This is a genomic window from Pseudogemmobacter blasticus (genome assembly GCF_003071405.1).
GTDB lineage: Bacteria > Pseudomonadota > Alphaproteobacteria > Rhodobacterales > Rhodobacteraceae > Pseudogemmobacter > Pseudogemmobacter blasticus.
The window spans coordinates 1,728,222-1,837,100 of sequence record NZ_CP020470.1 but is presented as its reverse complement, the minus strand read 5'-3'; the positions used below and the strand labels follow the sequence as shown (position 1 = coordinate 1,837,100).

The 108,879-nt window shown below is 67.8% G+C and carries 114 protein-coding genes and 1 pseudogene (2 of these 115 running past the window's edge); 52 read left to right on the top strand and 63 right to left on the bottom strand.

Annotated elements, in window-relative coordinates; genetic code table 11:
- Positions 1 to 299, bottom strand: partial view of a Fic family protein gene (locus B6K69_RS08990; RefSeq protein WP_108644859.1) — the start only. 835 nt of this gene lie to the left of the window's left edge; only the first 299 of its 1,134 coding nucleotides appear in the window; it begins with the start codon at positions 297 to 299; its stop codon lies beyond the left edge, outside the window.
- A 229-nt stretch (positions 300 to 528) separates the two neighbouring features.
- On the bottom strand, positions 529 to 2,670 hold the full coding sequence (pnp, locus tag B6K69_RS08985; RefSeq protein WP_107673224.1) for a polyribonucleotide nucleotidyltransferase: 2,142 nt from the start codon (positions 2,668 to 2,670) through the stop codon (positions 529 to 531).
- 302 nt (positions 2,671 to 2,972) lie between these two features.
- Between pnp and B6K69_RS08980 the strand changes: the two genes are divergently transcribed.
- Positions 2,973 to 3,359: a pore-forming ESAT-6 family protein gene (locus B6K69_RS08980; RefSeq protein ID WP_228156702.1), complete on the top strand. Its 387-nt coding sequence runs from the start codon at positions 2,973 to 2,975 to the stop codon at positions 3,357 to 3,359.
- 95 nt (positions 3,360 to 3,454) lie between these two features.
- On the opposite strand, the gene B6K69_RS08975 is transcribed toward B6K69_RS08980, so the two are convergent.
- Together B6K69_RS08975 and rpsO are read right to left on the bottom strand one after the other, a co-directional pair.
- Positions 3,455 to 4,183, bottom strand: a complete 729-nt coding sequence (locus B6K69_RS08975) for a sterol desaturase family protein (RefSeq protein ID WP_108643534.1) — start codon at positions 4,181 to 4,183, stop codon at positions 3,455 to 3,457.
- A gap of 134 nt (positions 4,184 to 4,317) precedes the next feature.
- Positions 4,318 to 4,587, bottom strand: a complete 270-nt coding sequence (gene rpsO, locus B6K69_RS08970; protein WP_107673227.1) for a 30S ribosomal protein S15 — start codon at positions 4,585 to 4,587, stop codon at positions 4,318 to 4,320.
- A 322-nt stretch (positions 4,588 to 4,909) separates the two neighbouring features.
- Here rpsO and B6K69_RS08965 point away from each other — a divergent pair, with 322 nt between their 5' ends.
- Complete coding sequence (locus tag B6K69_RS08965; RefSeq protein WP_108643533.1) at positions 4,910 to 5,971, top strand: calcium-binding protein; 1,062 nt, start codon at positions 4,910 to 4,912, stop codon at positions 5,969 to 5,971.
- 25 nt (positions 5,972 to 5,996) lie between these two features.
- On the opposite strand, the gene truB is transcribed toward B6K69_RS08965, so the two are convergent.
- The 3 genes from truB to rbfA are packed head-to-tail and all read right to left on the bottom strand — an operon-like array spanning position 5,997 to position 8,062.
- Complete coding sequence (truB, locus tag B6K69_RS08960) at positions 5,997 to 6,899, bottom strand: tRNA pseudouridine(55) synthase TruB (protein WP_107673229.1); 903 nt, start codon at positions 6,897 to 6,899, stop codon at positions 5,997 to 5,999.
- 3 nt (positions 6,900 to 6,902) lie between these two features.
- Positions 6,903 to 7,589 (bottom strand): phosphodiester glycosidase family protein, encoded by a 687-nt coding sequence (locus B6K69_RS08955; RefSeq protein ID WP_108644858.1) that lies wholly within the window; start codon positions 7,587 to 7,589, stop codon positions 6,903 to 6,905.
- Positions 7,590 to 7,645: 56 nt separating this feature from the next.
- Positions 7,646 to 8,062, bottom strand: coding sequence for a 30S ribosome-binding factor RbfA (gene rbfA, locus B6K69_RS08950; protein WP_107673230.1), 417 nt, complete (start codon positions 8,060 to 8,062; stop codon positions 7,646 to 7,648).
- Between the two features lie 100 nt (positions 8,063 to 8,162).
- Here rbfA and dapB point away from each other — a divergent pair, with 100 nt between their 5' ends.
- Positions 8,163 to 8,972 carry a 4-hydroxy-tetrahydrodipicolinate reductase gene (gene dapB, locus B6K69_RS08945; RefSeq protein ID WP_108643532.1) on the top strand — a complete coding sequence of 270 codons (810 nt, stop codon included), beginning with the start codon at positions 8,163 to 8,165 and terminating at the stop codon, positions 8,970 to 8,972.
- Positions 8,973 to 9,063: 91 nt separating this feature from the next.
- Entirely contained in the window at positions 9,064 to 9,426 is a 363-nt protein-coding gene (locus B6K69_RS08940) for a dihydrodipicolinate reductase (RefSeq protein ID WP_108643531.1), read from the top strand.
- Positions 9,427 to 9,432: 6 nt separating this feature from the next.
- Here B6K69_RS08940 and B6K69_RS08935 read toward each other — a convergent pair whose 3' ends face one another.
- A complete protein-coding gene (locus B6K69_RS08935; protein ID WP_108643530.1) occupies positions 9,433 to 9,609 on the bottom strand; it encodes a DUF1674 domain-containing protein in 177 nt (58 codons plus the stop codon).
- 71 nt (positions 9,610 to 9,680) lie between these two features.
- On the opposite strand from B6K69_RS08935, the gene B6K69_RS08930 reads away from it, so the two are divergent.
- On the top strand, positions 9,681 to 10,913 hold the full coding sequence (locus B6K69_RS08930; RefSeq protein WP_108643529.1) for an RsmB/NOP family class I SAM-dependent RNA methyltransferase: 1,233 nt from the start codon (positions 9,681 to 9,683) through the stop codon (positions 10,911 to 10,913).
- A 348-nt stretch (positions 10,914 to 11,261) separates the two neighbouring features.
- Here the strand turns inward: B6K69_RS08930 and B6K69_RS08925 are convergent, their stop codons facing one another.
- From B6K69_RS08925 to B6K69_RS08900, 6 genes are all read right to left on the bottom strand, one after another.
- Positions 11,262 to 12,002, bottom strand: coding sequence for an SDR family NAD(P)-dependent oxidoreductase (locus B6K69_RS08925; protein WP_108643528.1), 741 nt, complete (start codon positions 12,000 to 12,002; stop codon positions 11,262 to 11,264).
- Positions 11,999 to 12,583, bottom strand: a complete 585-nt coding sequence (locus B6K69_RS08920) for a DUF3833 domain-containing protein (protein WP_108643527.1) — start codon at positions 12,581 to 12,583, stop codon at positions 11,999 to 12,001. The genes B6K69_RS08925 and B6K69_RS08920 overlap by 4 nt, the downstream gene beginning before the upstream one ends.
- 1 nt (position 12,584) lies before the next feature.
- Positions 12,585 to 13,817 carry an MFS transporter gene (locus tag B6K69_RS08915; RefSeq protein ID WP_108643526.1) on the bottom strand — a complete coding sequence of 411 codons (1,233 nt, stop codon included), beginning with the start codon at positions 13,815 to 13,817 and terminating at the stop codon, positions 12,585 to 12,587.
- A complete protein-coding gene (locus B6K69_RS08910; protein WP_108643525.1) occupies positions 13,817 to 14,569 on the bottom strand; it encodes a DUF1365 domain-containing protein in 753 nt (250 codons plus the stop codon). Before B6K69_RS08910 ends, B6K69_RS08915 begins: the two co-directional genes overlap by 1 nt.
- Positions 14,566 to 15,861, bottom strand: a complete 1,296-nt coding sequence (locus tag B6K69_RS08905; RefSeq protein WP_108643524.1) for an NAD(P)/FAD-dependent oxidoreductase — start codon at positions 15,859 to 15,861, stop codon at positions 14,566 to 14,568. The genes B6K69_RS08910 and B6K69_RS08905 overlap by 4 nt, the downstream gene beginning before the upstream one ends.
- Positions 15,862 to 15,994: 133 nt before the next feature.
- Positions 15,995 to 16,735, bottom strand: coding sequence for a sulfite exporter TauE/SafE family protein (locus tag B6K69_RS08900; protein WP_228156701.1), 741 nt, complete (start codon positions 16,733 to 16,735; stop codon positions 15,995 to 15,997).
- Positions 16,736 to 16,971: 236 nt separating this feature from the next.
- Here B6K69_RS08900 and B6K69_RS08895 point away from each other — a divergent pair, with 236 nt between their 5' ends.
- The 3 genes from B6K69_RS08895 (at position 16,972) to B6K69_RS08885 (ending at position 18,868) form a co-directional block, all read left to right on the top strand.
- The gene (locus B6K69_RS08895) at positions 16,972 to 17,520 is read left to right on the top strand and encodes a sigma-70 family RNA polymerase sigma factor (RefSeq protein WP_228156700.1); all 549 of its coding nucleotides are present in this window, start codon (positions 16,972 to 16,974) and stop codon (positions 17,518 to 17,520) included.
- Between the two features lie 7 nt (positions 17,521 to 17,527).
- Positions 17,528 to 18,175, top strand: a complete 648-nt coding sequence (locus tag B6K69_RS08890) for a ChrR family anti-sigma-E factor (RefSeq protein ID WP_107673241.1) — start codon at positions 17,528 to 17,530, stop codon at positions 18,173 to 18,175.
- A 105-nt stretch (positions 18,176 to 18,280) separates the two neighbouring features.
- The gene (locus B6K69_RS08885; RefSeq protein WP_108643522.1) at positions 18,281 to 18,868 is read left to right on the top strand and encodes a biliverdin-producing heme oxygenase; all 588 of its coding nucleotides are present in this window, start codon (positions 18,281 to 18,283) and stop codon (positions 18,866 to 18,868) included.
- On the opposite strand, the gene B6K69_RS08880 is transcribed toward B6K69_RS08885, so the two are convergent.
- Genes B6K69_RS08880 through mutL form a run of 4 tightly spaced genes read right to left on the bottom strand, consistent with a single transcriptional unit; the run spans position 18,865 to position 23,328 of the window.
- Positions 18,865 to 19,395, bottom strand: coding sequence for a HutD/Ves family protein (locus B6K69_RS08880; RefSeq protein WP_108643521.1), 531 nt, complete (start codon positions 19,393 to 19,395; stop codon positions 18,865 to 18,867). The two genes, B6K69_RS08885 and B6K69_RS08880, sit on opposite strands and share 4 nt — an antisense overlap.
- Positions 19,392 to 20,339, bottom strand: coding sequence for an alpha/beta hydrolase (locus tag B6K69_RS08875; protein ID WP_108643520.1), 948 nt, complete (start codon positions 20,337 to 20,339; stop codon positions 19,392 to 19,394). The genes B6K69_RS08880 and B6K69_RS08875 overlap by 4 nt, the downstream gene beginning before the upstream one ends.
- Positions 20,336 to 21,496: a DNA recombination protein RmuC gene (locus B6K69_RS08870; RefSeq protein WP_108643519.1), complete on the bottom strand. Its 1,161-nt coding sequence runs from the start codon at positions 21,494 to 21,496 to the stop codon at positions 20,336 to 20,338. The genes B6K69_RS08875 and B6K69_RS08870 overlap by 4 nt, the downstream gene beginning before the upstream one ends.
- Positions 21,493 to 23,328, bottom strand: a complete 1,836-nt coding sequence (gene mutL, locus B6K69_RS08865) for a DNA mismatch repair endonuclease MutL (protein ID WP_108643518.1) — start codon at positions 23,326 to 23,328, stop codon at positions 21,493 to 21,495. The genes B6K69_RS08870 and mutL overlap by 4 nt, the downstream gene beginning before the upstream one ends.
- Positions 23,329 to 23,540: 212 nt before the next feature.
- On the opposite strand from mutL, the gene B6K69_RS08860 reads away from it, so the two are divergent.
- Positions 23,541 to 24,461, top strand: coding sequence for a glycosyltransferase family 2 protein (locus tag B6K69_RS08860; protein ID WP_108643517.1), 921 nt, complete (start codon positions 23,541 to 23,543; stop codon positions 24,459 to 24,461).
- Here the strand turns inward: B6K69_RS08860 and B6K69_RS08855 are convergent.
- From B6K69_RS08855 to B6K69_RS08815, 9 genes are all read right to left on the bottom strand, one after another.
- A complete protein-coding gene (locus B6K69_RS08855) occupies positions 24,448 to 25,302 on the bottom strand; it encodes a glycosyltransferase family 32 protein (protein WP_164681918.1) in 855 nt (284 codons plus the stop codon). The two genes, B6K69_RS08860 and B6K69_RS08855, sit on opposite strands and share 14 nt — an antisense overlap.
- 131 nt (positions 25,303 to 25,433) lie before the next feature.
- Positions 25,434 to 26,753 carry a M16 family metallopeptidase gene (locus B6K69_RS08850; protein WP_108643515.1) on the bottom strand — a complete coding sequence of 440 codons (1,320 nt, stop codon included), beginning with the start codon at positions 26,751 to 26,753 and terminating at the stop codon, positions 25,434 to 25,436.
- The gene (locus tag B6K69_RS08845; RefSeq protein ID WP_108643514.1) at positions 26,750 to 28,162 is read right to left on the bottom strand and encodes a M16 family metallopeptidase; all 1,413 of its coding nucleotides are present in this window, start codon (positions 28,160 to 28,162) and stop codon (positions 26,750 to 26,752) included. The genes B6K69_RS08850 and B6K69_RS08845 overlap by 4 nt, the downstream gene beginning before the upstream one ends.
- Positions 28,163 to 28,254: 92 nt before the next feature.
- Positions 28,255 to 28,782: a DUF3035 domain-containing protein gene (locus B6K69_RS08840; protein WP_107673251.1), complete on the bottom strand. Its 528-nt coding sequence runs from the start codon at positions 28,780 to 28,782 to the stop codon at positions 28,255 to 28,257.
- Between the two features lie 53 nt (positions 28,783 to 28,835).
- Positions 28,836 to 29,345 (bottom strand): signal peptidase II, encoded by a 510-nt coding sequence (lspA, locus tag B6K69_RS08835; RefSeq protein ID WP_108643513.1) that lies wholly within the window; start codon positions 29,343 to 29,345, stop codon positions 28,836 to 28,838.
- A 4-nt stretch (positions 29,346 to 29,349) separates the two neighbouring features.
- Complete coding sequence (gene purH, locus B6K69_RS08830) at positions 29,350 to 30,933, bottom strand: bifunctional phosphoribosylaminoimidazolecarboxamide formyltransferase/IMP cyclohydrolase (protein ID WP_107673253.1); 1,584 nt, start codon at positions 30,931 to 30,933, stop codon at positions 29,350 to 29,352.
- 17 nt (positions 30,934 to 30,950) lie between these two features.
- A complete protein-coding gene (locus tag B6K69_RS08825; protein WP_108643512.1) occupies positions 30,951 to 32,678 on the bottom strand; it encodes a heparinase II/III family protein in 1,728 nt (575 codons plus the stop codon).
- A gap of 113 nt (positions 32,679 to 32,791) precedes the next feature.
- Positions 32,792 to 33,943, bottom strand: coding sequence for a saccharopine dehydrogenase C-terminal domain-containing protein (locus B6K69_RS08820; RefSeq protein WP_108643511.1), 1,152 nt, complete (start codon positions 33,941 to 33,943; stop codon positions 32,792 to 32,794).
- Positions 33,944 to 34,022: 79 nt separating this feature from the next.
- Positions 34,023 to 35,075 (bottom strand): saccharopine dehydrogenase, encoded by a 1,053-nt coding sequence (locus tag B6K69_RS08815; protein ID WP_108643510.1) that lies wholly within the window; start codon positions 35,073 to 35,075, stop codon positions 34,023 to 34,025.
- A gap of 218 nt (positions 35,076 to 35,293) precedes the next feature.
- Between B6K69_RS08815 and B6K69_RS08810 the strand changes: the two genes are divergently transcribed.
- Positions 35,294 to 35,515, top strand: coding sequence for a hypothetical protein (locus tag B6K69_RS08810; protein WP_108643509.1), 222 nt, complete (start codon positions 35,294 to 35,296; stop codon positions 35,513 to 35,515).
- A gap of 16 nt (positions 35,516 to 35,531) precedes the next feature.
- Here B6K69_RS08810 and B6K69_RS08805 read toward each other — a convergent pair whose 3' ends face one another.
- Complete coding sequence (locus B6K69_RS08805; protein WP_107673257.1) at positions 35,532 to 36,428, bottom strand: LysR family transcriptional regulator; 897 nt, start codon at positions 36,426 to 36,428, stop codon at positions 35,532 to 35,534.
- Between the two features lie 107 nt (positions 36,429 to 36,535).
- On the opposite strand from B6K69_RS08805, the gene B6K69_RS08800 reads away from it, so the two are divergent.
- The 8 genes from B6K69_RS08800 to B6K69_RS08770 all read left to right on the top strand — a co-directional run bounded on the left by B6K69_RS08800 (position 36,536) and on the right by B6K69_RS08770 (position 43,209).
- Positions 36,536 to 37,330 carry a S49 family peptidase gene (locus B6K69_RS08800; protein WP_108643508.1) on the top strand — a complete coding sequence of 265 codons (795 nt, stop codon included), beginning with the start codon at positions 36,536 to 36,538 and terminating at the stop codon, positions 37,328 to 37,330.
- Position 37,331: 1 nt separating this feature from the next.
- The gene (locus tag B6K69_RS18165; protein ID WP_164681917.1) at positions 37,332 to 37,508 is read left to right on the top strand and encodes a hypothetical protein; all 177 of its coding nucleotides are present in this window, start codon (positions 37,332 to 37,334) and stop codon (positions 37,506 to 37,508) included.
- Positions 37,505 to 38,278 (top strand): SDR family oxidoreductase, encoded by a 774-nt coding sequence (locus B6K69_RS08795; protein ID WP_108643507.1) that lies wholly within the window; start codon positions 37,505 to 37,507, stop codon positions 38,276 to 38,278. Before B6K69_RS18165 ends, B6K69_RS08795 begins: the two co-directional genes overlap by 4 nt.
- Before the next feature lie 298 nt (positions 38,279 to 38,576).
- Positions 38,577 to 40,430 (top strand): excinuclease ABC subunit UvrC, encoded by a 1,854-nt coding sequence (gene uvrC, locus B6K69_RS08790; RefSeq protein ID WP_107673260.1) that lies wholly within the window; start codon positions 38,577 to 38,579, stop codon positions 40,428 to 40,430.
- 76 nt (positions 40,431 to 40,506) lie between these two features.
- Positions 40,507 to 41,766: a PAS domain-containing protein gene (locus tag B6K69_RS08785; RefSeq protein ID WP_108643506.1), complete on the top strand. Its 1,260-nt coding sequence runs from the start codon at positions 40,507 to 40,509 to the stop codon at positions 41,764 to 41,766.
- Between the two features lie 90 nt (positions 41,767 to 41,856).
- Positions 41,857 to 42,522, top strand: coding sequence for a CDP-diacylglycerol--glycerol-3-phosphate 3-phosphatidyltransferase (gene pgsA / locus B6K69_RS08780; RefSeq protein WP_108643505.1), 666 nt, complete (start codon positions 41,857 to 41,859; stop codon positions 42,520 to 42,522).
- Positions 42,519 to 42,767, top strand: coding sequence for a molybdopterin converting factor subunit 1 (gene moaD / locus B6K69_RS08775; RefSeq protein WP_108643504.1), 249 nt, complete (start codon positions 42,519 to 42,521; stop codon positions 42,765 to 42,767). The genes pgsA and moaD overlap by 4 nt, the downstream gene beginning before the upstream one ends.
- A gap of 1 nt (position 42,768) precedes the next feature.
- Positions 42,769 to 43,209, top strand: coding sequence for a molybdenum cofactor biosynthesis protein MoaE (locus B6K69_RS08770; RefSeq protein WP_108643503.1), 441 nt, complete (start codon positions 42,769 to 42,771; stop codon positions 43,207 to 43,209).
- Between the two features lie 13 nt (positions 43,210 to 43,222).
- Here B6K69_RS08770 and B6K69_RS08765 read toward each other — a convergent pair whose 3' ends face one another.
- Positions 43,223 to 44,227 carry a P1 family peptidase gene (locus tag B6K69_RS08765; protein WP_108643502.1) on the bottom strand — a complete coding sequence of 335 codons (1,005 nt, stop codon included), beginning with the start codon at positions 44,225 to 44,227 and terminating at the stop codon, positions 43,223 to 43,225.
- Positions 44,228 to 44,468: 241 nt separating this feature from the next.
- Here B6K69_RS08765 and B6K69_RS08760 point away from each other — a divergent pair, with 241 nt between their 5' ends.
- The 3 genes and pseudogenes from B6K69_RS08760 to B6K69_RS08750 all read left to right on the top strand — a co-directional run.
- A complete protein-coding gene (locus B6K69_RS08760; RefSeq protein ID WP_108644857.1) occupies positions 44,469 to 45,677 on the top strand; it encodes a M24 family metallopeptidase in 1,209 nt (402 codons plus the stop codon).
- 96 nt (positions 45,678 to 45,773) lie between these two features.
- The gene (locus B6K69_RS08755; RefSeq protein WP_108643501.1) at positions 45,774 to 47,939 is read left to right on the top strand and encodes an esterase-like activity of phytase family protein; all 2,166 of its coding nucleotides are present in this window, start codon (positions 45,774 to 45,776) and stop codon (positions 47,937 to 47,939) included.
- Between the two features lie 142 nt (positions 47,940 to 48,081).
- Positions 48,082 to 48,807: pseudogene (locus tag B6K69_RS08750) on the top strand (L,D-transpeptidase); the annotation flags it as partial.
- A 228-nt stretch (positions 48,808 to 49,035) separates the two neighbouring features.
- Here the strand turns inward: B6K69_RS08750 and B6K69_RS08745 are convergent.
- Positions 49,036 to 49,377, bottom strand: a complete 342-nt coding sequence (locus B6K69_RS08745; RefSeq protein ID WP_107673268.1) for a cupin domain-containing protein — start codon at positions 49,375 to 49,377, stop codon at positions 49,036 to 49,038.
- A 147-nt stretch (positions 49,378 to 49,524) separates the two neighbouring features.
- Between B6K69_RS08745 and panB the strand changes: the two genes are divergently transcribed.
- The 11 genes from panB (at position 49,525) to B6K69_RS08690 (ending at position 59,578) form a co-directional block, all read left to right on the top strand.
- Positions 49,525 to 50,370, top strand: a complete 846-nt coding sequence (gene panB, locus B6K69_RS08740) for a 3-methyl-2-oxobutanoate hydroxymethyltransferase (RefSeq protein ID WP_108643500.1) — start codon at positions 49,525 to 49,527, stop codon at positions 50,368 to 50,370.
- A complete protein-coding gene (gene panC, locus B6K69_RS08735; RefSeq protein WP_108643499.1) occupies positions 50,367 to 51,206 on the top strand; it encodes a pantoate--beta-alanine ligase in 840 nt (279 codons plus the stop codon). The genes panB and panC overlap by 4 nt, the downstream gene beginning before the upstream one ends.
- A gap of 259 nt (positions 51,207 to 51,465) precedes the next feature.
- Positions 51,466 to 52,536: a coiled-coil domain-containing protein gene (locus B6K69_RS08730; RefSeq protein WP_108643498.1), complete on the top strand. Its 1,071-nt coding sequence runs from the start codon at positions 51,466 to 51,468 to the stop codon at positions 52,534 to 52,536.
- Positions 52,537 to 52,538: 2 nt separating this feature from the next.
- Positions 52,539 to 52,862 (top strand): hypothetical protein, encoded by a 324-nt coding sequence (locus B6K69_RS08725; protein WP_108643497.1) that lies wholly within the window; start codon positions 52,539 to 52,541, stop codon positions 52,860 to 52,862.
- 30 nt (positions 52,863 to 52,892) lie between these two features.
- A complete protein-coding gene (locus B6K69_RS08720; protein WP_108643496.1) occupies positions 52,893 to 54,020 on the top strand; it encodes a hypothetical protein in 1,128 nt (375 codons plus the stop codon).
- A 70-nt stretch (positions 54,021 to 54,090) separates the two neighbouring features.
- The gene (locus tag B6K69_RS08715; RefSeq protein WP_108643495.1) at positions 54,091 to 56,025 is read left to right on the top strand and encodes an AAA family ATPase; all 1,935 of its coding nucleotides are present in this window, start codon (positions 54,091 to 54,093) and stop codon (positions 56,023 to 56,025) included.
- Positions 56,018 to 56,344 (top strand): hypothetical protein, encoded by a 327-nt coding sequence (locus B6K69_RS08710; RefSeq protein WP_108643494.1) that lies wholly within the window; start codon positions 56,018 to 56,020, stop codon positions 56,342 to 56,344. Before B6K69_RS08715 ends, B6K69_RS08710 begins: the two co-directional genes overlap by 8 nt.
- Positions 56,345 to 56,540: 196 nt before the next feature.
- Positions 56,541 to 57,239: an endonuclease domain-containing protein gene (locus B6K69_RS08705; protein ID WP_206340506.1), complete on the top strand. Its 699-nt coding sequence runs from the start codon at positions 56,541 to 56,543 to the stop codon at positions 57,237 to 57,239.
- On the top strand, positions 57,239 to 58,654 hold the full coding sequence (locus B6K69_RS08700) for a DUF6638 family protein (RefSeq protein WP_206340505.1): 1,416 nt from the start codon (positions 57,239 to 57,241) through the stop codon (positions 58,652 to 58,654). Before B6K69_RS08705 ends, B6K69_RS08700 begins: the two co-directional genes overlap by 1 nt.
- Entirely contained in the window at positions 58,651 to 58,920 is a 270-nt protein-coding gene (locus tag B6K69_RS08695; protein WP_328588485.1) for a hypothetical protein, read from the top strand. The genes B6K69_RS08700 and B6K69_RS08695 overlap by 4 nt, the downstream gene beginning before the upstream one ends.
- Positions 58,921 to 58,924: 4 nt before the next feature.
- Entirely contained in the window at positions 58,925 to 59,578 is a 654-nt protein-coding gene (locus B6K69_RS08690; protein WP_228156699.1) for a DUF1523 family protein, read from the top strand.
- 3 nt (positions 59,579 to 59,581) lie between these two features.
- Here the strand turns inward: B6K69_RS08690 and B6K69_RS08685 are convergent, their stop codons facing one another.
- The gene (locus B6K69_RS08685) at positions 59,582 to 61,189 is read right to left on the bottom strand and encodes a GMC family oxidoreductase (protein WP_108643493.1); all 1,608 of its coding nucleotides are present in this window, start codon (positions 61,187 to 61,189) and stop codon (positions 59,582 to 59,584) included.
- A 68-nt stretch (positions 61,190 to 61,257) separates the two neighbouring features.
- A complete protein-coding gene (gene pheT / locus B6K69_RS08680) occupies positions 61,258 to 63,678 on the bottom strand; it encodes a phenylalanine--tRNA ligase subunit beta (RefSeq protein WP_108643492.1) in 2,421 nt (806 codons plus the stop codon).
- 375 nt (positions 63,679 to 64,053) lie between these two features.
- Here pheT and ilvD point away from each other — a divergent pair, with 375 nt between their 5' ends.
- From ilvD to B6K69_RS08660, 4 genes are all read left to right on the top strand, one after another.
- Positions 64,054 to 65,790, top strand: coding sequence for a dihydroxy-acid dehydratase (gene ilvD / locus B6K69_RS08675; protein WP_108643491.1), 1,737 nt, complete (start codon positions 64,054 to 64,056; stop codon positions 65,788 to 65,790).
- The gene (locus B6K69_RS08670; protein WP_123876551.1) at positions 65,771 to 66,352 is read left to right on the top strand and encodes a hypothetical protein; all 582 of its coding nucleotides are present in this window, start codon (positions 65,771 to 65,773) and stop codon (positions 66,350 to 66,352) included. The genes ilvD and B6K69_RS08670 overlap by 20 nt, the downstream gene beginning before the upstream one ends.
- Before the next feature lie 137 nt (positions 66,353 to 66,489).
- On the top strand, positions 66,490 to 67,251 hold the full coding sequence (locus B6K69_RS08665; RefSeq protein WP_108644854.1) for a DUF6478 family protein: 762 nt from the start codon (positions 66,490 to 66,492) through the stop codon (positions 67,249 to 67,251).
- A gap of 4 nt (positions 67,252 to 67,255) precedes the next feature.
- Entirely contained in the window at positions 67,256 to 67,645 is a 390-nt protein-coding gene (locus tag B6K69_RS08660) for a hypothetical protein (RefSeq protein WP_108643489.1), read from the top strand.
- 5 nt (positions 67,646 to 67,650) lie between these two features.
- On the opposite strand, the gene B6K69_RS08655 is transcribed toward B6K69_RS08660, so the two are convergent.
- The 4 genes from B6K69_RS08655 to map all read right to left on the bottom strand — a co-directional run bounded on the left by B6K69_RS08655 (position 67,651) and on the right by map (position 71,981).
- Positions 67,651 to 68,703: a Gfo/Idh/MocA family protein gene (locus tag B6K69_RS08655; RefSeq protein ID WP_228156844.1), complete on the bottom strand. Its 1,053-nt coding sequence runs from the start codon at positions 68,701 to 68,703 to the stop codon at positions 67,651 to 67,653.
- Complete coding sequence (locus B6K69_RS08650) at positions 68,700 to 69,488, bottom strand: ThuA domain-containing protein (protein ID WP_107673281.1); 789 nt, start codon at positions 69,486 to 69,488, stop codon at positions 68,700 to 68,702. Before B6K69_RS08650 ends, B6K69_RS08655 begins: the two co-directional genes overlap by 4 nt.
- Before the next feature lie 57 nt (positions 69,489 to 69,545).
- The gene (locus tag B6K69_RS08645) at positions 69,546 to 71,027 is read right to left on the bottom strand and encodes an acetyl-CoA hydrolase/transferase family protein (RefSeq protein ID WP_108643488.1); all 1,482 of its coding nucleotides are present in this window, start codon (positions 71,025 to 71,027) and stop codon (positions 69,546 to 69,548) included.
- A gap of 144 nt (positions 71,028 to 71,171) precedes the next feature.
- A complete protein-coding gene (map, locus tag B6K69_RS08640; protein ID WP_108643487.1) occupies positions 71,172 to 71,981 on the bottom strand; it encodes a type I methionyl aminopeptidase in 810 nt (269 codons plus the stop codon).
- Positions 71,982 to 72,127: 146 nt separating this feature from the next.
- Here map and B6K69_RS08635 point away from each other — a divergent pair, with 146 nt between their 5' ends.
- From B6K69_RS08635 to B6K69_RS08625, 3 genes are read left to right on the top strand one after another with little or no spacing between them, the layout of a single operon-like run.
- The gene (locus tag B6K69_RS08635; RefSeq protein ID WP_108643486.1) at positions 72,128 to 72,847 is read left to right on the top strand and encodes a competence/damage-inducible protein A; all 720 of its coding nucleotides are present in this window, start codon (positions 72,128 to 72,130) and stop codon (positions 72,845 to 72,847) included.
- Positions 72,844 to 73,557: a GNAT family N-acetyltransferase gene (locus tag B6K69_RS08630; RefSeq protein WP_108643485.1), complete on the top strand. Its 714-nt coding sequence runs from the start codon at positions 72,844 to 72,846 to the stop codon at positions 73,555 to 73,557. Before B6K69_RS08635 ends, B6K69_RS08630 begins: the two co-directional genes overlap by 4 nt.
- A gap of 19 nt (positions 73,558 to 73,576) precedes the next feature.
- Positions 73,577 to 74,572, top strand: a complete 996-nt coding sequence (locus B6K69_RS08625; protein WP_418260530.1) for an OmpA family protein — start codon at positions 73,577 to 73,579, stop codon at positions 74,570 to 74,572.
- A gap of 12 nt (positions 74,573 to 74,584) precedes the next feature.
- On the opposite strand, the gene B6K69_RS08620 is transcribed toward B6K69_RS08625, so the two are convergent.
- The 5 genes from B6K69_RS08620 to B6K69_RS08600 form a co-directional block, all read right to left on the bottom strand.
- Positions 74,585 to 75,490 (bottom strand): LysR family transcriptional regulator, encoded by a 906-nt coding sequence (locus tag B6K69_RS08620; RefSeq protein WP_107673287.1) that lies wholly within the window; start codon positions 75,488 to 75,490, stop codon positions 74,585 to 74,587.
- Positions 75,491 to 75,743: 253 nt separating this feature from the next.
- Positions 75,744 to 77,759: an oxidoreductase gene (locus B6K69_RS08615; RefSeq protein ID WP_108643483.1), complete on the bottom strand. Its 2,016-nt coding sequence runs from the start codon at positions 77,757 to 77,759 to the stop codon at positions 75,744 to 75,746.
- A 77-nt stretch (positions 77,760 to 77,836) separates the two neighbouring features.
- Complete coding sequence (locus B6K69_RS08610) at positions 77,837 to 78,490, bottom strand: HAD family hydrolase (RefSeq protein ID WP_108643482.1); 654 nt, start codon at positions 78,488 to 78,490, stop codon at positions 77,837 to 77,839.
- Complete coding sequence (gene rsmD / locus B6K69_RS08605; RefSeq protein ID WP_107673290.1) at positions 78,487 to 79,050, bottom strand: 16S rRNA (guanine(966)-N(2))-methyltransferase RsmD; 564 nt, start codon at positions 79,048 to 79,050, stop codon at positions 78,487 to 78,489. The genes B6K69_RS08610 and rsmD overlap by 4 nt, the downstream gene beginning before the upstream one ends.
- Positions 79,047 to 80,246, bottom strand: coding sequence for an NAD(P)/FAD-dependent oxidoreductase (locus tag B6K69_RS08600; protein ID WP_108643481.1), 1,200 nt, complete (start codon positions 80,244 to 80,246; stop codon positions 79,047 to 79,049). The genes rsmD and B6K69_RS08600 overlap by 4 nt, the downstream gene beginning before the upstream one ends.
- A gap of 94 nt (positions 80,247 to 80,340) precedes the next feature.
- Between B6K69_RS08600 and B6K69_RS08595 the strand changes: the two genes are divergently transcribed.
- A complete protein-coding gene (locus B6K69_RS08595) occupies positions 80,341 to 80,829 on the top strand; it encodes a peroxiredoxin (protein WP_108643480.1) in 489 nt (162 codons plus the stop codon).
- Between the two features lie 40 nt (positions 80,830 to 80,869).
- On the opposite strand, the gene B6K69_RS08590 is transcribed toward B6K69_RS08595, so the two are convergent.
- The 7 genes from B6K69_RS08590 to B6K69_RS08560 all read right to left on the bottom strand — a co-directional run bounded on the left by B6K69_RS08590 (position 80,870) and on the right by B6K69_RS08560 (position 87,526).
- Positions 80,870 to 81,238 carry a 4a-hydroxytetrahydrobiopterin dehydratase gene (locus tag B6K69_RS08590; protein WP_108643479.1) on the bottom strand — a complete coding sequence of 123 codons (369 nt, stop codon included), beginning with the start codon at positions 81,236 to 81,238 and terminating at the stop codon, positions 80,870 to 80,872.
- Complete coding sequence (locus B6K69_RS08585; protein ID WP_108643478.1) at positions 81,238 to 81,846, bottom strand: glutathione S-transferase family protein; 609 nt, start codon at positions 81,844 to 81,846, stop codon at positions 81,238 to 81,240. Before B6K69_RS08585 ends, B6K69_RS08590 begins: the two co-directional genes overlap by 1 nt.
- A gap of 77 nt (positions 81,847 to 81,923) precedes the next feature.
- Positions 81,924 to 83,084 carry a GNAT family N-acetyltransferase gene (locus tag B6K69_RS08580; protein WP_108643477.1) on the bottom strand — a complete coding sequence of 387 codons (1,161 nt, stop codon included), beginning with the start codon at positions 83,082 to 83,084 and terminating at the stop codon, positions 81,924 to 81,926.
- A 49-nt stretch (positions 83,085 to 83,133) separates the two neighbouring features.
- Entirely contained in the window at positions 83,134 to 83,910 is a 777-nt protein-coding gene (locus B6K69_RS08575) for a glycerophosphodiester phosphodiesterase family protein (protein WP_108643476.1), read from the bottom strand.
- Positions 83,910 to 84,368, bottom strand: a complete 459-nt coding sequence (locus B6K69_RS08570) for a RidA family protein (protein ID WP_107673296.1) — start codon at positions 84,366 to 84,368, stop codon at positions 83,910 to 83,912. Before B6K69_RS08570 ends, B6K69_RS08575 begins: the two co-directional genes overlap by 1 nt.
- Positions 84,369 to 84,518: 150 nt before the next feature.
- Positions 84,519 to 85,817 carry an HlyD family type I secretion periplasmic adaptor subunit gene (locus B6K69_RS08565; RefSeq protein ID WP_108643475.1) on the bottom strand — a complete coding sequence of 433 codons (1,299 nt, stop codon included), beginning with the start codon at positions 85,815 to 85,817 and terminating at the stop codon, positions 84,519 to 84,521.
- On the bottom strand, positions 85,814 to 87,526 hold the full coding sequence (locus tag B6K69_RS08560) for a type I secretion system permease/ATPase (protein WP_108643474.1): 1,713 nt from the start codon (positions 87,524 to 87,526) through the stop codon (positions 85,814 to 85,816). Before B6K69_RS08560 ends, B6K69_RS08565 begins: the two co-directional genes overlap by 4 nt.
- Before the next feature lie 159 nt (positions 87,527 to 87,685).
- Here B6K69_RS08560 and B6K69_RS08555 point away from each other — a divergent pair, with 159 nt between their 5' ends.
- Both B6K69_RS08555 and B6K69_RS08550 read left to right on the top strand, forming a co-directional pair.
- Positions 87,686 to 88,450: an MlaA family lipoprotein gene (locus tag B6K69_RS08555; RefSeq protein WP_108643473.1), complete on the top strand. Its 765-nt coding sequence runs from the start codon at positions 87,686 to 87,688 to the stop codon at positions 88,448 to 88,450.
- Positions 88,440 to 89,045 (top strand): MlaC/ttg2D family ABC transporter substrate-binding protein, encoded by a 606-nt coding sequence (locus B6K69_RS08550; protein ID WP_107673983.1) that lies wholly within the window; start codon positions 88,440 to 88,442, stop codon positions 89,043 to 89,045. The genes B6K69_RS08555 and B6K69_RS08550 overlap by 11 nt, the downstream gene beginning before the upstream one ends.
- Before the next feature lie 69 nt (positions 89,046 to 89,114).
- On the opposite strand, the gene B6K69_RS08545 is transcribed toward B6K69_RS08550, so the two are convergent.
- Complete coding sequence (locus tag B6K69_RS08545) at positions 89,115 to 89,417, bottom strand: SH3 domain-containing protein (RefSeq protein ID WP_107673982.1); 303 nt, start codon at positions 89,415 to 89,417, stop codon at positions 89,115 to 89,117.
- A gap of 80 nt (positions 89,418 to 89,497) precedes the next feature.
- Entirely contained in the window at positions 89,498 to 90,496 is a 999-nt protein-coding gene (locus tag B6K69_RS08540) for a TraB/GumN family protein (protein WP_108643472.1), read from the bottom strand.
- A 196-nt stretch (positions 90,497 to 90,692) separates the two neighbouring features.
- Between B6K69_RS08540 and groES the strand changes: the two genes are divergently transcribed.
- Together groES and groL are read left to right on the top strand one after the other, a co-directional pair.
- Complete coding sequence (gene groES / locus B6K69_RS08535) at positions 90,693 to 90,980, top strand: co-chaperone GroES (RefSeq protein WP_107673980.1); 288 nt, start codon at positions 90,693 to 90,695, stop codon at positions 90,978 to 90,980.
- A gap of 43 nt (positions 90,981 to 91,023) precedes the next feature.
- A complete protein-coding gene (gene groL, locus B6K69_RS08530; protein ID WP_107673979.1) occupies positions 91,024 to 92,661 on the top strand; it encodes a chaperonin GroEL in 1,638 nt (545 codons plus the stop codon).
- 79 nt (positions 92,662 to 92,740) lie between these two features.
- Here groL and B6K69_RS08525 read toward each other — a convergent pair whose 3' ends face one another.
- Together B6K69_RS08525 and B6K69_RS08520 are read right to left on the bottom strand one after the other, a co-directional pair.
- A complete protein-coding gene (locus B6K69_RS08525) occupies positions 92,741 to 93,229 on the bottom strand; it encodes a GNAT family N-acetyltransferase (protein ID WP_108643471.1) in 489 nt (162 codons plus the stop codon).
- Positions 93,207 to 93,716 carry a GreA/GreB family elongation factor gene (locus B6K69_RS08520; RefSeq protein WP_108643470.1) on the bottom strand — a complete coding sequence of 170 codons (510 nt, stop codon included), beginning with the start codon at positions 93,714 to 93,716 and terminating at the stop codon, positions 93,207 to 93,209. Before B6K69_RS08520 ends, B6K69_RS08525 begins: the two co-directional genes overlap by 23 nt.
- 123 nt (positions 93,717 to 93,839) lie before the next feature.
- Between B6K69_RS08520 and B6K69_RS08515 the strand changes: the two genes are divergently transcribed.
- Both B6K69_RS08515 and B6K69_RS08510 read left to right on the top strand, forming a co-directional pair.
- Positions 93,840 to 94,241 carry a low affinity iron permease family protein gene (locus B6K69_RS08515; protein ID WP_108644852.1) on the top strand — a complete coding sequence of 134 codons (402 nt, stop codon included), beginning with the start codon at positions 93,840 to 93,842 and terminating at the stop codon, positions 94,239 to 94,241.
- Between the two features lie 69 nt (positions 94,242 to 94,310).
- Positions 94,311 to 95,012, top strand: coding sequence for an alpha/beta hydrolase (locus B6K69_RS08510; protein WP_228156842.1), 702 nt, complete (start codon positions 94,311 to 94,313; stop codon positions 95,010 to 95,012).
- A 59-nt stretch (positions 95,013 to 95,071) separates the two neighbouring features.
- Here the strand turns inward: B6K69_RS08510 and B6K69_RS08505 are convergent, their stop codons facing one another.
- Together B6K69_RS08505 and purE are read right to left on the bottom strand one after the other, a co-directional pair.
- A complete protein-coding gene (locus B6K69_RS08505) occupies positions 95,072 to 96,139 on the bottom strand; it encodes a 5-(carboxyamino)imidazole ribonucleotide synthase (protein WP_108643469.1) in 1,068 nt (355 codons plus the stop codon).
- Positions 96,132 to 96,617, bottom strand: coding sequence for a 5-(carboxyamino)imidazole ribonucleotide mutase (gene purE / locus B6K69_RS08500; RefSeq protein WP_108644850.1), 486 nt, complete (start codon positions 96,615 to 96,617; stop codon positions 96,132 to 96,134). The genes B6K69_RS08505 and purE overlap by 8 nt, the downstream gene beginning before the upstream one ends.
- 124 nt (positions 96,618 to 96,741) lie before the next feature.
- Between purE and B6K69_RS08495 the strand changes: the two genes are divergently transcribed.
- Positions 96,742 to 97,863 carry a DMP19 family protein gene (locus tag B6K69_RS08495; protein WP_108643468.1) on the top strand — a complete coding sequence of 374 codons (1,122 nt, stop codon included), beginning with the start codon at positions 96,742 to 96,744 and terminating at the stop codon, positions 97,861 to 97,863.
- Positions 97,864 to 97,937: 74 nt separating this feature from the next.
- On the opposite strand, the gene B6K69_RS08490 is transcribed toward B6K69_RS08495, so the two are convergent.
- Together B6K69_RS08490 and B6K69_RS08485 are read right to left on the bottom strand one after the other, a co-directional pair.
- Positions 97,938 to 98,534, bottom strand: a complete 597-nt coding sequence (locus B6K69_RS08490) for an OmpW/AlkL family protein (protein ID WP_108643467.1) — start codon at positions 98,532 to 98,534, stop codon at positions 97,938 to 97,940.
- 204 nt (positions 98,535 to 98,738) lie between these two features.
- Positions 98,739 to 98,957: a YdcH family protein gene (locus B6K69_RS08485; protein WP_107673972.1), complete on the bottom strand. Its 219-nt coding sequence runs from the start codon at positions 98,955 to 98,957 to the stop codon at positions 98,739 to 98,741.
- A 211-nt stretch (positions 98,958 to 99,168) separates the two neighbouring features.
- Between B6K69_RS08485 and B6K69_RS08480 the strand changes: the two genes are divergently transcribed.
- The 3 genes from B6K69_RS08480 to B6K69_RS08470 all read left to right on the top strand — a co-directional run bounded on the left by B6K69_RS08480 (position 99,169) and on the right by B6K69_RS08470 (position 100,389).
- Complete coding sequence (locus B6K69_RS08480) at positions 99,169 to 99,597, top strand: Hsp20 family protein (protein ID WP_107673971.1); 429 nt, start codon at positions 99,169 to 99,171, stop codon at positions 99,595 to 99,597.
- The gene (locus B6K69_RS08475; RefSeq protein WP_107673970.1) at positions 99,594 to 99,821 is read left to right on the top strand and encodes a DUF1150 family protein; all 228 of its coding nucleotides are present in this window, start codon (positions 99,594 to 99,596) and stop codon (positions 99,819 to 99,821) included. The genes B6K69_RS08480 and B6K69_RS08475 overlap by 4 nt, the downstream gene beginning before the upstream one ends.
- Positions 99,822 to 99,912: 91 nt before the next feature.
- The gene (locus tag B6K69_RS08470) at positions 99,913 to 100,389 is read left to right on the top strand and encodes a cytochrome b (protein ID WP_107673969.1); all 477 of its coding nucleotides are present in this window, start codon (positions 99,913 to 99,915) and stop codon (positions 100,387 to 100,389) included.
- Between the two features lie 70 nt (positions 100,390 to 100,459).
- Here B6K69_RS08470 and B6K69_RS08465 read toward each other — a convergent pair whose 3' ends face one another.
- From B6K69_RS08465 to trxB, 3 genes are all read right to left on the bottom strand, one after another.
- Entirely contained in the window at positions 100,460 to 102,529 is a 2,070-nt protein-coding gene (locus B6K69_RS08465; RefSeq protein ID WP_108644849.1) for a bifunctional sulfate adenylyltransferase/adenylylsulfate kinase, read from the bottom strand.
- Between the two features lie 137 nt (positions 102,530 to 102,666).
- Positions 102,667 to 103,143 (bottom strand): RES family NAD+ phosphorylase, encoded by a 477-nt coding sequence (locus tag B6K69_RS08460; protein WP_108643466.1) that lies wholly within the window; start codon positions 103,141 to 103,143, stop codon positions 102,667 to 102,669.
- Positions 103,144 to 103,145: 2 nt separating this feature from the next.
- On the bottom strand, positions 103,146 to 104,084 hold the full coding sequence (trxB, locus tag B6K69_RS08455) for a thioredoxin-disulfide reductase (protein ID WP_108644848.1): 939 nt from the start codon (positions 104,082 to 104,084) through the stop codon (positions 103,146 to 103,148).
- A gap of 177 nt (positions 104,085 to 104,261) precedes the next feature.
- On the opposite strand from trxB, the gene B6K69_RS08450 reads away from it, so the two are divergent.
- A complete protein-coding gene (locus tag B6K69_RS08450) occupies positions 104,262 to 104,762 on the top strand; it encodes an Lrp/AsnC family transcriptional regulator (protein ID WP_107673967.1) in 501 nt (166 codons plus the stop codon).
- Here the strand turns inward: B6K69_RS08450 and pgeF are convergent.
- Genes pgeF through lgt form a run of 3 tightly spaced genes read right to left on the bottom strand, consistent with a single transcriptional unit; the run spans position 104,759 to position 107,438 of the window.
- Positions 104,759 to 105,517: a peptidoglycan editing factor PgeF gene (gene pgeF, locus B6K69_RS08445; protein ID WP_108643465.1), complete on the bottom strand. Its 759-nt coding sequence runs from the start codon at positions 105,515 to 105,517 to the stop codon at positions 104,759 to 104,761. The two genes, B6K69_RS08450 and pgeF, sit on opposite strands and share 4 nt — an antisense overlap.
- Positions 105,517 to 106,575: a class I SAM-dependent methyltransferase gene (locus B6K69_RS08440; protein ID WP_108643464.1), complete on the bottom strand. Its 1,059-nt coding sequence runs from the start codon at positions 106,573 to 106,575 to the stop codon at positions 105,517 to 105,519. The genes pgeF and B6K69_RS08440 overlap by 1 nt, the downstream gene beginning before the upstream one ends.
- A complete protein-coding gene (gene lgt, locus B6K69_RS08435) occupies positions 106,572 to 107,438 on the bottom strand; it encodes a prolipoprotein diacylglyceryl transferase (RefSeq protein ID WP_108643463.1) in 867 nt (288 codons plus the stop codon). The genes B6K69_RS08440 and lgt overlap by 4 nt, the downstream gene beginning before the upstream one ends.
- Before the next feature lie 129 nt (positions 107,439 to 107,567).
- Here lgt and B6K69_RS08430 point away from each other — a divergent pair, with 129 nt between their 5' ends.
- Positions 107,568 to 107,831 carry an accessory factor UbiK family protein gene (locus B6K69_RS08430; protein ID WP_107673963.1) on the top strand — a complete coding sequence of 88 codons (264 nt, stop codon included), beginning with the start codon at positions 107,568 to 107,570 and terminating at the stop codon, positions 107,829 to 107,831.
- 92 nt (positions 107,832 to 107,923) lie between these two features.
- Here B6K69_RS08430 and rodA read toward each other — a convergent pair whose 3' ends face one another.
- Positions 107,924 to 108,879: the 3' portion of a rod shape-determining protein RodA gene (gene rodA, locus B6K69_RS08425; RefSeq protein WP_108643462.1), read on the bottom strand. It continues 184 nt past the right edge of the window; only the last 956 of its 1,140 coding nucleotides appear in the window; its start codon lies beyond the right edge, outside the window; its stop codon occupies positions 107,924 to 107,926.

The following is a 108,879-nucleotide window of genomic DNA, read 5'->3' as shown; positions in this document are numbered from 1 at the left end:
GCTTCGCTCCGGGCCTGACGGAAGGTTTCTTCGGAGGCCTCGCTCTCCTCGGCCTCGATCCGCAGGATTTCATCCAGCGTCGAAATCGTGCCCTCCATCCGCGAGGAGATCACGGCCTCCTGGTTGCGCAGGGGCGCCAGCAGGATTTCACTGTTGTGCATGGCCGCAAGCATCTGATCGTAACGGGACAGCGCATTGCCGGTTTCGAAGACCGGGTCCAGCAGTTCCTGAAAGCGCAGGTTTTCAGGGGGAAATGCGCCATAGTGATAGGCTACGGCTTCTTTCAGGTGCGCTTCCATCATTTGTCGTGCCTTGAGCGGACGTATGGATATGACAACAAGGCTAGTGTGAGTCTGATATAGGGTAAAGCCATTTGTTGTAGCTGAAGCTGGTCTGCAAGTTCGACAAAGCTTTTTGTTATAGGCGGGCCCCCGACAAAGCGGCTTGTCGCTATCGGGGCGACGCGCCGGAAATTACAAAAGCCCCGAGGTTTCCCCCGGGGCCTTCGCGTTCCTGTGGAGAGGAAGATCAGCCTTCGGCCGATTCTTCCTTTTTCTCGGCGATTTCTTCGCCGGTTTCCTGATCGACCATCTTCATGCCAAGGCGGACCTTGCCGCGTTCGTCGAAGCCCAGCAGCTTGACCTTGACTTCCTGGCCTTCCTTCAGCGCCTCGTTCGGGTGCTGCAGGCGCTTGCTGGCGATCTGCGACACATGGACCAGACCGTCACGCTTGCCGAAGAAGTTCACGAAGGCGCCGAAATCGACCAGCTTCACCACCTTGCCGGTGTAGATCTGCCCGATTTCCGGTTCGGCCACGATGGACCAGATCATGTCATAGGCCTTCTTGATGGCCTTCTGATCGTTCGAGGCGATCTTGATCATGCCGTCGTCGTTGATGTCGACCTTGGCGCCCGACACTTCCACGATCTCGCGGATGACCTTGCCGCCCGAGCCGATCACTTCGCGGATCTTGTCGGTGGGAATGGACATCGTTTCGATCTTGGGGGCGTATTCGCTGAACGCCTGCGGCGCCGAGATGCGCTTGGCCATCTCGCCCAGGATGTGCATCCGGCCGTCCTTGGCCTGCGCCAGGGCCTGCGCCATGATTTCGGGCGTGATGCCCGCAACCTTGATGTCCATCTGCAGCGAGGTGATGCCGCTTTCGGTGCCCGCAACCTTGAAGTCCATGTCGCCGAGGTGGTCCTCGTCGCCAAGGATGTCGGTCAGCACGGCCCAGGAGCCGTCATCTTCCAGGATCAGGCCCATGGCCACGCCGGCAACCGGCGCCTTCAGCGGAACGCCCGCGTCCATCATCGCCAGCGAGCCGCCGCAAACGGTGGCCATCGAGGACGAGCCGTTCGATTCGGTGATCTCGGACACGATGCGGATCGTGTAGGGGAAATCGGTCGGCGCCGGCAGAACCGCCTGAAGCGCCCGCCAGGCCAGCTTGCCATGGCCGATTTCACGGCGACCGGGCGAACCGACGCGGCCCACTTCGCCCACCGAATAGGGGGGGAAGTTGTAGTGCAGCAGGAAGTTCGAGCGGCTGTTGCCGTTCAGCGCGTCGATGATCTGCTCATCCTCACCGGTGCCCAGCGTGGTGACGCAGAGCGACTGGGTTTCGCCGCGGGTGAACAGCGCCGACCCATGGGTGCGCGGCAGGACGCCGGTTTCCACGGCGATCTGGCGCACGGTCTTGGTGTCGCGGCCGTCGATGCGGGCCCCCTTCTTCACCACGTCGCCGCGGAGGATCGAGGATTCCAGCTTCTTGATCGCGGCGCCAAGGTTGGCGTCGGCCAGGTCTTCTTCCGAGAGCGAGGCCTTGATGGCATCGACCGCGGCGCTGATGGCGTTGGTGCGGTCCTGCTTGTCGCGGATCGCGAAGGCGGCGCGCATCTGCGCTTCGCCGGCGGCCTTGACCTTGCCGTAGATGGCCGACAGGTCGGGCGGGGAGAAGTCGAAGGGTTCCTTGGCGGATTCCTCGGCGAAGTCGATGATCAGGTCGATCACCGGCTGCATCGCGGCATGGCCGAACTTCACGGCGCCCAGCATTTCGTCTTCCGACAGCTCATAGGCTTCGGATTCGACCATCATCACGGCGTCCTTGGTGCCGGCGACAACCAGATCCAGCCGCTGTTCGGGGTTCATCCGAAGCTGGTGCATGTCGTCCATCGAGGGGTTCAGCACATAGGCGCCCTTCGAGAAGCCAACGCGCGCGGCGCCGATCGGGCCCATGAAGGGCACGCCCGAGATGGTGAGCGCGGCCGAAGCGGCGATCATGGCCACGATGTCGGGATCATTCACCAGGTCGCAGGACAGCACGGTCGCCATGACCAGGACTTCGTTCTTGAAGCCTTCGACGAACAGCGGGCGGCAGGGACGGTCGATCAGACGCGAGACCAGCGTTTCCTTTTCCGAAGGACGCGCCTCGCGCTTGAAGAAGCCACCCGGGATCTTGCCGGCGGCGTAATACTTTTCCTGATAGTGCACGGTCAGGGGGAAGAAGTCCTGGCCCGGCTTGGGCGATTTGGCGAAGGTCACGTTGGCCATGACCTGGGTTTCGCCAAGCGTCGCGATGACCGAACCATCGGCCTGACGCGCAACTTTCCCCGTTTCCAGAGTGAGCGTTTCGTTGCCCCACTGGATGGATTTCTTCGTCACGTTGAACATATATCGTTTCCTCTAGGGCCCCGGCCCCTGCCGGTGGTCCCACATATGGCGGCCCCATTGCCGCCGTCTTCCCCCGATCCTTTGCATGGGCCCCGGGGGCAGGCCGTCACGTCACAGATGGCGCGGGCCATACAGGAAATGCGCCTGTATTGAAAGTGTGTTGTTGGGCCGGCGGACCCGCACCGGGCGAAGGCCGCCGATGGCGGGCCGGTCGGTAATTTCTTCTTGCGCGACCTTTTCCCATCTGATTTGCAAGGGACAGGCGAGTTTGCACGCCGTTAACGAGTATGGAGAGTATGGACATGTCGATGACCCTTCGCGGAGCAGCCCTTGCGCTGCCGTTGCTGATGACGGGCCTTGCCGTGAACGCGCAGACCGCGCCGACGCCGGATGATGCCGTCGCTGCCGCCAAGAACCAGCTTGGTGTGCTGGAATACTGCCAGACCGCCGGCCATATCGAGGCCAAGCCGGTTGAGATTCAGACCAAGATGCTGGGCATGCTGCCGCCGGCGACCGATGCCGAAAAGGTGGAAGCGGCCTATGCCAAGGGCAAGGAAGGCGTGGTTTCCGCGATGGGAACCGAGATGCCGCTGGCCGATGCCGCCAAGGCCCAGGGCGTGGAAGAAGCCGCGCTGTGCGCCCAGATGGGCACGATGATCGAACAGGCCGGCGCGCAGATGGGGATGTAATCCCCTGCCTGCCCTGACCGAAACAGGAACGCCCGCCCGGGATTCCGGGCGGGCGTTTTCCTTTGAAAGACGGTGCCCCCGGCGGGGCGGGGCCGTCACGCCTGCGGCTGGCCGCGCTTCATGCCCGGACGGGGTGGCAGGCCATAGGCCTTGCGGGCGGTGACGAGGCGCAGGTCTTCCGGGTCCATCCCCATGGAGAGAAGCGTCTTGCGGTCAAACCGGGCGCGGGCGGTTTCGGCATCATGGCCGGTGCCGAACAGGCGGTCGATCCAGCCCGCGCCAAGGCTGACGTGGAAAGTGGCGGCGTGGTCCTGATAGTGGTGGGCCAGATGATCGCGGGTGATCTTCTGCCCAAGCCAGCCCTTCGGCACATTCAGATGCGCCAGCGTGTGGCAGCCTTCGTAGAAGGCGAAGGCCGAGACCGAGCCGAGGAAGAGGGCGACGAAGGCGGTCACGAAGGCGGCGCCAAGCCCGAGGACGGGCCAGAGCAGCAGCGTGTGCAGCGCGACCGAGATCAGGCCGAAACGCACCGGATACCAGTGATCGTCGCCGGTGAAGAGTTCGGGATCGGAGGGGAATTCGTGATGGCCGATATGGCTGCGGTAAAGCGCATTGAACACGCCCTGATCGGTGGGCGGCTTGCGGTGCAGCAGGAAGCGGTGCATCGCGTATTCGACAAAGAACTGCATCACCACGCCATAGGCGATGGCCAGCAGCAGCCAAGGCGACCAGAACGCCACCAGAAGCCCCAGCGCAAGCAGCCAGAACGGAGCCAGCCGTTGCAGGCTGCCCATGTGGACCAGAACCCGAAGGGTGGGAATCATTGCCGGCCTCGTGCTGAAACTGAACAGGATGGTTCAAAATCAGGCGAGGAGGCGGGGCCGGTCAACAGGGACGCTGCGTCAAGCAAAAGGGGCCGCCGAAGCGACCCCTGGTGCGTTTGCCCGGAACGGCCGGATCAGCGGCGCAGGCCGAGGCGCTGGATCAGCGTCGCGTAGCGGGTCTCGTCGTTCTTCTTGAGGTAGTCCAGCAGCTTGCGGCGCTGGGCGACCATCATCAGAAGGCCACGACGCGAGTGGTTGTCCTTCTTGTGAGCCTTGAAGTGCTCGGTCAGGGTGGCAATCCGCGAGGACAGGATGGCGACCTGGACTTCGGGCGAGCCGGTGTCGCCTTCCTTGGTCGCGTATTCCTTGATCAGGCGGGCCTTGTCTTCAACAGTGATCGACATCGGGATGCTCCTTACGGGTTGGCGTGACGGCCACGGCCGGGATGTCGTCCAGCAGGGCCCTTGAACACCGCCGGGCTGCGGCGGATGCGTGCCTATAGGGGGAATCGCGCCGGAAGGGAAGCCGGAATCACCGCGGGGCTGCGGGGCCGGGCGGGCGCGGGATCGGAACAGTTTTGCGAAATCTTGCCGCGACCGGCGGCTGCAGCGGCCGCCGAATCATGCTAGGACGACCATGAATTTCCTAGTCCTGTCAGAAGGTTGGAGGGGAGAATGGTTAACGCCGCCCGGCGGGCGGCAGGGCGCAGGCGCGGGGGGACGGCGGATGATGCTGATTCTGGGTATGATGGGGGCCGTTCTGGCCGGGGTTCTGGCCGAAGGCATCATGGCGCTTGGATCGCCCGACACGGCGGAGGACGAGGACGGGGCGGATGCGCCCGAGGCGGAAGATGCGCCGGACGCCCGGGGCGAGGACGCGGGGGCCGGGGACGGCGACCTGTTGCAGGAAGAGGCGGCGGGCGCGCAGGGCGCGGAAGAGGGGGCGGCAGAGGACGGCTTCGTGTCGGATGACCGGCCGGAGGTGCCCGATCTGCCCCGGGTGCAAGGCGGTGGCGACGGGGACGATCTGATCACGGGCGGCGGGGCGGGCGATGCGCTGGCCGGGGGCGGCGGGAATGACCAGATCGACGCCGGGGCGGGCGACGATACCCTGTCGGGCGGACCGGGCGATGATGCGGTCTGGGCCGGGGCCGGGGATGACCTTGCCGAAGGGGGCGAGGGCGCGGACCGGCTGGAAGGGCAGGACGGGGGCGACAGCCTCTCGGGTGGCGCGGGACCGGACTGGCTGGCGGGCCATGAGGGGGATGACCTGCTGGACGGCGGGGCCGAGGCCGACACGCTGCTGGGGGGCGGCGGCGCGGATACACTGTCGGGCGGTGCGGGCCCGGACTGGCTGGCCGGGGGCGATGGCGCCGATCAGGTGCAGGGCGGCGCCGGGGCGGATGTGCTGGACGGCAATGCGGGCGACGACTGGCTGTCGGGCGTGTTTCCCGAAGGCGACGATGCCGGGGCGGATTTCCTGAACGGCGGCGCGGGGGCCGATACGCTGGCCGCCGGGGCGGGCGATGTGGCGACCGGGGGCGATGGCGCGGACAGTTTCCTTCTGAGCCACTGGCTGGGCGAAGGCGGCCATGCCACGATCACCGATTACGATGCCGCCGAGGATGAGATCGTGCTGGTCTATGATCCGGCAACCCATGCCGACCCGACGGTGACGGTTCAGCCGGTGGCCGGCACCGACCGCGTGACCATCCTGCTGGACGGGCATGAGGTGGCCACGGTGCATGGCGCGGTGGCGGTGCAGGACATCCGCCTGCTGGCGGCCTGACTGCGCAGGAGCGGAGGCCGCGCGTTCAGCGGTTGAACACGCGCGAGGGGTGCAACTCACCCCCCATGTAGCGGCCCACGGCCAGGGCGCGGCCGTTCAGGCTGGCCCAGGCTTCGGTGCCATAGGGCAGGTGGCCCAGCACCTGACCGGGGTTGCCATGGCCCAGCCGGGCGGCGCCTTCGGGGGTGGCCTGCAGTTCCGGCAGGTCGGCCAGCGCCAGTTCCAGCGGGTGCAGCAGGCTGTCGATCTCGGGCGTGCCGGCCAGACGGTCAAGGTCTTCCAGCGAACAGCCCATGTCGGCGCGGAAGGGGCCGGTCCAGTCTCGCCGCAGCCATTGCACATGGCCAAGGCAGCCAAGCGCGGCGCCCAGGTCGCGGGCGATGGCGCGGACATAGCCGCCCTTGCCGCAGACCATTTCCAGATCGGCATGGTCGGCATCGGGGCGGCCGGCCAGCACCAGCCGTTCCACATAAAGCGGGCGGGGGGCGAGGTCCATTTCCACCCCTTCGCGGGCCAGGTCATAGGCACGCTCGCCCTCGACCTTGACGGCGGAGACCTGCGGCGGAACCTGAAGGATGTCGCCGCGGAAGGCGTTGAGCGCGGTTTCGATCTGCGCATCGGTCGGGCGCAGGTCGCTGCGGGCGATCACGCTGCCTTCGGCATCATCGGTGGTGGTGGCGGCGCCGAAGGTCACGCGGAAGCGGTAGCCCTTCATCGCGTCTGTGATCAGCGGCACGGTCTTGGTGGCCTCGCCCAAGGCGACGGCCAGAACGCCGGTGGCGGCGGGGTCCAGCGTGCCGGCGTGGCCGGCCTTCTGCGCGCCGAAGGCCCAGCGGACCTTGCCGACGATATTGGTCGAGCCGATGCCCGCCGGTTTGTCCACGATCACCCAGCCCGAAACCGGGCGGCCCTTTTTCGCGCGACCCATCGGTCAGCCTTTCGGAATGACGGCGCCGACGATCGGCCCCATGGGAAAGCCCAGGTCGCTGCGGCCCAGAGCGGGGGAATAGAGCCGCGAGATGCTGCCATCGAAATACAGCGCGTCGGACAGGCCAAGGTGATCGCGGAAGAGCCGGGCGAAGAGGTGGAAGTTCACCGCCTCGTTCGAGATGGCAAAGACGGCGCGGCTGCCGTCGGCGGGCACGCCCACGCCGTTGCGGACATAAAGCGAATCGCTGTCGGGCAAGAGCTTGGGGTGCAGCGCGCCGTTCAGCAGCAGCATGGGGCCGGATTGCGTGGCCCAGCGGCAGGTGGGGGCACTGTCGCGGAAGCTGCGGCTTTCGATCACGCGAAAGCCGTCCTTGCCCCAGCAGAAGACGCCGTTCGGCAAGAGGCCGAAATTGCCGGGGCCGGCGCGGGTGATCAGCGGCGCCTGTTCGCGCCCTTCGGCGATGAACAGGCCCACGGGCGACAGGTCGCGGTGATACATGCCCGCGTTCATGGCGAAGGCCAGGGTCTTGCCTTCGGCTTCAAGCGCGCGGTTCACGGCGGCGAAGCTGCCATAGGGGCCATCGGGGCCGTTCAGGAACAGCCGCAGGTCTTCGCCGCGCGACACGTCGCAGAGGGTGAAGGAGGCGCCTTCGAACACCTCATCCCGGCAGGCGCTGGCGCCGGCCATGCCCGCGATTGCAGAGGGCAGAAGCAGCGCCAGAAGGGCGAACAGGCGCCGCACGCTCAGCCCTCGTCCTCATCCGGGGTGGTCAGGTCGCGCTGCACGGTCGGATCGGAAAACAGGCGGCGCGTCTCGTCCAGCCGGTCAAAGGTTTCGTCGGGGCGGAAGCGCAGGTCGGGGGCGTATTTCAGCGTCAGTTCGGCCCCGATGCGGCGGCGCAATTCGCCCTTGTTGCGGGCCAGCGCCTTGATCGCCTCTTCCACCGGGACGCTGCCCATCAGCGGCATCACATAGACGGTGGCGACCTTGAGGTCGGGCGAACAGGACACTTCGCCCACGGTGATGGACATGGCGTTCAGGTCGGGGTCGTGGATCTCGGCCCGGTTCAGCACATCGGAAATGGTGCGGCGGATCAGTTCGCCGACGCGCAACTGCCGCTGCGAAGGGCCCTGGCCCGTGGGGAAGCGTTTTGAGGACATGAGGTTCCTCTAGTCGGTTTCGGGCCGTCCCGCAACGGGCCGGGCTTTCACAGCCGGGCGAGGGGCGCTAAAGCGAAGGCTGGCACACGGGGAATGGGCGATGACAGAGCTTCCGGGACTGGTGGTGACGGGCGTATCGGGCCGGATGGGCCGGATGCTGGTGAAGACCATCACCGAAAGCGGCCGCGCCCGGCTGGTGGCCGGGGTGGAGCGTGAGGGGCACCCCTGGGTGGGCCGCGACATCGGCGAGGCGATGGGTGGCGCACCGCTGGGCGCGATGGTGACGGATGACCCGGTGGAGGCCTTTGCCCGCGCGCAGGGCGTGGTGGATTTCACCGCCCCCGCGGCGACAGTGGCCTATGCCGGGCTGGCGGCGCAGGCGCGGGCGGTGCATGTGATCGGCACCACCGGGCTGGAGCCGGCGCATCTGGAAAAGATCGCGGCCGCGGCGCGCCATGCCGTGATCGTGCGGGCGGGCAACATGAGCCTGGGTGTCAACCTGCTGGTGCGGATGACGCAGAAGATTGCCGCCGCGCTGGATGCCGACTGGGATGTCGAGGTGGTGGAGGCGCATCACCGGATGAAGGTGGACGCGCCGTCGGGCACCGCGCTGATGCTGGGCCGGGCCGCGGCCGAAGGGCGGGGCGTGACGCTGGAACAGGCCATGGTTTCGGGCCGCGACGGCATGACCGGCGCGCGGGAACGCGGCAGCATCGGCTTCAGTGCCATTCGCGGCGGCGACATCGTGGGCGAGCATGACGTGATCTTTGCCGCCGAGGGCGAGCGGGTGATCCTGCGCCATGTCGCCACCGACAGGGCGATCTTTGCCCGCGGCGCCCTGCGGGCCGCGCTGTGGGGGCAGGGGCAGAAGCCCGGCGAATATGACATGATGGATGTGCTGGGCCTGTAGTCGCGCCTTCACGGGCCTGTGATCGCCGGGGCGGTCATCCGCTGCGGGGCCGTCTGCGTAGAAGGCAGGTTCCCGTTTGTGCGAGGCCGCCATGATCCGACCGCTGCTTGCCGCCGCCCTGATCCTGTTTCCGCTGACCGCCGCCGCCAACGGGTTTGAACCCGTGCGCGACAAGGGGCAGTTCCTGTCGCTGATCGAGAACCGCGAATTGCGGATCGGGCTTTACGACCTGACGCTGAAGGTGCTGCCCGATGGCCGGATCGAGGGCGAGGCGCTGGGCTGGTATGTGACCGGCACCTGGGCCTGGCGTGACGGCTATTTCTGCCGCGAGATGGACTGGAGCGGCTATGCCATCCGCTATAATTGCCAGTTGGTCGAGGTGCGGGGCGGCGACGAGCTGCGCTTTACCGTGGATCAGGGCCGGGGCGACAGCGCGCGGTTCCGGCTGCGCTGAGGCGGATCAGAAGTCGATCGCCAGCCCCTTCTTTTCCCAGTCGCCATAGCGCACGGGTTCCGGCCCGTCGCGCCCGCCGTGTTCGACGGGCGGGGCTTCGGTCTTGGCCGCCTTGCGGCGTTCCTCGGCCTCGGCCAGGGCGCGGAGGGCTTCGGGCGGGAGATCGCGCGGATCCTTGGACATGGGGTGCTTCCTTGTGCAGGGCCTTGCGGGTGATATAGGCCCGGCGGGAGAAAGCCGCAAAGGGGAATGGCATGGCAGAAGGCTTGGGCGCACGGGCGGCGGCGGCGGCACTGCTGGATGCCGTGCTGGGCGAGGGGCGGATGCTGTCCGAACTGCCCGATGCCGAGGGGCTTGCGCCGGGTGACCGGGCGCGGGCGCGGCGGCTGGCCGAGGAAGTGCTGCGCCGGGTCGAGCCGGTGGACCGGCTGCTGGGCGGGCTGATGCGCAAGGCGCCGCCCCTGCCGGTGCTGAACCTGCTGCGGCTGGCGGTGGTGGAAATGGCGCTGGGCGCGGCCCCGCATGGCGCCGTGAACGCGGCGGTGGCGCTGGTGCGGCGGGGCAAGCGGACGCAGCATCTGGCGGGGCTGGCCAATGCGGTGCTGCGGGCGGTGCCGGCCAACCCGGTGCTGGGCGTGCAGAAACTGCCGCGCTGGATGCGCCAGCCGATGGTGCATCAATGGGGCCGCGAGGTGGTGGCGGCGATCGAGGCGGTGCAGGCGCTGACGCCGCCGCTGGACCTGACGGTGCGGCCGGGGGCCGAGGCGCCCGAGGGCGAGGCGCTGCCGACCGGCAGCCTGCGGCTGGCCGCGCCGGGGCAGGTGTCGGGCCTGCCGGGCTATGCTGCGGGGGGCTGGTGGGTGCAGGATGCCGCCGCCGCGCTGGCGGTGCGTCTCTTGGCGCCGCAGCCGGGCGAACGGGTGCTGGACCTGTGCGCCGCGCCGGGCGGCAAGACGATGCAACTGGCGGCGGCGGGCGCGCGGGTGACGGCGCTGGACATCAGCCCCGCCCGCATGGCGCGGGTGCGGGAAAACCTGGCCCGCACCGGGCTGGCGGCGGAAACGGTGCTGGCCGACGCGCTGGACTGGCAGCCCGAGGCGCCGTTCGACGCGGTACTGCTGGATGCGCCCTGTTCGGCCACCGGCACGGTGCGGCGCCACCCCGACCTGCCCTTCGTCAAGGACGGGTCAGAGCTGCCGGGGCTGGTGGAGTTGCAGGCGCGCCTGCTGGACCGGGCGCTGACGATGCTGCGCCCCGGCGGGCGGCTGGTCTTTGCCACCTGTTCGCTGCTGTCCGAGGAGGGCGAGGGTCAGCTTGCGGCGGCGCTGGCGCGGCATCCGGGGCTGGCGGTCGAGAGGGCGGAGATTCCGGGGGTGGAGCCGGGCTGGTGGACCGAAGGGGGCGGCCTGCGGCTGCGCCCGGACCACTGGGCCGAAAAAGGCGGCATGGACGGCTTCTTCATCGCCCGCCTGCGGGTGGCGGGGTAGGGGAAGGCAGGCATTTGCAGACGGTGGATGCGTGTTCGCCGGTCAAAGCCGCCGCTTCTTTTGCACAGAGCAAGGCCGGTGCCCGACCGCGGGGGGCGCTTTCGACGGTGCGAGGCCGGCGCTTTATGGGGCGGTCCCTTCTGCGGGCCGAACGAAGGGTGACAGCGCAGAAGCGCCCGCCCGGGGGGCGGTCGGGCGCTGGCCGGGGCCGCTGCGCGGCTGTTAACCCGGCCGGGGCTTCTGGTTGCACCTGCGCGGGCCAAGATCCTTCGAAGGATATTGCAAATTTCTTCGAAGAAATTTGCGATGGGCTGAAAGCGCCTTTCTGCCCCGTCACAGGTCAGGGGGCTACTTCCCCGGCGGGAACAGGCGATACCACAGCGTGTCGGGCAGGAACTGGCCGCCGCGGAAGAGCCAGGAGAAGGCGGTGGGGAAGCTGCGTTTGAAGCCGCCTTTGGCCATATGGGTGAACATGATGTCCGCCGCCGCTTCGGGTTCCAGGATGAAGGGCATCGCAAAATCGTTCTTGGCGGTCAGCCGGGTGCGGATGAAGCCGGGGTTGGCCACCTGCACGGTGATGCCGGTCTTGCGCAGGTCGGCGTAAAGGGATTCGGCCAGAACCATGGTGGCGGCCTTGGAGGCGGCATAGCCGATGGCGCCGGGCAGGCCGCGAAAGCCCGAGAGCGAGCCGGTGATCACGATATGGCCGGCGTTGCGGGCCAGCATCTGCGGCAGCACGGCACCGATCACCCGGGTACAGCCGGTGGCGTTGACGTTGAGCATCGCCTCGGCGCGGTCGGCGTCCCAGTCCTGCGCGGCCATGGGCCAGTAGACGCCGGCAAGGAAGACCACGCCATCGACCGCCCCGATCCGGTCGGCGGCGGCGCGGACGCTGGCGCTGTCGGCCACATCGACCGGCACGGTTTCGGCCCCGTCGGGCAGGCTGGCGGCGGCGCGGGCCAGACCTTCGGGCGACCGGGCCGACAGCACCAGCCTTGCGCCGGCGCGGGCCATGCGCTGCGCCAGGGCCAGGCCCAGCCCTTCGGACGCCCCGACCAGCCAGTAGCGTTTGCCGGTGAAATCCCTCATTCCGCGGCCATGCGTGCGGCGGCGCTGTCGGCCGCCGGGCGGATGGTGGCAACCAGCTCGGCCACCTTGATGCCGAACTTGCGGAATTCGGAGCGGTTCATCAGCGTGCCGTTGTCCAGCAGATACATCCAGTCGGTCACCGAGAGGACATGCCCGCCCGCCTGGGGTTCCAGCCGGATGCGGTAGCGCAGCATCAGGGCCGAGCCGGTGACGCGGCCGGTGGCGGTGCCCAGAATGTCGGGCGCGGTGCCGGTCAGGGTGCCATCGGGGCCAAGGGTCAGTGACCAGGCGCGCGACTGGCGGGCGCCGCTGTCATAGGTGAATTCTTCGGTCAGGGTGCCGCGATCGCCCTGCCAGGTGCCCTGGGCCAGCGCGACGAAGCGCGACACCACGCGGCCGGTGGGGCCGTAGAGCATCCCTTCCATCACCAGCGGGCCGGCCAGGTGGCGGGTGGGGTCAAGGGCGGGGCCCGCGGCATAATCCTGCGGGCGCTGGGCGGCGAAACCGGCCAGCCGGCTGCGGGCCAGCACAAGAATGGCCACGAAGGCGGCCCCAAGGGCGAAGGCGAAAGCGAAGGTCACATCAGGTCTCCGATACCGGGGTGAGGGACAGGAGCGCGAGGGCTGTCACCTTCAATACGCAGGGAAGGGCGGCATAGATCAGCGTCAGGGCAAAAAGCGCAGGCTCGGGGTTCTGCGCGCCGGGGATGAAGCCCGCGGCCTGCAGGGCGGGCAGCAGGGTGGCGGCGGCCAGGGCCAGCGACAGTTTCGACACGAAGGACCACAGGCCGAAGGCGGCGGCCTCGGTCCCGGCGGAAACTTGCGACAGGCGGCGGGCAAAGAGGGCGGGCAGCAGCGTCAGGTCGGCGCCAAGGGCCGCGCCCGAGGCGGCGCAGATCACCGCGAAGGCCGCAGTGTCGCCGGCGCCCAGGGTGGCGGCCCAGAGGAAGGCCGCGATGGAGAGCGCCATGCCGGCCAGAAGCACGGGTTTCGCACCGAAGCGGGCGGCGGCGCGGGTCCAGAGGGGCGCGGCAGCGGCGGCGGAGAGGAAGAACAGCAGCAGGAGCGGGCCTTCGGCGCCCGGGGCCATCAGCCGGCTTTCGACGAAGAACAGGAAGGTGGTCGAGGTTACGGCGACCGGCGCCGCGTTCAGCAGCGCGATCAGCAGCAGGCGGCGGGCCAGCCGGTCCGACAGGGCGGGGCGGAACAGGGCCAGCGGGGCCGCGGGTTCGGCGGGCGCGGTGGACCATTCGCGGTTCATCGCCAGCGTGGCGGCCAGGGCAAGCGCCGCGAAACCGGCGGCGAAGGCGGTGAAGGGGCTGTCGGTCAGGGCCGACAGCGCCACCGGCGCGGTCGCGGCCAGGCAGACGCCGATCAGGCCGCCCGCCTCTCTCCACCCGGCAAGGCGGATATGGCCGTTCGGGCCAAGCCGGCCGGCCTTGGCAACGCCTTCGGCGTAAAAGACGATGGTCAGGAAGGAGAAGGCCGAGAAAAGGGCGGTCAGCGTCAGGGCGAACCACAGAAGCGGGGCCACCGGCGGCGCAATGGCGAACAGGCCCCAAAGTGCGGCGGCCATCAGCGCGGCGGCCCCGGCCACCATGGCGCGGCGGTGCGGCCGGGTGGCCTGCGCCAGCCAGCCAAGGGCGGGGTCCTGCACCACGTCGATCAGGCGCAGCAGCGCCAGCGTGCCGCCAAGCGCGGCCAGCGACACGCCGTAGCTGTCGACGAAGAACTTGGGCGCGTGGATGTAGATCGGCAGGCCGGCCATGGCGATCAGCGCCGCGAACAGCGACCAGGCCGGCAGGCGCTGCGCCATCAGCGGCTGACGTTCTTGGCCGGGGGCGTGCCGCGCGGGCGGAAGGTGACGCCCTTCCACCACAGTTTCAGCGCCTGCCAGTGGATCAGCGCCATCACCCGGCGCGATCCGAAGGGGCGGCGCAGGCAGGCACGCAGGATGCCAAGGTTGGTCAGCGGTGCGCGGGGGCCGGTGAGGTTGGTGTAAAGTCCGCCGTCGGACGAGGTATAGTCGATCCAGACCCCCACCCGGTCTGGCCGGATGTCGAAGCGGAAATCATAGCGCCCCTCGACCGGCTGGAAGGGCGAGACGTGAAAGATCTTCTGCGCGGTCAGCGTATCGGTGCGCTGGATCGGGCGGCCGTCGGGATGGGTGCAAAGGTAGCAATGCCGGTCGCCATAGGTGTTGGAGACTTCGGCGATGACCGAGAGCAGGTTGCCCTTGCCATCATGGCAAAGCCAGAACGACACCGGGTTGAACACATAGCCCATGACGCGGGGCTGGCCGAGCAGCAGGATATGGTCTGACCCGGGGGCGTTGTGGGTGGCCAGCACCTCGCGCACCCAGGCGGTGCCGCGGCCCTGGCCGGGGGGGCCGCCGTAATCGCTGTCATGCAGGGCCACCAGATTGGCGCGGTTGCGCGAGAACAGGCGCGGGCCGGTGGCGCGGTCAGGGTCAAGCAGCAGGTAATCCACACCGTAGCGGAAGCTGTTCTTCACAGCGCCCTTGCGGCCGTGGAAGGTTTCGCCGCGGATATGTTCGACCTCGCTCATGCGGCGGCCTGCTGTGGGGTGCGGGTGCGCAGGCCCTGCACCACATCGACCGCCGAGGCGATGCCGTCTTCGTGGAAGCCGTTCTTCATCCAGGCGCCGCAGAACCAGGTGTTGCGGGTGCCGTTCATCGCGCGGACCTGCCCCTGCGCGGCCAATGTGCCCAGATCATAGACCGGGTGGCGGAAGGTGGTGACATCATGGATCAGGTCGGCCCGGATCGCCTGGGTGGCGTTCAGGGTGACGAACAGCGGGTCATCCTGCGGGATGGGTTGCAGCGAGTTCATCCAGTAGGTCAGGTCGATGCGGTCGCGCGCGCCGCCCTTGGGTTCGACATAGTTCCACGACGACCAGGTCTTGCGGATGCGGGGCATCAGGTTTGTGTCGGCGTGCAGGACTGCCTCATTCGGCTGGTAGCGCACGGCGCCCAGGGCGGCGCGTTCGTCCGGCGTGGCGTCGGCCAAAAGGCGCAGCGACACGTCGGAATGGGTGGCGAAGACCACCTCGTCGAACATCTCCCAGTCGCCGCCTTCGGCGCGGACCATGACGCCGCCGGGTTCGCGGCGCACGCCGGCCACCGGGCTGCCGGCCCGGATGTCGACGCCCTGCCGGGCCAGCAGCGCCTGCAGGCGGCTGACATACTGGATCGAGCCGCCGCGCACCGTGTACCACTGGTGCTGCCCGCTGTTCGACATCAGCGCGTGGTTCTTGAAGAACTGCACCAGCGCCTGCGCCGGGAAATCCAGGATGCCCACGGTGGGGGTGGACCAGATCGCGCCCGAGAAGGGGGTGATGTACCAGTCGCGGAAGGCATCGCCGGTGCCCAGTTCGTCCAGCAGTTCGCGGATGGTCATGCGGCCGTCCTGCGCCACCTTCTCGGCGTGCTTGTTGAAGCGCAGCACGTCGGTGATCATGCCCAGGAAGCGCGGCGACAGGATGTTGCGGCGCTGGGCGAACAGGGTGTTCAGGTCGGCAAGGCCGTATTCCACCCGCCCGCCGTCGATCGAGGCGGCAAAGGACATGCGGCTTTCGGCAACCGGCACGTCCAGCTTTTCGAACAGCCTGACCAGATTGGGATAGTTGACCCGGTTATAGACGATGAAGCCGGTATCGACCGGCTGGTCGCCGCGCTTGCCGGCGATCAGGGTGCGGGCGTGGCCGCCAAGGCGGCCTTCGGCTTCGAACAGCACCACGGCATTGCCATCGGCCAGAAGATGCGCGGCGGACAGGCCGGAAATGCCCCCCCCGATCACGGCAATGCGGCGGGGGGCCTGGGTCAGGGTTTCAAAGGGCATGAACGGCGTTCCCGATTCTGAGCGGATGTTGAAGTGCTTACGGCAGTCGGGGGCGCCCGGATCACCTTGTCAGGCCGAGCTTACAGGTTTTTTCGCGAAAGGGGGATGAAATGCGGGCCGGGCCGGGGCGCCGCTACCAGACCAGCTTGAGCCCCGACACCAGCAGGAGCAGGGCCAGAAGGCCGCGCAGCCAGCGGTCGGACAGGTATCTGCTGCCCAGAAGCGCGCCCGCCGTTCCGCCAACCGCGACGGCCAACAGCCAGACCGGCAAGGCGGCCGGAAGCTGGGGCCAGGTGGCCTGCGCCCCGATCAGCGCCGCGCCCGAGTTGACAAGATTATAGACCGCCGTGGTGGCGGCGGTCTGCCGGGCGGTGCCCCAGTTCATGGCCAGGATGACCGGCGCAAGGAACACGCCGCCGCCGGTTCCGGTTGTGCCGGAGATGAAGCCGATCACGGCCCCGGTTGCCAGCGCGGCGGCAAAGGGGGGCGCCACCGGGGGCGCGGGCTGTGCGGGCGGGCCGGACAGGGCGCCGCGTGCCATCTGAAGCGACGACAGCAGCAGCACGATGCCGACCACCCGGAAGTAAAGCCCTTCGGGAAGGTGGACCGCGCCGCCCAGCATGGAAAAGGGGAAGCCGAGAATGGCAAACGGCCAGACATTGCGCCGCGAAACCCGCCCGGACCTGAGAAACAGTGCGGTTCCGATGGAGGCCACCAGCAGATTGAGCGCAAGCGCCGTTGCCTTCATGGCAAGCGGTGCGAAGCCGGCCAGGGCCATGGCGGCGATATAGCCCGACGCGCCCGCCTGCCCGACGGCGGCATAGACCAGCGCGATCAGCAGGAAGGCCAGCGTCAGGAAGGGGGATTCAGTCACCAAGGACGGGGTTCCGCTGTTCGGGCGGCTTATAGCCTGGCCCGGTTGCAGGGCCAAGCGCCGGAGGCCGGGGCGGGGATTTGCAGAAATCCGGTTGCGGCGGTGATCCGCCCGGCGCCGGGCCGCGTATTCCCCGCATCATGTTCGACGCCCTTGGTCACGATAAATCGGATGCATCGCTGCCGGCGCCCGCCTATGGTGCGGCGCAACGACGGATTTGGCAGCAAGGCAAGGATGTGACCGCGGACAGATCGGACAATCAGGATTGGGCGGCACTGGTTGCCGCCGTGCGCGACCGTCAGGACCGCGCGGCCTTTGCTGCGCTGTTCCGCCACTTTGCCCCCCGGGTGAAGGGCTTTCTGATGAAGTCGGGCGCGGATGCGGCCCTGGCCGAGGAATGCGCGCAGGATGTCATGGCGGTGCTGTGGCAGAAGGCGCATCTGTTCGACCCCGCCCGGGCAAGCGTGTCGACCTGGGTCTTCACCATTGCCCGCAACCGCCGGATTGACGTGCTGCGCCGGTCGCGCCGCCCCGAGCCGGAGGATCTGCCCTGGGGACCGGAGCCTGAACCCGATCAGGCCGAGGTTCTGGAAGTGCGGCAGGAGACCGAGCGGCTGGGCGAGGCTTTGGCCCGCCTGCCGGAAAACCAACGCGCGCTGATCGAGCGGGCCTATTGGGGCGAGGTCTCGCACAGCGAGATCGCCACCGAGACGGGGTTGCCGCTGGGAACGATCAAGTCGCGCATCAGGCTGGCGCTGGACCGTTTGCGCCAGGAGTTGAAGTGAGAGGCACATGACCATTCGTCATCACCTATCTGAACCGTTGCTGATGGCCTATGCGGCCGGCGAGTTGCCCGAGGCCTTTGCGCTGGTCGTGGCGACGCATGTGTCACTGTGCGACGACTGCCGGGCGCGGTCCGAAGCCTGGGAGGCGGTGGGCGGCGCCGTGGTCGAGGACGGGTTCGCGCCGATGGGCGACGACGCGCTGGAGGCCTGTCTGGCGCGGCTGGACGGGCTGGAGCAGGAGCCGCGCCCGGTGCCGCAGCCGGCGCCCCGGCGGTCCGTGTTCCCGGCCCCGCTGGCCGCCTATGTGGGCGGCGATGTGTCGGCGGTGAAATGGCGGTCGCTGGGCAAGGGCGTGCGGCAGGCGATCCTGCCGACCGACAGGCAGGCGGCGGCGCGGCTGCTGTACATTCCCGCGGGTGTGGCGGTGCCGGATCACGGGCACCGGGGGCTTGAGATGACGCTGGTCCTGCAGGGGGCGTTTTCCGATGCGACCGGGCGTTTCGCACGCGGCGATGTCGAGATTGCCGATGGCGATCTGGAACATGTGCCGGTGGCCGAGCCGGGCGAGGACTGCATCTGCCTGGCCGCGACCGACGCGCCCTTGCGGTTCAAGGCCATGATCCCGCGGCTGGCGCAGCCCTTCATGCGGATCTGACGGTAGCCTGCGACGGGTGCCGTCCGGCAATCGTGTCGCGGGCTGTGGTCTTGTCTGGGCGCCGGGGATCGGTGAAGGTCGGGCGACAGCCTGAAAGCCCGTGCCATGACCGCAGAGATTTCCCCCAAGCCCGGCCGTGCCGACCGTCTGCGCGCGGCGACGGATGACACGCATCAGGCACTGGATGCCTGGGTGATGGCGGCAAACCCCTTTGCCGACCTTGGCCGCTATGGCCGCTATCTGTTGATGCAATACGAGATTCACCGCGACGTGGCCGGGCCCTATGCCGATGCGGCGCTGAACGCGGCAATTCCCGGTCTGGCGGGCATGGCCCGCTTGCAGGCGGTGCGGGCCGATCTGGCCGATCTGGGGCTGGCGCCGCCCGAGGGGATGGGGCCGCCCGCCGCCGAAGGCGTGGCGCTGCCCGAGGCGCTGGGCTGGCTTTATGTGGTGGAAGGGTCGAACCTGGGCGGGGCGTTCCTGCTGAAGGCGGCCCGGGCGATTGGCCTGAGCGAAAGCCACGGCGCGCGGCATATGGTGGACCCCGAGGAAGGGCCGGCGGCGGTGTGGCGGGCGTTCAAGGCGGGGCTGGACGCGCCGGTCCTGAACGCGGCCGAGGAGGCGCGGGTGATTGCCGGGGCCGAGGCGGCCTTTGCCCGGGCCCATGCGCTGGCGCGGCGCTGGCTGGGTTAAAGCCCGAACAGCCGGGCCGCGATGACCGGGTGGCGGCCATGCACGCGGGCGGGGCCGGTGGTCAGCAGCAGGTGGTCTTCTTCCAGCGGCGAGCCGTTGACCGTGGCCGGGCCAAGGGCCGCGTAAAGCGCCAGCAGCCCGCCGGCGGGCAGGACGCTGCCTTCGCGCGCGATCTGCACCTGCGGCGCGGGCAGGTGATCGGCGGTCATCACGTTGAAATCCTCGGACGCCGTGCCGCCGGTGGCGGTGGCGGCAATCACCACGCTGCCGGGAAAGGCGACCGGGGTCAGCGGCGCGCAATCCAGATCGAAGCCCGATCCGACCAGCCGGAAACCGGGGCCGGTCAGCACGGTAAGGTTGCGGTTGAGACCGGGAAACAGCGAGAAGGGGCCGTCTTCGGTGACGGTGGCGCGGGACAGGCGGGCCAGCAGCACGCCGTCCAGCTCGGCGCGGAACAGTTCGACCGTGCTGCCAAGGCCGTTCTTCCAGGGTTGCACGCGGTAATCGGCGGGGGTGAGGTGTCTCATTCTGCAACCGGGGAATGGGCGGCGAGGAAACCGGCCAGCGCCGGAATCAGGCCGGGGTCAAGCGGGGCTGTCGGGTCGGAATAGGTGGCCAGCGGCAGGCCGGGGCGATCTGGTTTCAGCATGTGGGTAGCGGCGGGCAGGGTCAGCCGCTGCGCCTGCGGCAAGGCGGCGGCCAGGCGGTCGGCGTCGGCGGCGGTAACCTGGATGTCCTTGCCGGCCTGCACGATGAGCGCCGGCCCCGGCCAGCCGGCGGCCAGCGTGGCGGGATCATAGGAAAACAGGTCGATCAGATAGGGCTGCACGGCGGCGGGAAACAGCGGTTGCAGGCCGGGCGGAAGGGTGGCCGGATCGCGGGTTTCGCCGCGCGACAGGCTGGCGACGACACTTTTCATGTCAGCCATCAGCAGCCCCGCGAAGGGGTTGGCGGCCATCTGTTCCACCATCAACTGTCCCAGCGGGCGGCCCGGCGTGGACAGCAGGATCAGCCCGCAAAGGCCGGGCGGCGGGTCATTCGCGGCCAGAAGCGCGACCAGCCCGCCTTCGGAATGGCCCATCAGCCAGACGCAGGGCGCCAGCGCGCGGGCCTGCCCGACCCAGGCGCGGGCGTCTTCGGCATAGGCGGCGAGTGTCACGGCGTTGGGGTCTGGAATGGCGCGGGCAGAGGCGAACATGCCGCGCTTGTCCACCCGCAGCGAGGCGATGCCTGCCGCCGCCAGACCTTCGGCCAGCATACGATAGATGTTCGATTGCAGCAGCGGGCCATTGCCATCCCGGTCGGTCGGGCCGGAGCCGGGGATCAGCACGACCGCGTGGCTTGCACCGGGAACGGCAATCGCCGTGGCCGACAGGGGGCCTTGCGGGCCGGGGATGGTGACGTCGCCCGCCTGCAGCGCGGTGCCGGCCATCAGGGCGGCAAGGCCGGCAAGGGTGGGAAACCTGCTCATTCGGCGGCCTGCGGTCCGATCACCTGCGCGGCGCTGTCGGGGGCGATTTCCTCGAAGTCGAAATTGTCCAGCCGCCGGGCGCGCTTGCTGGCCTTGTCCGAGGAAATGCGGATGTCCTCGATGTCTTTCGCGGCCTGCGAGAAATGCCGGTCAAGATTGCCGACCCGTTCGGACAGGCGTTCGACATCGGCGTAAAGCAGGCCCAGTTCGCGGCGGATTGCCCCGGCCTGTTCGCGCATCCGGGCATCCTTGAGTATGGCGCGCATGGTGTTCAGCGTGGCCATGCAGGTGGTGGGCGACACGATCCAGACCTTGAGCGCGAAGCCTTCGCGGACGATCTCGGGGAAGTTGGAGTGCAGCTCGGCATAGACCGCTTCGGAGGGCAGGAACATCAGCGCGCCGTCGGCGGTTTCGCCGTCAAGGATGTAGCGTTCGGCAATGGCGCGCAGGTGGGTGCGCACTGCGCTGCGCATCAGGCTGGCGGCTTCCTGCTGCTGGCGCGGGGTTTCGGCGCGGCGCAGCGCCTCATAAGCCTCAAGCGGGAATTTCGCGTCGATGACGATGGGGCCGGGCGGATTGGGCAGGTGGATCAGGCAATCGGCGCGGCGGCCGTTCGACAGGGTGGCCTGCAGGGTGAAGGCATCTTTCGGCAGCGCCTTCTGCACGATGTCATGCAACTGGATCTCGCCAAAGGCGCCGCGTGTCTGCTTGTTCGACAGGATGTCCTGCAAGGACAGCACGTTGCCCGACAGTTTCTCGATATTGGCCTGTGCCTTGTCGATGGTTTCCAGCCGCTGCTGAAGTTCGCCCAGGGACCGCGCGGTGCGGGTCGAGGTGCCGTGCAGCGCCTCGGTCATCTGGCGCTGCACGTCGGACAGGCGCTGTTCGACAAGGTGGATCATCGAGGTCTGGCTGGTGGCCTGCGCTTCGGAAACATGGTGCAACCCGCCGGCCAGCCGTTCCTGCGCCTCACCCATGTGCTGCACCTTCTGGGACAGCCAGACCACCTCTCGCAAAAGCGGGTCGGCGCTGGCCGAGGCGCGCAGTGCGGCGCGCAGGATCAGGCCCAGGAACAGCGCCAGCACAAGGGCGATGCCGGCCAGAAGCAGCACTTCGGGCGCGTTCCAGGCGTAGGTCTGGCCAAACAGCGTGATCATCGGCGGCCAAACAGTTTTTCGATGTCGGCGAGTTTCAGTTCGACATAGGTCGGGCGGCCGTGGTTGCACTGGCCCGAACCGGGGGTCGCCTCCATTTCGCGCAGAAGGGCGTTCATTTCCTCGGGGCGCATCTGGCGGCCGGAGCGCACCGATCCGTGGCAGGCCATGCGCGACAGCACCGCGTCGATCCGGGCGCGGGTCAGGGCGCTGTGGCCGCCTTCGGCCAGTTCATCCAGAATGTCGCGCAAGAGGGCCACGCCGTTGACCGGGCCAAGGATGGCCGGGGTTTCGGTCAGGGCAACCGCGCTGCCGCCGAAGGGTTCCACGACCAGCCCCGCCTCGGCCAGCGCGGGCGCGGCCGACAGGATCAGCGCGGCGTCCGACGGCGACAGGGTGACGATCTCGGGGATCAGCAGCGGCTGGCGGGCGATGCCGGTTTCGGCCAGTTGGCGTTTCAGCCGTTCATAGACCAGCCGTTCATGCGCGGCGTGCTGATCGACGATCACAAGGCCATCGGCGGTTTGCGCCACGATCCAGTTTTCGTGCAACTGGGCGCGGGCGGCGCCCAGCGGGTGCTGGGCCGCGGGTTCGGGGGCCTGCGGAAGCGGGTCGGCCAGGGCAACCCGGGCGGCGGGCGCCTCGGCAAAACCGGGGGCAAAGCCGTGGGCAGGGGCGGGCGACTGGAAGGCGAAGGCCTGCGCCAGCGTGGCCTGCGCGGGGCGCGGGCTTTCGGGGCGGAAGGCGGCCAGCGTTTCGCTGGCGACCGTGGTCGAGGCGCGGTGACCGGCCCCCGACAGCGCGGTGCGCAGCGCGGTGATGATCAGGCTGCGCGCGGCATCGGGTTCGCGGAAGCGCACCTCGGCCTTGGCGGGGTGGACGTTCACATCCACCCGCTCGGGATCGACGATCAGGTTCAGCACGGCGGCGGGGTGGCGGTCGCGCGACAGGAAATCGAAATAGGCCGCCCGCAGCGCCCCCAGCAGCAGCCGGTCGGTGACCGGGCGGCCGTTGACGAACAGGTATTGCTGCGCGGACGATCCGCGCGAATAGGTGGGCAGGGCGGCATAGCCCAGAAGCGCCAGACCGTCGCGCTCGGCCTCGATCCGCAGGGCGTTGGCGGTGAAATCGGCGCCGATCAGGCGGGTCAGCCGGCGGTGCAGCGCATCGAACAGGTCGCCCTGTTCGGGATCAAGCCGCAGCAGGGTGCGGGGGCCGTCGGCCCCGATTTCCGACAGGGTGAAGCCGACCGTGGGTTCCGCCATGGCAAGGCGCTTGACCACCTCGTGAATCGCCTGCGCCTCGGCCCGGTCGGTGCGCAGGAATTTCAGCCGCGCGGGGGTGGCGTGGAACAGGTCGCGCAGTTCGACCACGGTGCCGCGGGTCAGCGCGGCGGGCTTCACGGGTGACAGGCGGCTGCCGTGACAGGTGATCTGCGCCGCATCCTGCCCCGCCGCGCGCGAGGTCAGCGTCAGCCGGCCCACCGCGCCAAGCGAGGGCAGCGCCTCGCCCCGGAAGCCGAAGGAGCGGATGTTCAGCAGGTCTGACCCGTCGATCTTGGATGTGGCATGGCGCGACAGGGCCAGCGGCAGGTCGGCGGCGGTCATGCCGCAGCCATCGTCGGTGACGCGGATCAGCGTCTTGCCGCCATCGGTATAGTCGATGGAAATGCGGCTGGCGCCGGCATCCAGCGCGTTTTCCACCAGTTCCTTGACCGCCGACGCCGGGCGTTCGACCACCTCGCCCGCCGCGATGCGGTTGATGGCGGCTTCATCCAGCTGACGGATGACGGGCCGACCGGAAGCATCGGCTATCTTGGGGGTGTGAAGCGTCATCCGACGATATGTAGCAGGTGGCGGCGAGTCGGGAAAGGCCGGTGGCGGCGGCCCTGTGGGCGGCGTCTGTGCAGGCATCGCGGGTGGCGGGAGGTGGCCCGATCCCCTTTTGCGCGAAGTTCCGCCAAGCCGGGCGGGCCGCGCAAAATGCCGGGTGACGCGGGCTGCAGAATTTTCTACCAGAGGGAGAGTTACTTCTTGATGAGCAGCAGATGCGTAAGGCAGGGCTTTCGATCATCATTCCCACTTGTGACCGGCCGGCCCTGGTGTGGCGTGCGGTGAAGGCCGCGCAGGCGGGGTTGCCGCCCGGGGGCGAGATCGTGGTTGTGGATGACGGTGTGCAGCACCCGCTGCGCCCGCCACCGGGGATGACCGCGCCGGACAGCCTGCGCATTGTGCGCAGCGCGGGGCGGACGGGCGCCTCGGCCGCGCGCAATCTGGGGGCGGCGGCGGCGCGGGGCGACATCCTGCTGTTCCTGGATGACGATGATGAGGTTCTGCCGGACTATCCGGCACAGGTTCTGCAGATTGCCGCGCAGCAACCCCGGGCCCAGTGGGGCTATTCCGCGATGGAGGTTGTCACCTATGACGCGGCAGGCCAGCCCGGAGCGCCCGAATACTATTGCCGCTGGCGCGAAGGTCCGGTGCGCCCCGGCGGGGTGTTGCGGAAGAAGGTGGCAGGGCTGAACCAGGGGTTCTGGGTGCGCGCTGCCGTGTTCCGGGCCATCGGCGGGCTGGAGACGACCCTGCGCACCGATGAGGACACCGACCTGTGCTGCCGGCTGCTGGCAAAGGGCCATGAGGGCTGGCGCACGGTGCAGGCCGGGGTGCGCACCCACCGCGGCTGGGTTCAGGAGGGGCAGGCGCGGCAACTGACGGCGGGTGATCTGGACGAGCGCGTCAACAATTACCTGACCGTGTTCCGCCGCAACGCGCCATCGGTGCCGGACCTTTCACCGTCTTACTGGTTCCTGGCGACGCGCTTCCTGCGCGTGGCCGCCAAGCGCCCGGGGCAGGCGGTGCCGGCGGAATTCTTCAGCCAGGTGCGGAACCCGCTGGTCCATACGGCGCTGCGGGTGTTCTGGTCCGTCAAGAAGCGGGCCAATCAGCCGCAGCGGATCAAAGGCCATTAAGGCCGCGCCGCCGGCGGGACCGATCGCGACGGCGGCGGTTCTGCTGGCGAAGCCAGGCGTGGCCAAGATAAAGCGGGCGGGTCAGCCTTGCGGCCAGCTTTTCATGCAGGGGTGCCGAAGCGGCGGGTCGCACCACGGGGTGCAGCAGGCGGCTGTAATGCAGCTTGTGCCGCAGCGTATGGTGTGAGCCGTCGCCCGAGCTGGCATAAAGCAGGCCTTCCTCGGTGCAGATGATCCGGCGGTGCGGGTGCCGGTGCAGGATGGGGTGGATCGCCAGCGTGCAGGCGATGGGCCCGGTGGTGCGCAGCGTGCCGTTCTTGCCCACGCCGAAGCGGTGGCGCGAATAGGTTTCGATATTTTCGAGCACCCGGTCGATCACGGCGGCCAGAAAGGGGTGGCCCGCCCGGCTGATCATCACCCAGTTGATGTATTCGCCGTCTTCGACCGCCGAAAGTTCGGGGTGGAAACCGCAGCCCGCATCAACCCCCGTGGGGCCGTTGTCCCATTGCACCACAAGATATTCATCCTCGGGGCGAAGGATCTGGTCCAGCGGGCGGGAGGCGCCGCTCTTGTTGTCGAAATAGACGCCGCCCAACTGGTGCAGGACCAGATAGCGCAGCAGATCTGACCGCGCCGGGCCATAGGCCGGGTCGATGCGCGCCAGCGCGTCCAGTTCCCGCGGGCCGTAATGGCGGCGGACGAAATCCAGCGCCTCGGCATCGGACAGGATGATCTGGGTCCAGCCCGGGTTGGCGGCGGCCAGATCCGCAAGGTTGCGGCGGAACTCGGGCCAGAGACCTTCGTGCGAGGGCACGAGATGGATCAGGTTCCTTGGAATCATCCGCTTCACACCCTGATTACAGGCCCGAGGAGCAAGCGCATACATCAACGCGCCGCCAAGGAAAGCGGCATTTCCGCCAGCGCCCGGCCGGATTGCGGCAATCCGCCACCCGCCGGGCGGCGCTGGCCCGTTCAGGGGGCGGTTGTCACGCCGGCCGGCTGGCCCACCACCACGAAATGCAGCGCCTGCGGCTGGAACAGCCGCGCGGCGACGCGGTTCGCGTCTTCCAGCGTGACGGCCTCGATCTTGGCGTTGCGGGTGTTCACATAGTCGATGGGCAGATCGTCCATCTGCATTCCGACAAGGATGTTCGCGATCGGGCCATTGCCGGAAAAGCGCAGCGGATAGCTGCCGGTCAGGTAGGTCTTGGTCGCGGCCAGTTCGTCGGCGGTGATGCCTTCGGTTGCGATGCGGGCCCATTCGGCGCGCACGACCTCCATCGCCTCGGCCACCTTTTCGTTCGAGGCGGAGAACTGGCCCATCAGCATTTCGGCCAGATCCATCGGCACCAGATAGGTGCCGATCCCGTAGGTCAGGCCGCGCTTTTCGCGCACCTCGGTCATCAGCCGGGCCGAGAAGCGGCCGCCGCCAAGAACCTCGTTCAGGATGAAGGCGGCGAAGAAATCGGGATCGTCGCGGCGGATGCCGCCTTGGCCGAAGAACACCACCGATTGCGGCGAGGGAAAATCCTCGACCGTCACGCCGGGCTTGAGCGTCCAGGGCGCCTGCGGGGGCAGCGGCGCGCCGGTTTCGGGCAGGCCGCCCAGCAGCTTGTCCAGCAGGGCGGCCAGTTCGTCGGCGGTGATGTCGCCGGCCGCGCCGATGACCACGCGGTCACGGGCCAGCGTGGCCTTGTGGGCGGCGACCAGATCGTCGCGGGTCAGCGCGGCCATCGTTTCGGGCGTGCCCTTGCCGGGGGTGCCATAGGGGTGGTCACCGAAGGCCAGCCGGTCGAAGATGCGCGGCGCGATCGCGTTGGGGTCCATCGCATCGGAGCGCAGGCCCGACAGCACCTGTTCGCGCACCCGGTCGATGGCATCCTGATCGAAGCGGGGCGCGGTCAGCGCCTGACGCAGCAGATCGGTGGCGGCATCGCGGTTTTCGGTCAGCATCCGGGCCGAGACCGACAGCGTGTCGGCGCCCGAATCGAACAGGAAGCTGGCGGCGAGCCCGTCGCGCGCCTCGGCAAAGGCGCGGCTGTCCATGTCGCCGGTGCCTTCCTCGATCAGGCCGGTCATCAGATAGACCGCGCCGCGCTTGCCCGGCGCATCCAGCGAGGTGCCGCCGCGGAATTGCAGTTCCAGCGAGACGAAGGGCAGGCCGTGGTCTTCCACCAGCCAGGCGGTCAGGCCGCCGGGGGTCTTCACCTCTTGAATGGCAACTTCGGCGCGGGCCGGCAGGGCAAGCGTCAGCACCAGCGAGAGGGCCGCGAGAACGGGGCGCAGCATCATTCCTGAATCTCCTCGGGCGCGGGCATCGGCAGGGGGGAGGGGGCGGCGCTGTCGGGGGCGGGGGCGCCTTCGGGGGCGGTCAGCCAGCCGGTGACGGCCTGATTGCGGTTCAGCACCTGTGCGGCGACCTTCATCACATCGTCGATGGTGACGGACATCAGCACATCGTCATAGCTCTGGATGTCCTGCACCGACAGGCCGATGGACAGCTCTTCGCCATACATGCGCGCCAGACCCTGCACGTCATCCTTGCCGAAGATTTCCGAGGCGTGCATCTGGGTGCGGATGCGTTCGAAGGCGGCCGGATCGGGGCCTTCGGTCAGGAAACGGGTCAGGGTTTCGTCCAGCGCGGCTTCGGCACTGGCCAGGCTGACGCCGGGGGCGGGCACGACATAGACGCCGAAGCTGCTGTCGTCGATCGAAGTGCCGTCATAGAAGGCCGAGGTGTAAAGCGCGACCTGGCGGTCGAACTGCAGGGCGCGGGCCAGAACCGAGGTCTGGCCGCTGCCGCCCAGCAATTCGGCCAGGATCGACAGGGCGGCGGCATCCTTCTGGTCGCCCGGGTTGCGTTCGGGGGCCAGATAGCTGCGGTAGAGATAGGGTTCGGACACGCGCGGGTCAGACATGGCCAGCCGGCGTTCGGCCAGTTGCGGCGGTTCCTGCGGGCGCAGGCGCGGCGTCAGCCCTTCCGAGGGCGGGATCGGGCCGTAATGCTTTTCGGCCAGCGCGCGCACCTGATCGGGGGTGACATCGCCCGCGATGATCAGGATCGCGTTGTTCGGCGCATAGAAGCGGCGGTAGTAATCCAGCGCGTCTTCGCGGTTCAACTGTTCGATCTCATGCCGCCAGCCGATGACGGGCACGCCATAGGGGCCGTTCAGGTATTGCGCGGCGCGCATCTGTTCGCTGAGCAGGGCGCCGGGGCTGGAATCGGTGCGCTGGGCGCGTTCTTCCAGAATGACCTGCCGTTCGGTGGTCACATCCTCTTCGGTCAGGCGCAGGTTGCGCATCCGGTCGGCTTCCATGCCCATCACCAGATCCAGCCGGTCGGCGGCGATGTGCTGGAAATAGGCGGTGTAATCCCAGGAGGTGAAGGCGTTGTCGTCGCCGCCCTGCGCCTCGATCATCGAGGAAAAGGCGCCGGGGGGAATCTTGTCGGTGCCCTTGAACATCAGGTGTTCCAGAAAATGCGCGATGCCCGATTTTCCGGCGGGTTCATCCGCGGCGCCGACCTTGTACCAGATCATCTGCACGGCCACCGGGGCGCGGTGATCCTCGATCACCACCACCTCAAGCCCGTTCTTCAGCGTGAAGGTGGAAACCGTTTCGGCGCGGGCAGCATCCAGCGGGGCCAGGGATGCGGCAAGGGCAAGAAACAGCGGCAGAAGCCGGCGCAGGGGCAGACGCATGGGATACCTCGGTTGGTCCGGGGGCAGGGTGCAAGGGGCGGGCCGGGCGGTCAAGCCGCGCCGGCCGGCACTGTCGCGGATGTGACCGCCGGTTATTCGCCGTCTTTGGGCGGCGGGGCCGAAGGCGTGCGCGCGCCCGCCTTGCGCCAGCGTGCCAGTTCGGCGTGCTGGTCCAGCGACATCTTGCGATAGGCCTTGTAGTAGACGTTCACGTTCAGAAGCCGCTCAAGCACCAGGCCGTTGTGCTTGCGCCGCCATTCCAGATCTTCGGCGGCCAGCGTCTGGCGGATCGCGCCATCCAGCCCGAAGCGGCTGGCATGGGCAAAGAGCGATCCATCCGCCGCCGGGATGCCGGTGCTGGCGCCCGGCCGGCCGCCAAGGGCGACCACCGCATCATCCAGCGGGCGCTGGTCGCTGCGGTTCGATCCGCCCGGCGTGGGCGCCGGCAGGTCGTTCAGGCTTTCGGGCATTTCCAGCGGCTTCGGCGGGATAATGGCGAATTCATCCGGGCCCTTGGTCCGGATGTTCATCAGCTTGGGGTCGCCCTGGTCGCCGCAACCGGCCAGCGCAAGCGCCGCCATCGTCGCGATGACGCTGAGCCGAACCGTCCTTGCCTGCATTCCGGCCTCCACCTTCGTCTTGCCGTCCGTCTTAACCCAAAGGATTTGCCCCGTCACGGGGTCTTTCGGTCGGGTTTCCCGCGCTTTGGCGGTTTTTGCCCGGTTGATTGCCCGGCAAAAAGCGCCAGACCGGCCGCACCGGCGAAGATCGCGATGTCGGCCACGTTGAAGGCATAGGGATTCTCGAAGCCGCAGCAGGACATGTTCAGGAAGTCTGCCACCGCGCCATAGGCCAGCCGGTCCACCACATTGCCAAGCGCGCCGCCGATCAGCAGCCCGGCCGAGATCTGCACGATGCGCGAGGGCCGGTCGCGGCGGACCCAGACCCAGACCCAGGCCGCGATGGCCAGCGCGATGGTGATCAGCACCCAGCGGGTCAGGTCGGTATGGCCCGAAAACAGGCCGAAGTTGATGCCCCGGTTCCAGGCCATGCGGAACACGAGGTAGGGCGGGAACACGTCCACCTCGCCCCGTTCGGCCAGCCGCAGGCCGTAAAGCACGCCCAGCTTGCTGGCCTGATCCAGGCCAAAGGTCACAAGGGCGGAAAGCGTGGCGATCCGCATGGTGTCAGTGCCGGAAATGGCGCTGGCCGGTGAAGACCATGGCCAGACCCAGCCGGTCTGCCGCCTCGATCACCGCGCTGTCGTTCATGCTGCCGCCGGGCTGGATCACCGCCGTCGCCCCGACCGAGGCGAGCACCTCGATTCCATCGGGGAAGGGGAAGAAGGCATCCGACGCTGCGACGCAGCCCTTGGCCGGGGTTTCGGGCAGGCCAAGCGCGGTGCCCATCTCGCCGGCCTTGCGGGCGGCGATCATGGTGGAATCGACGCGGCTCATCTGGCCGGCGCCGACGCCGACGGTGGCGCCGTCCTTGACATAGACGATGGCGTTCGACTTGACGTGCTTGGCCACCTTCCAGGCGAAGAACAGGTCTTCCAGTTCCTGCGCCGAAGGGGTGCGGCGGGTGACGACCCGCAGATCGCCGGGGGTGACGCTGTCCACGTCCGAATCCTGCACCAGAAAGCCGCCGGCGACCTGCCGGAAGGCCAGCACGCCGCGCGTCGGGTCGGGCAGGGTTTCGGTGGTCAGCAGGCGCAGGTTCTTCTTGGCCGCGAAGATCGCCTTCGCCTCGTCGCTGGCGCCGGGGGCGATGACGACTTCGGTGAAGATCTTGACGATTTCCTCGGCGGTGGCGGCGTCAAGCGGCTGGTTCAGCGCGACGATGCCGCCGAAGGCCGAGGTCTGGTCGCACTGCCAGGCGCGCAGATAGGCATCGCGCAGGCTGGCGGCCTTGCCCACGCCGCAGGGGTTGGCGTGCTTGATGATGGCGCAGGCCGGGCCTTGGCCTGCGAATTCCGCCACCAGTTCGAAGGCGGCGTCGGTGTCGTTGATGTTGTTGTAGGACAGTTCCTTGCCCTGCCACTGTTTCGCGGTGGCCACGCCGGGGCGGCCCGAGCCATCGGTGTAGAAGGCGGCGGACTGGTGGGGGTTTTCGCCATAGCGCAGGGTCTGCGCCAGCTTGCCGGCAAAGCTGCGATAGCGCGGCGCGGTTTCGCCGATGGCGCCGGCCATCCAGGTGGAAACGGCGGTGTCATAGGCGGCGGTGCGGGCATAGGCGGTGAGCGCCAGCTTCTGCCGGAAGGCCAGCGTGGTGCCATCCTGTTCGGCCAGTTCGGCCAGCAGGGGGGCGTAATCGGCGGGGTCGGTGACCACGGCGACGAAGGCGTGGTTCTTGGCCGCGGCGCGGATCATCGCGGGGCCGCCGATGTCGATGTTTTCAATGCAGGTGTCGTAATCGGCGCCCTTGGCCACCGTCGCCTCGAACGGGTAAAGGTTCACCACCAGCAGGTCGATCGGGCCGATGCCGTGCTTGGCCATGGCGGCCAGATGGGCGGGGTTGTCGCGCAGCGCCAGAAGGCCGCCATGCACCTTGGGGTGCAGCGTCTTGACCCGGCCATCCATCATCTCGGGAAAGCCGGTCACGTCGCTGACATCCTTCACCGGAAGGCCCGCCTCGCGCAGCAGGGCCGAGGTGCCGCCGGTGGACAGAAGTTCCACCCCATGCCCGTGCAGGGCGCGGGCCAGGTCCAGAAGGCCGGTCTTGTCGGAAACCGAGATCAGGGCGCGGGTGATGCGGACGGGGGCTGTCATGGGGTCTCCGGTGCCTGTCAGAGAGAGACCGGGTCTTCCCGGCCAATGTCGCGGATGCCGGTGGGAGTATCCTGTGCCTTCGCCAAGGTCCAGCCGATGCGCGTTTCATTTTCGCGTGCCCGGCCCGTCAGCACGATGGCCCAGGCGGGGCGGGGCCGCAGGCGGCCGGTTTCCAGATAGACCGACGGATCAAGCGACAGATGCGCGCGGCCATCGTGGCGCAGCACCCAGATCTCGCCCGAGCGGAGCTGCATCGAGACGGCGGTGCCGCCCATGTCAAGCGTGGCATCGACATCGGGGTGCAGGTGGAAGCGGATGGTGAAGGCGATGCCGTCCAGCTTTGACCGGGTGAGCAGATCCTGGAACCGGGCGATTTCCGCCGGGGTGGTGGCGGTCAGCGTGTCGGTTCCGGTCAGCAGGCGCCCGTTGGTGCTGAGCGAAAGCCGGCGCCCGGCGGTCAGGCCATGGGTGGCCGACCAGCCGTCATGGGCCACATAGACCTCGGCGCCGCTGTCGGCCCAGGTGTTCAGCGCGGTGACGCGGGCGCTGTCGCCCAGGGCGCCGGGCTGTTTCGACGTGCCGAAGCGCGACGAGGAATAGCCGGAGATGGCCAGCGCGGAATGGGATTGCGTGGCCCGCCCCGCAAGCCGCCAGTCTGGCCCGAAGGACAGGCCCGATCCGCAGGACACGATCAGCGGGCGGCGGCCCGAGGTCAGTTCGAAGGCGGCGGTCGAGGCATGGGCGGTGGCGCTGGCCGCGCCCGAAGGCGGGTCGGCGGCATCAAGGATCAGGCTGGTGCGGCCGGCGGAAAGCCGGATGAAGCCCATGGCCTGCGCCAGATGGCCGGGCGGTTTCAGCATGGCCGAAGCCGCCAGCGCCTGATCCAGCCGCCCGTCCACCCCGCCGCCGCCGCCGTGGAACCGCGCCAGCCCGCCATCGGCATGGCGCAGCGTGCGCAGGCAGGGGGCGATGCGGTCGATGGCCTGGCCCAGTTCGGGCGGGATGTCGCGGTCGGCCTCGGCCAGGGCGCGGGCGGCCCAGGTCAGCAGCGTCAGGACTTCCAGCAGTTCCTCGGGGTTGCGGGTGGGGATGCCGCCGGCGGCGTCGATCTCGCGCGTGCAGTCGCGCACCAGGGCCGAGGTGGCCGGGGCAACGTGATCTTCCATCCCGATCAGGGCGAGGCTGGCGCAGAGAAGGCCGGTCAGCGCCTCGAACCGGGGCAGGCCGGGGCTGGCGGCCCCGGCGCGGCGGGCCAGGAAGGCGGTCTGCCGGGCCAGGCTGGTGAGCAGCGCATCGCTGGCGGGCTTGTCCTGCCCGTGCAGCAGGAAGATCGCGTGATGCAGAAGCCGGATCACCCGCCTCCCGGTCAGTTCGGGCGACCAGCCGGGGCCGCTGCCGTTGCCGAAGCGGTCAATCCAGCCGCGGGTCCAGCCCTGGGCGATGCGCCGCGCCTCGGGCGTGCCGACGGCGACCAGATCGTCCAGCCAGGCAAAACCCTGCGCTTCGGCGGCAAAGGCGGCATCGGGGGCGGGAATGTCCCACAACAGGGCGCCGGGCGCTTCGACCAGGTGGCCGGCGAACAGGATGTTGCCCGACACCAGTTGCTTGCCACGGGCGTAAAGCCCCATCGAGCGCGGTTCGGGCTGCGAGACGAAGCCGGTGGCCGCAGCGACGCGGCCCGCACGCCAGACGGCAATGCGGTTGGCCAGCCCGGCCCGGCGTTCTGCTGTGCCTTCCCTGCCCATGCGCCCAGATGCCTGTCAAACCCTGTCCGGGTTATCCCCGGATCGCAGCCGGAACCTTACCGTCAAGCGGGGGCGCTGTCACGCGCCGCACCCCCGCGCTGTTGACGCAGCCGTCAGACCAGATGGTCAACCCGTTCCAGATACTGGGCCATCTGCCGCGTCTGGTCGAGCCAGCGCAGCACCAGTTTCGGATCGCGCGGCGCGGAATGGACGCCGGCGGGGATTTCGCGGTTCATCACCGCCTCGACCGCCATCGACACCGGGACCGAGACCATCCGGCTCATGGCGCTGCCGCGCGCATCGCCCCAGGCATCCATCGCCCAGGTTTCATGGAACACGGGCCGCCCGTCGCGTTCGGCCTTGAGCGAGACGAACAGCACCACCCGGTCGGGTTCGCCCGGCGCGTAGCTGTTTTCCTTGAGCAGGTCTTCGGCCATCTCGTTCAGGCGGGCGTCGATTTCGGCATCGGGGCGGCCCTCCAGACCTTCGACGGTGCGGAAGATGCCGTCCCAGGCCTCGGCCCAGCCTTTCAGGCGGATGGTGCCGCGCACGAAATCGCGCAGCTTCCAGGCCGGGTCGAAGTGGTAATCCTCGATGAAGGGATAGCTGTCGCGGTTCGGATAGACTTCAAACGCCTCGGGCTGCGGCAGGGGCGCGGTATAGTCGGTGATCGCGTCCCACGGGCGGTTCACCCGCAGTTCGGCAAAGTTCCTCAGGCTGCGCGAGGGCGACCGCAGCGCCTTGAGCACGCCGGCGGGGGCCCAACTGAACTTGTAGCGGAAGGGGTTGGGAATCCGGGGAATCCCGCCACAATAGGACAGGAAGGACAGCTCGTTGTCGGGGTGACAGACCTTCGACGCGCGGTAGCGGGCCACAAGGTCATGCGCCATCAGGTGATCAAGCCCCGGATCAAGGCCGCTTTCGTTCTGGCTGACCAGACCCTTTTCGCGGAAGGCGGGGTCCAGGGCGCGCATCTCGGGCGAGATGTAGCTGGAGGAGACGAAGTTCGCGCCCTTTTCCAGACAGATCCGGGCGATGCCGACGTGATGGTCGGCGGGCAGCATCGACACGGCCACGTCGCCGGGTTGCAGCGCGGCGGCCAGGGCTTCCAGCGAATAGAGACGGATGTCGGTGGTGATGTCGCCGACCAGATCCTGCGCCTGGTCAAGATAGCGGTTCCAGACCGCAACAGGATGGCCCGCCTCGATCAGGCGCCGCAGGCCGGGCCCCGAGGACAGGCCGGTTCCGCACCAGTGGATCATCATCGTCGTTCTCCCAGATTTGCCCCGGCAAACGGGGCAGGAATTGGCGCAAGCCTCCGGGCGGGGGCTTGCGGGGCGTGGCTTACAGCAGGGCGCTGCGGCGGTCGAACTCGGCCCGGGCGCGGCCCCAGACACCGGCGGACAGGTCTGTCAGCGTCAGGAGCGAGGGCAGAAGCTGGGCCGCATAGTCCTGCGACGATTCCACCGGCATCAGCGAGGGCAGGTTGTCGATGGCGGTCACGTCCAGCGGCGGGGTGTCATGGACACGCAGCGCGGGCGCCTGCCAGTCGGTGATGCGGTCATAGACCTTGATCGGCGAGAACTCCGAGCTGGGATCGCAGGCGATGTCGCCGATCACCGTCATCTTGCGGGCGGGGTCGGCCTTGGCGCTGGCCGGCACGAAGACCGGGCAGCCGGGACGCGCCAGGATGCAGTTGAGGAAGATTTCATGCTGCAACACCTGCGGGAACGGCCCGCCGCTGGCGGTTTCGGCCCGGCCCCAAAGCGTGGTGGCAACGCCCATGGCTTCGCACAGGTCGGCGGCCCCGGTGCCGACGCGCCCGGACGCGCCGATGATCAGCGCGCGGGGGCGTTCCAGACCCTTCAGGTCTTCTTCCAGCGCCGCCAGCAGGGCCGCGCGCGAGGGCACCTTCGAGATCGGCGGGCAGATGCCGCCGCGCTGCTGGGCGGCCCAGCATTGCAGGCTGACGGCGGCGCCGGCAAAGCCCGCCCAGTAGCCGAAGGCGGCCACGCGGCGGCCGGTTTCATCGACCAGATATTCCAGATCATACAGCGCGCCCCCGCCGGCGGCGAAGCGGCGCAGCAGTTCCTGCCCGGCGGGCTGGCCCTTGAAGGCATGGCCGAACATGATGTGGCGGTGCGGCAGCGGGGTGCCGTCTTCCGGCAGTTCCTTGAGACCGAAGATGATGGCGTCGCGCGGGGCATCGGGCCAGGAATTTTCGGGAACGATCTCGGCCCCGGCGGTGCGGTAGCCGTCGATGGGGATGGCACGGACAGAGGATTCCTCGACCGAGACGCGGATTCCTGCCGCGATCAGCGCCGAAACGCCTTCAGGCAGCAGCCCCACGCGCTCTTCGTTCGGGCGTTGTTCTGCCCTGATCCAGAGATGTGTCATGCGTCCCCCTTCGCATCGGTCTGATTTCGCCGCACTCCTTACTGCCCGGCCAAGGCGGCGTCCAGCCGCAGCGAGGCGTGTTCGGACCCTGCGTCACGCTGCAATGCAGCGATGCCGCCGCAGCGACGAATTGTCGCGACAGGGGGAAATCTTGCATTAGACTTCAAGGGAAAAGCCGGAGGAGGCGCCTCTAATCCGGGCAGACGGGAGGAGACGGGATGAACAAGATGATCGCCACAGTCTGCGTGATAAGCTGGTCGGGCTTCTGGGCCTTCGGCTATCTGGCGCTGACCGCCGGGGTGGAAAACACCGGCCATGTGACGGTGGCGCTGCTGCTGGCCGCGGCGGGGTTGTTCACCGGGGTCTTCACCTATCTGAAGATTGCCCGCAGCACCGATCCGCAGCGCTGGCGCCATGTGCGCCAGTCAGAACAGGGCTGACGCGGCGGCGGTCCGGTCAGGGCCGCCCCGGCCGGGCGCCCAGCCGTTCGGCGGCGTCGATCAGCGCCGCCAGCATGGGGGTTTGCGGGTCGCGCTTCGGCGCGATCAGGCCGACAAGATGTTCCGCTTCGGGGTCAACCAGCGGGATCACGCGCAACTGGCCGCCGGCCGCGAACAGGGTGGCCAGCCGCATCGGCACCACGCTGGACCAGGCGCCGGTCATCACATGTGACACCAGCGCGATGGTCGAATTCGATTCGATGGTTGGCGCGGCGCGCACGCCCGCCTCCGCCAGATGCTGGTTGACGATGCGACGGTTCTGCATGTCGCCGGTCAGCAGGCACAGCGGTTCGCCTGCGGCCTCGGCCCAGGTGACGCGCTCGCGGGCGGCCAGCGGGCTGCCGGGGGCGCAGAGGAAACGGTAGAATTCCGTGTAAAGGGGCACGCGGCTGACGCGGCCCAGCGGTTCGTTGTCCAGATAGGTGATGCCGGCATCCAGATCGAGACTGTCCAGCCCGGCCAGGATTTCGGTGCTGGTGCGCGACAGGATCTGCACCCGCAGGCCGGGGTGGCGGGTCAGGAAGGGGCGGGTCAGGTCGGCCACCATGGGCAGGGCGGTGGGAATGACCCCCAGCCGCAGGTTGCCGGTAAGGCCGGTCTTCAGGCTGCGCATCTCATCCTTCAGCGCGCGGGTGTCGCCCACGATGCGCAGCGCGCGGTCCAGCACGCGCTGGCCTTCCGGCGTCAGGCCCTGAAAACTGCGGCCGCGGAACACAAGCTGCACGCCAAGCTGATCCTCAAGCTGGCGGATGGCCGAGGAGAGCGAGGGTTGCGTCACGCCGCAGGCTTCGGCCGCGCGGCCGAAGTGGCGTTCGCGGGCAAGGGCGATGAACATTTCCAGCTTGTCGATCATGGGCGCCAAGGTGCCGCGCCCGCCCGGCCACGGCAAGCGGCGAAAGCGGGGGGGCAGCGCGCAGGGTTTCCCTTGTCGGGGGGCGGGGAAGCGCCTACCTCTGCGACATGCGCCATCTCATCCCCTTTCTGCCCAAACCCGCCACCGTGCCCGTCATTCGCCTGCAGGGCACCATCGGCTCGGGCGGGCGGGCGCTGAACGATGCGGCCCTTGCGCCGCTGATCGAACGCGCCTTCACCCGCGGCAAGCCCGCCGCCGTGGCGCTGGTGATCAACTCGCCCGGCGGATCGGCGGCGCAATCCAGCCTGATCGCGGCGCGCATCCGCCGGCTGGCGGACGAGAAGAAGGTGCCCGTCCATGCCTTCGTCGAGGATATCGCGGCCTCGGGCGGCTATTGGCTGGCCTGTGCGGCGGATGACATCTGGGTGGATGCCAGTTCCATCGTCGGCTCGATCGGCGTCATCTTCTCGGGCTTCGGCCTCCATGAGCTGATGCAGCGGCAGGGGGTGGAGCGGCGCGTTCACACCGCCGGGCGGTCAAAGAGCTTTGCCGATCCGTTCAAGCCGCAGACGGATGAGGACGTGGCCCGCATCCGGGCGCTGCTGTCGCCGCTGCACGAGAATTTCATCGCCCATGTGAAGGCCCGCCGCGGCGCGCGGCTGGACCCGGCGGCGGACCTGTTCAATGCCGACATCTGGGTCGGGCAGGCGGCGGTGGGGCTGGGGCTGGTGGACGGGCTGGCGCATCTGAAGCCCAAGCTGATGGAGCTTTACGGCGAAAAGGTGCGGCTGGTGCCGCTGACGCAGAAGCGCAGCCTGGCGCAGCGCTTCGGGCTGGCCGCCGCCGATACGGCAATGGCGGCGGTGGAAGAGCGGGCGCTGTGGTCGGGATACGGGCTGTGACATGCTGGTGAAGACCATCCTGATCTTTCTGCTGGCCATGGCTCTGGTGGGCATGGTCGGCAAGCTGCTGTTCCCCAACAGCCTGCCCGGGCTGGGCCGCCGGAAGGGGGCGTTCTGCCCCGATTGCGGCCGCCCCAGGATCGGGCGCGGCACCTGCGACTGCCGGAGGCGCAAATGACGGCGCTGGTCACCGGGGCCGGGCGCCGGCTGGGGCGCGCGATGGCGCTGTATCTGGCCCGGCGCGGCCATGACGTGGCCGTGCATTACGCCGGTTCGGGCCCCGAGGCCGAGGCGGTGGCGGAAGAGATCCGCGCCCTGGGGCGCCGCGCCGTCACGCTGCAGGCCGACCTTCTGGACGAGGCGCAGGTCGAGACGCTGGTCGAACGCGCATCCGCCGCGCTGGGGCCGCTGACGGTGCTGGTGAACAATGCCTCGATCTTTGAATACGACCGGATCGACACCGCGACCCGCACCAGTTGGGACCGGCATATCGAATCGAACCTGCGCGCGCCCTATGTGCTGATCCAGCACTTTGCCCGCCAGTGCCCGCCGGCCGTGCCGGATGCGGCGGGCGAACCGCTGGCGCAGGGGCTGGTGGTGAACATGATCGACCAGCGGGTCTGGAAGCCCACGCCCGAGTTCTCGACCTATACCATCGCCAAGATGGGATTGTGGGCGCTGACGCAAAGCGCGGCGCAGGGGCTGGCGCCGCAGATCCGCGTCAATGCCATTGGCCCGGGCCCCACGCTGCGCGGCGGGCGGCAAAGCGAGGAACACTTTTCGCGGCAGCGCGCGGCGACCATCCTCAACCGCGGTGCGAACGAGGGCGATATTGTTGCCGCGCTTGGATTTTTCCTGGATGCGCCTGCCGTGACCGGGCAGATGATCGCCGTGGACGGGGGGCAGCACCTGGCCTGGAAGACCCCGGATGTGCTGGGCGTCGAGTGACCCGAGGGAAGTTGTCCACTTCGAACACGCATTTCACAGACACGTTACAAAAACTGCTGGAATCTCAGGTATTTGTCAGACGTGGAATTTTCTTTCCTTTATAAACAACGGGTTGCCAGTCTGCCTGTTTTTTGTGCAAGTCGTTGCAAGGGCCCTGAAATCAGGGGATTCCGGCCCGGGGCGAAATCTTCTCCCCGCAGTTATCCACAGAAACCGTGGACAGCTTTCCTCTTGCCCGGGGGCGTGGTTCAGTGCAGCACCCCCGAAGAATCGATGACTTGGAAACCGGACAATTCGCATGACCGACGCCCCCCGCACCGGGCATGAGGTGATTCAGGATTACCTGCGAACGCTGGACGCCTCGCCCGGGGTCTATCGTATGCTGAATGCCGCATCCGAGGTGCTGTATGTCGGCAAGGCGCGCAATCTGAAGGCGCGGGTGTCGAACTATGCCCGGCCTTCGGGCCATTCGGCGCGGATCGCGCGGATGATCGACGAAACGGCGTCGATGATGTTCCTGACCACGCGCACCGAGGTTGAGGCGCTGCTGCTGGAACAGAACCTGATCAAGCAGCTCAAGCCGCGCTATAACGTGCTGATGCGGGACGACAAGAGCTTCCCGAACATCCTGATCGGCAAGGAACACCCGTTCCCGCAGTTGAAGAAGCACCGGGGCGCGAAGAAGGAGAAGGGCAGCTATTTCGGCCCCTTCGCCAGCGCGGGGGCGGTGAACCGCACACTGAACCAGTTGCAGAAGGTGTTTCTGCTGCGCAATTGCAGCGACAGCATGTTCGCCGGGCGCAGCCGGCCCTGCCTGCAATTCCAGATCAAGCGCTGTGCGGCGCCTTGCGTGGGCAAGGTGAACGAGGTGGCCTATGCCGGGCTGGTGGCCGATGCCGAGCGGTTCCTGCAAGGCAAGTCCACCACGGTGCAGGCCGATCTGGCAAAGGCGATGGCCGAGGCCAGCGAGGCGATGGAGTTCGAGCGCGCCGCCGCGCTGCGCGACCGCATCCGTGCGCTGACGGCGGTGCAGTCGGCGCAGGGCATCAACCCGCGCGGCGTGGCCGAGGCGGATGTGGTGGCGCTGCATCTGGACCATGGTCAGGCCTGCGTGCAGGTGTTCTTCATCCGGGCGCATCAAAGCTGGGGCAACCGGGATTTCTATCCGAAAACCGGGTCGGGCGCGGAAGAGCCGGAAATCCTTGAGGCCTTCCTGACGCAGTTCTACGACGACAAGGACCCGCCCCGGCTGATCCTGCTGTCGCATGGCGTTGAAAACCCCGATCTGGTGGCGCAGGCGCTGTCTGACCGGGCGGGGCGCAAGGTTGAACTGGCGGTGCCCCTGCGCGGCGAAAAGGCCGAGCTGGTGGAGAACGCCACCCGCAACGCCCGCGAAAGCCTGGCGCGGCGGATGTCGGAATCCAGCACGCAGATGAAGCTGTTGCAGGGTCTGGCCGAGGCCTTCGATCTGGACGGCCCGCCGCAGCGGATTGAAGTTTACGACAACGCCCATATCCAGGGCGCCGATGCCGTGGGCGGCATGATCGTTTCCGGGCCGGAAGGCTTTGTCAAATCGCAGTATCGCAAGTTCAACATCCGGTCGGAGGCGGGCGCGAACAGCGATGACTTTGGCATGATGCGCGAAGTGCTGACCCGCCGCTTCGAGCGGCTGCTGAAGGAAGACCCCGACCGCCGGGGCGACACCTGGCCCGACCTCTTGCTGATCGACGGCGGGCAGGGGCAGGTTTCGGCGGTGATGGAAATCCTGTCCGCCCTGGGGGTGGAGGACATTCCCGTGGTCGGCGTGGCCAAGGGCATTGACCGCGACGCCGGGAAAGAGGAATTCCACCGCCCCGGCGAGGCGGCCTTTGCGCTGCAACGCAACGACCCGGTGCTGTATTTCGTGCAGCGCCTGCGCGACGAGGCGCACCGCTGGGCCAATGGCGCGCACCGGGCCAAGCGGTCCAGGGCGGTGGCGGCAACGCCGCTGGATGAAATTCCCGGCGTGGGCGCCACGCGCAAGCGCGCGCTTCTGGCGCATTTCGGCAGCGCCAAGGCGGTGTCGCGCGCGGCCCTGCCCGACCTGATGGCGGTGGACGGCATTTCGCAGGCCATGGCCGAGACGGTCTACAATTTCTTCCACCGCGACTAGGGCAGCTTTCGGCCGGAAACCTGTTGGTAAGGAAGCGGGCCCAGGATGGGGGCCAGCTTTCCTGACGGTGATACCGATGCACGGCCCGACGCCTGCCCTGTTGCCCCCCGCCCCGCCCGATGCCGGTTTCGGCTTTGGCGAACTGATCTATTCGCGCACCGATGCGCGCGGGGTGATCCTGTCCGGCAATGCCGTGTTCCAGCGGATGACCGGGATCGACTGGCGCGATCTGATCGGGGCGCCGCACCGGGCGATCCGCCACCCCGACATGCCGGCGGGGTTCTTCCATCTGTTCTGGTCGCTGCTGCAACAGGGGGAACCGGCGGTCGGCTATGTGCGCAACCGTCGCAAGGACGGGGCCGGTTACTGGGTGCTGGCCGCCGCCATGCCATGCGAGGGGGGCTATTTCTCGGTGCGGATGCGGCCGTCAGCCCCGCTGTTTGGTACGCTGCGCGACCTGTATGCCCGCCTGCGCCGGCGCGAGCTTGACGAGGGCCTGTCGCCCCAGGCTTCGGCCGACGAACTGGCGGGGCAGCTTTCCGGTCTGGGGTTTTCCGGCTATGACGCTTTTGCCGCCCGCGCCGTGACCGAAGAGATGCGCGCCCGCAACCGGGCGCTTGGGCGCGACCCGGACCCGCGGGTCGAGGCGCAGGCGCTGCTGGTGGGGCTGCTGGAGGAAACCCTGCAGGAACAGACGCGGCTGATGGCCCGCTTTGCCGATCTGCTGATCCTGCCGGTGAACATGCGCCTTGCTGCCGCCCGGCTTGAGGCGCAGGGCGGCCCGCTGAGCCAGATCGCCGTCAACTACAAGACCGCCTCGGACGAGATTTCGCGCCGGCTGTCCGCGTTCGTCTCGGGCCGGGAAAACCCCTGCGCCCGCATGGCACATGCCCTGCGGCGAAGCCTGATCCTTTCGGGCTGTGCCGGGTTGCAGGAGGAACTGGTGCAGACCTATGACCGCCAGCCCGGCGGCTATCACGGGGTTGAGCGGCGGATGGAACTGCCGATGCTGCGGGCGGTCCGGGCGCAGAACATGGCCCGCGCCCGCGCCTTGCTGGAGGAGGCGGCGCATCAGGCCGGGGTGCTGAGCGCGGTCAGCAATGACTTGCGGCGCATGATCCTGGGGCTGGATACCATCCGTATCCTGGCCCGGGTGGAAAGCCGCAAGTCGGCCGAAAGCCAGGACGCGCTGACCGCCACCATCGACCGGATCGACAGCGTGCAGGCCGCGATCTCGGGCAGTCTGCGGGCGATGATGGACCGGACGCTGGCCATGGAACATGGTCTGGCCGCCCTGCGCGACCGCAGGCCGCAGGCCGGGCTTGCCGCGGAATGACGGCATAGGGGGCGGCCGCGCGCCCCGCCCGCGCCGTTATCATGGCAAGCCGCTCTTCCCACGCCGGGTTGCATCGGCTACCAATCCGGTATGACCTGGACGATCCCCAATACCCTGACGTTCATCCGTCTGCTCGCGGCCCCCGGCGTGGCGCTGATGTTCCTGTATTTCCATCGCCCCTGGGCCGACTGGTTCGCCCTTGGCCTGTTCGTGGGCGCCGCCATCACCGACTGGTTCGATGGCTATCTGGCCCGGCTGTGGAAACAGGAATCGAAGTTCGGCGCCATGCTGGACCCGATCGCCGACAAGGCTATGGTGGTGATCGCGATCATGGTGCTGACCGGCTATAACGGCATGAATCCCTGGCTGATCCTGCCGGCGACGGTGATCCTGTTCCGCGAGGTGTTTGTCGGGGGCTTGCGCGAATTCCTGGGCCACAAGAGCGGCCTTCTCAAGGTGACGAAGCTGGCCAAGTGGAAGACCACGGCGCAGATGGTGGCGATTGCCGCGCTGTTCCTGGGCACCGGGCTGGAATATCTGAACGGCGTGGCGATGCAGGGCATGACGCCCGAACAATATGCCGAGGCGGTCAGCCATGGCCTGGCCGACCCGATCCGCGCCTGCGGCAAGCGTGACTGCGCGTCCTTCGCCAATATCGCCGGTCTGGTGCTGATCTGGATCGCGGCGGGGCTGACGGCGCTGACGGGCTGGGAATATTTCACGAAGGCCAAGCCCTTCCTGAAGGAAGACCCATGATCGACATCCTGTATTTCGCCTGGGTGCGCGAACGGGTGGGGGTGCCGCGCGAACGGGTGGAAACGGCGGCGCCGACGGTGGCCGCGCTGGTCGAGGAGCTGGCCGCGCGGGAAGACCGCTATGCGCTGGCCTTTGCCGACCGGGCCAGCCTGCGGGTGGCGCTGGATCAGCGCCTGGCCGATTTCGACGCGCCGCTGGCGGGGGTGCGCGAGGTGGCGTTCTTTCCGCCGATGACCGGGGGCTGAGATGCGGGTCGCGGTGCAATCCGCGCCCTTCGATCTGGGGGCCGAGGCGGCGCGGTTTGCGGCGGCGGCGCCGGGGGCGGGGGCCGTTGTCACCTTCACCGGGCTGGTGCGCGACAATGGCGGTGCGCTGGCCGCGATGGAGATCGAGCATTACCCCGGCATGACCGAAACAGCGATCAGCGCCATGCTGGACGAGGCTGCCCGGCGCTGGGCGCTGGTCGATGCGCTGGTGATCCACCGTTTCGGGCGGCTGGCGGCGGGCGAGGCGATCATGATGGTTGCCACCGCCGCGGCGCACCGGGCGGCGGCCTTTGACGCGGCCGAGTTCCTGATGGACTACCTGAAATCCCGCGCCCCGTTCTGGAAGAAGGAAATCGGCGCGTCGGGGGCGGAATGGGTGACCGCAAGGGACGAAGACGAAGCGGCCCTGAAACGGTGGTAGCGCCCCGGTCCGCCTAGCCGCCCGCCGGTGCCTGCCCGAACCGCACCGCCCAGCAGGGTTGCAGGTCGCCCGGCATCGGGCGGGCCAGGAACACCGCGCGGGCAATGGCGCGGGCCAGGCAGGTGGCGGCGGCATGGCCAAGCTGGAACGTGTCGGTCACCGGGTCGGCCAGCGCCCGCGCCCCGGTGGCGGCGGCAAAGACCAGATCCCCGTCCAGCGGCGTGTGCGAAGGGACCAGCGCGCGGGCCATGCCGTCATGCGCGGCCACCGCCAGACGGTGCGCCTGCGCCTTGGTCAGCGCGGCATCGGTGGCGACGATGGCGATGGTCGTCGCCTCGCCCAGCCGCTTGGTTGGCAGGGGGGCGGGCAGCGGCATCTGCGGCGCGGGGCCAAGGCCGCCGAATTCGCGGCCCTGTTCGAAGGGGGCCGCCCAGAAATGCCCCGTCTCGCCCACCGTGGCCGAGCCAAGCGCGTTCACCGCCACCAGCGCGCCCACGGTCAGCCCCGAGGGCAGCAGGCAGGAGGCCGACCCCAGCCCGCCCTTCAGCGTGCCGGTCATCGCGCCGAAACCGGCGCCGGCGGTGCCAAGGGCGAAGCGGCGATCAGCCGCCCGCAGTGCGGCGGCGCCAAGTGCGCCATAGGGGTTCGCGGTCCAGTCCTTCTGCCCGCCGTTCAGCAGGTCAAACAGGATGGCACCCGGCACGATGGGCACGCGCGCCGGCCCCACGGCAAAGCCCCGGCCCATGGCGCGCAAGCCGTCCATCACGCCGGAACAGGCGTCCAGCCCGAAGGCCGATCCGCCGGACAGCACCAGCGCATCCACCGCCTGCACCATGCGGTCGGGGGCAAGCAGGTCGGTCTCGCGGGTGCCGGGGGCGCCGCCCATCACATGCACGGCGGCGGTGAAGGGCTGGTCGGCGGTCAGCACGGTGACGCCCGAGCGCAAGGTTTCATCCTGCGCCTGGCCCACCCGCAGGCCGGCGACATCGGTGATCAGGTTCAGCGGTCCGGGCTGCATGGCGCGTCCTTTCGGGTGATGGCGCAGCCTAGCGGGGAAGGGGGCGGCGGGGGAAGGGGCACGGGTCTTGCGCCCGGTGCCCGCTTGCGGCACTGTTTGCCCCGAGCCGTGGCGATGGCGTCGCCACAGGGGCCCCGGCCCTTCTGCTTGCGGAGCTTCCGCCTTCGTCCTGTACGCCGGGACCTTTCGGGGTCTCGCCGCGACAGGGGCATTCCCCGGCCACATGGGGTCTGACATGACAGTGAACCGTCCCGAACAGTACCGCTTTCACAACGGCGGCCAGAAGCACGCGCTGCCCTTTGCCGATGAGGAATATCACGACCGGCTGGAGGGCCTGCGCGACATCATGGAGCTGCATGATCTGGATGCGGTTGTGCTGACCAGTATGCACAACATCGCCTATTATTCCGGGTTCCTGTATTGCAGCTTTGGCCGGCCCTATGCGGCAGTGGTGACGAAGACCGACTGCATCACCGTCAGCGCGGGCATTGACGCGGGCCAGCCCTGGCGGCGCAGCATCGGCGACAACATCACCTATACCGACTGGGCGCGTGACAATTTCTGGCGCGTGGTGGCGGGGATCACCGGCACCGGCAAGGCCATCGGCTGCGAGGCCGATCACCTGACCATGGAGCGGGCCGAGAAGCTGAACACCTTCCTGCGGCCGAAGCGCGGGGTGGATGTCAGCGCCGCGACGATGCAGCAGCGGATGATGAAATCCGCAGCCGAGATCGCGCTGATCAAGCATGGTGCCAATGTGGCCGACGTGGGCGGCTATGCCATCCGCGAGGCGATTGCCGAAGGGGCGAGCGAGCTGGAAATCGCGATCGCCGGGCGGGATGCGATGGAGCGCGAGATCGCGAAGCGGTTTCCCGATGCGGAATACCGCGACACCTGGGTCTGGTTCCAGTCGGGGCTGAACACCGACGGGGCGCATAACCCGGTGACCAACCGCAAGCTGCGGCGCGGCGACATTCTCAGCCTGAACTGCTTTCCGATGATCAGCGGCTATTACACCGCGCTGGAGCGGACGCTGTTCCTGGGCGAGGTGGACCCGGCCAGCCTGAAGGTGTGGGAGGCGAACGTGGCCGCGCATGAATACGGCATGAGCCTGCTGAAACCGGGCGTGTCCTGCGCGGCGGTGACGGCGCAGATCAACGATTTCCTGTCCGAGCGACAGATGCTGCAATACCGCACCTTCGGCTATGGCCACAGTTTCGGCGTTCTCAGCCATTACTACGGCCGCGAGGCGGGGCTGGAACTGCGCGAGGACATCGACACCGTGCTGGAGCCGGGCATGGTGATCAGCATGGAGCCGATGCTGACCATTCCCGATGGCCAGCCCGGCGCGGGCGGTTATCGTGAGCATGACATTCTGGTCATCACCGAGGACGGGGCCGAAAACATCACCGGCTATCCTTACGGTCCGGGCTTCAACGTGGTGGGCTGATCAAAGCGTCACGGTCCTGTCACGGCCCTGTCGCGGGGCCGTGACCTGCGGGGGCCATTCCTCTGGCCGATTGACTCGAACCAGAGGACTGGCCCCATGCGTTTTCCCCATCTCTGCCTGACCTCGGCCCTTGCGCTGGCTGCGGCCCTGCCCGCGCTGGCCGAGCCGGTGTTCAAGCGCGTTGCATCTTTTGCCACGCCCGACAACATGGCCGAAGGCGAGGACCGCGCCCGCGCCACCAGCGCCGAGATCATCACCGCGACCGAGGACGGGATGACGCTGATCTATTCCGACAGCCCGCTGGGCGTGATCGGGATGGTGGACATTACCGACCCCGCCGCGCCCAGGCCGCTGGGCAATGTGGTGATGGGGGGCGAGCCGACGACGACGGTGGTGATCGGCGGGTTGGCTTTCGCGGGCGTGAACACCAGCGAAAGCCGCGCCGCGCCTTCGGGCAAGCTGGTGACGGTGGATCTGGCGAAAAAGGCCGTGGTGGCCGAATGTGATCTGGGCGGTCAGCCGGATTCGGTGGCCCGCGCGCCGGATGGCAGCTTCATCGCTGTCGCCATCGAGAACGAGCGCGATGAGGACGTGGCCGATGGCGACCTGCCGCAGATGCCGGCGGGCTATGTCGTCCGGCTGCCGGTCAAGGATGGCGCGGTGGATTGCGCCGGGTTGCAGAAGATCGACGTGACCGGGCTGGCCGAGGTGGCCCCCGAAGACCCCGAGCCCGAGTTCCTGGCGGTGAACGAGGCGGGCGAGATCGTGGTGACCTTGCAGGAGAACAACCACATCCTGGTGATCGGTGCGGATGGCAAGGTGGCCAGCCATTTCAGCGCCGGGGCGGTGGATCTGGACGGGATCGACACGAAAAAGGACGGGCGGCTGGATTTCACCGGCAGCGCCAAGGGCGTGCTGCGCGAACCCGACGGGGTGAAGTGGATCGACGCCGATCATTTCGTGACGGCGAACGAGGGCGACTGGAAAGGCGGGTCGCGGTCCTTCACCATCTGGAAGAAGGACGGGACGGTGGTCTACGAATCGGGCGCCAGCCTTGAGCGCGAGATTGCCGCCATCGGGCATTACCCCGATTTCCGCAACAAGAAGGGCGCCGAGCTGGAATCGGTTGAGGTGGCCACCTTCGACGGCACGCGGCTGTTGTTCGTGGCGTCGGAGCGCGGCTCCATCGTGGCGGTCTATGACCTGACCGATCCGGCGGCGCCGGTGCTGAAGCAGCTTCTGCCCTCGGGCGTGTCGCCCGAGGGGATGGTGGCCCTTCCGGCGCGCGGCCTGCTGGCCACCGCGAATGAGGTGGACCTGCGGGAAGACGGTCTCGCCCCGGCGCATGTGATGGTTTACGCGCGGGCCGAAGGCACGGCCGTCTATCCGATGATCACCAGCGCGGGCAGCGATCCGCTGATCGGCTGGGCGGCGCTGTCGGCGCTGGCGGCCGACCCGGCCACGCCGGGCCGGCTTTATGCCGCCAATGACTCGGCCCTGGGGGCGGCGCCGACGATCTATACCATCGACGCGACGCAGGTGCCGGCCCGGATCACGGCGGCGCTGCCGGTGACGCGCGGCGGCAACCCGGCGCAGTTGATGGACATCGAGGGGCTGGCCGCCGATGGCGAGGGCGGCTTCTGGATTGCTACCGAGGGCCGCAGCGACAAGATGGTTCCGCATGGCATCGTGTATGTGAACGACAAGGGCGAGATCAAGGAAACCATCGGCCTGCCCCCGGAACTGGCGGCCAACGAAACCCGCTTCGGGTTTGAAGGCATCACCGTTGCGGGCGATGTGCTGTGGCTGGCGGTGCAGCGCGAATGGGCGGATGATCCGAAGGGCATGGTCAAGCTGGTGGCCTATGACACCAGGGAAAAGACCTGGGGCGCGGTGCATTACCCGCTGGATGCCCCGGCCAAGGGCGCCTGGATGGGGCTTTCGGAAATCACCCTGCACGGCGACTGGGTCTATGTCGTGGAACGTGACAACCAGATTGCCGACAAGGCGGCGGTCAAGAAGATCTATCGCGTGAAGGCCGCCGATCTGGCCCCGGCCAAGCTGGGCGAGGCGCTGCCGGTGGTGCAGAAGGAACTGGTCCGCGACCTGCTGCCCGACCTGAAGGTGCTGAACGGCTATGTTCCCGACAAGGTGGAAGGCTTCGCCATCGACGCCGGGGGAATCGGTTGGGTCGTGACCGACAATGACGGCATCGACGACAGCTCGGGCGAGACGCTGTTCTGGTCTCTTGGCAAGCTCTAGGCCTGCCGGCGGGGTTGAATCCGGCCCCGGCACCTGTTGCCGGGGCCGTTTTTCGCTTGTTTCACAAGACTCAGGCTTGACGCCGGCCCCCCCGCTCGGGCCATGGTGCGCGCCATAGCTGCCTTAACGTCCGAGTCTCACCGTGACCTTCAGTCTTGCCCGACTTGCGGCCATTCTGGCCCTTCCGCTTCTTGCTGCCTGCGGCGGCCCCCGACCTGCCGACACGCCCCCCGGAACGCTGCCGGGATATGAGGCGGTGCAGGATGGCGAATTCCTGATCCCCGCTGTCGAGCGGAAAGACCTGATCGAAGGCAATGTCCGCACCGAGGTGGATTATGCCGGCGATGAAAAGCCCGGGACCATCGTCGTCGATATCTTCGCGCGCAAACTTTACTGGGTGATGGAGGGCGGCCGCGCCGTCCGCTATGGCATTGCCGTCGGGCGCGAGGGGCTGTCGTTCAAGGGCAACGGCTATATCGGGCGCAAGCGGGAATGGCCGTCGTGGCAGCCCACGGCGAACATGCTGCGCACCCGCCCCGACATGTATGGCGACTATGCCGCCGGCCTGCCGGGCGGGCTGAACAACCCGCTGGGCGCGCGGGCGCTGTATCTGTATCGCGGCGGCCGCGACACGATGTTCCGCATCCACGGCACCATCGAGAATGCGTCTATCGGGCGGGCCACCAGCGCGGGCTGCATCCGTCTGTTCAACCAGGATGCGATTGACCTGTATGAGCGGGTCGATACCGGCGCCCGTGTGAAGGTGCGCACGCTGGATGAAAGCGTGGCGCTGGAAGGGCCGATGATGGATGACGCCTATGGCCGCGTCGTGCCGGCAACGCCCGAGAACATGGCCAAGAAGGAAAAGGACGCCGCCGCCGTTGCCGCCTATGAGGCGCGCGAGGCCGAGCGCAAGGCGAAGGAAGCCGAAGCCGCGCGGATCGCCGCCGAAAAGGCCGACAAGAAGCGGCTGCGCGCCTGCAAGAGCAAGGGCATCGCCCCCGAGGACTGCCCGCCGCTGGAAACCACGGTTTCCGGCTGATCGGGCTGGAACGGCACGGATCGGGGCCGCCCGGCAGGGCGGCCCCGTTTCGTTTCAGGTGCGGATGACGTAATCCTTGAGCGTGGTTTCGACCACTTCCCAGGTGCCTTCAAAGCCGGGGCGGATGATGAAACTGTCACCCGCGCGCAGGTGGGTTTCGGTGCCGTCGGCGGCGGTCAGGATGGAATGGCCCTGCAGGATGTGGACATATTCCCATTCGACATAGGCCACGCGCCACTTGCCCGGCGTCGATTGCCAAAGCCCGCAATACAGCCCGTCATCCTCTTCGAGGTTCCAGGTGGTGTGGACCGGATCGCCTGCCAGAACCTTGGCCGGGTCGGGGCGTTCGGTTTCGGCGGGGGTGGCTTCGCGGGTGACGCGCTGGATCAGGGACATGGGGCCTCCGGTTGGTTTGCGGCATTGGGGCGGGCCGGGGCCGTGGCGTCAAGCGGCAAAGACCGTGCTGCATTGCGGCGTTAATTCTTGCGTCCGCCGCGCCCCCGTGCCCTTATTGCGGGCAGTTTGAGAACCCCGGAGCCCCTGATGAGCGCAACCTCTGCTGTCCGGCCTGTCCTGCCCCCCGACATCCGCGCCCGCAAGGGCGGGGCGCCGCTGGTGGTGCTGACGGCCTATTCCACGCCGATGGCGCGGATTGTCGATGCGCATTGCGATGTGGCGCTGGTGGGGGATTCGGTCGGCATGGTGATCCATGGCCTGCCTTCAACCCTGGGCGTGACGATGGAGATGATGATCCTGCACGGCCGCGCGGTGGTGCGGGGCTGCCAGAAGGCGATGCCGGTGATCGACATGCCCTTCGGCAGCTATGAGGAAAGCCCGCAACAGGCCTTTCGCAACGCAAGCCGGCTGATGGCCGAAACCGGCGCCCCGGCGGTCAAGCTGGAGGGCGGGCAGCACATGGCCGAAACCATCGCCTTCCTGACGGCGCGCGGCGTGCCGGTGATGGCGCATGTGGGGCTGACGCCGCAGGCGGTGAACACGCTGGGCGGCTATAAGGTGGTGGGCCGCGCCGAAGAGGCGGCCAAGGTCATGGCCGATGCCGAGGCGGTGCAGGCGGCGGGCGCCTTCGCGGTGGTGCTGGAAAAGGTGCCCGAAGGGCTGGCCGCGCGGATCACGCAGGCGCTGACCATCCCGACCATCGGCATCGGGGCCGGGGTGCGTTGCGACGGGCAGGTTCTGGTGGTGGATGACATGCTGGGCCTGTTCACCGATTTCCGGCCGAAATTCGTGAAACGCTACGCCGAACTGGGCCGCGATGCCGATGCGGCCATCGCCACCTATGCCGCCGAGGTGCGGGACCGCAGCTTCCCCGCGCCCGAGCACGGCTTTCCCGACGAAGTGCCCGCCAAAGCCGGAGCCGTGAAGAAATGATTCCGATCCTGCGGACGGTGTCCGACATGCGCGCCCTGGCGCGAAGCTGGCGCGCGGCGGGCGAAGTGGTGGGCGTGGTGCCGACCATGGGCGCGCTGCATGACGGGCATCTCAGCCTGGCGCGGCGGGCGCGGGCGGAATGTGACCGGGTGGTGACGACGATCTTCGTCAATCCCAAGCAGTTCAACAACCCCGACGACCTGAAGAAATACCCCCGCACCGAGGCGGCGGATGCGGCGCTGCTGGCCACGGTGCCGGTGGATGCGATCTTCGCCCCCCAGCCGGACGAGGTATATCCCGAAGGCTATGGCACGACGGTCAGCGTCTCGGGCGTGTCGGAGCCGCTGGAAGGGCGGATGCGCCCGGGCCATTTCGACGGGGTGGCGACGGTGGTGACCAAGCTGTTCGGCATGGTGCTGGCAGACCGTGGCTATTTTGGCCAGAAGGACTGGCAGCAGTTGCAGGTGGTGCAGAAGCTGGTGCGCGACCTGAACCTGGCGGTTGACATCGTGGGCTGCGAGACGATCCGCGACGCGGACGGTCTGGCGATGTCGTCGCGCAATGTGCGGCTGACGGCGGCGGGCCGGGCCAAGGCGCCGGTGCTGTACGCCGCGATCAGCGCGGCGGCCGCCGACATTCGCGCCGGCCATGCCGACCGGATGGCAATCCGCGAGGCGGCCGAGGCGATGCGGGCCGCCGGCTTCGAGCGGGTGGAATACATTGAGTTGCGCGACGCCGCGACGCTGATGCCCTCGGACGACCCGACCCGCCCGCGCCGGATGCTGGCGGCGGCCTGGCTGGATGGCGTGCGGCTGATCGACAATATCCCGGTCTAAGGGGGGGAAGCTGCCGGGGGCGCTGCCCCCGGACCCCCGGGATATTTCCGGACAGATGAAGCGGCGGCTTTGGGCTGGACCGATCAGGTCTTGGCGGCGGGTTTCGACTGCGGCAAGACTATCTGCATCGGACATGGGGAAAGCACGCCTTGCCAGATTGCGGCGCGGCCAGCAGAATTCCCCGTGCGAGGGGGATGTAATTCGGATTTACATCCCTAGGTGAGATTGGTTCGGCCCAGGGCCCGCAAAGGAGCGTTCGATGGCGGATTTCGAAGCACAGATCAAGGAAAGCCAGGCACAGGTGGCGACCGCCCAGGCGAAGATCAGCGCCATAACCGACACCATCGACAAGGCCCGCGCCAAGCTGGACGAGGGCATTGCCATCGACGTGGAGAATGCCACGCTGGAGGATGTGCACAAGCACACCGAGGTGATGAACTCCAACATCGCCGAGCTGATCATGGGGCTGGACGATGTGACCGCCGGTTTTTCCACCGAATTCGCGGAACTGCGGTCGAAGACCGGGTGGGAAAGTTTTGTGGGCATCTTTTCCTCGGCCAAGGCGGAATCGTTGCGGCACGAACGGCTGCGCGACGCCAGCATCGATGACAAGTTGCAGGATCTGATTTCCAAATCGGATGTGATCGTGAAGCTGTTGCAGGGGCAATTGACCCTGCTGACCACGCAGAAGGGCCGGGTCGAGGCGAACCTGACCGCCACGCTGGCCGACCGCGAGGCGACGGTGGGCGCGCTGGAGACGGTGCGCAAGGAGATTGCGGCGCTGGACCCGCGCATCATCGAGCTGGAGAACAAGATCAGCGTCGAGACCGACGCGGCGGCGCGGACCAAGCTGGAAACCGAACTGGCCAACCTGAACGCGAAGCACAACGCGCTGGTGCAGGATGAACAGGTGCAGATCGCCCGCAGCCAGACGCTGGAACGCTATATCGAGAAGGGCAAGACCTGGGTGGACAGCCTGACCAACCAGGCGGCGACGCAACTGGTGCTGATCAACAAGCTGCAGACCGACACCAAGCAGCGGGTGGTGCTGTATGATGCGCTGACCTCATCGCTGAAGACGGCCGAGCAGCAGGACGTGGCGCACCGGATCAACGAGATCGGCGTCAAGACCGACCAGGAAGCGCAGGCGGCCATGGCGGCGATCGGCGCGGCCACCAATGACCGGATGGCCGACATGCTGGAGGCGCATGAAGGCCAGATGGTGTTTGCCCGCAAGATTCTTGAGGACAAGGCCAAGGCGGACGAACGCTTTGCCCGGCGCTTTGCGGCGATTGTCGAGAAGCACGACAAGAACACCTATGGGGGATAGAGGTGTCGGCCTGGTGGAAAGTCTTTCTCCGGAATGGGCTTGTCTGGCCGCCATTCATTCTCGCTCAGGTATTCCTCCTGCGACAGTTTCAGGGGCCGAGTGGGGCGCTGGAACTGTCTGACTCGATGAACCAAATTGTGCCAGTTGTCGTGCTTCCTTTGGTCTGGTTTGCGATGACCGGTGCAAGTATGTGCGTGTTTAGAATGATGGTCCAATGGGTTAAGTCATCGGCGGAACAGAAGGGAAAGAAAATGCCAGCCATGCGGTGGCGTTGGTTCTGGTCGTATTTTCTGGAGCTCGACGAAGAATACCGGCTGCGTGCATGACAGACGCACATGCAAATCTTTGGCTGACCCATGGCTGACCCCACCCTCAAGGACCAACTGACCTCCGACCATGCCGAACTGTATGATCCGGCGGTGGCGGCGCGGTATTTCGCCAAATTCGCCCGGATCGGCAGCTACTTCCCCCGCATCGCGGCCGAGCTGGAGGGCGAGGGGCGCCTGACGCGGACGGAATCGCGGCTGCTGGGGCAGTATCTGGCGGGGGTGATCGGCACCTTCCGGGCGCTGAACCACAAATACCTGATGACGGGCAAGGCGGAAGGCGCCCCCCGGCTGACCATCGACCGGCACGAAAGCGGCTTTCCGGTGGCGCAGGAGCTGATGGTGATGGCGCTGGATGCGGCGCAGGCCGACAAGCACCTGTCGGGCATGGCCTCGGAAGCCGAGCTGAAGGACCGCATGATCCGCACCATCGTGGGTGAGCTGAAGGTGCCGGCGGGGCTGCAATACGCGCTGTCGCAGCGGCTGTATTTCGAGGCGCTGAAGGCGGGCGGGCTGTTCTGGGCCCGCAACGACCCGGATGCGCAATGGCTGGGCCAGGCGGGGCCGCGGCGGCAGTATCTGGTGCATTGGGCGGTCTGGGACACCCAGGTCAACCTGCCGGTGGTCTATCTGATGGACCTTGAGGATTCCGGCAAGAAGCCGCTGCCGAACGACGATTACCGCTGGCCGCCGCTGCAGCAGAAGGTGCTGGCGCAATCGGTGGGCGGGCTGAAGCTGGTGACCATCGCCACCGGCTTCGATGCCGATTTCGAGGATCTGCACCCCAGGCGGCTGCGCCGGATCACGCTGGGGCCAATGTATTCGGCCAGTTTCACCCTGCAATCGGGCCCGATCTCGCGCGTGCTGGAAGATGCCCGCGCGCCCGAGGGGCAGGACTGGGCGCTGGTCTGGACGGTGGAGGATCTGGTGTCGGACCGGGAAGAGACGGTCAAGGACGGCTGGTTCTCGACCCGGCCGAAGCAGGTGTACAGGCTGGACCCGCTGACCGGGGCGGACACCGGCACGACCAGCCTTGAGCGGATGATCGTGCTGCCCGAGCGGCCCTATCAGGTGCTGGTCGAGCAGAACCCGGCCGGCCTGCGCGGCATCCGCAAGTTCGTGGTGGGGGCCGGGGGGCGGCTTATTCCGGGCGTCTGAGGCGGATGGACGCCCCGGGGCGCTGCCCCGGACCCCGGGATATTTGAGGACAGAAAATGGGGCAGGGCCGATGAGCACGCGCGACACGATGGAGCTGAAGGAAGAGGCGATCCGGGCGCAGTATGAGGCGGCGCTGGGGATGCTTCAGGGCTTTGACCATGCGCCGCGGCTGGCGAAGCCCCTGGCCGAGGCGGCGGTGGCCGAGCGGTCTCCGGGTGTGGGGGCGCGGCCGCGGTTCCGGTCTACCGTGGTGGGGATGGCAACGCGGTCCACCGCGCGGCCGGGCGGCGTGCGGCTGGCCGAGCGGGTGGAGGGCCTGTCGGACGGGCTGGTGTCGCCGGTGCAGGCGGCCAGCCTGACCGTGCTGCGCCGGGCGCTGGCCATCGCGCTGGCCATGGGCGAGACCTTTGCCGCGCAATCGGGGCTGGCCGAGCTGAAGCGGGCCAATCTTGAGGGCCGGGTGCCGGAACCGAAACGGGCCGAGTTCGGCGAGCTGTTGCAGGCCGAGGCGCTGGTGGTGCTGTTCAGCTTTGCCAATGCGGCGGCCTATCTGATTGCGCCGCATGTGACGCCGGCCACTGTGGAACTGGGCGAGGTCGAGGAGGTGCTGACCGACAACGCGCCGCTGGCCTTGCAGGGCGCGCTGTGGGAGCTGGATCAGGACATCGCGGCGCTGGCCGGCGATGATGCGCGGCTGGTGGCGGTGATTTCCGCCTTTGCCGAGGCGCTGATGCAGAAGGTGGCGATCCGGGCCGAGAACGGCGCCCGCGTCTCGGTCTTTACCGGCGGAAGCTGGAAGGTCGAGGCGGACGGGCTGGTGCTGGCCGGGTTCAAGCCGGCGCGGGCGGCCAAGGGCGGCGCGCTGACCATGGCCTTCAAGAAACCGCAGGAGGTGGTGGGCAACCATATCGCCAAGTATCAGTCGATGCGGCTGGCCAAGATGCTGATGGCCTATGACTTCGACCGCCGGCTGAACCCCTTTGCCGAACTGGGCGGGTTCATCTTCACCTTCATGGGCGACGGCAAGCCGGGCACCGGCAAGACCACGCTGATCCAGATGATGGCGGGCCTGCTGAACGATTACTGCAAGGCGGCGGGCTATCCGTTCCGCTACCAGAATTTCAGCATCGACCAGATCGACAGCTATCAGGGCAAGTCGGGGCAGAACGCCAAGGCCTTCATCGACGCGGTGCTGGACCCCGGCGTGATCGGCTTTGGCACCATCGACGATATCGACCAGGTGGCGGGCAAGCGCGGCGACCGGCAGTCCAGTGCCGGCCAGCAGGAGGTGACGGCGGTCTTCATGCAGGCCTTTGCCGGGGCGGGCACGGTGGTGCGGGGGAACTGCACCTTCGGGATGTTCAGCAACTATCCCGAGAACGTGGACGACGCGCTGCGCCAGCGGGCGGGCGCGCGGTTCCTGGTGGACGGGCCGCAGACGCGCGAGGATTACATCGACATCCTGTCGCTGCTTCTGGGCAAGAACCACCAGATCCCGTTGGGCGACCATGACCTGTTCGCCGCGCAGGAAATCCGCCGTGCGGTGGCCGCCAGTTTCGAGGGCCATTCCCGCCCGCATGAGGCGGGGCTGCTGAAGGTCTGGGATCAGGTGGCCCGCGACATCGGGCCACTGGACAGCATCGCCCGGATCGGCACCTATCTGAAGGCAATCCAGTCCGCCGACGAACGCTTTACCGGGCGGGCGATCAAGAACATCACCGATGCCGTGAAGGTGCGGGCGATGGATTTCGAACTGCCGGACGAATGGATGGAAAACCCCGACCTGTTCCTGTTCAAGCCCTATGACGAGAAGATGGGCATGATCCGCGGCCTGATGCGGCCGATCACGGTGGAGATGGTGGTGCAGGAGATAAACCGCTACGCCGACAGCGAATTCCGCTACGCCGACAAGTCGGACGAAGTGGCCATCGAGACGGCGGTGCGCGACATGCGGCGGATGGAAGAGGCGAAGAGAAGGTATCTGGAGGGGAAGGGAAATGCCTGAACAGGTGATGTTCAGCCTTTTCCTGCTGGTGCTGATCCTGCCCGGCGCCATGATCGCGGTCGTGGCACCTTTGTTCCTGATCAACCGCTGGGTCCAGCGCCGGGGGCTGACGCTTTACGTCCTGTTCGCGGGCGCCATCGGGTTGCTGCTGGCCGTGTGGTTCCTGCTGACCACGCTGGACCCCTGGCACATCGGACCCGACCGCTATGGCACGCCCTTCCTGCTTTATGCCCACCTGTGGTTGGCGCTTTATGCGTTGGTCGCCTATTTCCGCTATCGCGGCATGATGGCGCTGATGGTGGCGGAGGGAGAGGGGTGAGGCCGATGCGCAAACCGTTAGCCTTCGCAGCGGTCCTGCCTGTCTGCCAAGGGCCGTGTGGCCTGTCTCGCGGGAGTCGCCCGGGGCTTGCCCCGGGCAGCGCCCGCACCGCCCCCCCGGGGCGGGCGCTTCTCGCCCACCCCGCGGTGCGGGCGCTGCCCTTCGGGCCCCTGCCAAACGCCGAAAGAGGGCGCCCATGAAACACCTCATCACCCGTGGCCTGATGTTCGGGAAGCTGATCAAGCTGTCGCCTTTGGCCCCCACCCCCGGCCCCTCCCAACAAGGGGGAGGGGAGGTACTTGTGTGGTGGGCGGGGGCGCAGGTGGCGGGTGGGCTTCTCCCCTCCCCCTTGTTTGGAGGGGCCGGGGGGTGGGGGTTTGGCCATGAGGGGAACGGCATGACAGGCATCCACCCGGTCACCCGGCAAAGGGCGCGGGCGTTGCGGGCGGCGATGACGCCGCAGGAGCGGAAGGTCTGGCCGAAACTGCGGGAGTTGAACCGGATGCTGGGGGCCAATTTCCGGCGGCAGGCGCCGATTGGGCCTTATATCGCCGATTTCGCCGAACTGGGGCGGCGGCTGGTAATCGAGATTGATGGCGCCGAGCATGGTGGCGCGCAGGATGCGCGGCGGGATGCGTGGCTGAAGGGGCAAGGGTTTCAGGTGCTGAGGTTCTGGAATTCTGAGATTTCGGAGAACCTGGAGGGTGTGATGCAAATGGTGCTGGATGCGGTTGGGCCGCTGGGGGATGCCCCACCACCTCATCCCTTCCCCACAGGGTTGGAGGGGGGCTCTGGCCGCCAACCGCAGGCGCGACGCGACGAGCCTGGCGCCTCCCTTCCCCCTTGTGGGGAGGGGCTGGGGGTGGGGGCGACACGCCCGGAAAGGGCAAGGTAATGAAACACCTCATCACCCGTGGCCTGATGTTCGGGAACCTGATCGAGGTGTCCTCGCCGCAGCTTGTTGACCGTTACAACCGGGCGCTCAAGCATCTGACGGGCAAGGAAACCGCGCTGAAGGATTTTCATATCGACCTGTCGGGCTACAGCCCCGAAATCGGCGATGAATTCGGCGATCCGCTGTATCTGAACCCCAACGGGGCGAACCGGCAGTTCATCCTGCTGACCACGGCGCAGAAGGATGCGCCGCTGTTGAACATCCGGTTTTCCACCTCGCGCGGGATCCTGACCCAGTTCATCGAGAAGAACGAGGCGCAGCTTTTCGCGCTGACGGCGCGCGATGCGGTCTGCGGGGAATTGCAGGGCAGCGTCTATGCGGTGGATACCCCGGCGCGGCTGTTCGAAATCCGGCAGGTCACGGTTGAGGCCGATACGATCGGCGGCCATGTGGCCGATGCCGAAAAGCTGGGCGCGCTGATCGAGAAGTTCCGCCGCGAACCCGATGGCTGGCGCGACGATGCGCTGATTGCCGAGATGATCGGGCTGGCGCGGCGCACCGGCGATGTGACGCGGGTGCCGATCACCCTGCCCGCGATGACCTTTGAACAGGGCAATTTCTGGACCAGCTATTTCGGCGGGCTTTACGTCTTTCAGGATGTGAAGTTCCCGGCGGCCATCTCGCGCCTGCCGGTGGCAAGCCTGGGGCAGGTGCCAATTGCGCAGGTGATGGATTTCACCCACCGCAACCACATTGCCGACTGGCTGGACCGCAACCTGCTGGTCGAACCCATCGTGCAGGCGCGCGGGGCGGATGCGGGGGCGATCCTGCGGCAGAAGATGGATTTCATCCTGGTCGATGCGGCCGACCGGCTGGGAATCGCGCTGGGCGACGCGCGGCGGACCGAGCTGCGCAAGCTGGCCTATCGCATTGGCACGGCCCTGCCGGATGAATTCCTGGGGCTGGCCTCCATGCTGCGCTGGGTGGAAGGCGCGGGGCCATGGCCACGGATTTCCAGCGAACATCCGGCCTATTTCTACACGCTGCGGGCGCGGGCCGGGAAGGACCGCGATCTGGTGAACATGCTGTTGTCGGAACTGGCGCCGATGGATGTGCGCCAGATGTTCATCACCCACAAGGAACGGTTCTACGAGGATTACGCCGGCTGGTCCGACGCCAAGAAGGTCTATGTGGCGGAATTCCTGGCGCGGGAGTATCAGGTGGATCGCGAGGGCGCCCGCGAGGCGCTGTTCGGACCCGAGCCGCGCATGGACGAACTGGCACGCCCGCAGATGAAGGAAGGCCCGAAACCCACGCGCGGCCTGCGTGATGCGGTTGGCCCCTGGGGCGCGGGGGCCGGGGGCCGGGGCGGTGGTCCTGTCGGGCCCTGGGGCGAAACAAGGAGGCGCGGATGATCATCGGTTGGCTGAGGTTGATGGCGTTTGCCCTGGTGGGGCTGACCATCATCTACTTTTTCGTCGGGCTTTATTCCCGCAGCGTCCGGCGCGAGAAGCTGGAAAAACGCTGGGTTTCCGAGGGGTTGGAAGGCGACCGCGACGCCTGGATCGAAGAGGGCATGAAAGCCTATGACCGGGGGCTTAAAAAAAAGCTGCTATGGCTTATCTACATACTGCCGCTGACGGCCGCCACGGTCGCCTTCTATGTCGTGAACTTCAAGTGAGGCGATGATGCGCTATTTGAAATGGGCTTTCTGGACGGTGATCGGCCTCTGCCTGTTTGCCTTCTTCCACTACACCCTGCCGCAGCATGACATCGTGCGCATCGTGGGCACGGAAAACCGGCGCGTCGATGTCGGTGACAATTCGATCTTCTGGAGCCGGGCCGAAGTGGGCATGGCCAACAGCACCAGCCGCGACGTGTTCTTCATCAACGCCGTCTATCCGAACGGCAAGACGATGGAATACCGCAACGAAGATACCGGCTGGGGCTGGCCGCCCTATTTCAAGGTTGACAGCTACGGGTTGCAGACCCAGGCGAAAGAGCTGAGTTCTTCGCCCGACAAGCCGATCTGGGTTTCGGTCACGCATTACGGCTGGCGCAACAAGCTGTTCACCATCTTCCCCAATGCGGTGGCGGTGAAGCAGGTGGAAGGGCCGGATGTCACGATCATCCCTTGGGTGAACATCGTGATCTTCACCTTCCTGGCCTTCGTGATTTTCATGATCCAGCGCATGTGGCTGCAATTCCGCGAACGGACGGTGGACCCGGCGCTGAGCGCCATCGATTCCCGCGCCGATGCCGCGGCCGACGAGGTGCGCGGCGTCTGGGGCCGCTTCATGGCCTGGATCGGAACCTGGCGCGGCACGCCGCGCCGATAGGCCTCAGGCGCGGTCGGCCCGGATCAGGGCCGCCGCGCGTTCTGCGATCATGATGGTGGGGGCGTTGGTATTGCCGCCGATCAGGCGCGGCATGACCGAGGCATCCACCACCCGCAGCCCGCTGATGCCGCGCACGCGCAGGTCGGGGTCGGTCACGGCCAGATCGTCCTGGCCCATGCGGCAGGTGCCGACCGGGTGATAGATCGTGTCGGCGCGGGCGCGGATGTCGGCTTCCAGCGCGGCATCGCTGCCGTTGTGCGGATACAGCCGCCGCCCCCGCCAGGGCGCCAGCGCCGGGGCGGCGATGATCTCTTCCAGCCGCCGCGCGGCGCGCATCAACAGCGGCAGGTCGCGCGGATCGGACAGGAAGGCCGGGTCGATGCGCGGCGGGGCCAGCGGGTTGGCCGAGGTTAGCCCGACCGTGCCCCGGCTGAACGGGCGCAGCGCGCAGATATGGGCCGACCAGCCATCGGCCATGTGCAGCTTGCGCATGTGCTGATCGACGATGCCCACCACGAAATGAATTTGCAGGTCCGGCTGCGGTTCCTGCGGGGTTGATCGCAGGAAGGCCGCGCCTTCTGCCATGGGCGAGGCGAAAAGACCCTCGCCCGTTTTCCGCCAGCGCAAGCCTGCCTTCAGCAGCCGCATCAGCCCGCGCGGATTCAGCCCCACCACATCGCGCCGGGGCGAGGTGTGGCTGATGGTGTAATCCAGATGGTCCTGAAGGTTCATCCCCACGCCGGGCAGAACATGCGCCGGGGCAATGCCATGGGCGCGCAATTCATCCTCGGGGCCGATGCCCGACAGCAGCAGAAGCTGTGGTGAGCCGAAGGCGCCCAGCGACAGGATCACCTCGCGCCGCGCCTTGAGCGTGGTTTCGCCGCCCCGCCCACGCACGACAAGGCCGGTGGCGCGGCGGCCGTCCAGCACCAGCCGCAGCGCGCGGGTTCGGGTCAGGACGGTCAGGTTCGGGCGGCCCATGACCGGATGCAGATAGGCGGCGGCGGCCGAACAGCGTTCGCCCTTGCGCGGGCCAGAGTGGAACTGGGTCACCTGATAGAGACCGGCCCCGTCCTGCACCGGGCCGTTGAAATCATCGTTCGGGGCGATCTGGCAGGTGCCTGCCGCTTCGATGAAGGCGCGGGTGATGGGGCGGGGGTGGCGCTGGTCGGCCACCTGAAGCGGGCCGTCGGCGCCATGGTTGGCGCCGGCGCCGCGGATATTGCCTTCGGCCCGCAGGAACCACGGCCTGACGCTGGCCCAGTCCCAGCCGGTGGCGCCGGCGTCGGCCCAGCCGTCATAATCGGCCGGGGTGCCGCGAATGTAGAGCATGGCATTGATCGCCGAACTGCCGCCCAGCCCGCGCCCGCGCGGCTGAAACCCGCGGCGGCCGTTCAGCCCGGCTTGCGGAACGGTGTGCAGCGCCCAGTTGTGCAGGCGGGGCCGCCCCGACACCATGGCCGCCACCAGCGCGGGCGCGCGGACCAGCAGGTCGCGCGCGGTATCGCCGGCCTCGACCAGACAGACCGAAACGGCCGGGTCTTCCGACAGCCGCGCGGCAAGAACCGACCCGGCCGATCCGCCGCCCGCGATGATGTAATCGAATTCCATGTCCCGCAGGCTAGGCGAGGACGGCGCGTCACGGAAGCGTGACGCACCGTCAGCCCGGAAAGCCGGGATCAGCCGCGCAGCGTGCCGCCGGTGGCCTTGGATACCTTTTCCACGATCTTCGCCGACACCGCCTCGATCTCGGCATCGGTCAGGGTGGTGGCGGTGGGTTGCAGGCGCACGGTCAGGGCGATGGATTTCTTGCCCGCCCCCATCTGCGCCTCGGCCTTGTCGCCGGTGAACTGGTCGAAGACACGGACGCTTTCGATCAGTGCCTTGTCGGCCCCCAGCGCCGCGTTGACGGCGGTCAGCGCCTCGACGCCCGCATCCACCACAAAGGCGAAATCGCGGTCCACCGCCTGAAGGTCGCTGATCGCCAGCGCCGGGCGGGTGGGTGTTTTCACCTTGGGCGCGGGCACATTGGCGACCAGCACGGTGAAGGCCACGGCAGGGCCCTTCACATCCATCTCGCGCAGGATGCGGGGGTGGATTTCGCCGAAGGTCGCCATGGTGTTCGGCCCCAGCCCGATGGCGCCGGACCGGCCGGGGTGCCACCAGCCGGCCACCTTGCGGCTGATCTGGGCGCGGGCGGGGGCGCCCAGCGCGGCCAGCACCGCCTCGGCATCGGCCTTGGCGTCATAGACATCGACCGCGCGGCGCGACCCGTGCGGATCGCGCGCGGCGGAGGCGCCCACCAGCAGGCCGGTGGCTTGCAGGTGCTGTTCGCCCGGCTCGCCGCCCTGGAAGGCAGGGCCCACCTCGAACAGCGCCAGATCCATGAAGCCGCGCGCCTGATTGCGCGCCGCCGCGGCCAGCAGGCCGGGCAGCAGGTCGGGGCGCAGGTGGCTCATCTCGGACGAGATCGGGTTTTCAACACGAACCGCCTCGGACCCGCCGCCGAACAGGGTGGCGGCCTTGGCGTCGATGAAGCTGTAGGTCACACATTCGTTGTAACCCAGCGCCGCGATGGTGCGGCGGGCGGCCTTTTCGCGCTGTTGCAGCGGCGTCAGGATCGGCTTCGGCACGCCCGGCGTGCCCCGTTTCATCGGGGCGCCTTTCAGCCGCGACAGCGAGGCGACACGCGCCACCTCTTCCACCAGATCGGCATCGCCCAGAACATCGGGCCGCCACGAAGGCGGCGTCACGTCATTGCCGCGCAGGGTGAAGCCCAGCGCCGTCAGGGTGCGGCGCTGCTCGGCCTCGGGGATGTCCATGCCGACAAGGCTGATCACCCGGGCCGGGTTCAGCTTGTAGCTGCGGGTGGTGTCCAGCGCGGCACCGTCCTGCACCACATGGCTGGCCTCGCCGCCGCACAGGTCCAGCACCATCTGCGTGGCCAGTTCCAGCCCCGGCAGGGTGAAGGCCGGATCGACGCCGCGTTCAAAGCGATAGCGCGCGTCCGAGTTGATCTTCAGCGCCCGCCCGGTTGCGGCGATGGTGATCGGGTCCCACCAGGCGCTTTCCAGAAAGACGTTCACCGTCTCGGGGGTGCAGCCCGACAGTTCGCCCCCCATGATGCCGGCCAGGGATTCCACGCCCGCATCATCGGAAATCACCATCTGGCCGGCGGCCAGCGTGTAGGTCTTGCCGTCAAGCGCCAGGAATTCCTCGCCACCGGCAGCGGGATGAATCCGCAGGCTGCCGCCGGCCACCTTGTCGGCGTCAAAGACGTGCAGCGGGCGGTTCAGCGCGTAGGTGAAGAAGTTGGTGATATCGACCAGCGCCGAAATCGGGCGCAGGCCAATCGCCTTGAGCCGCTTTTGCAGCCAGTCGGGCGAGGGGCCGTTGGTCACGCCGCGGATCACCCGCCCGGCGAAATGCGGGCAGCCCTTCGCCTTCAGCGCCGGGTCGATCTGCACCGCGATGGGGCTGTCGAACCCGCCCGCCACAGGGGCGATGTCCAGCGGCTTCAGCTTGCCCAGGCCGCGCGCGGCCAGATCGCGCGCGATGCCGCGGATGCCCAGCGCATCGGGGCGGTTCGGCGTGACCTTGACCTCGATCACCGGGTCGTTCAGGCCGCGCCAGTCAATGAAGCGGGCGCCCAGCGGCGCATCTTCGGGCAGGTCGATGATGCCGTTATGATCGTCCGACAGCATCAGTTCGCGTTCGGAACACAGCATCCCGTTGGAATCGACCCCGCGGATGTTGCCGGGTTTCAGATCGACCCCGGTGCCGGGCACATGAGTACCGACCGGGGCAAACACGCCCACCAGCCCGGTGCGCGCATTGGGGGCGCCGCAGACGACCTGGACTTCGACCATCTCGCTGCCCGGCCCGCCCGGATATGTTGCCACCCGGCAGACGCGCAGGCGGTCGGCGTTGGGGTGCTGCACCGCCTCGATCACGCGGCAGATGCGGAAGGGCGCCAGTTGTTCGGCCGGGTCTTCGACACCCTCGACCTCAAGGCCAAGGTCGGTCAGCGCCTCGGCAATCTCGGTCACGCTGGCCGAGGTTTCAAGGTGATCGGAAAGCCAGGAAAGGGTGAATTTCATCGCAAGCGGTCCTTGGGCGGGGTCGGCGGAGGGATTAGCGCAAAGGCGGCGCAAGGGAAAGGGCGGGGTGCATCGGCGGTGGCCTGCGGCGTTGCGCGGGTTTCCGCCGCTGCCGGGTCTGCGGCGAATTGGGGCGGGATTTCGCGCCCAGGTTGCGCTAGGGTGGCCGTATGGATGACTGGCTTGAAATTCCGAAACGCCGCAAGGGCCTGCCCGTCTGGCTGCTGTGCCTGCTGATGGGCGCAGGGTTCCTGCTGTTGTGGCTGGGCTTCCCGCTTCTGGCGGGCTGACGGCCCTTCCCCGCAACGCGCCGCTTGCCCCTGTGCGGGCATGGTTATATCCCCTTCGCAAAGCGAATTCTGCGGGAGAAAGCCAATGTCCACCAACCAGCGGTTCGACAAGTCGAAGCTGCCCAGCCGTCATGTCACCGAAGGGCCGGCGCGCGCGCCGCACCGCAGCTATTTCTACGCGATGGGGATCACCGAAGAGGAAATCCACCAGCCCTGGGTTGGCGTGGCCACCTGCTGGAACGAGGCGGCGCCCTGCAACATCGCGCTGAACCGTCAGGCGCAGATCGTGAAGCATGGCGTGAAAAAGGGCGGCGGAACCCCGCGCGAATTCACCACCATCACCGTGACCGACGGCATCGCCATGGGGCACGAAGGTATGCGGTCTTCGCTGGCCTCGCGCGATGCCATCGCCGACACGGTGGAACTGACGATGCGCGGCCATTGCTATGACGCGCTGGTGGGCCTGGCCGGCTGTGACAAGTCGCTGCCCGGGATGATGATGGCGATGGTGCGGCTGAACGTGCCCTCGGTCTTCATCTACGGCGGGTCCATCCTGCCCGGCCGCTACAAGGGCCAGGACATCACCGTTCAGGACATGTTCGAAGCCGTGGGCAAGAACCAGGCCGGCACCCTCAGCGAGGCGGAGCTGGAGATCATGGAAAAGATCGCCTGCCCGTCCAGCGGGGCCTGCGGTGCGCAATATACCGCGAACACCATGGCCTGCGTGTCCGAGGCCATTGGCCTGGCGCTGCTGAATTCCAGCGGTGCGCCCGCGCCCTATGAAAGCCGCGACCAGTATGGCGAGGCTTCGGGCGTTGCCGTGATGACCCTGATCGAGAAGAACATCCGCGCGCGGGACATCGTCACCCGCAAGGCGCTGGAAAACGCCGCCCGCGTGGTGGCCTGCACCGGCGGTTCCACCAACGGCGCGCTGCACCTGCCGGCGATCGCGCATGAGGCGGGCATCGACTTCGACCTGTTCGACGTGGCCGACATCATGCGCGACACGCCCTATTTCGTGGACCTGCGTCCGGGCGGCAAATATGTGGCCAAGGATCTGTACGAAGTGGGCGGCGTGGCGGTGGTGATGAAGGAACTGGCGCGCGCCGGCCTGCTGCACCTGGACTGCATCACCGCCAGCGGCAAGACCCTGGGCGAAAGCCTTGAGGAAATCCGTGGCGAGGCCGATGGCACGGTGATCTATTCCATCGACAAGCCGCTGACCAAGACCGGCGGCGTGGTGGGGCTGAAGGGCAACCTTGCGCCCGACGGGGCCATCGTCAAGGTGGCCGGCATGACCGAGAAGGAACAGGTCTTCACCGGCCCGGCCCGCGTTTTCGAATGCGAGGAAGAGGCCTTCGCCGCCGTCAAGGCGCGCGAATACAAGGAAGGCGAAGTCATCGTCATCCGCAACGAAGGCCCCGCCGGCGGCCCCGGGATGCGCGAGATGCTGGCGACCACCGCCGCCCTGTCCGGCCAGGGCATGGGCAAGAAGGTGGCACTGATCACCGACGGCCGCTTCTCGGGTGCGACCCGCGGCTTCTGCGTGGGCCATGTCGGCCCCGAAGCCGCGCATGGCGGCCCGATTGCGCTGATCCGCACCGGCGATGTCATCACGCTGAACGCGCTGACGGGCGAACTGTCGGTGGCGCTGTCCGATGAGGAACTGGCCAAGCGCAAGGCTGAATGGAAAGGCCCGCGCAAGACCGAATACACCTCGGGCGCGCTGTGGAAATATGCGCGGCTGGTGGGGTCTGCCCGCTATGGCGCGGTCACCCATCCCGGCGCCAAGGACGAGGCGCATGTCTACATGGATCAGTAAGGCCGGCGCTGTCCTGCTGCTGGCGGCCTGCGTGCCCGGCGGAATGCCAGGCACGCAGGGCCGCACATCGGCGCCGGTGTTGGGGGGCGCGGTCACCGTGGCCGGACCCTCGGGCTATTGCATCGACGGCAAGGCGGGGCATCAGACCGACAAGACCGCCGTGGCCGTGCTGGGCCGCTGTTCCGGCAGCGGCACGGCCAAGCCGGCGCTGATCACCGTCACCGTGGGCGGGCCGGGATCGGCCTCCGTCCTGGAAAGCGGGGCGCCGGCGCTGAGCGCCTATTTCACCAGCGCGGCAGGCCGGGCGGCCCTGGCGCGCGACGGGCGGGCAAGTTCGGTCGCGGTGCGGTCGGTCGCGGTGGCCGATGGCGCGCTGGTGCTGGACCTGACCGACCGCGCGGTCGGCCGCATCTGGCGGGCGCTGATCGGCCTCAATGGCCGGGCGGTGACCATCGCCGTCAGCGCACCCAAGGGGGCCAGCCTTGACGCCAAGGCCGGCCGGGCGCTGCTGGATCGCAGCATTGCCTCAATGCGGGCAGCCAATCGCGGTTCTGCCCCGTGATTGGCAACTTGCCGTAGGTCAAGTCAGCGATTTCCCTTAAGTTAAGTCAGCGATTCGGTTTACGTTTCAGCCACGATATGCCAATCAGGCGCGGGTCTCGTTTAAGGGTCGGTAACGGCCGAACGATGGTGGTGCTCGTGAATAAAGTTCTGGAGAAGCTGGCGTTCCGGCGGATGTTGTCGCGCTGGACCAGATGGGCCGATGACGCCCCGGCCATGGGCCTGGGGCATTTGCGCCGTCTGCGTGACGAGGCGCGGGCGCTGCGCCGGCAGGTTGACCGCCTGCTGCATGAGGCTGACCACCGCCTGACCCTGCCCGCCATCGGAACCACCAAGGTCCGCCGCCCGGCCGGCACCGACTGGGCCTGGCGTCCCGCCCCCTGGCGCGCGGCCATTCCGCTGCCCGGCGCCGCCGGCGTGTCAGGCCGCGAGACGCTGCATGACGGGGTGACCATGTTCCACGATTGCGGGCTGAGCGAGATTTCCTACCGTCAGGTCCGCAACACCCGCGAAGCGGACATGGCCCCTTTCGGCCTGTCTCTGGAAGTGTTCCGCTTCGACGGAAGCTATCTCAGCCTTGTGCTGGACCTGCCCCCCGAAGGCGCCGACGGGCTGCTGTTGCGCCATCTGGTGCGGGTGGATGCGATTGTCGACACCGAGCGGCCGATCGAGGTTTATGTCCGGCTGAACATCAAGCACGGCCCCAATGTCGAACAAGTGGTGCGCAAGCTGCCGCTGGACAGCGATGAGACGATGGTCGAATTCGACCTGACCTATACCAAGGTGGTCGAGAGGCGGATCGAGAAGCTGTGGCTGGACCTGATCTTTGACGGGCCCGAGATGAACCAGATCGTTCTGCGCGACCTGTCGGTCAGCCGCAGACCAAGGGCCGAGGTGTAGGATCATGGGTGACAAGCTGAAACTGACGCAGACGCGCCTTCGCGCCGGGGTGTGGGAGGGCGTTCTTGCCGGCGTGGGCGAGACCGCGCCGCAGCTTGAGGTGACGCATCAGGGCAAGCCCCTGCCGGGGCTGACGGTGACGGCCTTGCCCAAGGGGCCGGGCGATTTCCTGCTGCGCCTGCCGGTCCCGGCCGAATTGCTGAATGACGGGGTGCAGACCTTCCTGCTGCAATCGGGTGGCGACACGCTGGCGCATTTCACCATCATCACCGGCGCCACGTCGGAAGAAGACCTGCGCGTCGAGATCGACCTTCTGCGCGCCGAGCTTGACCTGCTGAAACGCGCCTTCCGCCGCCATTGCGCCGAAACGGCGCCCGCGCCGTCCGGCGAATAACGGCGTCAGACCGGCAGCGCCCGCGCCTCGGCGGCGGCGCTGTCTTCGGCCCGGTCCAGCCAGTGCTGCAATTCCGCGCCCCGGGCAAAGCCGGGGTCCGCCGGACCTTCGCCCCGGATGGCCGCGATGAAGCGTTGATAGATGGTCGGCACCGGCGGGCAATCAACCGGACGCCAGGCCGCCGACAGCCGGTCGATGCCCAGGCAGGCCGACAGCCGGCTGGTGGCGTTTTCGAACCGCACCTCAAGCCCGCCTTCGGTGCCATAGATCCGCAGCCGCAGGTCGTTCAGATGGCCGGTGGCAAAGCGGCTGGCATGGACCACGCCAAGCGCCCCGCCCGCCAGTCGCAGTTGCATCGTGGCGCTGTCATTCGCATCCAGCGCATAGGCGCCGATCCGGCCGCCGGGCGCCTTGTCGAAGGTGGCCAGCCGGGCCGAAATCTCGGTTGTGGGCTGCCCGGCGATGAAGGTGGCGAAATCCAGGATGTGGATACCGACATCGCCCAGCACCCCCTTGGACCCATGCTCCGTGGACAGGCGCCACAGCCACTGGTCCTGCGTGCGCCAGTCGCCCCAGGCGGGCTGGGTCAGCCAGCTTTGCAGATAGCTGGCCTCGAAATGCCGGATGGCGCCAAGCGCGCCCTCGCGCACGATCTGCGCCGCCTTCTGCAGCGCGGGCACGTTGCGATAGGTCAGGTTGACCATGGCCACCACGCCCGCCCGTTCGGCGGCGGCGGCCATTTCATCGGCCTGCGCGGCATTGGTCGCCAGCGGCTTTTCGCACAGCACATGCTTGCCCGCCGCCAGAAGCGGCAGGGTGGTGGCGTGGTGGGCCGCGTCGGGGGTGACATTGGTCACGGCGTCGAACTTGCCCCAGGCCAGGGCTTCATCCAGGCTGGCAAAGCCGTGCGGGATGCCGTGGGTGGTGCAAAAGGCCGAAAGCTGTTCGGCGCGGGTGTCCACGCCCGCCACAAGGCGCACGCCGGGAATGGCGGCAAAGGCGGTGGCGTGGTTGGCGGCCATGCCGCCGGTGCCAAGAACCAGAAGGCGGATCGTCACCGGAACCCCCGATCATCCTGGCCATGCAGGCGCGGGCCGCGTTCGGTGATCGGCTCCAGCGCGGTGTCCACCGGCACGTTGGGCGCGTCGCAGGGATCGGCCACACGGGGGGCCGGGTTGTGCGCCCAGCGGACGGCATTGGCGATCACCCGCTGCACATGCGCATCGTGATAGGTCGGATAGGTTTCATGCCCCGGCCGGAAGTAGAAGACCTTGCCCGCGCCGCGCTTGTAGGTCACGCCAGACCGGAACACCTCGCCGCCCTGGAACCAGGAAACGAAAACGGTTTCCATCGGATCGGGAATCCCGAAGGGTTCGCCATACATCTCTTCATGTTCCAGCTCGAAATGATCGGGCAGGCCGGCGGCAATGGGGTGATTGCGCGAGGTCAGCCACAGCCGTTCCCGCTCGCCCGCCTCGCGCCAGGTCAGGTTGCAGGGGGTGCCCATCAGCCGCTTGAAGGGTTTCGAGAAATGCGCCGAATGCAGGAAGATCGCCCCCATCCCCGACCAGACGGCGTTGCAGACCCGGTCAACCACGGCATCCTGCACCTCGCCATGGGCGCAATGGCCCCACCACAGCAGCACGTCGGTTTCTTCCAGACTGCCGGGGGGCAGGCCGTGATCGGGTTGGTCCAGCGTGGCGGTGCGGGCCGTGATGCCGCCCGCCGCGTTCAGCGCCGCCGCAATGGTGCTGTGCATACCTTCCGGGTAGATCCCGCGCACGACCGCGTTGGTGCGTTCGTGCACATTTTCGCCCCAGACGGTGACGCGAATATCCGACATGCCGAATCCCCCTTTTCTGCCCGCAGGCTATCGGGGTTCAAAGCGCTTTGAAAGCGGTCACATCCGCCCGGTCTTGCGCAGCCGGATGTGCCAGCTGAAGGCTTCTTCCAGGATATGCGGGGTATGGCCACCAAAGGCGCAGGCGCGGTCATAATAGTCTTGCAGCGACGACTGCCAGTCGGGGTGCGCGCAGTTCTGGATGATGATCCGGGCCCGTTCACGCGGGGCCAGCCCGCGCAGATCGGCCAGGCCGGTTTCCGTCACCAGAATATCGACATCATGTTCGGTATGGTCAACGTGGCTGACCATCGGCACCACCGACGAAATCGCCCCGCCCTTGGCGACCGACTTGGTGACGAACACCGACAGCAGCGCGTTGCGCGCGAAATCGCCCGAGCCGCCGATGCCGTTCATCATCTGCGTGCCCATCACATGCGTCGAATTCACGTTGCCGTAGATGTCGAACTCCAGCGCGGTGTTGATGGCGATCAGCCCCAGCCGCCGCACCACCTCGGGGTGGTTGGAAATTTCCTGCGGGCGCAGCATCAGATGCGGCTTGTAACGGTCGAAATCCTGCATGATCCGCCGGCTGTGCGCCGCCGACAGCGTGATGGACGACCCCGAGGCAAAGGTCAGCTTGCCCGCGTCGATCAGATCAAAGGTCGAATCCTGCAAGACCTCGGAATACATCCGCAGATCGTGGAACGGGCTTTCGATCAGCCCGTGCAGCACCGCATTGGCAATCGACCCGATGCCCGCCTGCAAGGGCACCAGACGGTTGTCCATCCGGCCCATCTTCACCTCATGCGACAGGAAGTCGATCAGGTGATTGGCGATGGCCACCGTATCCTCGTCCGGCGAGGCGATCGAGGCGGCACTGTCCGACTTGTAGGTCATCACGATGGCCGCAATCTTTTCCGGCGGGATCGGAATATAGGGCAGGCCGATGCGGCTGTCGGGCGTGACCACCGGAATGGGCATCCGGTTCGGCCGGTAGGTCGGGATGAAGATGTCGTGCATCCCCTCGAAACTCAGCGGATGCGCGCTGTTGATCTCGACGATCACCTTCTTGGCCAGAATGGCGAAAGACGCCGAATTGCCGACCGAGGTGGTGGGGATGATGCCGCCTTCCGCGGTGATCGCGGTGGCCTCGATCACGGCGATGTCGGGCGCGGGCAGTTGCCGGGTGCGCAACTGTTCCACGGTTTCCGACAGGTGCTGGTCGATGAACATCACCTCGCCCGCGTTGATCGCGCGGCGCAGCGCCGGGTCAGACTGGAACGGCAGGCGCCGCGCGGTGACCTGTGTCTCGGCCAGGATCTTGTCCAGATCGTGGCCCAGGCTGGCCCCCGTCATCAGCGTGATCTTCAGCGGATGGCTGCGCGCGCGTTCGGCCAGCGCAAGCGGCACGGCCATCGCTTCGCCGGCGCGGGTAAAGCCCGACATGCCGACGACCATGCCGTCCTGGATCAGGGCGGCCGCTTCGGCGGCGGATACGATTCTGTCGCGCATCGCCGCGTTACGGATACGATCTTGCATGGCCTTCCTCCTCGACGGCACCAGAGCGACCCCTAGTTTCAGGGCCGCGCGGGCGCAACGGCGGTATGCCGGTGTATGCGAGAAGGCCGGTATGCGAAAATCGCATACCTATTGCAAATTTGGAATGACTGGCGCGGGCGCGGCCTATTCCCAGGTGCGGAAGAACTTGCCCGACGGCGACAGGGTAAAGATCTCGCACCCCGTTGCGGTGACGCCGATGGAATGTTCGTATTGCGCCGAAAGCGATTTGTCGCGGGTGACGGCGGTCCAGTCGTCGGCCAGGATCTTTGTCTCGGGGCGGCCAAGGTTCACCATCGGCTCGATGGTGAAGAACATGCCCTCTTCCAGCACAGGGCCGGTGCGCGGGCGGCCGTAATGCAGCACGTTCGGCGGCGCATGGAACACCCGCCCCAGCCCGTGGCCGCAGAAATCGCGCACCACCGACATGCGGTTGGCTTCCACATAGGTCTGGATCGCATGGCCGATGTCGCCGAAGGTGGCGCCGGGCTTCACCGCTGCAATGCCGCGCATCAGCGCCTCATGCGTGACCTCGACCAGACGTTCCGCCTTGCGCGACAGGGTGCCGGCCACATACATCCGGCTGGTGTCGCCATACCAGCCATCGACGATGACGGTCACGTCGATGTTCAGGATGTCACCGTCGGCCAGAACCTTGCCACCCGGAATCCCGTGGCAGACCACATGGTTGACGCTGATGCACGAGGCGTGCTGATAGCCCTTGTAGCCGATGGTCGCCGAAATCACGCCGCGGCGGACAATCTCTTCGCGGATGAAATCGTCGATCTCGGCGGTGGTGGCGCCGGGCTTCACCAGGGCGGCGGCCTGATCCAGGATTTCGGCCGCAACCTGGCCTGCGGCGCGCATACCGGCGAAATCGGCCGCGTCATAGATGCGGATGCCATCACGGGTGGTGCGGATAGGGGTATCGTCCATGGGTGGTCCTTTCGTGCCCTACATAGGCACAACCCCCGCGCTTGGCCAGAGCGGGCAGCAGGTGAAGGGCGGGGAGTTGGCGGGGAGTTGGAATGTGCGCCGCCGCCGGATATACCGCGCATGGGAACGCAGACAGGGGCAGGGCCATGGCCAATCCGACAGCGGCGATGCTGGTCATCGGGGATGAAATCCTGTCGGGGCGCACGCGCGATTCGAACCTGCATTACCTGGCCGGGGAACTGACCCGCAGCGGGATTGACCTGCGCGAGGCGCGGGTGGTGGCCGATGACCATGCCGCGATCGTGGCCGCCGTGCGGGCGCTGTCGGCGGCGCATGACCATGTGTTCACCAGCGGCGGCATCGGGCCGACGCATGACGACATCACCGCCGATGCCGTGGCCGAGGCGATGGGCGCCCCGATCAGCCACCGCGCCGATGCCATGGCGCTGTTGCAGGCGCATTATGACCGGCAGGGTATGCCCTTCAACGAGGCCCGCCAGCGGATGGCCCGCATCCCCGAAGGCGCGCGGCTGATCGACAACCCGATCTCGGTCGCGCCGGGGTTCAGCATCGGCAATGTGCATGTCATGGCCGGGGTGCCCAGGATCTTCGAGGCGATGCTGGCCGGTGTGCTGCCCACGCTGACGGGCGGTGCGCCGCTCTTGTCGCAGACCCTGCGCGTTCTGCGGGGCGAGGGCGAGATTGCCGCCGATTTCGCGGCGCTGGCGGCCGAGTTTCCCGATCTGTCGATGGGGTCTTATCCGTTCAGCCTGAACGGCGCCTTCGGCACCAATCTGGTGATCCGTGGCAGCGATCCGGCCCGGCTGGATGCGGCCATGGTGCGGCTGACGGGGCTGTTCGGATGACGCCCGACCATCTCGCCGCGGTCATGGAGGCGACCTGGCCCCCGGCGGCAAGCCGCGATCTGGGGCCGTTCCGCCTGCGCGATGGCGCGGGCGGCGGCAAGCGCGTGTCGGCGGCCAGTGCCGAGGGCGCCTGGGACGCCGCCGCGCTGGAGGCCGCGATTGCCGCCATGGCCGAACCGCTGTTCCTGATCCGCCAGGGCGATGCCGCGCTGGATGCCGCGCTGGCGGCGCGCGGCTTCGCGGTGGTTGATCCGGTGGTGGCCTATGCCGCCCCGGTGGCCAGTTTGCAGGGCGAGACGCCCTTCCTGTCCACCTTTGCCCATTGGCCGCCGCTGGAAGCGGCGCGCGCCGTCTGGGCCGAAGGCGGCATCGGCCCGGCGCGGATTGCCGTGATGCAGCGGGTGCAGGGGCCGAAGACGGCGCTGATGGCCCGCGCGGATGACCGGCCCGCCGGCGCGGCCTTCGTGGCCTGCCAGGACGATGTGGCGATGCTGCACGCGCTTGAGGTGCGCAGCGCGCAGCGCCGGCGCGGCGTGGCGGGCCACCTGCTGACCGCCGCCGCGAACTGGGCCGCCGAAGCCGGGGCCACGCTGTTTTCGCTGGTGGTGACAGAGCGGAACACAGCCGCGCGGGCGCTTTATGATCGCCTCGGGATGCGGGTTGTGGGACAGTATCATTACCGGGCCGGCCCCGCGCCGGACCGGCCCTGAAGCAAGGACGATTGCCCGCGTGTTGCCCCCCCGTTCCGTCTTGCCGCTGGTCGCGGCGCTGCTGTTCCCCCTGTCCGCGGCGGCAGAGGCTGCGTTCCGCCCCGTGATGCCGGCCCCGGTCACGGCCGAGGCCAGCAGCACCAACCCGCATGGCAGCTATAACCTGCCGGTCGGGCTGTTCGGGGCCGAAGGGGTGCCGGTGCATCGGCTGGAAGGGGCGCTGGACCGCCGCGCCTACCGGCTGGATGCGCCGGGGGCGCCGCTGCTGGATGTGCTGGTGCCGCTGCGCGACCAACTGGTCGCTGCTGGGTATGAGGTGGTGTTCCAATGCGAAGACCGCCGCTGCGGCGGGTTCGATTTCCGCTTCGCGACCGATGTGATCCCGGAACCCGCGATGCATGTGGATCTGGGCGAGTTCCGCTTTCTGGCCGCCCTGCGCGGCGAGGAAGGCGTCGGCGTGCTGGTCAGCCGGTCCACCGGAGCGGTGTTCGTGCAGGTGATCCAGATCAGCGCGCAAGGCGCGGCGGCACCTGCGCTCACCTCCGATACCCCGCTTAATGCCGCCACCCCGGCGCCCGATGCCGTTCCCCTGCCGGCGGCCCCGGTCAGTCCGGTCACGCCCCCCTCTGCCGATGCGGCGGCGCCCGACATGGCGCCGCTGGATGCCGGGCTTCCGGTGGCGCTGGACGATCTGGTTTTTGCCTCGGGTTCGGGCGGGCTGGAACCGGGGGCCTACCCGTCGCTTCTGGCGCTGGCGGGCTGGCTGGGCGCCGATCCCGCGCGGCGGGTGATGCTGGTCGGACATACCGATGCCTCGGGCGGGCTGGCCGCCAATGTGGCGCTGTCAAAGAAGCGGGCCGAGGCGGTGCGTCAGGCGCTGATCCAGGGCTATGGCGTGGACGCCGCGCGCGTCACGGCGGAAGGCGCCGGCCCGTTGTCGCCGCGCGCCACCAATGCCACCGAGGACGGCCGCACCCGCAACCGGCGGGTCGAGGCGGTGCCGCTGGTCAACTGACGGCGGCGGCGCCTACCAGTTGTCGGGGCCCTTTTCCATGAACCGCTGCGCCAGAAAATCAATGAAGGCGCGCACCTTGGGCTGGGTGAACCGGCCCGGCGGATAGATCGCATAGATCCCCATCACCTCGACCGGAAGTCCGGGGATGGCCTCTTCCACCAGCCCCCGGCGCAGCGCATCGGCATACAGGAACGACGGCAGATAGGCGATGCCCAGCCCCGCGATGGCCGCATTCAGCAGGCTTTGCCCGTCATTCACCGTCAGCCAGCCGTTCGACCGCACCTGCCGCTTTTCCCCCGACGGCGCGGTGATCTTCCAGACATTGCCATTGGCCTGGTTGGAATAATGCAGCAGCTTGTGCTCGTTCAGGTCGTCGATCCGGGTCGGGCGGCCGAACTTGCGGAAATAGCCCGGCGCGGCAATCATCCGGCGGGTGGTTTCGGTCAGCTTGCGCGCGCGCAGCGACGAATCCTCAAGATCGCCCACCCGGATGGCCATGTCGAAGCCTTCGCTGATCAGTTCGACATAGCGGTTGTTCAGCACCATGTTCACGGTGATGTCGGGGTATTCCAGCAGGAAATCCCCCAGGATCGGCGACAGCAGGTTCACCCCGAAATCGGTGGCCACCGAAATCCGCAACAGGCCCGACGGCGCCGACTGCATCGAGGTGACCAGCGCATCCGCCTCGCCCGCGTCATTCAGCACGCGGCGGGCGCGGTCGTAATAGGCCAGCCCGATCTCGGTCGGCGAGACGCGGCGGGTGGTGCGGTTCAGAAGACGCGCGCCCAGCCGCGCCTCAAGCGCCGAGACATGCTTGGACACGGCAGACTTTGAGATGCCCATCTTCTTGGCCGCGTCCGTGAAGCCGCCCTGATCCACCACGGTGGCGAAGGCTTCCATTTCGGTCAGTCGGTCCATCCAGATCCTCATGCGGGCAGCGACAAGCGGGTAGCCCCGATCTGACAGCAGAATTGGGGCGGTAACGCGGCGCGACCGCGACCTATCCGGGATAAAACCGCGAACCGTTCATGGCATGGAAACCGGCAAACCGGCGGCAGGGCAGGGGATTCGCACGGCAGCGGGGAAGCGGGGCCGACCGCCCGCGCGCGCAGGTCCGGCGCGCGGGCGGGTGGCTATCGCCGTGATTCGCCTTCTGCGGGAGGCCGGCCCGTCAAAGCGTTGCGGCCAGCCGGGCGGCCTGGTCGATGGCGCGCTTGGCATCCAGTTCGGCCGCCACATCGGCCCCGCCGATCAGATGATGCGCGATGCCCGCCGCCGTCAGCCGGGCCGACAGGCCGCGTGCCGGTTCCTGCCCGGCGCACAGAACCACGCTGTCCACCGCCAGCAGTTCCGGTTGCGCATCCTCGCCCCGGCGGACCCAAAGGCCCTCGGCGGTGATCCGGTCATAGGTCACGCCGCCCTGCATCTGCACGCCCTTGGCGGCCAGCGTGGCGCGGTGAATCCAGCCGGTGGTCTTGCCCAGCCGCTTGCCCGGCTGTTCGGCCCGGCGCTGCAACAGCCAGACCTGCCGCGCGGGCGGCTCGGGGTCGGGGCGGGCCAGCCCGCCGGGGGCAAGCCAGGGCGCCGCAACGCCCCATTCGCGCCGCCACAGCGCGGTGTCCTCGGCCGGGCTTTCGCCGGAATGAACCAGATATTCCGCCACATCAAAGCCGATGCCGCCCGCGCCTACGATGGCGACGCGCGGGCCGACCGCTGCCCCGCGCAGCACCTCAAGATAGCTCAGCGCATGGGCGCCCGGCTCGACCGGAATCCCCGGATCGCGCGGGGTGACGCCGGTGGCGACAATCACCTCGTCCTGCCCTTTCAGGGCCTCCTCGGTGGCGGCTTCGCCCAGCCGCAGGGTCAGGTTCGGGTGGTCAAGCTGCCGGGCGAACCAGTCCACCAGACCGTGGAATTCTTCCTTGCCCGGCACCTGTTTGGCCAGATTCAACTGCCCGCCCACCTGACCTGACGCCTCATACAGCGTGACCTTGTGCCCGCGCCGTGCAGCGACGATTGCCGCCATCATTCCCGCCGGGCCAGCCCCCACCACGGCAATCCGCCTTGGCGTCTCGGCCGGGGCATAGACCAGCTCGGTCTCATGGCAGGCGCGGGGGTTCACCAGGCAGCTTGTCAGCTTGCCGCTGAAGGTGTGGTCCAGACAGGCCTGGTTGCAGGCGATGCAGGGGGCGATGTCGTGCGCCCGGCCCGTGGCCGCCTTGACCATGAATTCGGCATCGGCCAGCCAGGGCCGCGCCATCGACACCATGTCGGCCATGCCATCGGCCAGCAGCCGTTCGGCCACATCCGGCGCATTGATCCGGTTCGAGGTGATGACCGGGATCTGCACCTCGGGGCGCAGCCGGGCGGTCAGGTCGGCGAAGGCCGCGCGCGGGACCGAGGTGGCGATGGTCGGCACCCGCGCCTCGTGCCAGCCGATGCCGGTGTTCAGGATGCTGGCCCCCGCCGCCTGCACCGCGCAGGCCAGGTGCACCACCTCATCCCAGCTTGATCCTTCGGGCACCAGATCAATCAGCGACAGCCGGAAGATCAGGATCGGGTCGCGCCCCAGCGCGGCGCGCACGCGGGCCACCACCTCGACCGGCAGGCGCATCCGGTTTTCGTAAGATCCGCCCCAGCGGTCGGTCCGCTTGTTGGTGCGGGTGACAAGAAACTGGTTCAGGAAATAGCCTTCCGACCCCATCACCTCGACCCCGTCATAACCGGCCTCGATGGCGCGGGCGGCGGCGGTGGCGATGTCGGCGATCTGCTTCTCGATCCCCGCCTCGTCCAGCTCACGCGGGGGAAAGGGCGAAATCGGCGACTTGATCGCCGAAGGGGCCACGCATTCCGGCGAATAGGCATAGCGGCCCGCGTGCAGGATCTGCATCGCGATATGGCCGCCTTCGGCGTGAACCGCATCGGTCACGCGGCGGTGGTTGGCGATGTCCTTGTCGGAAAACAGGCCCGCAGCGCCGGGAAAGACGCCGCCTTCGCGGTTGGGGGCCATGCCGCCGGTGACGATCAGCCCCGCGCCGCCCCGGGCGCGGGCGGCGTAGAAGGCGGCCACCCGGCCCCAGTCGCCGGTTTCCTCAAGCCCCGTGTGCATTGACCCCATGAGGCTGCGGTTGCGCAGGGTGGTGGTGCCCAGGGTGATGGGCGACAGAAGGTGGCTGAAATCGGACATGCTGGCTCTCCCTTGCCCGGCAGAATGACGCGGGCGCGCGCGTTCGTCATCCGCAACGCGGCGTCATCTGGGGCGGGTCACAGCCCCAGCCACGCCGGAAGCCCGGCCATGTCGGCAAAAAGCGGCACCCCCAGCGCGGCCATGCCGCGCGCGGCCGGGGCATCGGGGCCATGCGGGGCAAAGCCAAGGCAGGGGATGCCCGCCGCCAGCGCGGCCCTTGCCCCGGTGGCGCTGTCCTCGATCACCACGCAGGCGGCGGGATCGGCCCCGCAGGCTGCGGCGGCGGCCAGATACAGGTCTGGCGCGGGCTTGGGCCGGCCCAGCGCCTGCCCTGACAGCGTGGCGCGGAACCGCGACAGCAGCCCGTGCTGGCCCAGCGTGATGGACATCTTTTCCAGCGTGCCGTTCGACCCCATCGCATAGGGAACCTCCGCCGCATCCAGCGCGTCCAGCACGGCCACAATGCCGGGGATCAGCGGCGTGCCGGCGGCCAGCATGGCATACATCCGGTCATAGAAGCGCGCGACCCAGTCCTGTGGCAACCGCGCCCCGGCCGCCCGCGCCCGGGTGGCGACGGTCTCGATCGTGCCGCCGATATAGTCGGTTTCCAACTGATGCCGGGTCAGCACCAGCCCATGCGCGGCCAGATCTTCGATAAGCAGGTCGAAGGTCGGGCCTTCGCTGTCAACTACAACGCCGTCGCAGTCGAACAGAACGGCGGCCGGGGTCATTCCGGCGCTTTCAGCAGGGTGACAAGCGTGTCGCCATATTTGCGCTGGTCCAGCCGGGTGAACCCGTCGGGCGGTTGCGGCGGGGTGCCTTCCTCCCACACGATCACCGCGCCGGGGGCCAGCCAGCCCCCTTCGATGGCCGAGGCAAGGGCGGCCTCGCCCAGACCCTTGTGATAGGGCGGGTCAAGGAAAACCAGCGAATAGCCGGGGCCACGGTTCGGCCCCAGCCGCGTGGCATCGCGGCGCCAGACATCGGTGGTGCCCATGGCCTGCATCTTTTCGATGTTCGCCCGCAACAGCGCCCGCGCCTTGGCCCCGTCATCGACAAAGGCCACCCGCGCCGCGCCGCGCGACAGCGCCTCCAGCCCCAGCGCGCCGGTGCCGGCGAACAGGTCCAGCACCCGCGCGCCGGGAAGCGGGTTTTCCCCCGCGCCGTTGATCAGCAGGTTGAAGATCGCCTCGCGCACCCGGTCGGATGTGGGGCGCAGATGCGCGGCGGGATCGCCCTCGCCCACCTCGGCCAAGAGAAGGCCGCGTCGCGCGCCGCCGATGATCCTCACTTCAGCAGCACCTTCAGGTCAGGCGCTTCGGCCAGCACCTCGGGCGCGGGCGACTTGCCGGCGTCGATCAGCCGCTTGCCCACCATATAGGCGCGCGGATCGTTCATCGCGTCCACCGCCAGCAGGGTGTTACCCCGGTAATACCAGAAACTTACCCCCGCCATACCTTCGCTGCGGGTGATGATCCGGTCATATCCGGTGTTCAGCCCGGCGATCTGCAGCTTGAGGTCGAACTGGTCCGACCAGAACCACGGCGTCGCCTGATAGGGCCGGTCCGCGCCCAGCATGTTGGCCGCCACCGCTTCGGCCTGATCAATGGCATTTCCCACCGATTCCAACCGGATGCGCCGGCCATTCCACGGAAACGACGCGCAATCCCCCGCCGACCAGATCGCCGGGTCCGAGGTGCGGCCCATCTCGTCGGTCGCAATGCCGTTGTCCAGCGCCAGCCCCGCCGCCTCGGCCAGCGCGGTGCCGGGGGTGATGCCCACGCCGACAATCACGAAATCCGCCGGCACTTCGCGCCCATCCGCCAGCCGGGCCGCGGTCACGCGGGGGCTGCCCAGCAGCCGCTCCAGCGCGGTGCCTTCCAGAATGGTCACGCCATGCGACTGATGCAGCGCGCGGATATAGTCGCTGGTTTCCGGCGCCGCGACGCGCTGCAGGATGCGCGGCGCCATTTCCAGCACCGTCACCGCCAGCCCCAGCTTCAACGCCACCGCCGCCGCCTCAAGCCCGATATAGCCGCCCCCGACGATCACCACCCGCCGCCCCGGCACGAATTCGGCCCGCATCGCATCAACATCGGCCAGCGTCCGCACGGTGAACACGCCTTGCAGATCGCCGCCGATGGCCGCCGGCAACCGCCGCGGGGCCGATCCGGTGGTCAGCGCCAGCGCGTCATAGGCCAGCGTCTCGTCGCCCACCGTTACGGTGCGCGCGGTGCGGTCGATGGCCGTCACCGGCACTCCCAGCCGCAGGTCGATGGCATTTTCGGCCCAGAAATCGGGGGCGCGCAGCCAAAGCCGGTCTTCCTCCATCTGCCCCAGCAGATAGCCTTTCGACAGCGGCGGCCGCTGATAGGGGGGCGCCGCCTCCTCGCCGATCATGGTGATCGGCCCCTCGTGCCCCAGTGCCCGCAACTTCGCCGCCAGCGCCGCCCCGGCCTGTCCGGCCCCCACGATCACCACACGCATCGCATTTCCTTTGGCATGTCTCTTGCACGACCCTATATCCGGCTGACCGACAGGTGCAACGCACAGACACCGCCAGACAAGGAAGGACGCGCGCATGACCATTTCCACCGGGGCCCGGTTGCCCGACGCAACGCTGCTGACCATGGGCGCGAACGGCCCCGAACAGGTGGCGCTTGGCCCGAAACTTCAAGGCCGCAAGGTCGTGATCTTCGGCCTGCCCGGCGCCTATACCGGCACCTGCACCACCGCCCATGTGCCCAGCTTCATCCGCAGCAAGGCGAAATTCGATGCCAAGGGCGTGGATGAAATCATCTGCGTCTCGGTCAACGATCCCTTCGTGATGAAGGCCTGGGGGGAATCGACCGGCGCCACCGCCGCCGGGATCACCTTCCTTGGCGATGCCGATGCCTCGTTCACCAAGGCCATCGGGATGGATTTCGACGTTCCGGCCATCGGGTTCCATTCCCGGTCCAAGCGCTATGCGCTTTATGCCGAGGACGGCGTGGTCAAGGTGCTGAACCTTGAGGAAAGCCCTGGCGCCTGCGAAATTTCGGCCGGCGAAACCCTGCTGTCGCAGATCTGATCCCAAGGCGCGGCCCCGCACATCGCTGCGGGGCCGCCGCTCAGGCCTTGCGGCTGGCCCGCGCCTCGCACAGCGAACTGACCGGCTCGCCATGGTTGCGCTGCACCTCGGCACTGCCGGCGAAACGGTCCATCGCGCGGGCAAGGTCGATGTCCAGCCGGGTCAGCCCCTGCACGTCATGCGTGGTCAGGGTCACGTCCACCACATTGTAGGTGTTCTTCCATTCAGGATGGTGGTTCAGCTTTTCCGCCATCAGCGCCGCGCGGGACATGAAGCCCCAGGCTTCCGAAAAGTTTTTGAACTTCAGGATCTTGCGCAGGGCATCCTTGCCCGGAACGGCCGCCCAGCCGGTTTCACCCAGGGCAGGCAGCAGGGCGGCGCGGTCGTCGGTGGAAAGAAGATGGGTCATCATGTCCTCGTCGGCATCAGGGCGTCATCCTTGGTTGCGGCGGCCTTGCGGGCGGCGCGCGGTTCCAGCCGCGCCCAATAGGCGGCCAGCGTGTCGTTGGCGGGAATGCTCTTGAACGCCAGACCCCAGCCGACCTGACTGCCCAGATAGACATCGGCCGCCGTGAACCGTCCGTCGGCGATGTAATCGTGCTTCGCCAGATGATCGGTCAGCGTGGCAACCACGGTTTCCAGGCTGCCATAGCCGGTGCGGCGGGCCTCTTGCGGGCCTTGTGGCGCCCAGCCGAACGAGGCATTCACCACCGCCTGTTCCAGCGGCCCGGCGCCAAAGAACATCCAGCGGTAAAAGCTGGCACTGTCCCTGGCCATCAGGCCCTTTTCCGGAAACGCCTGCGCCAGATAGGTGCAGATCGCGGCCACTTCGGTGATCACCTTGCCGTCATGCACCAGCGTGGGAACCTTGCCCATCGGGTTCAGCGCCAGATATTCGGCCGATTTCATCGGCGGGCCATAGTCCAGCACCACCGTTTCATAGGGTTCGCCCGTTTCCTCAAGCATCCAGCGCACCATTCGTCCGCGCGACATCGGATTGGTGTAGAATGTCAGCATCAGGTGTCCTCCGATTCCCCGCTTCATCTTGGCACAAATACCCCACGGGGGTGCGGGGGCGTGAAGCCCCCGCGGCGTTACTCGGCCCTGTCGCCGCGGCGGAACGGACCATAGGCCGTCAGAACCTCGATCTCCTCATCCACCGCCTGCCGTTCGGCCTGAAGATATTGCGCCACGGCCTTGCGGAAGCCGGCATCGGCGATCCAGTGCAGCGAATGACATTCGGCGGGCAGGTAGCCGCGCGCCAGCTTGTGTTCGCCCTGCGCCCCGGCCTCGACCCGGTGCAGGCCCGCGGCGATGGCCCAGTCGATGGCCTGATAGTAGCACAGTTCGAAATGCAGGCAGGGATGATCTTCCACGCAGCCCCAGTAACGGCCGTAAAGCGTGTGGCGCCCGATGAAGTTCAGCGCCCCGGCAACCGGCCGGTCGTCGCGGAAGGCCAGCACCAGCAGGATGTCGTTGCGCATGGTGCGGTGGAATTCGTCGAAGGCGGCGCGGGTCAGGTAGGGGCGGCCCCATTTGCGGCTGCCGGTGTCCTGGTAAAAGGCCCAGAAGGCCGCCCAGTGGCGGGGTTCGATCTGGTCGCCGGTCAGCGCCCGGATCGTCAGCCCCGCCGCGCGGGCGGTGTCGCGTTCCTTGCGGATCATCTTGCGCTTGCGGCTGGACAGGTCGGCCAGGAAATCGTCGAAACCGCCATAGCCCCGGTTTTCCCAGTGGAACTGCTGCGTAACACGGTGCAGCAGGCCATCGGTCCCGGCCAGATCGGTGGCCTCGTCCGCGGTGCAGAAGGTGACATGCAGCGAGGACAGCCCGTTGCCCCGCGTCAGCCCGATGGCGGCGCGGGCCAGGGCCGCGCGGTGTTCGGGCAGGCCCAGAAAGCGGCGGCCCGTGGCCGGGGTGAAGGGCACCGCGACCTGCAGCTTGGGGTAATAGCGCCCGCCGGCGCGTTCATAGGCCTCGGCCCAGGTGTGATCGAAGATGTATTCGCCCTGGCTGTGGGTCTTGGCATAAAGCGGCAGCGCGGCGACCGGCTGCCCGGCTTCGGTCAGGATCAGCGGCTTCGGCTGCCAGCCCGACGCCGCGCCGGTTGACCCCGACCGATCCAGCGCCGCCAGAAAGCGGTGGGTGGTGAACGGATCAACCGGGCGCCCGCCATCGGCCTGTTCGGGCGCGGCCAGCGCATCCCAGGCAGAGGCGTCGATTTCGGTCAGGTTGTCGTGAAGGGTGATTTCGGCCATGGCGCCCTTGGGGTTGCCCGAGGGCAAGGTGGGGCCGCCGCCGCCCGGGTCAAGCGGGCAGCGGGGAAAGATAGCCCTCGAAGGTGACATTCTGCGCCACCTTCCGCGCCGCCGCCTCTTCGGCGGGCGAGCGGATGGTCCAGCACAGGATGGCCGCCCCCTGCGCCTTGAGGTGCGCCACCCGGTCGCGGCCCAGATCGGCGGCTTCATGGCTGATGAAGCTGCACCCGAGCGGGTCATAATCCGGGATGGCGCGGAAATGGGCGCAGGCCGCTTCGGGCAGCGGATGCCAGCTTTCGGCGTCATAGGCGGCGGTGGTCAGGCCGCGCGGCAGGTCGGGCGCCAGCCGGGCCATATGGGCAATGGCGGCAGGGTTGAACGACATCACCGCCACCGGGCCGGCATAGCCTTGCAGCGCCTGCGCCGTGGCGGCCTCAAGCCGGCCATCGGTGGGGCCCATGACCAGCGACTGATCCTTGATCTCGATCAGCAGGGGCACGCGGCCGGCCACCTGATCCAGCACCTGCGTCAGGGTGGGAATCGTGTCCGTCCCGCCGGTCAGGCCGATGCGGCCCAGGTCGGCGGCGCTGCGGGCGGTGACGGGGCCGGTTTCTGCGGTCAGCCGGTCCAGCGTTTCGTCATGGAACACCATGGCCACGCCGTCGGCGCTGAGTTGCAGGTCAATTTCGATGGCATAGCCGTGGTCCAGCGCCGCCTGTATGGCGGCGGGCGAATTCTCGACACGCCCCTGCGCCCGGTCATGCAGGGCACGGTGCGCGATGGGCGCGCGCAGGAAGGCGGGCGGCAGGGCGATGCGGCGGGGCATCAGCGGATCTCGAACAGGGCCTCGATCTCGACGGCCACGCCCAGCGGCAGCGAGGCGGCCGAGACGGCCGAACGGGCATGGCGGCCGGCGTCGCCCAGCACGGCGACCATCAGGTCCGAGGCGCCGTTGATCACCTTGGGCTGGTCGATGAAATCGGGCGAGGAGTTGACGAAGCCCACCAGCTTGACCGCCCGCACCACGCGCGACAGGTCGCCGTCGCAGGCACGTTTCAACTGGGCCAGCAGCGACAGGGCGCAGCGGCGGGCGGCGTCGGCGCCCTGTTCGATGGACAGGTCGGCGCCCAGCTTGCCCTTGATCAGGCCGGCTTCGTTCTGGCTGATCTGGCCCGAGATATGGACCAGATTGCCCACCACCACGAAGGGCACATAGTTCGCCGCCGGGGCCGGGGCTTCGGGCAGGGTCAGGCCAAGATCGGCAAGGCGGGATTCGACGGACATGGGTTCTTCCTCCTGGCGGGTTGCGGCGGAGCCTAGCCGGGCGGGCCGTGGCGGGCAAGGGGACTGTCCCGGGCCGGTGCAGGCCGTTGGCAAAGCAATATCAACGGGTTGATTGGCGGCTTCCGCGATCTGCCAATATTTCGGCGGCCCCTATCCTTCGCGCAGGGCGCCGGCGAAGGCATCTGTCAGCGGCTGTACCAGCCAGCCGAACGGCGACCGGGGGCCGGTTGACAGATAGGCCTGCACCGGCATTCCGGGGACAAGCGCCTGTCCGGCCAGCCGGTCGATCTGGCCGGGATCGGGTGCGATCTCGACCCGGTAATAGGCGGCATGGGTGGCCGGATCGGCCAGCGCATCGGCCGATACCAGCGTGACCCGGCCCGTCAGATGCGGCGTGCCGGGGGCGGCAAGCGCGGGGAAGGCCAGTTCTGCCGGCTGGCCGGGCCGCACCCCGGCAACCTGCAAGGGCGAAACGGCGGCGGCGATCAGCAGCGGGCGGTTCTGCGGCACAAGGAACAGCACCGGTTCGGCCGGCCGCAGAACGGCGCGGGGCGTGGTCACGGCAAGCCCCAGCACCACGCCCGAGACCGGGGCGCGCAGGTCCAGCCGGGCCAGCCGGTCGGTCAGGGCGCGGGCGCGTTCGGCCAGCTCCATCTCGGTCGGGGCGATGTCGCGCAATTCGGCCATGGCGGCTTCGCGGCGGTCGGCGGTCAGGCGGGTGATGCGGATTTCGGTTTCGGTGATGCGGGCGCGGGCCTGCGCCTGCACGGCGGCCAGTTCCCCCGCCTGCCCCGCCAGCCGGGCCTCTTCGCGTTGCAGGGCCAGCACGGTGGCGGCCTGCGCCAGCCCCTTGGCCTGCAGCGCCTGTTGCGCGGCCAGTTCCTGCCGGATCAGCGCCAGTTGCACCACCAGCGCATCGGATTGCGCGGCAATGCCGTCAATCTGGGCGCGGATCTGGTCGATCTCCCGGCGCAACTGGCCGGTTTCGGCAGCCAGGCTTTCGGCCCGCGCGGCGAACAGGCGGCGCTGACCATCCACTTGTTCGGCCACCTCGGGGCGGCTGGCGGCCTCTGCCAGCAGGGCGGGCGGAAAAACCGGCGCGGCGGCTGCGTCACGTTCCGCCACCAGCCGGGCGCGGCGGGCGGAAAGTTCGGTCAGCCGGCCCTGCACGATGGCAAGGTCAGAGGACAGCGCGCTGCCATCCAGCCGGACCAGCACATCCCCGGCGGCGACATGCGCGCCATCGGTCACCCGGATCTCGGCCACGACGCCGCCATCGGGGTGCTGCACCACCTGCCGGTTCTGCGCCACCTCAACCCGGCCCGAGGCGACGATCGCGCCCGAAATCGGGGCAAGGCTGCCCCACAGCAGGGCGGCCACGGCCAGCCCGGCCAGCGTGGCCAGCCCCAGCATCACCGGGCGACGGGCCGAGCAGAAGGCCGGCGTCATGCGACACCGCCTGCCAGGGCGCCGGGCCCCGGCGCGGGCGCCACCTGGCCGACATTGCGCAGGGTTTCGCGCAGGATCTGGTCGCGCGGGCCAAACGATTGCACCCGCCCTTCGGCCAGCACCATCAGCAGATCACAGGGTTGAAGGGCGGCGGGGCGGTGGGCCAGCACCACCGCCGCCGCCCCGGCATCGCGGGCGCTGCGGATGGCGTGGTTCAGCGCGGCCTGACCTTCGGCATCAAGGCTGGCGTTGGGTTCATCCAGCACCAGAAGCGCTGGGTCGCCATACAGCGCGCGGGCCAGACCGATGCGCTGGATCTGCCCGCCGGAAAGGCCGGCGCCGTTGGCCCCAAGCGGCGTGTCATAGCCGGCGGGCAGATGCAGGATCAGATCCTGCACCCCTGCCTTTTGCGCGGCGGCGGCAATGGCGGCGGGGTCGGCGGTTTCGTCAAGCCCGGCGATGTTTTCGGCAACCGTGGCCTCGAACAGCGACACCCGCTGCGGCAGGTGGCCGATCAGCCGCGCCAGATCGGCGGGATCATACTGGTCCAGCGTGGCGCCGCCCAGCCGGACACAGCCTGCCGCCGGGTGCCAGCCGCCGGTCAGCGCGCGGGCAAGGGTTGTCTTGCCGGCGCCCGAGGGGCCGATCACGCCCAGCACCTGCCCCGGCGCCAGGCGGAAGCTGACATTGCGCAGGGCCGGTGTGGTGGCGCCGGGGGGAATGACCGTCAGCCCCTGCACCCAAAGGCCGGTGGCGGGGCGCGGCAGCGGCAGGCGGGGCCGGTCCGGCGGCACGGCGGCCAGCAGCGCCGCCAGCCGGGCGCCGGCGGCGCGGGCGCGGGTCATCAGCGGCCAGTGGCCGATGGCGGTTTCGATCGGCTGCAAGGCCCGCCCCATCAGGATGGAGCCGGCGATCATCACCCCCGGCGACAGGCTGTTGCGCAGCACAAGCCAGGCGCCAAGCCCCAGCATGGCCGATTGCAGCGCCAGCCGCACGGCGCGGCTGGCCGCCGCCCAGCCGCCGGCGGCATCGGCGGCGCGGGCGGCCTGTTCCAGCGCGGTCAGGCGCAAGGATCGCCAGCGCGTGGCGGGCCCGGGGCCGCCTGACCCTTCACGCAGCCGGGCGGCCAGCGTGGCGGCGGCCTGGGCGGCGGCGATGGCGCGGGTTTGCGGCCCGGCCGTACTGCGCTGGCTGGCCAGGGTGCAGGCGGCCAGCGTTGCGCCCCCGACCAGCGCCAGCGCCCCCATCGCCGGGTGGAAGGCGAACAGCGCCAGCAGGAAGACCGGGGCCCAGGGCAGATCGGCCAGGGCGGGGGCCAGCGGGGTGGCCCAGGGCCGGACATAGGCATCAAGATCGTCCTCGGTCGCGGCGGGCGTGCGCGGCGCAACGGCCCCCCGGCGCAGCGCGGCGGCGAACACGCGGTCCTGCAGGCCGACCTGCAGGCGGGTGCCGATCCGCGCCAGGATGCGGGCGCGGGCATGGTCCAGCAGGCCAAGGGCGACGAAAAGGCAGGCGGCGATCAGCGACAGCGCCAGCAGCGTGGGCACCGAACGCGAGACCAGCACCCGGTCATAGACCTGAAGCATGTAGAGCGCGGGTGTCAGCATCAGCAGGTTGACCACGGCCGAAAACGCCAGCGCCGCAGCCAGGGCCGGGCGCAGCGGGCGGCGGGCGGCGGTCAGCGCGCAAACGGTGGGGTCTGTGGTCATCCGGTCACGCCCTTGCCCTGTCTGTGTCCTTGCCGCGCCAAATGCAGCCGGTGCGGGGCCGGTGCGCGCGAATCCCGTTGTCTTGCCCCGGCCCAAACCTTATGGCTGTCAGGTGGCCGCGGCCGGGGCTGGCGCGGCACCTTGCATGAAATTGGCGCGATGACTGTGAAGATTCCCTTGATCCGAGTGTTGCCGCTTGTGGTGGCCGGTGCGCTTTTGGCGGGCTGTGCCACCGCGCCCGCCAGCCAGGGCGTGAATGACCCGCTGGAGCCGATGAACCGCGCGGTGCATGGGGTGAACAAGGGGCTGGATCGCGCCGTGGTGCGGCCCGCGTCCAAGGCCTATGCCGCCGTGGTGCCCGAACCGCTGCGTCAGGGCGTTTCGAACGTGGCCGATGTGCTGGAACTGCCGGGCGACATTGCCAACGGGCTGTTGCAGGGCCGGATCGACCGGGCGGCGACGAACACGCTGCGGCTGGCCGCCAACCTGACGCTGGGTCTGGGGGGGCTGCTGGATTTCGCCAGCGCCGCCGGGATGCCCGAATACAAGACCGATTTCGGCGAGACGCTGGCGGTCTGGGGCGTGGGCGAAGGGCCTTATGTGGAACTGCCGCTGGCCGGGCCGTCAACCGCACGCGATGCGGTGGGAACGGTGGTGGATCTGGCGATGAACCCGCTGAACGGCCTGTTCGAAGGCGATGACCGCACGGCGGCGATGGGTGTGGCGGTGCTGTCACGGCTAAATGATCGCGCCAAGTATTCCGGCACCATCGACTCGATCCTATATGAGAGCGCTGACAGCTATGTTCAGGCGCGGCTGCTGTACCTGCAGAACCGGCGGTTTGCCCTTGGTGGGGGCGATGCAGCCGGGGATGAGGGCGGCGATGCGTTCATCGACCCTTACGAGGACTCCAATGGCCAGTAACACGTTTCTGTCCCGCCGTGCCTTTGTCGGCGCCGGCTTTGCCGCCGCCGCCGCCTTTGGCGCGCTGCCCGCCGCCGCGCTGAATGTTGATCAGGCGCGGGCGCTGATCGACAAGGTGGTGGCCGATATCAACGGCGTCATCGGCTCGGGCCAGTCCGAGGCGCAGATGCTGGGATCGTTCGAAAAGCTGTTCGCGCGCTATGCCGACGTGCCGACGATTGCCCGTTCGGCGCTGGGCGCTGCGGCGCGGTCGGCGTCAAGCGCGCAGATGGCGGCCTTCACCAAGGCGTTCCAGCGCTATATCAGCCGCAAATACGGCCGCCGCTTCCGCGAGTTCATCGGGGGCCGGATCGAGGTGAACGACGCCAAGCCGCTGAAAAGCTATTATGAGGTGATCTCGACCGCCTACCTTAAAGGCGAAAGCCCGTTCGAGGTGCGCTGGCATGTCGGCGACAAGTCGGGGAAGAACCTGTTCTTCAACATCATCATCGAAGGCGTCAACATGCTGGCCAGCGAACGCGCCGAGATTGGCGCCATGCTGGACAAGCGCAAGGGCGACATTGATGCCCTGGTTGCGGACCTGAACGCCACCTGACGCCCGGCCCCGGGCCCCGTCTTCCCGCAAAGGCCAGTCCGCATTCGCGCGGTCTGGCCTTTGTCTTCTTCACATCTTCCGCAGATAGGCGCTTGAGACATAGCCCTTGAGGCCGCGCGCCTGTTTCAGCGCGACCTTGCACCAGCTTGTGTTGCCCGACCGTTCACAGCCCTGCACCAGCAGAACGGTGCCATTCGGCAGGCCGACCACGATCTTGTAGCCGACGCCGGGGCCGACGCGCATTTTCAGCATGTCGTCGTCTTCGACGCCCACAACTTCGTAATAGCCGCGGGGTTCCGCCCTGGCGGGGGTGGCGGTCAGGGCCGCTTGCAGCGCAACCGCGGCCAAGAGGGTGGTAATGACTGTGCGCATGGATTTTCCAGCTTTGTTGTCTGCTCGGTCTGTTTGTAGCCGGGGGCGCGCTTGCCGCGCAACCGGACGGGGCGGGGCGATCAGGGGCCGGCCAGCGGGGTGATCGTCCAGCCGTCCTGCGCCAGCAGGTTCAGCACCCCCTCCGGCCCCGGCAGGTGCAGCGCGCCGAAGGCCACCACCAGGGGGCCACCCTCGGCCGCCGCCGCGTCGATGACCGGAATCCAGGCGCGGTTGCGGCGGCTGACCAGCACCTCTTCCATCGCCTTCATCTCGGCATCCACCTGTTCCCGGGTATAGCCGGGCATGTTGTACGAGGTTTCGCGCATCAGTTCCCAGATCAACTGGCTTTTGCCGTCGTAATAAGCATCGGCCAGCGTCACCGAGAAATCGGCGCTGACGGGTTCCAGCGCCAGCGACTGGTCGATCATCGCCACCTGATCCTGCTGGGCGAAGGCATCGAAGATGGCAAAGACCGTGTCATAGGGTTCCAGCGCCCGGATCGGCTTGCCCGCGACGGTGGCGGCGTCGATCAGCAGCCCGTCCAGACCCTTGGGCTGGCTCAGGTCGGCCATGGCGCAGGGCGGCACCGACAGCAGGACGGTCACATACCAGGGCTGGAACTTGGCGGCCATGATGCCGGGAATCCCGCGGTCGGCCAGCGCCTGTTTCAGCCGCGCCCAGGTTTCGGGCGGCAGCATTTCCAGCAGCGACGGGCCTTCGGTGATCATCAGGACACCGGGATCGCTGGCCATGCGGTCCTTCAGCCGCTTTTCCTCTTCCGGGCCGCCTTCGACCAGCAGCATCCTGGCCGCAGCCAGCAGCGGCGTGATTCGCTGCATCACCGCGTTATGGCGCGGATCATCAAGGTGGTAGGTGCCGATGATGGTCAGGCTGGCCTTGCCCTTTGTGGCCGTCCAGAGATTGCCTTCGGAATAGGGCACGGCCGCGGCCGCCGCCTCGATCCGGGCGCGGTCTGCGGCGGGCATCAGATCCAGCAGGTTCAAGCCATAGCACGCGGTGGCCGCAGCGGGGGCCAGGTGCAGCAGGAGGCTTGCAAAAAGGGCAATCAGGAAACGCATCTGGCTCCGGTCCGGCAGGGGTCTGGGGCTGCATGGTGGCATCTGGGCGGGCGAAGGCCAAGCGAAAGCTGTGCGGCGAATTTGGTCCGGGCGGGTGTTGACAGGTGGCAGGGCAGCGCCTATCTCGGCCTCGTTAGCACTCGCCCGGTGTGAGTGCTGATCCTTTACAACCTGGAACCCAAGGGAGTGTTACCAGATGGCCTTCAAACCGCTGCATGACCGCGTGCTGGTCCGCCGCGTCCAGTCGGAAGAAAAGACCAAGGGTGGTCTGATCATCCCCGATACCGCCAAGGAAAAGCCCGCCGAAGGTGAAATCGTCGCCGTGGGCGAAGGCGCCCGCAAGGATTCGGGCGAGCTGATCGCCCCGTCGGTCAAGGCTGGCGACCGCATCCTGTTCGGCAAATGGTCGGGCACCGAAGTCACGCTGAATGGCGAAGAGCTTCTCATCATGAAGGAAAGCGACATCCTCGGCATCATCGCCTGAGGACGCTTTTCCCAACCGCAACCCATTCCAAGGAGCAACAGCAATGGCTGCCAAGGACGTGAAATTCACCGCCGATGCCCGCGATCGTCTGCTGCGTGGCGTCAACACCCTGGCCGACGCGGTCAAGGTGACCCTCGGCCCGAAGGGCCGCAATGTCGTGATCGACAAGTCGTTCGGTGCGCCCCGCATCACCAAGGACGGTGTGACCGTCGCGAAGGAAATCGAACTGGCCGACAAGTTCGAGAACATGGGCGCCCAGCTCGTCAAGGAAGTTGCCTCGCGCACCAATGACGAAGCCGGCGACGGCACCACCACCGCCACCGTGCTGGCGCAGGCCATCATCAAGGAAGGCCTCAAGTCGGTTGCCGCGGGCCTGAACCCGATGGACCTGAAGCGCGGCATCGACCTGGCCACCGCCAAGGTCGTCGAAGCGATCAAGGCTGCGTCGCGCCCGGTCAAGGACAGCGACGAAGTCGCCCAGGTCGGCACCATCTCGGCCAACGGTGAAGCCCAGATCGGCCGTTTCATCGCGGATGCGATGCAGAAGGTCGGCAACGAGGGTGTGATCACCGTCGAGGAAAACAAGGGCCTTGAGACCGAAGTCGAAGTCGTCGAGGGTATGCAGTTCGACCGTGGCTACCTGTCGCCCTACTTCGTCACCAATGCCGACAAGATGATTGCCGAGCTGGAAGACGCCTACATCCTGCTGCACGAGAAGAAGCTCTCGTCGCTGCAGCCGATGGTTCCGCTGCTGGAAGCCGTGATCCAGTCTCAGCGCCCGCTGATCATCGTGGCGGAAGACGTTGAAGGCGAGGCCCTGGCCACGCTGGTCGTCAACAAGCTGCGGGGCGGTCTGAAGATCGCCGCCGTCAAGGCTCCGGGCTTCGGCGACCGCCGCAAGGCCATGCTGCAGGACATCGCCATCCTGACCGGCGGTCAGGTCATCAGCGATGATCTGGGCATGAAGCTGGAAAATGTCGGCATCGACATGCTGGGCCGCGCCAAGAAGGTGCAGATCAACAAGGACAACACCACCATCGTTGATGGCGCCGGTGACAAGGCCGAGATCGAAGCCCGTGTTGCCCAGATCCGTGCGCAGATCGAGGAAACCACCTCGGACTACGACCGCGAGAAGCTGCAAGAGCGTGTGGCCAAGCTGGCCGGCGGCGTTGCCGTCATCCGCGTTGGCGGCATGACCGAAGTCGAAGTGAAAGAGCGCAAGGACCGTGTGGACGACGCGCTGAACGCGACCCGCGCTGCGGTACAGGAAGGTGTCGTGGTCGGCGGCGGCGTGGCTCTGGTTCAGGCCACCAAGTCGCTGGAAGGCCTGAAGGGCGCCAACTCGGATCAGGACGTGGGCATCGCCATCGTCCGTCGCGCGCTGGAAGCTCCGCTGCGCCAGATCGCCGAAAACTCGGGCGTCGACGGCGCCGTTGTGGCCGGCAAGATCCGCGAATCGACCAGCCTCTCGTTCGGCTTCAACGCCCAGACCGAGGAATACGGCGACCTGTTCGCCTTCGGCGTGATCGACCCGGCCAAGGTGACCCGCACGGCGCTGGAAAACGCCGCTTCGGTGGCCTCGCTGCTGATCACCACTGAAGCCATGATCGCCGACAAGCCGGCTGACAAGGCTGCGGCTCCGGCGATGCCGGGCGGCGGCATGGGCGGCATGGACTTCTGATCCGGGTCTTCGGAGAAGACAGGAAAGGGCGGCCTTCGGGCCGCCCTTTTGCTTTGGCCCCCCCTGTGCCGAAGGGCGGTCAGAGCGGCTTGACCAGCCGTTCGATCCATTGACCATCCGCTTCATCGAAGCGGCGGATGCCGGTGGGGGTGAAACCTTCGCGCTCCCAGAAGGCGCGGCCGCGGGGGTTGGCGTCCAGCACGCCAAGATAAAGCTGCGGCGCGCCCCTGGCGCGGGCCAGCGTTTCGGCACGCGCCAGCAGGGCGCGGCCATGGCCCGATCCTTGCGCCCAGGGGCCAAGGACCATCAGCCCGATATAGGCGTCCTGCGGCTGGGGAAAGCCATAGGACAGCTCCAGCAGGCCCGAGAGGCGCCCGTTCAGGAACAGGCCCAGCCGGTTGCCGGTGGCTGGGTCAATGCCGGGCGGGCCGTCGGTGAAGAATTCGACGGCCTTGACCTGCGGATCGCAGGCGCCTTCGGCCAGCAGCCAGTAATCCGGCGCCGCGGTATAGAAGGCGCGGACCAGATCGGTGTCGGTCGCGGGGTCAAGCGGGCGGATTGTCGGCATGAGCAATGCTCAGGATCTCCAGCGAAAGTGCGCCGGCGGGGCGGGGCCAGGTGACCTCATCCCCGACGCGGGCGCCCATCAGGGCGCGGGCAAGGGGCGAATGGGGGGCGATGCGGCCGCGGGTGGCGTCGGATTCATCCTCGCCCACGATTTCATAGGTGGTCTCGCGACCGTCTTCATCGGCGACGGTCACGCGGAGGCCGAAGGCGACTTCGGTCAGATCGTGCCGGGCCGGATCGACCGGGATGGCGCTGGCGATGCGCGCCTCAAGCCAGCGGATGTCGCGCTCGGCCGCGGCTTCGGGCAGCTTGTCCAGCCGTTCGGCGCGGGCGCGGAGCGCCGCCAGTTCGCACTGCCGCGCGGCCAGACGCGCGCGAAGATCGGCCAGACCGCGCGGCGTGACGAAGTTCGGATGCGCCGACAGCGGCAGGTCGGGCAGATCGGGGCGGTCTTTCCCGGCATCTTCGTTGACAAAGGCGCGGCTCATGCGACGGCACCGGCAATATGTGGGTTCTGGCTCATGCCACAGGCTTGCCGGGCAAGGCGGCCCTTGTCCAGTGCCGCGCATGGGCGCAGCATGGGCGCCCGGCACAGACAGAAGGAGCGTGCGATGGCGAGTTATGCGGCAATGGCGCGGCGGGTGGCGCGGTGGTGCGGGCGGCCGGTGACGGTGGCCATGGCGGTGGCCTTCGTGGTGGGCTGGACGGTCACGGGGCCGATCTTCAACTATTCCGACAGTTGGCAACTGGTGGCGAATACGGTGACCAATGTGGTCACCTTTCTGATGGTGTTCCTGATCCAGTCCAGCCAGGACCATGACACGGCGGCGATCCAGTTGAAGCTGGATGAGCTGATCCGCGCCACCAACGGGGCGCATAACGCGCTGCTGGATCTGGAAGAGCTTGACGAGAAGACGCTGGATTCGTTCCGGGCCCGCTATGAACAACTGGCCCGGCTGGCGCGGCAGGGACAGGTGGCCGGGCAGGCCGATACCGGATCGCCCGAGGCGTGACGTCGGGTCAGCCCCGGGGTCAGGCCGGACAGACCTTGCATCGCCGCCCCGGGCGGGGATGATCCTGCCATGATGCGCCCCACGCTTGATCTGCTGCGCGACCTGACCCTGGAAGAGGAAGGCGAGCCCCGCGCCCCGAAAGGCCGGGTGATACTGGTGCATGGGCTGGCGCGGACACAGCGGTCTCTGGCGGGCATGGGGCTGGCCTTGCAGGCGGCGGGCTATGACGTGGCAAGCGCCGCTTATCCGTCCACCAAGGCGGGGCCGGAAGAGCTGGTGAAAAGCGTGGCCGAGGCCTGGGCGGTGCCCTATCTGGGGATCACGCATTTCGTGACCCATTCGATGGGCGGCATCCTGGTGCGTGACTGGCTGGCGCGCGGGCGGCCACAGGGGCTGGGCCGGGTGGTGATGTTGGCACCGCCGAACCACGGGTCGGAACTGGTGGACACGTTCGGCGACTGGCGGGTGTTCAGGCTGTTCAACGGCCCGGCGGGGCTGGATCTGGGCACCGGGCCGGACAGTTGGCCGAACCGCCTGCCGCCGCCGGATTACCCGGTGGGAATCATCGCCGGAACGAAATCGGTCAGCCCGTGGTTTTCGCAGATCCTGCCGGGGCCGGATGACGGCAAGGTGACGGTCGCCAGCACCCGGCTGGACGGAATGGCCGACCATCTGGTGCTGGGCGTCAGCCACACCTGGATGATGGTGAACCCGGTGGTGATCCGCCAGACGGTACACTTCCTGCGCCAAGGCCGGTTCGACCGGGGGTGAGGGGCTGCCCTGGGCTGTCGGGGCGGCTGGCGCTGCGGTTAACCCGGCCCGCGCTTCTTTCAGCCTCGGGTGATGCGGTTGATGTGGCCCATCTTGCGGCCGGGGCGGGGGGCGCCCTTGCCGTAAAGGTGGACCGCCGTGTCCCGTTCCTTCAGCAGCGCGGGCACGCGCAGCACGTCGTCGCCGATCAGGTTCTCCATCACCACATCGGCGTAGCGGTTGCCGTCACCCAGGGGCAGGCCGGCAACGGCGCGGATGTGCTGTTCGAACTGGTCCACGCTGCAGCCTTGTTGCGTCCAGTGGCCCGAGTTGTGGACGCGGGGCGCGATCTCGTTCACCAGAAGCCCGGCGCGGGTGACGAACAGCTCAACCCCCATGACGCCGATGTAATCCAGCGCGTTCAGGATGCGGGCCGCCAGCAGCACGGCATCGCTGCGCTGGCCGGCGGTCAGCCGGGCGGGCACGGTGGTGGTGCGCAGGATGCCATCGCGGTGGATGTTCTCGCCGGGGTCGAAGCACGCAACCGACCCGTCAAGGCCGCGCGCCGCGATCACGCTGACCTCGCGATCAAAGGCGACAAAGCCCTCCAGCACGCAGGCGGCATTGTCCATAGCAGCCCAGGCGGTGGGAATGTCGGTCTCGGACTCAAGTTTGACCTGGCCCTTGCCGTCATAGCCCAGCCGGGTGGTTTTCAGGATGGCGGGCAGGCCCAGCCGGGCCACGGCGGCGCGCAGGTCGGATTCCGAGTTCACGGCGGCCCAGGGGGCGGTTTGCAGGCCAAGATCGCCCAGAAAGGTTTTCTCGGAAATCCGGTCCTGGCTGACGGCCAGCGCCCGGCGGTTGGGGCGGATGGGGCGCAGGGATTCCAGCAGGTCCAGCGCCGAGGTGGGGACGTTCTCGAATTCGTAGGTGATGACATCCACGGTTTCGGCAAAGGCCCGCAGCGCGGCCGTGTCCGAATAGGGGGCGGTCGTCACGCGAAAGGCCACGTCGCCCGCCGGTGCGGCGCCCGGTTCGAAGATGTGGCAGCGATAGCCCAGGCGGCTGGCGGCGACCGAAAGCATCCGGCCCAACTGGCCGCCGCCGAGAATACCGATGGTGGCGCCTTGCGGCAGCGGTTCAGTCATCCTTCGGCTCCTCGGGGATGCTGGCCGACAGGGCGGCGCGCCAGGCGTCCAGCCGTTCGGCAAGGGCCGGGTCCGAGATGGCCAGGATTCCGGCCGCCATCAGCCCGGCATTGGCCGCGCCGGCTGCCCCGATGGCCATGGTGGCCACCGGATAGCCCTTGGGCATCTGCACGATGGAATAAAGCGAATCGACGCCCGACAGCGCCTTGGTCTGCACCGGCACGCCGATCACCGGCACGCGGGTCTTGGACGCCATCATTCCGGGCAGATGCGCCGCCCCGCCCGCGCCCGCGATGATGACCTTCAGCCCGCGCGACACGGCGGTCTTGCCATAGTCCCAAAGCCGGTCTGGCGTGCGGTGGGCCGAAACGATCCTGGCTTCATAGGTGATGCCCAGCTCCTCCAGGATCAGGGCGGCTTCCTTCATGGTGGCCCAATCGGATTGCGACCCCATGATGATGCCCACGGAAACGCTCATGCCCGGCCCCCTGATGCTGATGCGGCGCGCATATACGGAAGGGCCGCGCGGGGCAAGCCGGGAAGGGCCTTTCGCCTGCCGATCCATGCGTTAGGTTTGGCCGGTCGATGGGGGAAGTGGCGGTATGCGGGTCAAGGCGGCGGTTCTGGTGGTGATGTTTGCGGCGGCGGCGGCCGGCATGGCGCGGGCCGAACATCCGCTTTGCGCACGGGGCGCGGTGGCCGGGCCGGTGCCGGTGGGCCACCTGCTGCAACAGGATGGCCAGGCCCTGCGGGTGGCCGCGTTCGAAAGCGTTGACTGGAAGGCGGTGTCCGAGGCGGAGGATCGGGTTCAGGTCGCGCCCGAGGCGCCGAAGCTGCGCGATCTTCTGGCCGAGAGATCGGCCGCCCTGCCGCCTGCGGCGCGCGATCTGCCCTATCTGGTGGTGCTGGCCGAGGTCGAGGCCAGCCCGGACGGAGCGATCTTCACCCTGACGCAAGGGGCCGAATCGCTGATTGCCGCGCGCCTGCTGGATGCGATGGACCGGGCCGGGCTGACGCAGGAAGCCGCCCTTCTGCGCGAGGCGGTGGGGCTGTTCCCCGATTGGGGTGAGACACCGGAGGATAGGGCCGAGCAGGTTTATGACCGCGAAAGCTATGCGCCGATCGAACCGCTTTCCAGCCGGCTGGCCGAGATCGACGCGCGTTGGCCTGCCGCCGGAGGCCGCGCCCTGGCCGCCGCCGAGGCGCTGGTGGCCGCGGACCCGGCGCTGTCGAAAGCCTATGCGGACCGGCTGAACGGGCTGACCGAGGACGAGCGGTTCGGCTGGCTGCAGGCGCAACTCTGGGCGCAATGCACCACGCCGTCGTGGTGGACGGTGGAAGAGGCGGATGCCGCCTTCCTGTCCGGCGGCACGGTGCAGGGGGCGCTGCTGATGCTGGACCTGTTCGCCGGCACGATGGAGGAAGGCGGCGGGCTGGCCGATTTCTTCTACAACTCGCCGGGCACCTTTGCGCCGCGACTGGCGACGATTCTCGACCTGCGGAACCATACGGCCGCGGCCAAGGCGCTGCGCGATGGCATGGCGCTGTTCGGCGGCAGCTATCCGCGCGATTATGAGCAGCGCATGATGGCGATGGATGCCTTTACCGAAGCCCAGTTCGCGCAACTGGACGACCTGAGCCTGGCGATTGATGCCGCCGAAATCCGCCGCGACATGCAGGGTCTGGCGCGCGAGGCCGGGCTGCTGCCGCCCCGGGGCAACTGACGGCGGCAATCGGCAGAATGAAAAAAGGGGCGGGAGGGCCCGCCCCAGTTCAGCTTGCATCCCGTGAGCGGGGATCAGAACTTCATCACATAGGCCACGTTGGCAACGATCGGGTCGATGTTGACCTTGCCGATGTTGGCGCCGTTCAGCGTCACGTCGCTGTCGATGTCGATGTAGCGGACTTCCATCCGCAGGGCGGCCTTCTCGTTCAGGGCGAAATCCATGCCCAGCGTCGCGGCCAGACCCCAGCTATCGTCGATCTTCAGATCGCCCAGCGGTGATTCTTCCGAGAAGAAGGTGGTGTAGTTGACGCCGACGCCGACGAAGGGCGTGACGCTGCCGCCGGTCGGGATGTGCCAGTTGATCGACACGGTGGGCGGCAGGTGCTTGGTGGTGCCGGCAAAGGTGCTGCCACCAAGATAGATGTCGTGCTTGAAGGGCAGGGCGCCCAGCACTTCCACGCCGATGTTGTCCTTGAAGAAGTATTCGAAGGCGATGGTCGGGCGGGCATTGTTGCCGACGGTGGCCGGCAGAGAGGCGAGCGTGCCGTTGTTGTCCTTGGGGGCGACATAACCGATGCCGAAGCTGAGGGTCATGTCGCCCGCGGATTGTGCGAAGGCTGGCACGGCGAGGGTAGTGCTGGCGAGCAGGGCGAGTACGAGGGTCTTCATTTCACTTGTCCCAAGTTTTTTTGTTTTCCACGCCCCGAGAATTGCGCGCAGCCGGATGCGACACGTTGACCTGAATCAATTGTAGACCATCGTATACCGCGACAGGACGCCGCACCCAAGCCGCGGAAAAGCAAGGATAAATTATATGTTATAAATGTATGTTATGGACCTGCCGCTTTGCAGGCCAACCAGCCCCGGCGCGGGTCAGGCGATGATGTCGGGGATCAACTGGTCTTCGATCCGGGTGATCGCATCCTTCAGCGCCAGCTTCTGCTTTTTCAGCCGGCGCAGCGTCAACTGATCAGGGCGACCGTTGGTTTCCAGTGCGTGGACGGCCTCGTCCAGATCGCGGTGCTCACGGCGAAGCACTTCCAGCTTCACGCGCAGCATCTCATCGAAGCTCATCTCGGAAGGGGCGTTCATGGCAGCCTTGGCTTGCTTCTGTTCATTATGCCCGACGATACAGCGAAACCTCTGATTCGCAGCAGATTTCGACAGGATTATTCTCGGCCCCCCTCTGCGTCGCCGGTCTTGCGAGGGCGGCACTTGCGCCCCATATTTCCCACAGGGGACGGGATGCCCGCGTGTGGGGTCCGGTCCTGCCGACGTCGCTTTCGTGAAGGACTGTCCTGCAATGACGAAACTTGGTCTGGGAACGCATCCCTTCCTTCTGGGCTTCGAACAGCTTGAACGGCTGGTCGAACGCACCGCCAAATCGGGGGGCGAAGGCTACCCGCCCTATAATATCGAAGCCACCGCCGAGAACGCCTATCGCATCACGCTGGCCGTTGCCGGGTTCCGCGAGGAAGACCTGTCGATCACGGTCGAGGACCGGCAACTGGTGGTCCGGGGCCGCCAGGCCGAGGATGCGCAGGATCGTGTCTTCCTGCACCGTGGCATCGCCGCCCGCGCCTTCCAGCGCAGTTTCGTGCTGGCCGACGGGGTTGAGGTGGCCGGGGCCGCGCTGGAACACGGTCTGCTGCATGTCGATCTGCGGCGGCAGGTGCCGGAAACCGTGGTGCAGACCATTCGGATCGGTCGCAAGGACGGAGGAGCCGCATGAATACGCCATTTCCGGGGTTTCCCGCCGATAACGGCCGCATCGCCTATGTCCGGCCCATTCTGGTGGCCGACCTGCCCGAAGACCTGCAGGCGCAGGCGGACGGGGCCGAGGTGATCTATGCGGTTCACAGTTCCGACGGCAAGCGGTTGGCGCTGGTGGCCGACCGCACGCTGGCCTTTCATCTGGCCCGCGCGCATGATTTTGCCCCGGTCAGCGTGCACTGAGCCCCGCTTCACACCTTGCCGTCACGCCGCATTGCCTGCCGTGCGGGCGCGTGTCTAGACTGCGCGCGTAGCCATACCGGATGAGGGCAAGATGACGGTTCGCAAGGGATACAACGGCGCGCAGATCGCGCTGCACTGGCTGGTCGCGCTGGGTGTGGTGTTCAACTATGTCGTCAGCGAGGGCATGGGCGACGCCCTTGACCAGAAGCTGGAAGGGCACGAGATCACCGTCGGCATCGCACCGCTGCATGTCTGGGTCGGGGTGACCGTGCTGGTGCTGGCGGCGCTGCGTATCGTGCTGCGGCTGACCCGCGGTGGCCCGCCGGCCGAACCGGGGCCGCGCGGCAAAGCCGCTTCGGCGCTGCACGGCATTCTTTATCTGCTGATGGTCGCGGTGCCGATCGGTGGCGGTCTTGCCTGGTTTGGCGGGATCGAGGCTGTGGGCGATGGCCACGCGCTGTTCGCCAATGTGCTGATCATTCTGGCGGGCGCGCACGCGCTGATCGGGCTGGCGCACCACTATCTGCTGAAGGATGACATCCTGCGCCGGATGATGCGGCCGGAATAACCGGGCCAAACCCGGGCAAAAGAAAACGGGCGCCCCGTAGGGCGCCCGTTTGCATTTGTGCCAGGCCGGATCAGGCGCGGATCAGACCCATGGATTCCAGCTTGAGAATCACCTGATGGGCGCAGTGGTCCACGTCCACATCCTGCGTATCGACCACCAGTTCGGCGGCGGTGGGCGCTTCATACGGGTCGGAGATGCCGGTGAATTCCTTGATCTTGCCTTCGCGCGCCAGCTTGTAGAGACCCTTGCGGTCGCGGCGTTCGCATTCCTCGATGCTGGTCGCGACATGCACTTCGACGAAGGCGCCATAGGCTTCGATCATCTCGCGCACGGCGCGGCGGGTGGCCGTGTAGGGCGCGATCGGGGCGCAGATCGCGATGCCGCCGTTCTTGGTGATCTCGGACGCGACATAGCCGATGCGCTTGATGTTGATGTCGCGGTGTTCCTTGCTGAACCCCAGCTCCGACGACAGATGCTTGCGCACCACGTCACCGTCCAGCAGCGTGACCGGGCGGCCGCCCATTTCCATCAGCTTGACCATCAGCGCGTTGGCGATGGTGGACTTGCCCGAGCCCGACAGGCCGGTGAAGAACACGGTAAAGCCCTGCTTGCTGCGCGGCGGGCTGGTGCGGCGCAGTTCGGTCACCACTTCGGGGAAGCTGAACCATTCGGGAATGTCCAGGCCTTCGCGCAGGCGACGGCGCAGTTCGGTGCCGGAAATATCCAGCACGGTATCGCCTTGCGGCACTTCGTTCGCGGGGAAGTACTGCGCCTTTTCCTGCACATAGACCATGTGCTTGAAGTCGACCATCTCGATGCCGATCTCCTCGGCGTGCTTGGCGAACAGTTCCTGCGCGGCGTAGGGATCATAGAAATCCTTCCCGGCCGAGTTCTTGCCCGGACCGGCATGGTCGCGGCCCACGATCATGTGGCTGCAACCGTGGTTCTTGCGGATGATGCCGTGCCAGACCGCCTCGCGCGGGCCGGCCATGCGCATGGCCAGATTCAGCAGCGAAAGCTGGGTGGTCTGCGCCGGATACTTGTCCAGCACCGCCTCGTAGCAGCGGACGCGGGTGAAGTGGTCCACATCGCCCGGCTTGGTCATGCCGACGACCGGGTGGATCAGCAGGTTCGCCTGCGCTTCCTTGGCGGCGCGGAAGGTCAGTTCCTGGTGGGCGCGGTGCAGCGGGTTGCGGGTCTGGAACGCCACGACCTTGCGCCAGCCCATCTTGCGGAAGAAGGCGCGCAGCTCGTTCGGGGTGTCGCGACGGCCCTTGAAATCATAATGCACGGGCTGCTGGATGCCGGTGACAGGGCCGCCCAGATAGACGCCGCCCGCGGTGTTGTGCAGGTAGTTCACCGCCGGATGCGCCAGATCGTCGGCGCCGAACACCTTGGCGGCTTCGTTCGACTTGTTCGGAACCCATTTGTCGGTGACCGACAGGATGGCAAGAATCACGCCCTCGGCGTCGCGCAGCGCGATGTCCTGACCCGGCTCGATGCCTTCGGCGAATTTCTCGTTCACGTCCAGCGTGACCGGAATCGGGAACAGCGTGCCATCGGCGGTGCGCATGTTTTCGACGACACCGTCGTAATCCGCCTCGGTCATGAAGCCCTTGAGCGGGTAGAAGCCGCCGTTCATCAGGAGTTCAAGATCGCAGACCTGACGCGCGGTCAGATCCCAGGACGGCAGGTTTCCGGCCTCGACCTTCAGTTTCTGGGCCGATTCGTATGAGACATAAAGCTCGGGGATCGGGGCAAGATTGTTCTGCATGACATCGGTCCTGTGTTTTGCGGGGATGAGGCTTGCGTCCTCACCCGTGAGTTCGGCGTGAAGGGCGTGATATTCGGCAAGTTTCCCTGCCAGAAAACGGTCAACCAGCCGGGCCTTCATGGCGCCGCCCTTCGGGGTCAGCGCATAGGCAAAGCGTTGGCGGCGGTCGGTGGCGGTGTCGCGGTCGGTGACATGAATCAGCCCGGCTTCGGTCGCGGCGCGAAGCTGGGCGTTCAGGCTGCCAAGGCTGACGCCAAGCGCCTGCGCGGTTGCCCGCTGCGACGCCTCTGGCGCGCGGTCAAGCTGGCGCAATAGGCGGAAGAGCTGGTCTTCCTCGGGCAGGGTGTGGCGGGCTGTGGATGACATCAAGACGCAACTATGTTCAACGATGAACATATCTCACATTCTGAGGAAAAGGGAAAGGGGCCGCTGCGATGGGAGGGGGCAGGGGAAGATTATTGCCGCCCCGCCGCGGCAGAAACGCCACATCCGCCGGGGGCAGGTCAGCGCAGGGGGAAGGGTAGGGCCGCGCCTGCACGGGCAAGAAGACCCGCATCGAACAGTGCAAGATGCGTCAGCGCCGGGGCCGAACGCGAGGAATACAGCAATCCGGCAGCCCCTGCCGCCCGCGCCAGATCAGACCAGGCCCATGTGGGGGCGGCCGCCCCGCCTGCGCGAATGTCCTGCCAGACGGTCGAGACCGCCGCCCGCCCGCGCAGGTCAGCCACAAGGCAGGGCGCAAGCTGCAACGGCACAATTTCGCGCGCAGGATCGTCGGGGCTCAGGTACCGCTGAATGGCCACGACGCAGCCCTCTGGTGTGCAGGAGGTGTAAAGCGCCGTCTGGCCCGAGTGGTGGAACCGCCCTTCGGGCGAGGTGACGGGCAACAGCGGGTTTGCGCCGCGAAACACCGCACGCCAGACCGTGCCCTGCCAGGGCAGAAGCGGCGGCCCCGCATCGGCTGCGGGGGCGCCGGGCATTGTCAGTGGCCCGCCAGAAACTTCTCGGCGTCCAGCGCGGCCATGCAGCCCATGCCGGCGCTGGTGACGGCCTGGCGATAGACATGGTCGGTCAGGTCGCCCGCCGCGAACACGCCGGGAATCGAGGTGCGGGTGGTGCCGGGTTCCACCTTCACATAGCCGCCATTGTGCAGTTCCAACTGGTCCTTGACCAGTTCGCTGGCCGGGGCGTGGCCGATGGCGACGAAGAACCCGTCGCAGGGAATATCCTGCGTTGCGCCGGTCTTCACGTTGCGGACGGTGACGGCGGTCACGCCCAACGGTGCCTCGGTGCCCTTCACCTCGGTCACTTCGCTGTCCCAGACCACGGCGATCTTGGGGTTCTTAAACAGCCGTTCCTGCATGATCTTTTCCGCGCGGAAGCTGTCGCGACGGTGCACGATGGTGACTTTCGACGCGAAGTTGGTCAGGAACAGCGCCTCTTCCACGGCGGTATTGCCGCCCCCGATCACCACCACCTCGCGGCCGCGATAGAAGAACCCGTCGCAGGTGGCGCAGGCCGAAACGCCGAAGCCCTTGAACTTTTCCTCGCTTGGCAGGCCCAGCCAGCGCGCCTGCGCGCCAGTGGCCAGGATCACGGCATCGGCGGTCCAGCGGGTGCCGCTGTCGGTTTCCGCCACGAAGGGCCGCTGCGACAGGTCAAGCCGGGTCACAATGTCGGTGATGATCTCGGCACCCATCTCGCGGGCGTGGTCTTCCATGCGGACCATCAGGTCCGGTCCCTGCACCGTCTTGTCGCCGGGCCAGTTCTCGACCTCGGTTGTGATGGTCAACTGCCCGCCGGGCTGCATACCCTGAATCAGCACCGGCTTCAGCATGGCGCGGCTGGCATAGACCGCCGCGGTATAGCCCGCCGGGCCGGAACCGATGATCAGAACCTTGGTGTGACGTGTCTCGCCCATGGAATGCCCCCGTGTGTCAGGGCCGATATATTCAACCCGCCCGCCCGCCGAAAGCCCCGGCGTGTTGCGTTTGCGGGTGGCGCCCCGAAACGGCACCGTCTTTTTCTTGCGCGACCTTGAAACAATGTTGCGCGCCTGCCGGCAAGCGCCTAGACAGACGCCAGAAAGGGGAACGGCATGGCAGGCCACAAGCTGGACGAGATCGACCGCAAGATTCTTGCGGAACTGCAGGTCGACGGTCGGATGACGAATGTGGAACTGGCAAGCCGGGTGGGCATCTCGGCCCCGCCCTGTCTGCGCCGTGTGCGCACGCTGGAAGAGCAGGGCTATATCCGCGGCTATCATGCCGACATCGACCCCCGCGAACTGGGGTTCGAAGTCTCGGTCTTCGCCTCGGTCCGGCTGAACAGCCAGGCCGAAGCCGATCTGTCCGCCTTCGAGGCGCGCTGCCGTGCCTGGCCGCTGGTTCGCGAATGTCACATGCTGAACGGCGAGATCGACTTCATCCTGAAATGCGTCTCGCCCGACCTGTCCACCTTCCAGAGCTTCCTGACCGGAGAGCTGCTCAAGGCCGACAATGTGGCCAATGTGAAGACCAGCCTTGTGATCCGCTGCGCCAAGGATGAACCCGGCGTTCCCTTCGACGTGCTGGAAGCGCGGCTGGCGAAGAACGCCTAAAGCCGGATGGCCGAGATCAGCCGCCCGTAATCGGCTTCGGCCGCATGGGTGGTGCGGCGATAGCTGTAGAAGCGATCCGGGTCGCGATAGGTGCAATGCCGCGTCCATTCGGCATGGCCCACCCCGGCCGCACGCAGCCGGTGCAGCCCATAGGACGGCAGGTCGAACAGATAGCGCCCGCCTTCGCCATTGGCGAAGAAGCGGGCGTTTTCGGGGTCGTCGTCCAGGAAGTTTTCCAGAAACTCGGTGCCCACCTCATAGGCGGCCTGGCTGATGGTGGGGCCGATCACCGCGGCAATGTCGGCCCGCTGCGCGCCCAGCGATTCCATCGCGGCAACGGTCGCCTCAAGCACGCCATCGCGCGCCCCGCGCCAGCCGGCATGGGCGGCGCCGATCACGCCGGATTTCGCGTCGGCGAACAGCACCGGCTGGCAATCGGCGGTCAGCACCGCCAGCGCCAGCCCGGGTGTTGCCGTCACCAGCGCATCCGCTTCTGGGCGCAGCGCCAGCGGGCCGGTCACGGTGACGACATCGGCCGAGTGGATCTGATGCACGGTCGCCAGCGCCGACAGGGGCACCCCCATCGCCTCGGCCACGCGGGCACGGTTGATCGCCACGATCTCGGCCTGATCGCCCGATCCGGTGCCACAGTTCAGCCCGGCATAGACGCCGGAGGATGCGCCGCCCTTGCGGGTAAAGAAGCCGTGCCGGAACGGCAGGGCGTCAGAGGTGATGAGTTCCAGAGTGGCAGGCATCAGGCAGCGTCAAATCCCGGTGGCGGTGGCGAACCGGCGCGGCAGAGTGCCAGCACCTTGAACAACGAACCCATTTCCTGCGGGTGGGTCAAGCGTCGAAGCGCGGCAAGGTGGGTTTCCCGCGCAGGCCCGGCCAGCCCCTGCGCCAGCCGGTCCGCTCGCGCGGCGATGCCCAGCCGGGCCAGCACGGCCCCCTGCGTGTCATAGGCCCCGGCCCCGGCCCCCTGGGCCAGCGCCTCGAAATCGACATGGGCGGTCAGGTCGGCCTCGCCCGGATGGGCCAGCGGGTCGTCAAAGGCATGGGCGCGCAGGGCTTGCAGCGTGTCGCCGCGCGACCGCCAGTCGCCATAGTCGATGATATAGGCCAGCCCGCCGAACCGGGCGATCCGCGCCCGCACCGGGGCCAGCGCGAAGGTTGCCGCCGGGCAGACCTCGACCAGCGCGCCGGCGGGGGCATCGCGGAAGGCGGGGCTGTCGGGCACCTGCGGCAGCGGGGCCGACAGGCCGAAGGCCAGATGCCCCTTGTCCAACCCCACCAGCCGTTCGCGCCAGACCACGCCGTCACGCAGGAACTGGCGGATCGGCAGCGCATCGAAGAATTCGTTGGCGATCAGGAACAGCGGCTGGTCGGGCAGGCTGTCGGTGGTCTCGGCCCAGGTCACCGGATGCGGGGCCAGCCGGTCGCGCTGGCGGGCGCGCAGCACGGGGGATGCCTCGACCAGCACCACCCGGGCCGCCGCATGGAAGCCCGGCACCCCCCTGGTGGCGCGCAGTACATCGGCCATCAGCGTGCCGCGTCCGGGCCCCAGCTCGGCCAGCGTGAAGGGCGAAGGCGCGCCCTGATCCAGCCAGGCTTGCGCCAGGGCCAGACCGAACAGCTCTCCGAACATCTGGCTGATTTCCGGCGCGGTGGTGAAGTCGCCGCCGGCGCCGAACGGATCGCGGGTGGTGTAATAGCCATGCGCGGGGTGCAGCAGACATTCGGCCATATACTCGGCCACGCTGATCGGCCCGCCTTCGCGGATGCGCTCGATCAGCAGGGCGGCAAGCGGCGTCATCGCCGGGCGCGGATCAGGAACCACAGGCCAACGGCGATCATCGGCAGGCTCAGCATCTGGCCCATGGTCAGCCCCCAGCCGCCGACATGCCAGGCAAGGCCCAGCGGATTGCCGGGCGAGACGAATTGCGCATCCGGCTGGCGGACGAATTCGACCAGAAAGCGCGCGATGCCATAACCGGCCAGGAAGGTGCCCATCACCAGCCCCGGCCAGCGGAACGCGCCGCGCCGCCAGGCCAGCCACAGCACCAGAGCGCCCAGGATCAGCCCTTCCAGTGCTGCCTCATACAACTGACTGGGATGGCGGGCGCAGGCCGTGGTTGCCGTGGCGCAGGCCTGCGCGGCCGCGCCGGGAAACACCACGCCCCAGGGCAGGTCGGTCGGCCGCCCCCACAGTTCGGCGTTGACGAAATTCGCCAGCCGCCCCAGGAACAGGCCGATGGGCGCGACCATGGCCATCAGGTCGCCGGTCGGCAGCAGCGGAATCTTCTCGCGCCGGCAGAACCACAACCCGGCCACCACCACCCCCAGGAACCCGCCATGGAAGGACATGCCGCCTTCCCAGATGCGCAGCGCGGCCAGCGGATCGGCCAGATAGTCGCCGGGCTGGTAGAACAGCACATAGCCCAGCCGCCCGCCCAGGATCACCCCGAAGATCACCCAGGTTAGCAGGCGTTCCACCTGCTCCGCGCTCATCGGGGCCTCGCCCGGCCACAGCCGTGGCGTGCGGACCGCGCGGGTGACCAGCCACCAGCCCAGCAGCAGCCCGAAGATATAGGCCAGCGCATACCAGCGCAGGGCAAAGGTCATGCCGCCCAGCGGGATTTCGAACACATTGGGCGAGATGTCGGGAAAGGGGATCATCGCGGCACTCCTTCGCGCCCGCTTGTCAGGGTGGGGCGGGCCGATGTCAACCGGCGGCGGATCGCCGCCTTGTGAACACCCGATCAAGCGCGCATATAAGGCCAAACGCGCCAACCGGAGCCTGAAGCCATGCAAAGCCGCAACAAGTTTCTTGATGACATGAGCCAGTTGATGACCAACGCCATGGGCGTGGCCCAGGGCGCCAAGACCGAGGCCGAAACGGCGATGAAGGGCTTTGTCGACCGCTGGATGGCCGACCGCGATTTCGTCACCCGCGAGGAATTCGATGCCGTCCGCGCCATGGCGCAGAAGGCGCGCGAGGAAAACACCGCACTGGCCGCCCGGATTGCCGCGCTGGAAGAGGCGGCGGAAGGCAAGAAGAAGAAAGCCTGACCGCCGCAGGCGCGGGCAGGGCGCCCGCCTGCCTTTTCATCTGTCCCCAAATATCCCGGGGGTGCGGGGGCAGCGCCCCCGCAGCGCCACGCTTAACGCGGGCGATGGACATGGGCGCTTTGCACCAGCCCGAAGCCGACCAGGATCACCAGCATCGCCGACCCGCCATAGCTGAGCAGCGGCAGCGGCACGCCCACCACCGGGGCCATGCCCATCACCATCGACAGGTTCACCGCGATATAGAAGAAGAAGTTGGCCGCCACGCCGATGATCAGCAGCGACGAGAAGCGGTCACGGTTCTGTAGCGCCGAGACCAGGCAGAAGCCGATGATCAGCGCATACAGCACCAGCAGCGAGAAGGCGCCCACGAAGCCGAATTCCTCGGCCAGCGTGGTGAAGATAAAGTCGGTGTGCTTTTCGGGCAGGAAGTTCAGCCGCGACTGGGTGCCCTGCATGAACCCCTTGCCGGACCAGCCGCCCGATCCCAGCGCGATCTTGGCCTGAATGATGTTGTAGCCCGCGCCCAGCGGATCGGCGGTCGGGTCAAGGAAGGTGTCGATCCGGCGATACTGGTAATCGTGCAGGAACTGCCAGGGGGTGCCGCGGGTCAGGAACACCCCGGCAATCGCCCCGCCCGCCAGCGAGGCCACCGCCGCGAAATACCACAGCGACACGCCGGCCGCGAACATCACCGTCGCCCCGCCCAGCAGCAGCATGAGCGACGTGCCAAGGTTGGGCTGCATCAGCACCAGAATGGTGGGCAGCACGGTCAGCAGCACCGGCATCAGCACCCAGAGCGGCCGCGACACCCGCTTGTTGTCAAGCCAGTCGTAATAGGCCGCCAGCACCATCACCAGGGTGAACTTCATCATCTCGGACGGCTGGAACTGGATCACGCCAAAGTCGATCCAGCGCTGCGCGCCCATGCCGATCTTGCCCTTGAACTCGACAAAGATCAGTAGCGCGAAGGCCAGCAGATAGGCCGCCACCGCCATGCTGCGCCAGAACCAGATCGGCACGAAGGCCACGGCGAACATCAGCACCAGAC

Coding starts and splice junctions, on each gene's coding strand:
- map (WP_108643487.1), bottom strand. CDS start 71,981: ATGGACGATACCCCTATCCGCACCACCCGTGATGGCATCCGCATCTAT.
- B6K69_RS08440 (WP_108643464.1), bottom strand. CDS start 106,575: ATGACGCCGCTTGCCGCCCTGCTGATCGAGCGCATCCGCGAAGGCGGG.
- B6K69_RS08495 (WP_108643468.1), top strand. CDS start 96,742: ATGCGGGTCAAGGCGGCGGTTCTGGTGGTGATGTTTGCGGCGGCGGCG.
- B6K69_RS08980 (WP_228156702.1), top strand. CDS start 2,973: ATGTCGATGACCCTTCGCGGAGCAGCCCTTGCGCTGCCGTTGCTGATG.
- B6K69_RS08520 (WP_108643470.1), bottom strand. CDS start 93,716: ATGAGCCGCGCCTTTGTCAACGAAGATGCCGGGAAAGACCGCCCCGAT.
- B6K69_RS08700 (WP_206340505.1), top strand. CDS start 57,239: ATGAAACACCTCATCACCCGTGGCCTGATGTTCGGGAACCTGATCGAG.
- B6K69_RS08975 (WP_108643534.1), bottom strand. CDS start 4,183: ATGATTCCCACCCTTCGGGTTCTGGTCCACATGGGCAGCCTGCAACGG.
- B6K69_RS08470 (WP_107673969.1), top strand. CDS start 99,913: ATGACGGTTCGCAAGGGATACAACGGCGCGCAGATCGCGCTGCACTGG.
- B6K69_RS08710 (WP_108643494.1), top strand. CDS start 56,018: ATGCCTGAACAGGTGATGTTCAGCCTTTTCCTGCTGGTGCTGATCCTG.
- B6K69_RS08720 (WP_108643496.1), top strand. CDS start 52,893: ATGGCTGACCCCACCCTCAAGGACCAACTGACCTCCGACCATGCCGAA.
- B6K69_RS08510 (WP_228156842.1), top strand. CDS start 94,311: ATGATGCGCCCCACGCTTGATCTGCTGCGCGACCTGACCCTGGAAGAG.
- pgsA (WP_108643505.1), top strand. CDS start 41,857: ATGACCTGGACGATCCCCAATACCCTGACGTTCATCCGTCTGCTCGCG.
- panC (WP_108643499.1), top strand. CDS start 50,367: ATGATTCCGATCCTGCGGACGGTGTCCGACATGCGCGCCCTGGCGCGA.
- B6K69_RS08475 (WP_107673970.1), top strand. CDS start 99,594: ATGAATACGCCATTTCCGGGGTTTCCCGCCGATAACGGCCGCATCGCC.
- purH (WP_107673253.1), bottom strand. CDS start 30,933: ATGACAGCCCCCGTCCGCATCACCCGCGCCCTGATCTCGGTTTCCGAC.
- B6K69_RS08615 (WP_108643483.1), bottom strand. CDS start 77,759: ATGTCCGATTTCAGCCACCTTCTGTCGCCCATCACCCTGGGCACCACC.
- B6K69_RS08935 (WP_108643530.1), bottom strand. CDS start 9,609: ATGTCCAAGGATCCGCGCGATCTCCCGCCCGAAGCCCTCCGCGCCCTG.
- mutL (WP_108643518.1), bottom strand. CDS start 23,328: ATGACGCTTCACACCCCCAAGATAGCCGATGCTTCCGGTCGGCCCGTC.
- groES (WP_107673980.1), top strand. CDS start 90,693: ATGGCCTTCAAACCGCTGCATGACCGCGTGCTGGTCCGCCGCGTCCAG.
- B6K69_RS08765 (WP_108643502.1), bottom strand. CDS start 44,227: ATGCAGCCCGGACCGCTGAACCTGATCACCGATGTCGCCGGCCTGCGG.
- B6K69_RS08815 (WP_108643510.1), bottom strand. CDS start 35,075: ATGACACATCTCTGGATCAGGGCAGAACAACGCCCGAACGAAGAGCGC.
- trxB (WP_108644848.1), bottom strand. CDS start 104,084: ATGGGCGAGACACGTCACACCAAGGTTCTGATCATCGGTTCCGGCCCG.
- B6K69_RS08460 (WP_108643466.1), bottom strand. CDS start 103,143: ATGCCCGGCGCCCCCGCAGCCGATGCGGGGCCGCCGCTTCTGCCCTGG.
- B6K69_RS08450 (WP_107673967.1), top strand. CDS start 104,262: ATGGCAGGCCACAAGCTGGACGAGATCGACCGCAAGATTCTTGCGGAA.
- B6K69_RS08575 (WP_108643476.1), bottom strand. CDS start 83,910: ATGCCCCGCCGCATCGCCCTGCCGCCCGCCTTCCTGCGCGCGCCCATC.
- B6K69_RS08545 (WP_107673982.1), bottom strand. CDS start 89,417: ATGCGCACAGTCATTACCACCCTCTTGGCCGCGGTTGCGCTGCAAGCG.
- B6K69_RS08505 (WP_108643469.1), bottom strand. CDS start 96,139: ATGACTGAACCGCTGCCGCAAGGCGCCACCATCGGTATTCTCGGCGGC.
- B6K69_RS08430 (WP_107673963.1), top strand. CDS start 107,568: ATGCAAAGCCGCAACAAGTTTCTTGATGACATGAGCCAGTTGATGACC.
- dapB (WP_108643532.1), top strand. CDS start 8,163: ATGACAGAGCTTCCGGGACTGGTGGTGACGGGCGTATCGGGCCGGATG.
- B6K69_RS08610 (WP_108643482.1), bottom strand. CDS start 78,490: ATGACCCCGGCCGCCGTTCTGTTCGACTGCGACGGCGTTGTAGTTGAC.
- B6K69_RS08845 (WP_108643514.1), bottom strand. CDS start 28,162: ATGCGTCTGCCCCTGCGCCGGCTTCTGCCGCTGTTTCTTGCCCTTGCC.
- B6K69_RS08825 (WP_108643512.1), bottom strand. CDS start 32,678: ATGGGCAGGGAAGGCACAGCAGAACGCCGGGCCGGGCTGGCCAACCGC.
- uvrC (WP_107673260.1), top strand. CDS start 38,577: ATGACCGACGCCCCCCGCACCGGGCATGAGGTGATTCAGGATTACCTG.
- B6K69_RS08670 (WP_123876551.1), top strand. CDS start 65,771: ATGTCTACATGGATCAGTAAGGCCGGCGCTGTCCTGCTGCTGGCGGCC.
- B6K69_RS08890 (WP_107673241.1), top strand. CDS start 17,528: ATGACCATTCGTCATCACCTATCTGAACCGTTGCTGATGGCCTATGCG.
- B6K69_RS08785 (WP_108643506.1), top strand. CDS start 40,507: ATGCACGGCCCGACGCCTGCCCTGTTGCCCCCCGCCCCGCCCGATGCC.
- purE (WP_108644850.1), bottom strand. CDS start 96,617: ATGAGCGTTTCCGTGGGCATCATCATGGGGTCGCAATCCGATTGGGCC.
- B6K69_RS08860 (WP_108643517.1), top strand. CDS start 23,541: ATGCGTAAGGCAGGGCTTTCGATCATCATTCCCACTTGTGACCGGCCG.
- B6K69_RS08840 (WP_107673251.1), bottom strand. CDS start 28,782: ATGCAGGCAAGGACGGTTCGGCTCAGCGTCATCGCGACGATGGCGGCG.
- B6K69_RS08580 (WP_108643477.1), bottom strand. CDS start 83,084: ATGGCCGAAATCACCCTTCACGACAACCTGACCGAAATCGACGCCTCT.
- rbfA (WP_107673230.1), bottom strand. CDS start 8,062: ATGTCCTCAAAACGCTTCCCCACGGGCCAGGGCCCTTCGCAGCGGCAG.
- B6K69_RS08810 (WP_108643509.1), top strand. CDS start 35,294: ATGAACAAGATGATCGCCACAGTCTGCGTGATAAGCTGGTCGGGCTTC.
- B6K69_RS08525 (WP_108643471.1), bottom strand. CDS start 93,229: ATGCCGACAATCCGCCCGCTTGACCCCGCGACCGACACCGATCTGGTC.
- B6K69_RS08555 (WP_108643473.1), top strand. CDS start 87,686: ATGACTGTGAAGATTCCCTTGATCCGAGTGTTGCCGCTTGTGGTGGCC.
- B6K69_RS08850 (WP_108643515.1), bottom strand. CDS start 26,753: ATGATGCTGCGCCCCGTTCTCGCGGCCCTCTCGCTGGTGCTGACGCTT.
- B6K69_RS08585 (WP_108643478.1), bottom strand. CDS start 81,846: ATGCTGACATTCTACACCAATCCGATGTCGCGCGGACGAATGGTGCGC.
- moaD (WP_108643504.1), top strand. CDS start 42,519: ATGATCGACATCCTGTATTTCGCCTGGGTGCGCGAACGGGTGGGGGTG.
- B6K69_RS08560 (WP_108643474.1), bottom strand. CDS start 87,526: ATGACCACAGACCCCACCGTTTGCGCGCTGACCGCCGCCCGCCGCCCG.
- B6K69_RS08805 (WP_107673257.1), bottom strand. CDS start 36,428: ATGATCGACAAGCTGGAAATGTTCATCGCCCTTGCCCGCGAACGCCAC.
- B6K69_RS08685 (WP_108643493.1), bottom strand. CDS start 61,189: ATGGAATTCGATTACATCATCGCGGGCGGCGGATCGGCCGGGTCGGTT.
- B6K69_RS08925 (WP_108643528.1), bottom strand. CDS start 12,002: ATGAGGGATTTCACCGGCAAACGCTACTGGCTGGTCGGGGCGTCCGAA.
- B6K69_RS08880 (WP_108643521.1), bottom strand. CDS start 19,395: ATGAGACACCTCACCCCCGCCGATTACCGCGTGCAACCCTGGAAGAAC.
- B6K69_RS08635 (WP_108643486.1), top strand. CDS start 72,128: ATGGCCAATCCGACAGCGGCGATGCTGGTCATCGGGGATGAAATCCTG.
- B6K69_RS08690 (WP_228156699.1), top strand. CDS start 58,925: ATGATGCGCTATTTGAAATGGGCTTTCTGGACGGTGATCGGCCTCTGC.
- B6K69_RS08770 (WP_108643503.1), top strand. CDS start 42,769: ATGCGGGTCGCGGTGCAATCCGCGCCCTTCGATCTGGGGGCCGAGGCG.
- B6K69_RS08490 (WP_108643467.1), bottom strand. CDS start 98,534: ATGAAGACCCTCGTACTCGCCCTGCTCGCCAGCACTACCCTCGCCGTG.
- B6K69_RS08820 (WP_108643511.1), bottom strand. CDS start 33,943: ATGATGATCCACTGGTGCGGAACCGGCCTGTCCTCGGGGCCCGGCCTG.
- B6K69_RS08910 (WP_108643525.1), bottom strand. CDS start 14,569: ATGAGCGAGGTCGAACATATCCGCGGCGAAACCTTCCACGGCCGCAAG.
- B6K69_RS08940 (WP_108643531.1), top strand. CDS start 9,064: ATGATCCGACCGCTGCTTGCCGCCGCCCTGATCCTGTTTCCGCTGACC.
- B6K69_RS08855 (WP_164681918.1), bottom strand. CDS start 25,302: ATGATTCCAAGGAACCTGATCCATCTCGTGCCCTCGCACGAAGGTCTC.
- B6K69_RS08930 (WP_108643529.1), top strand. CDS start 9,681: ATGGCAGAAGGCTTGGGCGCACGGGCGGCGGCGGCGGCACTGCTGGAT.
- B6K69_RS08465 (WP_108644849.1), bottom strand. CDS start 102,529: ATGTCATCCACAGCCCGCCACACCCTGCCCGAGGAAGACCAGCTCTTC.
- B6K69_RS08730 (WP_108643498.1), top strand. CDS start 51,466: ATGGCGGATTTCGAAGCACAGATCAAGGAAAGCCAGGCACAGGTGGCG.
- B6K69_RS08800 (WP_108643508.1), top strand. CDS start 36,536: ATGCGCCATCTCATCCCCTTTCTGCCCAAACCCGCCACCGTGCCCGTC.
- B6K69_RS08755 (WP_108643501.1), top strand. CDS start 45,774: ATGCGTTTTCCCCATCTCTGCCTGACCTCGGCCCTTGCGCTGGCTGCG.
- B6K69_RS08715 (WP_108643495.1), top strand. CDS start 54,091: ATGAGCACGCGCGACACGATGGAGCTGAAGGAAGAGGCGATCCGGGCG.
- lgt (WP_108643463.1), bottom strand. CDS start 107,438: ATGATCCCCTTTCCCGACATCTCGCCCAATGTGTTCGAAATCCCGCTG.
- groL (WP_107673979.1), top strand. CDS start 91,024: ATGGCTGCCAAGGACGTGAAATTCACCGCCGATGCCCGCGATCGTCTG.
- B6K69_RS08795 (WP_108643507.1), top strand. CDS start 37,505: ATGACGGCGCTGGTCACCGGGGCCGGGCGCCGGCTGGGGCGCGCGATG.
- B6K69_RS08595 (WP_108643480.1), top strand. CDS start 80,341: ATGACCATTTCCACCGGGGCCCGGTTGCCCGACGCAACGCTGCTGACC.
- B6K69_RS08875 (WP_108643520.1), bottom strand. CDS start 20,339: ATGAGCAGGTTTCCCACCCTTGCCGGCCTTGCCGCCCTGATGGCCGGC.
- B6K69_RS08550 (WP_107673983.1), top strand. CDS start 88,440: ATGGCCAGTAACACGTTTCTGTCCCGCCGTGCCTTTGTCGGCGCCGGC.
- B6K69_RS08745 (WP_107673268.1), bottom strand. CDS start 49,377: ATGTCCCTGATCCAGCGCGTCACCCGCGAAGCCACCCCCGCCGAAACC.
- B6K69_RS08600 (WP_108643481.1), bottom strand. CDS start 80,246: ATGCGTGTGGTGATCGTGGGGGCCGGACAGGCCGGGGCGGCGCTGGCG.
- B6K69_RS08695 (WP_328588485.1), top strand. CDS start 58,651: ATGATCATCGGTTGGCTGAGGTTGATGGCGTTTGCCCTGGTGGGGCTG.
- pheT (WP_108643492.1), bottom strand. CDS start 63,678: ATGAAATTCACCCTTTCCTGGCTTTCCGATCACCTTGAAACCTCGGCC.
- B6K69_RS08480 (WP_107673971.1), top strand. CDS start 99,169: ATGACGAAACTTGGTCTGGGAACGCATCCCTTCCTTCTGGGCTTCGAA.
- B6K69_RS08885 (WP_108643522.1), top strand. CDS start 18,281: ATGACCGCAGAGATTTCCCCCAAGCCCGGCCGTGCCGACCGTCTGCGC.
- lspA (WP_108643513.1), bottom strand. CDS start 29,345: ATGCGGATCGCCACGCTTTCCGCCCTTGTGACCTTTGGCCTGGATCAG.
- B6K69_RS08570 (WP_107673296.1), bottom strand. CDS start 84,368: ATGTCCGTCGAATCCCGCCTTGCCGATCTTGGCCTGACCCTGCCCGAA.
- B6K69_RS08915 (WP_108643526.1), bottom strand. CDS start 13,817: ATGGCGCAGCGCCTGCCGGCCTGGTCGCTGTTCGCGGCGCTGATCGCC.
- B6K69_RS08955 (WP_108644858.1), bottom strand. CDS start 7,589: ATGGCCGGCGCCAGCGCCTGCCGGGATGAGGTGTTCGAAGGCGCCTCC.
- pnp (WP_107673224.1), bottom strand. CDS start 2,670: ATGTTCAACGTGACGAAGAAATCCATCCAGTGGGGCAACGAAACGCTC.
- B6K69_RS08565 (WP_108643475.1), bottom strand. CDS start 85,817: ATGACGCCGGCCTTCTGCTCGGCCCGTCGCCCGGTGATGCTGGGGCTG.
- B6K69_RS08705 (WP_206340506.1), top strand. CDS start 56,541: ATGAAACACCTCATCACCCGTGGCCTGATGTTCGGGAAGCTGATCAAG.
- B6K69_RS18165 (WP_164681917.1), top strand. CDS start 37,332: ATGCTGGTGAAGACCATCCTGATCTTTCTGCTGGCCATGGCTCTGGTG.
- panB (WP_108643500.1), top strand. CDS start 49,525: ATGAGCGCAACCTCTGCTGTCCGGCCTGTCCTGCCCCCCGACATCCGC.
- B6K69_RS08485 (WP_107673972.1), bottom strand. CDS start 98,957: ATGAACGCCCCTTCCGAGATGAGCTTCGATGAGATGCTGCGCGTGAAG.
- B6K69_RS08515 (WP_108644852.1), top strand. CDS start 93,840: ATGGCGAGTTATGCGGCAATGGCGCGGCGGGTGGCGCGGTGGTGCGGG.
- B6K69_RS08590 (WP_108643479.1), bottom strand. CDS start 81,238: ATGACCCATCTTCTTTCCACCGACGACCGCGCCGCCCTGCTGCCTGCC.
- ilvD (WP_108643491.1), top strand. CDS start 64,054: ATGTCCACCAACCAGCGGTTCGACAAGTCGAAGCTGCCCAGCCGTCAT.
- rpsO (WP_107673227.1), bottom strand. CDS start 4,587: ATGTCGATCACTGTTGAAGACAAGGCCCGCCTGATCAAGGAATACGCG.
- pgeF (WP_108643465.1), bottom strand. CDS start 105,517: ATGCCTGCCACTCTGGAACTCATCACCTCTGACGCCCTGCCGTTCCGG.
- B6K69_RS08905 (WP_108643524.1), bottom strand. CDS start 15,861: ATGCCCTTTGAAACCCTGACCCAGGCCCCCCGCCGCATTGCCGTGATC.
- B6K69_RS08630 (WP_108643485.1), top strand. CDS start 72,844: ATGACGCCCGACCATCTCGCCGCGGTCATGGAGGCGACCTGGCCCCCG.
- B6K69_RS08620 (WP_107673287.1), bottom strand. CDS start 75,490: ATGGACCGACTGACCGAAATGGAAGCCTTCGCCACCGTGGTGGATCAG.
- B6K69_RS08650 (WP_107673281.1), bottom strand. CDS start 69,488: ATGTCGGATATTCGCGTCACCGTCTGGGGCGAAAATGTGCACGAACGC.
- truB (WP_107673229.1), bottom strand. CDS start 6,899: ATGGGTCGCGCGAAAAAGGGCCGCCCGGTTTCGGGCTGGGTGATCGTG.
- B6K69_RS08870 (WP_108643519.1), bottom strand. CDS start 21,496: ATGATCACGCTGTTTGGCCAGACCTACGCCTGGAACGCGCCCGAAGTG.
- B6K69_RS08660 (WP_108643489.1), top strand. CDS start 67,256: ATGGGTGACAAGCTGAAACTGACGCAGACGCGCCTTCGCGCCGGGGTG.
- B6K69_RS08540 (WP_108643472.1), bottom strand. CDS start 90,496: ATGCGTTTCCTGATTGCCCTTTTTGCAAGCCTCCTGCTGCACCTGGCC.
- B6K69_RS08645 (WP_108643488.1), bottom strand. CDS start 71,027: ATGCAAGATCGTATCCGTAACGCGGCGATGCGCGACAGAATCGTATCC.
- B6K69_RS08965 (WP_108643533.1), top strand. CDS start 4,910: ATGATGCTGATTCTGGGTATGATGGGGGCCGTTCTGGCCGGGGTTCTG.